The sequence below is a fragment of the Streptosporangium sp. NPDC000563 genome (assembly GCF_040299985.1).
In the GTDB taxonomy this organism is placed as follows: Bacteria; Actinomycetota; Actinomycetes; order Streptosporangiales; family Streptosporangiaceae; genus Streptosporangium.
Map to the genome: position 1 here is coordinate 47,370 of NZ_JBEPDA010000012.1, position 114,655 is coordinate 162,024.

Below are 114,655 nucleotides of genomic sequence, written 5' to 3' on the forward strand. Positions count from 1 at the left end.
GTCGTACACCTTCTACGTGATCGCCCGTGACGCGGCGGGCAACAGCTCGGAGGCCTCCGTCCCGGTGACCTTCAAGACCCTCGCCGGGCAGGTCGACACCGTCCCGCCGACCAGGCCGGGTACTCCGGTGGCTTCGGCGATCACGTCGTCGGGTGCGACGTTGACCTGGGCGGCTTCGACGGACGCCGTCGGGGTGAGTGGTTACGACGTCTACCGTGAGGCGGGGGCGACGGACGTGAAGGTGGGGTCGCCGACCTCGCCGTCGTTCGCGCTCACCGGGTTGACCGCCGACACGTCGTACACCTTCTACGTGATCGCCCGTGACGCGGCGGGCAACAGCTCGGAGGCCTCCGTCCCGGTGACCTTCAAGACCCTCGCCGGGCAGGTCGGCGGCGGCTGCACCGCGACCTACGCGGTGTCCAACTCCTGGCCCGGTGGTTTCCAGGGCGAGGTGACCGTAAAGAACACCGGCACCTCGGCGACCACCGGCTGGACCGTGAAGTGGTCGTTCCCGAACGGTCAGACGATCACCCAGCTCTGGAGCGGCACCCACACCCAGACCGGTGCGGCCGTCACCGTGAAGAACGTGAGCTGGAACGGCGTCCTGGCCCCCGGGGCCTCCACCTCGTTCGGTTTCGGCGCCTCCTGGACCGGCACCAACGGGGTCCCCTCCACCGTCACCTGTACCGCCCCCTGACCGCCTCCCGCCCGCTCTCTCACCGTTTTTCCCGCAGAGGGCGGGCGGGGGCCCATCCGGGAGGCGATCGAACGCCATCAGGTCGCTCCTCGCGCCCTTAAAAGGGCGAGAGGGGCGACCGCGGCGATCTCGGGACTCCCCCCTGAGGACCCCCGGCCCTCCCCCCTGAGGATGATCTGAGGACGTCGGCGGGGCCGGGTCGCCCAGCAGAGCCTATTGTGGAAGAAACCGACTGTGCTGGGGAGAACATGACGATCTCAGATGGGGTGCGCGAGCCTCACGGCGCGACCGGGCAGCCGTCTGAGACCGGCACCGGCGGCGTACGCGGAGAGACCGGCCTCGGTGGCGTCCAGGGCGAGGCCGCCGTCGGCGGCGCCGGGAGTGACCGCCGGGTCGAGCTGGGCGACGCCGACGCGCTGAAAGACGCGGCGGCCGGGCGGGCCGGCATCCACGGCTGGCTCGACGGCGTCAGGTCCACCAGCGCGGGCCGTCTCACCCTGAAGATCGTCATCGGCGTGATCGGCACCGTACTGGTCGTCGGCGGACTGATCATGGTGCCCTTCCCCGGCCCTGGCTGGCTGGTCGTCTTCGCGGGGCTCGCGGTGCTGGCCACCGAGTTCCACTGGGCGCACCGGCTGCTGGAGTTCGGCAAGCGGACCCTGTCGGCCTGGACGGCCTGGCTGGGCCGCCAGGGCTGGAGCGTCAAGATCCTGGTCGTCGCCGTCGCGGCGGTGACCGCCACCGCGATCGTCTACTACGGCCTCAAGCTCAGCCTCCACATCGACCTGATCGTCGAGGCCCGGAAGTTCCTCATCCGATAGCCGCCCTCGCTCCGCTTCTCCTGGGCCCGCCGCGACGACGGCGTCCTGTCCGGCCCGCAGGGCTTTCCCCGGAATGTCCCGCCTCCGTGCCGTCACCCACGGCAACGGCGCCGGCGGCACTCTGACCGCCTATGACGCACGCTGTCCGGGAAACGGGACCGGCGCTCCCCGGAGTTTTACCCAGGCCCTTCCACCTCGTTATCTTTCGCGGATGTGACTCTTCGTAGTGTCTCCACGTCCGATCCGCAGAGACGAGTAAGGAGAGTGACGTTCGATGCGCGCCCTGTCCTCGATGTTGGTCCTGGCGGCCGCCGGAGCCGTCGCACTGACCGGCACCCCCGCCCACGCCGACGACGTCAACCTGGCCGCGAGGGTCCAGCCGGGCGAGGAGGTGTTCCTCACGCCCGAACTCGTCCCCGGAGCCCGGTACGGCGGAAACGTTCTGGTCAAGCTCGACGAGAACAGCGTGCCCGTCAAGGTGAAGATCGGTAACTGCCGCGGCAGGTACGTCGGGTCGGTGCCGATCGCCGCGAACGACCACGCCGCGTACGTCGCCGCCACCACCACCCCGCCCGCCCAGTGCATCCGCTACCGGGTGAAGAACATGGGCAACCAGCCCGCGGCCATCACGGGCACCGGTTACTACTAAACCGGCCCTCCGGGGTGTGCGGGACGGAAACGGCGACCAAGGCCGTTTCCGTCCCGCACACCCCGCTTTTTCTGTTTCCGGCACCGACCCCCGCCCGCGACCGGCGCAGGACGGCGAACCGATCGTCGGCCCTCGCCTCCACGACCGGCGCGGGGACGCGCTCGCGGTGTGCCGCCACGATCGCCACCCGGGTCCCGAGAGAAAGCGGGGAACGGTCTGAGGGGACGGCGTCCGTTCTCCTGTGACGGATCGTCCGCGGGGCACTCCTCGGGATCCGGGTTCATGAGCGATTCCGGCCCGCGATCAGGGCGGCGATTCCGGCCAGGATGCGGTCCAGGCCGAAGGTGAGGGCGTGTGCGGGGTCGGAGATCGCCTGGTGGGCCTCGCCCGCGGCCTGGCCGACCCGGGAGGCGACCGGGAAGCGGGTGCCGTCCATGATCTTGTCGAGCAGCGGGGCGTTGGACACCCACCACTCGACGTCGGTCATCCCGCTCTCCTCCTGGACCCGTGCCTGGTTGGCGGCCGTTCTGGCGGTGCTCTGCACGTGGCTGAGGACCAGGGCCAGGACGGAGTCCATCTCGACGTCCGTCAGGCCGACGCCGTCCAGCGGGCGTAGCTCGGCCTCGTACTTGAGCGAGGCGTTCGGTCCCAGGGTGGAGCGGGCGTCGATGACCTGCAGCATCCACGGGTTGCGCCGGTAGAGGTCCCAGTTGCGGGCGGCGACGAACTCCAGCGCGCCCCGCCACCCGCCCGGTTGCCGGGACGGGGCGTCCACGTCGTCGTAGAGCTCCCCGTACGCGGTGTCGACCATGAGGTCGACCAGCTCGCCCTTGCCGGGGACGTGGGTGTAGAGGGACATGGTCCCGACCCCCAGTCGCTCGGCGACCTGGCGCATCGAGACCGCTTCGAGCCCTTCGGCGTTGGCCAGCTCGACGGCCGCCAGGACGATCGAACGCACCGTCAGCCCCGAGCGCCCCGGCTTGCTGTGCGAGCCCCACAGGAGCGCCAGGCTGCGTGCCGGGTCGGCGTCGGAAGCTTTCTTCGCACTCACGGGAACAGTCTCCAGATTCTCGGCGTTGGGACCACCGTAGCTGAGCCGTACGGTGTACGGTACGGTCTACGTTCAAAGAACGCGCAGATGTGGGGCGAACTGCCGGTGAGTGCCGGACGGGAAGACGGGTGCGAAGAGTGAAACCAGCAGACGCGAGGGCGGCCGGACGGGACGTGGCGGCGATCGCCGCCTACGACCTGCGAAAGAACTACACGGGTGCCGCCGAGGGCACGGGTCTCAACGGATTCGACCTGGAGGTGGCGGCCGGAACGGTCTGCGGCCTGCTCGGTCCCAACGGCGCGGGCAAGACCACGGCGATCAGAATCCTGTCCACGCTGCTGCGCCCGGACTCGGGCCGGGCGAGCGTCGCGGGATTCGACGTCCGTACGCAGGCGCGGCAGGTGCGCGAGCGGATCGGGCTGGTCGGGCAGTACGCGGCGGTCGACGAGATCCTCAGCGGGCGGCAGAACCTGGTGATGTTCGGCAGGCTGAACCATCTGCCCGCGGCCGGGGCGCGGAGGCGGGCCGACGAACTGCTGGAGCGGTTCTCACTGGCCGACACAGGGGCCAAGCCGGTCGGTGAGTATTCCGGTGGCATGCGCAGGCGGCTCGACCTGGCGGCGAGCCTCATCGTCTCGCCCCGGGTGCTGTTCGTGGACGAGCCCACCACCGGCCTCGACCCGGCCGCCCGCCAGGAGGTGTGGTCGGCCATCCGCGACCTGGTCGGCTCCGGCACGACCGTGCTGCTCACCACCCAGTATCTGGAGGAGGCGGACCGGCTGGCCGACCGGATCACCATGCTCGGCGCGGGCCGGGTCGTGACCGAGGGCACCCCGGAGGAGCTGAAGTCCGCCATCGGCGGCGACTGGCTCGACATCGTCCTCACCGACCCGGCGGACGTGGCCGCGACCGAGGCCCTCGCGGCGCGGGTCGCCTCCGGTGAGATCCACGTGGACGCCGAGGCGCGCCGGGTCAGCATCCCGGTCGCCGAGCGCACCCGGGCGCTCGTCACCATGGCCACCGCGCTCGGTGACGCCGGGATCGAGCCGGTCGACGTCACACTGCGCCGCCCCACGCTCGACGAGGTCTTCCTGCACCTCACGGGCGGCGCCGAGAGCACGACCGCCCACGCCGGGGCGTCCGCGTGAGCACCGTGACCTCGCTCTCCCGCGAAAGGGACCGGACGGACATCGCCGCCGTGCGCTCCGGCGCGGGCGGTCACCGTTCCCGGTGGGCCCCCGCCGAGTACGACGATCCCCGATGCGGAGGCATCCGCGTGAGTACCACGATTCCGACCCCCGATGCGGAGGCATCCACGTGAGCACGACGACCCCGACCACGCCCGCCGCCTCCCCGCTCGCCCGGTTCGGCTGGGCGCTGGCCGACTCCTGGACCATCACCCTGCGCGACCTGAGCCACTGGGGCCGTCGCCCGGGAACGGTCGCCGTCGGATGGCTCTTCCCGGTCCTGATGGTGCTGATGTTCGGCGGCCTGTTCGGCGGCGCCATCGGCGTCCCCGGCGGGGGCGGCTACTTCGACTTCCTGATCCCCGGCATGTTCGCGATGACGATGCTCTTCGGCCTGGAGAGCACGATGACGGCGGTCACCACCGACGCGGCCAAGGGCGTGACCGACAGGTTCCGTTCGATGCCGATGAGCGCCTCGGCGGTCGTGATGGGCCGCGGGATCGCCGACATGCTCAACTCGGTCGTCGGGCTGGCCGTCATGATCGGGGCCGGACTGCTGCTCGGCTGGCGCGCCGGGGGAGGGGTGCCCGACGCGCTGGCCGCCGTGGGACTGCTCCTGCTGCTGCGCTTCGCCCTGATCTGGGTGGGCATCTACATCGGCCTCGTCGCGGGAGGACCGGAGGTGGTGACGTCGGTGCAGATCCTGGTCTGGCCGGTCGGCTTCCTGTCCAGCGTGTTCGTCGACCCCGCCACCATGCCCGGCTGGCTCGGCGCGATCGCGGAGTGGAACCCGCTCTCGGCCACCGCGACGGCCGCGAGACGGCTCTTCGACAACCCCGGCTGGGCGGGGGAGTCGTGGATCGTGCAGAACGCCACGCTCATGGCGGTGCTCTGGCCGCTGCTGCTGATCGCCGTCTTCCTGCCGTTGTCGGCGCGCAGGTTCCGCCGGCTCGGCGGCTGACGGGGCCGGCATCCGAGGCTGTCAGGTCTTTCGGCCGGGGAAAGTCCTGTTTCTTCATGGATCACAACATTTGCCACCGGGAGAAGATGCTCCGCGTTTTACATCGCCGCTCCGCGTTTTACATCGCGGTGACGGAATCCGTCGAGGACTGTAACTGACCGTAGTGAACCTGAGGGCATGAGTGAGACGGAACGGGAACGATCCGCCTCGGGGTGGACGCTCAACAGGGAACTGCTCAACGTCGGCGCGATCATCGTCGCCGCCGGTATAGCCCACCTCGTCATGGGGCTGATAGGGCACGAGAAGTACGGACCGTTCATGCTCGTGCTGCTCGGCGGGGTGCTCGTCGCGGCAGGGCTCGGTCATCGGTTCTACGAGCACCGGCGCCATCACGTTCCCGCGGTCATGGAGGTTCCCATGGTCATGGAGATGGAGTGCGTGAGGTGCGGGGAGGCGCCGGGCGGAGGGGCCTGACGCGGCGAAAGGCGATCCTGGGAAGGCGGAGGGAGACGAAGGCCTCCGCCTGGAGCGCCGACAGGCCGATCCGCGGAAGGTCCCGCGCCGAGGGATAGACGAGGAATCGGGGTTTCCACAGCGGCTGGAACTTCGCATTGAACCTGTACAGCGACTCGATCTGGAACCACCTGGACAGGAAGACCAGGACGCCGTACCAGAGACGGAGGATCGGGCCCGCACCCAGCCGCTCGCCCCTGGCGAGCGCGGCGCGGAACATCGCGAAATTGAGCGAGACCACGCTCACACCGAGGGCCGGGGCCGCCTGCAGGGCCTTGACGATGAGCAGGTCGTTGAGGCCCGGGTCGGCGTCGTGGTCACGGCGCATCAGGTCGAGGGAGATGCCGTGCTCCCCCCAGGGGACGAAGTGCAGGACGGCGCGGATGTCCTCACCCGCCTCTCTCCCGTCCTTCGCGGCATCCTTACCGTGCGCGTCGCCCGCGCCGGTCATGCGGCTCGCGCCGCCTTTGCCGCCCGCGCCGGTGGTGCCGCTCGCACCGTTCACCTCGTCCTGGCCGCCCCTGTCGCCGTCCCCGGCCTCCGCGCCGCCTGCGCCGTCCGGGCCGCCCTCGCCGTACCCGCGATCCCCGGAATCCCCGGAATCCCCGGAATCACCGCTCTTCGCGGTGTTTCCTGAGCCCTCGGTGCCATCGGGGAGCCTGTGCGCCGTGACGACGACGCATTCGGCGTCGGCGGGGTCACCGAAGCGGCCGAGGGCCATGGAGAAGCCCCGCTCGGTGTCCGTGCCGCGCCAGAAGTCGGCGGCGTGCCGGATCCGGTCCTTCTCCGCCTCGGTGAGGTCTCCGACCCGCCGTACGAGACAGGTGTAGCCCGCGCGCTCCACCCGCTTCACCATCTGCCGGACGTTGCGCATCGCCCTGCCCTCGAGGGTGAAGCCGGCGACGTCGACGATCGCCTCGTCACCGATCTCCAGGGCGGACAGGCGGCCCTCCCTCGTCCAGATCTCGCCGCCCGTCTCGCTGCAACCGATCACGGCGGGCACCCAGGCGTGCCGTTCCGCCTCCTCCATGAACCGCCTGATCGCGCCCGGCCACGCCTCGACGTCCCCGATGGGATCGCCGCTGGCGAGCATGACCCCCGAGACCACCCGGTAGGCGATCACCGCCTTGCCCGTCGGGGAGAACACGACGCTCTTGTCGCGGCGCAGCGCGAAGTAGCCCAGCGAGTCGCGGGCGCCGTGTCCGGCGAGCAGCGCACGGACCGCGGCCTCCTGCTCGGGGCCCAGTTCGGCGACGGGCCTCTCCGGCCGCAGCGCGAGGTAGAGGGTCGTCACCGCGGTGAGCGCGCCGAGACCGAGGAGTGAGAAGTAGACCAGGTCGGCGGTCCGCTCCGAGGAGTATCCGACCGGGCCCTCCACCCCGACGAGGCCGAGCAGCACGTGCTGGAGCCGCTCTCCGGCACTGGGATCACCGATGATCGTCCGGGGGTGGGCGTTGACCACGACCCAGCCGATGACGATGTCCAGGGCGCCCAGGGCGAGGAGGTTCCACAGCGCCCGCCGGCGGGTCCGGGGGTCGGAGAGGGCGTAGAACTCGCGCTGTCTGACCACGAGCAGGGCGACGACCAGCGTGCTGAGGAGGGCGGTGAAGGGGCGGTGCGAGTGCAGGAACTCGGTGAGAACGCTCAGTGGCAGGAGCACCATCACCGCCTGCCAGGCCCTTCTCTTCCTGCGCCGGAGGCCGTGGGCGAGCATGACGATGAGGATGCCCAGGACGAGCGAGGCGGCCTGGGCGAGAGAGGTGAACGTCCCCGGCAGGAGTCCGGTGAGCTCGCCGACCCGGCTTCTCCTGAACGAGGGCAGCACGGCCCTGAGGATGTCCAGGACGCCGATCGCCATCGCCGCGTAACCGGCCGCGGTGGGCACCCAGGAGTGGGGCGCACATGACCGATCCCTCATGGGAGGACATTAATCGGCGATACGGCCGCTAACTCCATGGCATGGCTCATCGTGGCCGAATCCAGCCCACTTCGTCCGGGTGACTTTGCGTTGCCCGCTCGCGTTTTCGGTTCGTCGCTCGCGCGTGTCCTCGATTTTCCGTCTCACGCGCTTCCAGTGTCTCCTCACCCCGCTCACCCTCTCCCACACCTCTTCTAACCGATTCGTTCTAGATCACGATCTTGAGGGCTTTCCGGCTTAGGATGCCGCCGTGTCCGTGACTCCTGGGATTTACAGAGTGGTTGGAAGCCTGGCGCTTCTGGTCTCGGTGCTCGTGCCGGTTCCGGCGGCCGCACACGCCGCCGAGCCGGCCGCCGCCGCACCCGCCGCCGCGCCTCTCGCCGGGCCTCTCGCCGCGCCCGTCGACATCGTGCTGCCCGGCACCCGGGTCACCGTCAGGGAGGATTCCAAGGACGCGCTCAGAGTGACCTCCTACTCCTTCGGCAAGATGACCTACCTGCGAAGGGGCGCCGGATTCACCCGGCAGGCCGCCTACCAGGAGATCACGGTCGCGCCGAAGGCGACCAAGGCCCTCGCGGTGCCCGTCTCCTACCAGGAGGGCTACGACTCGGTCGTCCTGCTCGACCTCGCGGCCTCCAAGAGCACCAGGATCCGCACGGTGAAGAAGCCGCTCGTCGCGCACTACGTCCACTGGAACCGCAGGGGCGACAAGGCGGTGCTGACCGTCGAGAGAAAGAGCGGATCCGCGTGGGTGACCTCCGGCTTCGTGGTCGTCGACACGGTGGCGAAGACCGCCAAGAGCGTGACCGTGGCCAATGTCGACAAGGCCGCGAGGTTCCGCTGGAGCTCCGACGGTCTCGATGTCGTGGCCGAGTACGCGGGGGGCACCCGCTTCTACGGGCAGGACGGCGCGATCCGCCGCACCCTGGCCAAGACCGGCAGGCCCGCCGGTGGGGAGGACGCCTTCACCCCTTCGGGGCGGAGCCTGATGACCTGGTGCCCCTCCAGTTACACCGAGCACGTCTGCGTCTGGGACCGCACCTCGGGCAAGCTCGTGAACAAGGTGCCGGGCATCAAGCCGAAGGCCCTGTGGGGCTGGTGGGACGAGACGCACTTCATCGCGGTCGTTCCCTCCTCGGGCCACTACCAGGTGGTCCTGTCCACGCTGAAGGGCAAGGTGACGCGGGTCCTGGCGGCCTTCTCCGCCGACGACTGGTCCAACAAGCTCTATCTCGGCTACACCCGGCGGTGACCGGCGGCGGGTGAGACGCCCGCGCGCGGGTGCGGTGCGCGGGCGGTACCGCCGGAGGCGCGGGCCGTGTCATCGGGGTCACCGGAGACCTCGGAGGGCCGGGGAGGCGGGTGCCGTCGACGGCGCGGGCCGGTGTCGCCGGAGACGGCCGTCAGAGATACAGGCCGGTACCGTTGTCGGTCTGCGGGGTGGCGATGGCGTGCAGGTCGCGCTCGCGCATCACCAGGTAGACCTGGCCGTGGACCTCGACCTCGTACTGCTCCTCGGGGTTGAACAGGACCTTGTCGCCGACCTTCACCGCGCGGACGTTCTGGCCCGCGCCGCAGACCTCACCCCAGACGAGGCGGTTGGCCATCTTCACCGTCGCGGGGATGACGATTCCGGCCGTGCTGCGGCGTTCCTCGGACTCCTGCTCGATCTTGACCATGACACGGTCGTGGAGCATCTGGATCTCGAATTTCGGGTCACCCACGAGACGAGTTTATGGGAATCGCGGGGGCGTGCTCGCTCGTCCGCGAACTCCGGTCCACCCGAGGCCCACATGTCCGGGTGATTCCGGCCGCGGGAGAGCCGGCGGGCGGCAAGACCGGTGACGAGATCATCGGCCCAGTAGGATCCGGCGTTATGACGTCTCCTGAGCTCGTGAGCGGCTTTCTCGACTGGTATCTGGCGGCGAATCCCTCCTACGCCGCCCTCGCGGGCGCGCAGGGGTACGACAGGACTCTCGGTGACTTCACCGAGTCCGGAATCCTCGCCAGGGAGCGTGAGACGCGCCGATGGCTGGAGCGCCTCCAGCGGGTCCGGGCTCCCGGGAGCCCCGGAGCTCCCGCGGGCCCGGAGAGGCCGGAAAGGTCCGAGAGCTTCGAGGACGAGATCGACCGGGAGCTGGTCATGTCCATGCTGCGCGGCGAGATCGCGTACGAGACGTGGCCCCTCTGGCGGCGCGATCCTTCCGCCTACGTGGGGCCGATCTTCTCCTCGATGTTCGGGCCGTTCCTGCAGCGGTTGTCCCCCGAGGCCGAACTGGTGGACGCGGCCGTCGCGCGGCTGGCCGAGGTGCCGGACGTCATCGCCGCCTGCCGGGCGAATCTCGATCCCGCCCTGGCGGCTCCGCTGCTGGTCCAGCGAGGGCTGGGCCAGTCGCGGACCGCCCGGCGCTTCCTCACCGAGACGGTCCCCGGCCAGGTCGCCGACGAGGCCCTGCGCGCCCGGCTGGCGGCCGCGGCCGAACCCGCGGCGGCGGCCTTCGACGAGCTGGTGGGGTTCCTCGAAGGTTTCCGGGCGACCGGCACCTGGCGGATGGGGGAGGAGCTCTACTCCACCCTGCTGCGTGAGCGGGAGATGCTCGGCTACGGCGCCGGCGAGCTGCGCGACCGGGGACAGGCCGCCTACGACGAGCTGGACGCGCGGATGCGCGAGGTCGCGGCGAGGCTGGACGGCGGTTCCGGTGACTGGCACGCGGTCATCGCCGAACTCCAGGACGACCACGCGCCGACGCTGGAGGACATGCGGGCCGAGTACGAGGCCGAGACGGAGCGGGCCAGGAGGTTCGTCCGCGAGCGCGGCCTGGTGACCTTCGCGCGGGGCGAGGAGTGCAGGGTCGTCCCGTCGCCGGAGTTTCAGCGGCCCATCGTCGCCGTCGCCTCCTACATGTCGCCCCCGCCCCTGTCGACCTCCAGGATCGGGCACTTCTTCGTCCCGTACACCCCCGCGTCCTTCACCGAGGAACAGATCCGTCAGCGGCTGCGTACCAACGCCAGGGCGCAGATGCCCTCCATCGCCGTCCACGAGGCATATCCCGGCCACCACTGGCACCTGTCGTGGGTGGCGGACAACCCCCGGCGGGCCCGCAGGCTGTTTCGCACCCCGTACTTCGCCGAGGGCTGGGGCCTGTACGTCGAGAAGCTCATGCACGAGCAGGGGTACTTCACCACCCCGGCCCAGGAGCTCGCCCACCTCGACTTCAGGCTCTTCCGCGCGGCCCGCATCGTCGTCGACACCTCGCTGCACTGCGGCGACATGACGATCGAGCAGGCGGAGGAGTACATGACCACGAGATCGTCGCTCACCCCCGGCACGGCGAAGGGGGAGGTCGACCGCTACTGCGCGTGGCCCACCCAGGCGCCCTCCTACCTCACCGGCGCCCTGGAGATCGACCGCATCCGCGACGACTACCTGGCCGCGGGCCGCGGCGACCTGCGCGCCTTCCACGACACGCTGGCCGGTTCGGGCGGGCTCCCCCTCGGACTGGCCCGCCGGGTCGCGCTGGAGGGATGAGCGAGGGGCTCAGGCGCGGGCGGGGGCGCGGCGGCGGGTCTCGGGGACGATCAGCGGGGTGCCGCTCTGCGGATCCTCGATGATCTCGCAGCGCAGTTCGAAGACCTGCTCCACCAGCGCGGCCGTGATGATCGAGGAGGGGTCGCCCTCGGCGACGATCCGGCCGTCGCGCATCACGATCAGGTGGGTGGCGTAGCGGCAGGCCTGGTTCAGGTCGTGCAGTACGGCGACGAGGGTCCTGCCCCGCTCGTGCAGGTCGGCACAGAGATCGAGCACCTCGATCTGGTGGGCGATGTCCAGGAAGGTCGTCGGCTCGTCGAGCAGCAGGATCGGCGTCTCCTGGGCGAGCGCCATCGCGAGCCAGACCCGCTGGCGCTGGCCGCCGGAGAGCTCGTCCACGCAGCGCTCCGCCAGTTCGGTCACGTCGGTGGACTCCATCGCCGCCGCCACCGCGACCTCGTCCTCGCGGGACCACTGCCGCATCAGCCGCTGGTGCGGGTAGCGGCCCCTGCCCACCAGGTCGGCGACCGTGATGCCGTCGGGCACGATCGAGCTCTGCGGCAGCAGGCCCAGCCTGCGCGCCACCTCCTTGGACGGCAGCGAGGTGATCGCGGCCCCGTCCAGGTGGACCGTCCCCGCGCGGGGTTTGAGCATGCGGGCCAGGGCGCGCAGCATGGTGGACTTGCCGCACGCGTTGGGGCCGATGATCACGGTGAACGACCCGTCGGGGATCGTGACGTTCAGGTCGCTGGCCACCACGCGCTTGTCGTAGGAGAGCGTCAGGTCGGTGCCGTACAGTCTCAACGTCGTTCCCTCCGGAGTAGAAACACCAGGTATATCCCGCCGATCGCGGCGGTCATGATCCCGACCGGTAGCTGCACCGGCGCGAAGACGCGCTGTGCGGCCAGGTCGGCGCCGACCAGCAGGGTGGCGCCGGTCAGCGCCGAGGTGAGCAGGGTGACGCCGGGGGAGCGGGTGATCCGGCGGGCCAGTTGCGGCGCGGCCATCGCCACGAAGATCACGGGTCCGGCGGCGGCGACGGCGACCCCGCACAGCAGCACCGCGACGGCGATCGCCGTCGCGCGTACCGGCTCGACGCGGATGCCCGCGGCCTTGGCCGCGTCGTCGCCCATCTCCATCATCCGCAGCGGGCGAGACAGCCAGGCGCAGACGGGCAGGAGCACCGCCAGCGCGTACGCGACCGGGATCGCGTGCTCCCAGCCGCGTCCGCCGAGGCTGCCGGTGATCCACGCTCCCGCGGTGGCGGCGTCGTTGATGTCGGCGCGGGTGAGCATGTACCAGTCGGCGGAGACCAGCAGCGCGCCGATCCCGATGCCGACCAGGATCAGCCGGTAGCCCTGCACCCCGCGCCGGTAGGCGAGGGCGTAGACCACCAGTGCGGACAGGACGCACCCGGCGAGGGAGGCTCCGGCGATCTGCCAGGCGGTGCCGCCCAGGATGACGGCGGCGATGCCCCCGGTGGAGGCTCCGGCGGTGAAGCCGATGAAGTCGGGGCTGCCGAGCGGGTTGCGGGTGAGGCTCTGCAGGATGGCGCCGCTCAGCCCGAACGCGGCGCCGACCAGCAGGCCGGTCACCACACGCGGCGCCCGCAGGCGGCTCACGATGAGTTCGGCGACCGGAGGCCCCTCACCGAACAGGGCGGCCACGATGTCGGGGATGGGAACGGTGAACTCGCCGGTGGACAGCGCGACGAGGCTGACGGCCAGTCCCAGGAGGGCGACGGCGGCCCCGGCGGCGAGGCCGCGCGGTGGGAGCCGCAGCGACCAGGAACCCAGGCGCAGGGCGGCGGGTGTCCGCGGTGAGCCGTTCGCGAGGTGGGAGGTCTCCGTGGCGGGTGCCGTCCGTGAGGTGACTCTCAGGAGAGAGTTCGTGCGGCGGGCCTTCGGGGTGTCCGTCCGCCGTGAGGTGATCTTCATAGCGCGGCGAGCCTCCGGCGGCGGGCGAGCAGGATGAACACCGGGGCGCCGACGACCGCGCACATGATGCCCACCTGCACCTCACCGGGGGCGGCGACGACCCGGCCGAGGATGTCGGAGCCGAGCAGCACCACGGGGGCGAGCACGAGGGTGTAGGGCAGGACCCAGCGTTGGTCGGGGCCGGTGAGGGCGCGCACCGCGTGCGGCACGGCCAGGCCCACGAACCAGAGCGGTCCGGTGGCGGCGGTGGCGGCTCCGCACAGCAGGGTGACGGCGATCGCGGTGAGCCCGCGCGTGCGGGCCATGTTCACGCCGAGCGCGCGTCCCGCCTCGTCGCCGAGCGCGAGGGCGTTGAGCGGTTTGGCGAGCAGCAGTCCGAGCACCAGCCCGGCCGCGAGGAACGGGGCGAGCCGTATCGCGACGTCGCCGCTCACCCCGGCCAGTGAGCCGGTGAGCCAGAACCGCATCCGGTCGAAGGTCGCGTTGTCGCTCCGCAGGATCGCCGACGCGGCCGCGTTGAAGACCATGCCCAGTGCGACACCGGCGAGTGTGAGCCGTACCGGCCCGCCTCCCGAGCGCCCGGCGGAGCCGAGCGCGTAGGCGAGTGCGGCGGCGGCGGCCGCACCGGCGAACGCGAACCAGACGTAGAGGGAGGGGTCGCCCACCCCGAGCAGTCCGATCGCGACCGTCACCCCGAACATGGCGCCCTGGTTGACGCCGAGCAGTCCGGGGTCGGCGAGCGGATTGCGGGTGAGGCTCTGCATCAGCGCCCCGGCCAGGCCGAGTGCCGCGCCCACGCCGATGCCGATCAGGGTCCTCGGTACGCGAAGTTCCCTGATGACCGTGTGGTCCGGGGACCCGTCGGGCGCGAGCAGCGCGTCCAGGACCGTGGACAGCGGGATCGAGCGCGATCCCACCGCGATACCGACCATCGCGAGCAGCACCAGCACGGCCAGTCCCGCCAGCAGCCCGGCCACGAGCGTCACCGGGCGCCTGCTCGGCCCTCCCGCTCGCCCGGGACGCGGCCCGTCCGGTTTCCCGGGCGTCTCGGACGCGGCCGTGGTCACACCGGCCCTGCTCACCAGGTACCCCTCTTCTTCGGTAATGCTTAGGCAAGGCTAATCTAACGTAGGAGTCAATTTAGGTAAGCCTATCCATTGGAGTGAGAAATGTCCCGACCTGTCCTGCCTCGGCGGGGATTCATGGCCGCGGGCCTCGGTCTCGTGTTCGTCCTGGCCGCCTGCGGGAGCGGAACGGAGACGACCGCGGCGACGGGCGGCCCGTCGGCCGCGACCTCCCCCTCGGCGGGTCCCTGGACCTTCACCGACGACCGAGGCAAGAAGATCGATGTGCCCGGCCGCCCGGCCCGGGTCGTCGCCCAGGTCGGCGCCGCCGCGGCGCTGTGGGACTTCGGCGTCCGGCCGATCGCCGTCTTCGGGCCGCACCGGCTCAAGGACGGCACGAAGGATCCCCAGGTCGGTGCTGTCGACATCACCAAGGTCGAGTCCCTCGGCAACGTGTGGGACGAGTTCAACGTCGAGAAGTACATCTCCCTGCAACCGGACCTGCTGGTCAGCGGCATGTACGCCAAGGACGCCCTCTGGTACGTGCCGGAGAAGTCCGCCGCCACCATCGAGCAGGTCGCCCCCACCCTCGGCGTCAGCCAGATGGACATGTCGGTACCCAAGATCATTGAGAGGTACGGGCAGGTCGCCGCCGCCCTCGGCGCGGATCTCGACGCCCCCGAGGTTGCCGAGGCCAAGGCCAGGTTCGACGCCGCCTCCGCCGCGATCGTCACCCCGGAGAACAAGGGCCTGAAGATCATGGTCATGGCGGGCGGGCCGGAGGCGATGTGGGTGGCCAACCCCGAGGCGCACGCGGACGTGCGCTACTTCAAGGAGCTCGGCCTGGACGTCGTGGTGCCGGAGAAGGTCGACGAAGGCGGCTACTGGCAGACCCTGAGCTGGGAGAACGCCGACACCTACCGGGCGGACGTGATCCTGGTGGACGCCCGCTCCCAGTCGATGCGGCCCGAGGAGATGAAGAAGAAGCCGACCTTCGCCGGGCTGCCCGCGGTCAAGGCGGGACAGGTCTACCAGTGGCACGCCGAGGAGCGCTACAGCTACCAGGGCTACGCCGACGTGCTGGAGCGGCTCAACGCCGACCTCGCCAAGGCGAAGAAGCTGTAGTCGGCACGCCCTCGCGAACCGACTCGTTCGGATCAGGCGTAGGTGCCGCGAACCTCCACGATGTCGGCCAGCGGGAACTCCAGGTAGTCGCCCGCCTCCTCGCACCACGCGTCGAGCACGCCGCTGCGCAGCTCGCCGTGGCTGATGGTGGCGGTCAGGCCGTCGGTCAGCGTGATCGCCGCCCGTACGCCACGGTCGACGACGAAGCCGAGCAGCGACTGCTGGGCGGTCGGCAGCCGGGAGGCCATGCGGCCGATGACCGCCCACGTCCTGCCGACGGACTGGGACGCCTCGCCCTCGGCGACGAGCAGGCGCTGGGCATGCTCGCGCGGATCGGGAGGCGGTTCCACCAGCGGGTAAGAAGGCTGCTCCAACTCGGCCACCCTGCCCCCGGGAAGCAGGATGAGCCGCCCGTTCCGCGGCTCCTCGACGCGGGCCCTGCGGATGGTGATCTCACCGGTGTCCTCGATCGGCACCGGCGCGTAACCGTTCTCCCTCAGCGCCGCGAGGGTCTTGTCGGCGGGCTGCGAGCTGGCCAGCACGGTCGGGGCGAGCAGCCGCAGGCCCAACCGGCCCAGTCGCCGGTGCCCGGCGATCTCGGCGAGCAGCACCGGATCGGAGGCCTGCACGATGCAGGCGACCGTGGTCACGGTGACCTCGCCGTGCCGCCTGGCCACGTCGTGGACGAGGTAGTCGAGGGGCTGCGGCACCGCGCCCACCTCCGCCAGGTCCGCCAGCAGGCCCTCGGCGGTGTAACCGGAGTCCATGGCGCGGCGCACGCTGGCCGGGGTGAACCGCCACACCGAGGCCGCGCCTCGCGACTCGCGTTCGGCGGCCCGGTCGAGCAGTTCGGCGAGCTCACCGGCGGGGGGGCCGGTCACCACTGCGGTGAGATCGGCGCCGAAGAGGGCGCTGCGCCGCACACTGGCGAGCGCCCTGGTGGAGCACTCGACCAGTACGGGGTCGTTCTCCACGATGGGCGCCGAGTCGTCGATCTCGTCGCCGGGAAAGGCGTCGAGACCGGCCATCGCCCGGCCGAGATCGGTGATCGTGTCGAGGGCGACCAGCCCGAGCACGCGGGCCTCCTCCAGCACGGCGGGGGCGCACTCGGCGAGCAGCGCCCGGTCCAGCAGCGGCGCGTGCCAGTGCGCGGACCTGACCAGCCCCGACAGGTCGGTGCAGGCGGTGTTGGCGGGCAGCCGGGCCAGCACGCCGAGCAGCGCCCGCCGGGCGCGGGCGACCATGGCCCCCGCCGGGTCGTCGCCGAGCACCGTGCCGTACTTGCCGTCGATCTTCCGCAGCGACGAACGCTCCATCCGCCACCACGCCGACAGCAGCACCCGGAGCCTGGCGGCGGCGTCGTCCAGCCGCCAGCGGTCGAACTTCTCCGTGGGCACCAGCCCTCCGGCGGGCTCGTCCCAGGCGAGCAGCCGGGCCACCGCGCACACCTCGAGCAGCAACCGGGTCTCGTCCTCGTCGCAGCCGGTGTCCTTGGCCACCCGCCGGACCTCGCGCACCCCGACCCCGCCCGCCTTGAGCAGCGGCAGCGGGAACTTCGCGGTGTTCTCCAACATGGCGGCACAGCGCTCCACCACGTGCGGTGCGGCGAGCGTCATCAGGTGGTCGACGGCCTCGGGGTCGACGGGAATGGTGGCGAGGTCGGGCGGGAGGGGGGTGAAGGGAGGGTGATAGTCGGGGCCGCGCAGCGCGAGCGCCACCTCACGAGGCATCTCGGCCATGTTCCAGCTGGGCCGGAAGAGCAGGCCGTGGTCGGCCGCCCACTTCTCGGGAGATCCGGGCACCACGAACCTGCCGCCGTCCACGTCGCGGACCGGGCCGTCCCAGGCGAACTCCTCCAGCAGCCCTCTCGTGCCGTCCGGGGCCTTCTCCAGCAGTGCGATCACCCGCTCCGGATCGGAGAGGATCTCGGTCACCCTGGTGACCGTGCGCCGCTTGGGGCCCTGCGGAAGGCCGAGGGCCCTGGCCAGTCCGCGCAACGCGTCGGCGCTGACCGTCCAGGAGTTCAGGTAGTGGGGAATCGGGTCGCCGAGCCCGCAGGGCGCCGTCCACCACCGGGCGACCCCCTCGGCCACGCGGATGCGGCCCTCGGCGTCCGGCCACGCCAACGCGTGGTCGAACAGCAGGTCGAGCCAGGGGGCCACCTCGGCCTCGGGCACGCCCATGAACCGGGCCACCGTGTCAGGCCCGGCCTGCTCGCCGAGGGCGAGCGAGGCCTGCGCCACCTCCAGTGAGGGCAGCGGCAGGCCGCGCATGACCTCCATCACCGCGAAACCGTTGCCCAGCCGCTGCGCCAGGGTGTCCAGGCGGCGTGGCCACGGTGGGGCGATGGCGTCCAGCCGGTTGGCCAGAACTCGGGCGAGCCGTTCTTCGTCGAGGGTTTTCAACCAGCCGAGCAGGTGATCGTCCATCTCGCAGTTCTCTCAGGAATCTCGCGCGGGGACTCTCCGTGAGCCATAAACATCCACGGTAATGCAGAGGGCATCTCTGACGGCATCTACCGCGCAGAATGCGATGCGTTATAAAACTCTCCACCCGGATCTGACCGGTCCCGGGGCCGCGAGACGGGAGAGGTGGCGGCCCCGGGACCGGTCGGCGCCTGTGAGAAGGGAAGAGGCGGCGCCGTCCGGGAGGGTCGGTAGAGGCTCGGGGGAGCGGAGAAGGTCGTCGGAGCCCCGGGAGAACCTCGGGCCCGGGGTGATCGGACCCGAGGGCGTTCGAGGGGCCCTGTGGGGAGAGGGGAGGAAAAAAGGGGACTACGGGCGGTCGAAGGGATCCGGCTCTTCGCACGGACCCGTCCGGAGGACGGCCCACACGATCTTGCCGTACGGAGCGAGCGGTGCCCAGCCCCATCGGAGACTCAGCGACTCGACGATGTGCAGTCCGAGGCCGCCGATGTCGAGGGGGCAGGGGTCACGGAGGGCGGGAAAGCCGGCCCCCGGGTCGTTGAGCGTGCAGGCGACCAGCCCGCCTCGCCGGAGCAGGGAGAGCCGGATCGGTTCCCTGGCGCGTGACTCGGCCAGCCTCAGGCCGTGCCTGAAGGCGTTGGTCGCCAGCTCCGAGACCACCAGCTCCATGTTCTCGCCCAGTTCGGCGAGGTTCCAGCCGGTGAGGGTGCCTGTCGCGAAGCTGCGGGCGGAGTGGACGGACTCGGCCTGTGGAGGGAGGACGAATGTGGCGCTGGCCATGGCTACCGGGGACCTGGGAAGAAGATCACGCGCGGAATCGGGCCACCAGCCGGCGGGGGGCCACCAGTCGAGAGCCGTCCATGACGTTGACGCTCGGGGGGGCGCGGTTTGGGCGGACTGCACAGCCGTCATCATGGTGCAAACTCCCGTGCAGGTGCAAGAGCGAATGCACGTGCATAAGACCTGTGCAACCGCTACCGTTACCCCTGATTGGGTGATTACGGACGAAAGGGGATCTTGGTCATGGCCGAGGATTCTTTGGCCATGAAGTGACAGACTGTCGATCAGGAAAGCGAGCGAGGAGCACCACGTGTCCATGGATCCGCCCGGTACCGGTTCCACCGTTCGGCGAATCATGCTCGGCGCGAGCCTGCGCCGGTTGCGTGAGGAGAAGGGACTTGCCCGAGAGGTCGCGGGATTTCACATCCGTGCCTCGGAGTCCAAGATCAGCCGCATGGAACTCGGCCGCGTCGGTTTCAAGACACGTGACGTGGAAGACCTGCTCACCCTGTACGGCGTGCTCGACGACGCAGAACGGCGCGGCCTGCTGGAGATGGTCCGCGAGGCGAACACCCCGGGCTGGTGGCACAAGTACGGCGACCTGTTGCCGAACTGGTTCACCACCTACGTGGGGCTGGAGGAGGCGACGAACATGATCCGCACCTACGAGGTGCAGTTCGTTCCCGGCCTGCTGCAGACGTCCGCCTACGCGCGCACCGTGATCCGGTTGGGCTACCCGGACGTGCCGGAGGCGGAGATCGAGCGTCGTGTGCATATGCGCATGCAGCGGCAGGATCGCCTGACGAGAAAAGACGGCCCCCGGTTGTGGGCGGTCATCGACGAGGCGGCCCTGAAGCGGCCCATCGGAGGTAAGGAGATCATGCGTGAACAACTCCAGCACCTGCTGGAAGTGTCCGCGCTTCCCAACATCACCCTTCAGGTGATGCCCTTCCGATTCGGCATGCACGCGGCCGAGGGTGGTGCGTTCAGCATCTTGCGGTTTCCCGAGTCCGACCTGTCGGACGTCGTCTATGTCGAGCAGCTCTGGGGTGCCCTCTACCTGGACAAACGTGAGGACATCGATCCATACCTCACGGCCATGGAGCAGTTGTGCGTGGAAAGCACCACGCCCGGGGGCACCGCCGAGATCCTCGGCGACCTTCTCAGAGAGATGTAAATGAAGCAGACCTACAACGGCATGCCCGCCACTGACCTTGCCGGGGCCAGCTGGCGCAAGAGCCGCTACAGCAACTCGACGGGTAACTGCGTCGAGCTGGCCGAACTGACGGATGGCAGCATCGCGGTCCGCAACTCGCGTTTTCCCGAGGGGCCTGCCCTGATCTACACACGGGACGAGATTCGCGCCCTGGTGCTCGGGGTGAAGGATGGGGAGTTCGACGGCTTAACGGTGTAACACCGTTTTTACATCGGGGCAGCCGGGTTAACCGCGACGCGCCGATGATGTAACCGGGGGAGTGGATCGGCACGGAAGAGTTTGAGATCACAGTGATTGGGGGCTCAAACCGTGCTCGACCAGATGACCTTGTATCCGGTGGCCGACGACGTGCTGTTCGCGCCAGGCGGGCGCGTCGTGATCCGCACTTACGGCGTCGCCTCGGCGGCCACAGGGGAAGGTGCGTCCACTCCGGTGTCCTACCGCACATGGGTCACCGGAGTGCGCGACCAGCCACGTTACTGGCGCTGGGGTCATTTCGAGGACGCCTGCCACGGTCATCGCAAGGTCCTCGAATGGCTGACCGGCCGCGGTCCCCAGCCCGTCGCCGCCGCCGCCTGACCGAGCCCTCCGTCTCCCGTACGACGTGACGGCGCCCGGCCCGGCGGTTTTTCGAGGTCAGACGGGGGCGTTCCAGGCGAGGATCACCGGCTCGCCGTGCTCGAAGCCGAGCCGGGAGTAGGTCCCGGTGTCCAGCCGGAAGAGCCGCCCGTCCTGCGGGGACAGCCTGAGCCAGCGGGCGCACAGCACCCGCAGGAAGTGCCCGTGGGCGACGAGGACCACGTCGCCCTCCACGGTCCCGGCGCGGGCGATCACCCGGTCGGCGCGGGCGCCCACCTGCTCCGCGCTCTCGCCGGGATGGCCGGCGTCGCCGGGAACGACGCCGTCACGCCACAGATACCAGCCGGGGCGACCCTCACGGATCTTCGGGGTGGTGATGCCCTCGTAGCCGCCGTAGTCCCATTCCCACAGATCGGGCTCGATCTCGTAGTCCTTGATCCCGGCCAGTTCGGCGGTGTTCCTCGCACGACCGGCCGGGCTCACCAGGGCCAGGTCGAATGCCAGGCCCGCGATCAGCGGGGCGAGCGCCCGCGCCTGGTCCTCGCCCTTGGGGGTCAACGGCATGTCGGTGAGTCCGGTGTGTCGGCCGTCCCGGCTCCATTCGGTCTCGCCGTGTCGCAACAGAGTCATCTGATTCATGGTGCCCACCATCATGCCGGTACGGCCGATGCCGGTCGTCGGCGGCTCATGAACGGCTCACGGACGGCTCATGGACGGCTCATGGACTGAGCGCGGACTGAGCACGGCATACCCCCGGAGCACGCGATGAGGGGAGAGAGAGCATGCGAAACTGGATTAGTGACGTTATCTGTAGGTCTGGTGGGCGCCGGACCATGGGCCGAGATGGTGCACGCACCGATGCTGGCGGCTGGTCCGAACACGCGTCTGGCGGGCGTGTGGGCCCGTCGTCCCGAGGCCGCGGCGAGGTTCGGCGCCCCGGTCTTCGAACGGATCGAGGAACTCTTCGACAACTGCGAGGCGGTCGCGTTCTCGGTGCCGCCCGCCGTGCAGGCGGAGCTGGGGGTACGCGCCGCCAAGGCGGGCAAGGCGCTGCTGCTGGAGAAACCGCTCGCCGCCGACCTGGACGGGGCCCGGCGGCTGGCCGAGGCGGTCGCCGAGGCGGGAGTGGCCTCGCAGATGGTCCTCACCTGGCGTTACTCACCCGCCACCCGCGCCTTCCTTGCCAGGGTGTCGGCGATCGAGCCGTTCGGCGGGCGGGCGGCCAACGTCTCGGGGGCGATGCTCGGCGGGGCCTTCGCCACCTCCTGGCGTCTGGAGCGCGGCGCGATCCTCGACGTCGGGCCGCACATGATCGACATGCTGGACGCGGCGCTCGGCAGGGTCGTCGGGGTCCGGGCGCACGGCAACCCGCTGGGCTGGGTCGGCCTGCTGCTCGAGCACGAGACCGGCGCGGTGAGCGAGGCGTCGCTGTGCATGAGCGTGCCGGGTGAGAACCCGCCCTCCGAGGTCGAGATCTACGGGCGCCTCGGCAGGGAGTCCCTCGACGGCACCCGGCTGGGCTCCGACATCTTCTCCCTGATGCTCACCGAGTTCACGCGTACCGTACGGCGCGGCGGTGGTCACCCCCTGGACGCCGCGCACGGCCTGCGCCTGCAGGAGATCATCGCCGCCGCCGAGGAGCAGTTCGGCTGAGGGACGGCGGCGGTGAGTGGTTCGGCCGAGGTGGGACTCGGCTGAGGGTGGTTCGCCGAAGAGGCGAGGAACGGTTTACCGCAGGGTGCGCGACGGAGGGGTTCACCGGAGGACGGTTCGCCGGAGGGTGCGCGACGGAGGGGTTCACCGGAGGACGGTTCGCCGGAGGGTGCGCGACGGAGGGGTTCACCGAAGAACGGTTCGCCGGAGGGTGCGCGACGGAGGGGTTCACCGAAGGACGGCTCGCCCGGAGGACGCGTGTCGGAGGGGTTCGCCGGAGAGCGGTGCGCCGGAGGACGGGTGTCGAGGGCCTCGACACCCGGGGACCTTCGAAGGACGTTCTGGGGAATTGATACCGTTCGTCTGACGCGCAGCGTGAGCGAAGTCCGGTGTGAGTCCGGCGCTGTCCCGCAACTGTCATGACCCCGAGGGGTCGAGCCAGGTCGCCTCCGCCGCGTCGACGCAGACCCTCGTGGAAAAGGGTGACCCGTCTCTCCTGGGTCTCTCGGTTCCGGCAACTGAAAGGACCTCGTGTGAGGCCCGTACGCAGCGCCCTCGCCGGTGCCCTGTTCGCCGCACTGACCCTGGCCGGATGCGGCCAGAGCTCCCCGGCCTCGGCCCCGTCCCAGACCCTGTCCCCGACCGCCCCCGCGGCGGCCACTCCCTCGGCGGGCTTCCCCGTCACCGTCGAGGCGGGCAACGGCCCCGTCGTCGTCGCCAAGAGGCCCGAGCGGATCGTCTCGCTGTCGCCGAGCGCGACCGAGAGCCTGTTCGCGATCGGAGCCGGACCGCAGGTCGTGGCGGTGGACGACCAGTCCACCTATCCCGCCGAGGCGCCGAAGAGCGACCTGTCCGGTTTCAAGCCGAACGTGGAGGCGATCATCGCCAGGAAACCCGACCTCGTCGTGGTCGCCAACGACATCGGCGGCGTGGTGGCCGCGCTGGGCAAGGTCGGTGTCCCCGTCCTGCTGGAGCCCGCCGCGACCAAGTTCGACGAGGCATACGACCAGATCACCGACCTGGGGGACGCCACCGGCAACGGCGACAGGGCCGCCGAACTCGTCGCCGGGATGAGAAAGCGGCTCGACGAGATCACCGCCGCCGCACCGAAGGACGCGAAGCTCACCTACTACCACGAGCTGGACACCACCCCCTATTCGGTCACCTCCGACACCTTCCTCGGCCAGATCTACGGGCTGTTCGGCATGACGAACATCGCCGACAAGGCTCCCGACCCGGCCGGCGGCTACCCCAAGCTCTCCGCCGAGTTCGTCGCCCAGGCCGACCCCGACCTCGTCTTCCTGGCCGACACCAAGTGCTGTGCCCAGTCCAGGGAAACCCTCGCCAAGCGTCCCGGCTGGTCCAGGCTCTCCGCCATCAAGAACGACCGGGTCATCCCCCTCGACGACGACATCGCCTCCCGCTGGGGGCCGCGCGTCGTCGACCTCGCCGAGCAGATCGGCGACGCCGTTCAGAAGGTGTCGGCGGGCTGATCGGTGTCAGGAAGAAACGGCAGATGTCTCCTCCCCGCCTCGAAGGACGAGGGCCGCACCCCGGACCGTCGGTGAGTCCCGGCGACGCGACCTCCGGATCGTCGCCTTCAGCCGACACGGACCCCGGCGTCGAGACGAACACGGGCACGGACGCCGGCATCGGTACAGCCACCGAGACGAACGCCGACACCGACACCGGCATCGGTACAGCCACCGAGACGAACACGGACGCCGGCGCCGACGCGGTTCGGAAGGCCGATGCCCGGGGGAGGCAGGCGGCCAGGCTGCGCCCGCTGGTGGCGCTCGCGGCCATGGCGGTGCTCCTGGTGAGCATGCTCGCCGGGCTGCTGGTCGGCGCGGCGGACATCGCGCCGACCAGCGTGATGCTCCAGCTGCTCGACTGGCTGCCGTTCGTCTCGGCGGACTCGGGACTCGCCCCGGTCGAGCTGGGCCTGCTGACCGAACTGCGGCTGCCCCGGGTCCTGCTCGCCGCGATCGTCGGCGGCCTGCTGGCCGTCGCGGGAGCCGGATACCAGGGCGTCTTCCGTAACCCGCTCGCCGATCCCTACCTGCTGGGTGCCGCGGCGGGCGCCGGTCTCACCACCACGGCGGCGATCGTCTTCACCGGTGGCGACGTCGAGGCGATCGGCATCCCCGCCGCGGCCTTCACCGGGGCCGTCGGCGGCGTGCTGCTCGCCTACGCGCTGGGCAGCGCGGCGGGCCGGGGCGGCGGCACCGCGACGCTGGTACTCGCGGGCGTCGCGGTCACCTCCTTCCTCACCGCCGTCCAGACGTTCCTGCAGCAGCTCAAGGTGGAGGAGCTCCAGCGCATCTACGCCTGGATCCTCGGCGACGTCGGCGGCGGCTGGGGCCAGGTCACCCTCGTCGTCCCGTACGCCGCCGTCTCCGTGACGGTCATGCTGCTTCACGGCAGGCTTCTCGACGTGCTCTCGGTCGGTGACGACGAGGCGGTCACCCTCGGCCTGAACGCGACCCGCGTCCGCCTCGTGGTGCTGCTCGCCGCCTCCCTCGCCACCGCGGCGGCCGTCGCGGTGAGCGGGCTGATCGGCTTCGTCGGCATCGTCGTGCCGCACGTGGTCCGTCGCCTCGCCGGGTCGTCGTACCGGATCGTGCTGCCGATCTCGCTCATCGGCGGGGCCGCCTTCCTCGTCCTCGCCGACCTGATCGCCAGGACCGTACTCGCCCCCGCCGAGCTGCCCATCGGGGTGGTGACCGCGTTCGTCGGCGCACCGTTCTTCGTGGCCGTGCTGCGCGTGACCCGCAGGGTCGAGACATGAGGCGGCGTGTGCCCTGCGGGGCCGAGACCATGAGGCGCGTGCCCGGAACCGGGCCCATGGAGTCGTACGTGGTCCGGAAGAAGAAGGCGCGGCTCCGCTCGGACGGCGGGTGCGCGGCCGTGACCCGCGCGCCGCGCGAAGGGGAGACGCGGTGAGTCACCTGGTGGTGCGGGACCTGTCGGTGGTGCTGGATCGGCGCCCGGTGCTGTCCGGCGTCGGGCTCGACGTGCGGACCGGCGGATGGCTGGCCGTCATCGGGGCCAACGGCGCGGGCAAGTCCACTTTGCTGCGGGCCCTGGCGGGGGTGCTGCCCTTCGAGGGGGATGCGCTCGTCGACGACATGCCGTTGCGGCGGCTCAAGGCCAGGGAGCGGGCCGGGCTGCTCGCCTACGCCCCGCAGTCCCCGGCGCTGCCGGCCGACATGACCGTGTTCGACTACGCCCTGCTCGGCCGCACCCCGTACATCCCCTACCTGGGCCGCGAGAGCCGGCACGACCGCGAGGTGACCGTCTCGGTGCTGGAGCGGCTGGACCTGTCACCCCTCGCCGCCCGCCCGCTCGCCCGCCTGTCCGGTGGCGAGCGTCAGCGCGTCGTGCTCGCCAGGGCGCTGGTCCAGCAGGCCCGGGTGCTCCTGCTCGACGAGCCCACCACGGCCCTCGATCTGGGACACCAGCAGCAGGTGCTGGAACTCGTGGACCGGCTCAGGCTGGCCGACGGGCTCACCGTCGTCACGACACTCCACGACCTGAGCCTGGCGGGTCAGTACGCCGACTCGATGATGCTGCTCTCCGGCGGACGGGTGGCCGCCTCGGGTGCCCCGGCCGAGGTGCTGACGGGCGAGCTGATCGGTGAGCACTTCGACGCCCGTGTGCGTGTCGCGGCCGGTCCCGGCGGCAGGCCCGAGGTCCATCTGGAGCGTCCTTGAGCGAGATGGGAAATCGTCCGGAGACGTTCGTGAGCGGCTACGAGGTCCGGCCGGAGGTCCCGGAGCGGAGCCGAGGTTCACGCGAAGCATCACCGGGACCCTCGCCGGAACACGGAGCGTCTTCGGGACCCTTCCCGACACATGGAGCATCTCCGAGACAGTCGCCGGCACATGGAGCGTCCCCGAGGCTGAGCCATCGCGACGAGGACGGCGCGCGGCTCGCCTCGTTGCTGTGGGAGTTCGGGCCGGGGTGGCGGGCGATCTCCTCGGCGATGGTCGGCGGCGGCATCGGCCCGGTCGCCTGGGTGCTCAACGCGCAGGTGATAGCCGGATACTCGCGGATGGACCCGGTGGACCACCTCCTGGAGCTCGCTCCGCCCGGCCCCGGGGTCGGCATGCTCACCGCGGCCTCGGTCGAGCACTTCACCCGGGCCCACGACGGGGGAGCGGAGGTGGTGGCGACCGTCGGCCTGCGCGTCCCCACCTGGGCCGCCGCCCCCGAGGGCGCCGCCGACCCCGAACTGGCCCCCATGCTGCTGCCGGGAACGATCAACATCGTCGCCGCCGTCCCGGTCGCGATGAGCGACGCCGCCCTGGTCAACATGGTCATGACGGTGACCGAGGCGAAGACCCAGGCACTGCTGGAGGCCGGTTTCCCCTGCACCGGCACCGCCTCCGACGCCGTCTGCGTGGTCGCCCCCGAGCGGATTCCCGGGGGCCCGGAGGAACTCTTCGGCGGTCCCCGCTCCACCTGGGGTGCCCGCGTCGCCCGCGCCGTCCACACCGCCGTCCGTCAGGGCGCGCACCGATGGGCGAAACGTGATGTATCAACTACTTAAAGTAAGGAAATCGAGGGAAGTAGCATGTGGGCGAGGGCGAGACTCCCGATACTGAGCAGGTGACCGCGATGGCAACGACGGAGCCGACGACCAGACGGACGGTTCTCCATGGAGAGCCGCCGTTCACCGTCGACGACCTGCTCACGTTCCCCGACGACGGGAACCGCTACGAGCTCTTCAACGGGAGCCTACTGGTGAGTCCCTCTCCTGTCCCCCTGCACCAGCGTGCAATCTTGCGTCTCGCGCGAATTCTCGAAGACGCCGCGCCGCCGGAGTTCGAGCCGCTGCCGGAGGTCAATCTCCGGGTGAGCAGGCGTGACTTCTTCATCCCCGACCTGGTCGTGGTGCCCGCCGAGGCCGTCGACGAGACGGAGCTGATGTTCGCGCCGCGCGACATCCTCCTCGCCGTCGAGATGGTGAGCCCGAGCACCCGGGCGCGAGACCGCCACCTCAAGAGGGCCGCCTACGCGGCGGCGGGAATTCCCGTTTACTGGCGGATCGAGCTGTCCGACGGGCCGTCCGTCCACGTTCACGAGCTCGCCGGTGACGAGTACAAGGCGGCGGAGAAGCACGAGGCCGGAGAGGTGACGAGCCTGCTCGCCCCGTTCGAGGTCTCCTTCGATCCCGCGGTGCTGCTGCGTCCCCGCGATCGAAGGGACCGGAGCTGAGGGAGCGGGGATCGAAAGGACCGGAGCCGAAAGGGCCGGGCCGCTTTGGGTGATCTTCGATCGGTATACGTTGTCGCGCCGGAGGGGCCGCCGGGATTAGACTTTGCGTAACTGTCCGCGACGGGGCGTGGACGTGACGATAGGCCGTAAGACGGGATGGGCGAAGCGGGGTGGCGATGCCCTGCTCATGGCCTTTTACTGGTGATGGCGGAAAGAAAGTCAAGTCCTACGGGCCTGGACGGTTCACTTATTCACCCCCGTTTGCGACCCTGGTCCTATCCCCTGTAGGGAGTGGCGATGCGGCGGTTCGGTTCGGCGCTGGCGGTGCTCGGAGGGCTCTGTCTGGCGATCGCCGGGGTGGCTCCCGCCCTGGCTCATGAGCATCCCAGCGGGATCACCGACCTGGTGACCCCCGCGGTGGTCAGGATCGAGGCGACGGCGCGGGTCGACATCACGCTGCTCGACCACATCGGTGAGCTGGTCCACGTGGAGCGTTCCTACGACGTGCCGATCGGCAGCGGCACCGGCACCGTGATCAACCCCGACGGGGGCATGGTCACCCTCACCCGGGTGGTCAAGACCGACCGCGACGTCCGGATCTATGCGGCCAACAAGATCTTCGCCGCGCACCACAAGGTCAAGATCCCCGAGGACTTCGAGCGGCACAGGCTCAAGGACGACCAGCTCGACCACCACCTGCAGGAGTGTTACCCGCCCAAGCAGCCCACCGCCACCTGCATCATCGACGTCACCACCGAGATCACGGTCTTCCCCAACATCTCTCCCCCGGACAAGGAGGGGTTCAAGGCGGAGATCGTCCGTGTCGGTGACAAGCCGGACAGTCCCGCGGTGCTGAGCCCCGTCGGCCGCGCGGACGGGAGCGCGGGCCTGCCCACCGCCCCGCTCGCCGCCGTGGTGCCCGCCAAGGAGGGCTCGCCGGTGGCGGTCGCGGGGTTCACCGGGCGGCCCGCAGCGAACCTGCCGGAGACCGTCGACATCGCCCACCTGCGGGCGGGCGGCGCGGGGGAGAGCGGCCGGCAGTTCAAGGACCCGGAGAACAAGGTCAACGAGCCGGAGAAGCTGGGAGCCCTGATCGACAAGGGCCTGCTCGGTGGCCCGGTGATCGAGGACAAGAAGGGCGAGGTCGTCGGACTGCTGATCGGCGGCGGCAAGGACGCCCGGATGATCGGCATCCGTGAGATCACCAAGGCCCTCGCCGAGGCGGACGTCACGCCCGCCCGGGGCTCGATCGACGCCGCCTTCGAGCAGGCGCTGACCCGCTTCCACACCCATTACTACGGCGACGCCGTCCCCGCCTTCCAGCGCGTGCTCGACCTCTACCCCGGCCACATCGTGGCGGCGGCGCACCTGAAGACGTCGCAGGCCAAGCGGGGCACGGCGGAGGACGAGGCGACCAAGAGGGCGGCCGCCTCCACCGACCTGCCCAAGAGCACGCCCCTGTGGCCGTTCCTGGTCGGCGGCGGCCTGCTGGTGCTCGTCGTGCTGGTCATCGCGATCCTGCTCTGGCGCCGTGGGTCGCAGGATCCCGACCCCGAGCCCGAGCCGAGCCCGGCCGCCAAGACCGGGCCCACGGTCCCGGCCTCGCCACCGATACCGATACCGCCGCGACCGGCCTTCGACGAGCAGGCCGACTCCACGGTCGTCGTCGGCCGGTCCTTCCCGGCGCTGCCCAAGATCTCCTCCACCCCCGGTCAGCCGGTGCTGGTGGCACGCGATCCCGGCCACAACACGGCCCCGGGTGCCGGCACGGCACCGGGCACGAAACCCGGAGAGACGATCGTGCAGAAATACTGCACGGGCTGCGGGATGCGACTGGGCCCCGCCCACAGCTTCTGCGGCTACTGCGGCCAGCCGACCAAGACGTGATGTCCATGAACGACAGGGCGCTGATCGGCCGGGAAGTGGCCGGCTACCAGGTCGAGGACATCATCGGCAAGGGCGGCATGGCCGTGGTCTATCTCGCGATCGACCCCAGGCTGAACCGCAGGGTGGCACTGAAGATCCTCAATCCGCTTCTCGGTGAGGACGACAGGTTCCGCCAGCGCTTCGTGCTGGAGTCGCGCACGGTCGCGAGCATCGACCACCCCAACATCATCCCGATCTACGAGGCCGACAGCGCCGAGGACGGCACCCTCTACATCGCGATGCGTTACGTCGACGGACCCGACCTGCGCAAGCTCTTCTACGACCGGGGGCCGATGCCGGTCAGCCAGGTGAGCCGGATCTTCGCCCAGGTGGCCGCCGCGCTCGACACCGCGCACGCCCACGACCTGGTCCACCGCGACGTCAAGCCCGCCAACATCCTGATCGCCGGTCACGCCGACGGCGACCACGCCTACCTCACCGACTTCGGCATCACCAAGCACCGCACCTCGATCTCCGGGCTGACCCAGACCAACCAGTTCATCGGCACCCCCCGCTACATGTCGCCCGAGCAGATCAACAAGGAGCACATCGACGGCCGCTGCGACCAGTACGGCCTGGCCTGCGTGGTCTACGAGGCCCTGTCGGGGCGGCTGCCCTTCCAGCGCGACAACGAGATCGCCCTGCTGTGGGCGCATCTCGCCGAGACGCCCACGCCGCTCACCACGCTCCGCCCCGAGCTGCCGCTCGAAGTCGACGGTGTGATGATGCGGGCCCTGGCCAAGTCGCCCGAGCAGCGCTACGACACCTGCGGCCAGTTCGTCGCCGAGCTGCGTGACGCGATCAGCGGCGCCGGGCAGCCGTACCAGCTCGCGCAGGCTCCCTCGGCGTCGTCGGCGGTGTCGCCGACTGTATCTCCGGCGGTGTCGTCGACGGTGTCCGAGACGACCGAGGTGTCCGGGAAACGAAGAGGGCCCAAGGGACGCCCGTCCGGGGGGAAGGGCATCCTCATCGGCGCGGCCGTGGCGATCACGGCGATCGTCGCGCTGGTGGCGGTGCTCGCCACGTTCCTGCGCGGCGGCGACACCTGGGTGGCGTACCCGGGCTCCTCCGCGGTGCCGGTCGCCTTCCAGCACCCCGGGACCTGGACCCTTGAGCCGCACGCCGACGTGTTCGTGGTGGCCTCCCCGAAGGTGGAGCAGTTCCGCGCGCTGTTCGCCACACCCGTCACCGCCGACTGGGCCGCGGCGAACGAGATCATCAAGGATGCCCCGCAGGACGCCACCGGCCTGTACGCGCAGACCCTCGACACCCTCGACCCGCTCGGCGGCGCCAAGCAGCTGCAGGAGACCCTGCAGTCCTCGCTCCCCGGGACGGTCAGTGTCTTCTCCCAGGTCGTGCAGGTGAGCGTGGGCGGGCAGAACGCCGCGCGCCTGCAGGGGACGATCGCCGACCCACAGCGCGGCGGTCAGCTCGAATTCACCGGCTGGGTCGTCGAACGGCATGACGAGCCCGCCATCCTGATCTACTTCTGCGCGTCCGGCAGGTGCGATGACGCGGTCGCCAACAGGTTCGTGCGGAGTGTCTCGTTCCCGGCGTTCTGACCCGTTGACTTGTGTCCGACTTGTGAGCGGCTTGACCGGGCGTTTTGTCCTATGGGCAAGACGGTCGCCAGGCTTTAGTCTCCCCGCAGGGCGGCTCTCCTTCCCCTTCGGTACCGGTGCGTACGGGCCGTTCGATCGCTCGGCCCCGGAACGAGGTGTCCAGCCGCCCGCAAGGAGGAGAAGTGAACATCCGCGTCGTGATCGCCGACGACCAGGCGATGGTTCGCGCCGGGCTGAAGCTCGTCGTGGAGAGCGAGGTCGGGCTCGAGGTGGTCGGTGAGGCCGCCGACGGGATCGAGGCCCTCGCCGTGGCCCGCCGTACCAGGCCCGACATCGTGCTGATGGACATCTCGATGCCGCGCATGGACGGCATCACCGCCGCGAGGCAGTTGCTGGGCCAGCAGGACCCGCCGAAGGTCGTCATACTGACGACCTTCGACACCGACGAGAACCTCTACGCCGCGCTTCGGGCCGGGACGAGCGGGTTTCTGCTCAAGGTCTCGCCGCCCGAGCAGCTCGTGGAGGCGATCCGCGTCGTCGTCGCCGGGGACGCCCTGCTCGACCCGGCCGTCACCACCCGCGTCATCGCCTCCTTCGCCGGACGCCACGACCCCGCGCCTCCGCCGCAGCTGGCCGATCTCACCCCGCGCGAGCTGGAGGTGCTGCGCTTCCTGGCGCGCGGCCTGACCAACGCCGAGATCGCGGGGGAGCTCTTCGTCGGCGAGGCCACGGTCAAGACGCACGTGGCGCGGGTGCTGATGAAGCTTCACCTGCGCGACCGGGCTCAGGCGGTGGTGTTCGCGTACGAGTCGGGCGTGGTCCGGCCGGGGGCGGCGGTCGGGTAGTAGGAGATCCACTCCTCGCGGCTCATCCGGAGCATCTTGACACCGAGATGCCCCAGCGCGACCGCGGGGGCGATCCACATCGGGATGGTCGCCGGACCGTACGGGACGACCAGCGAGGCGCCGTAGCCGATCAGGACGACGAGCGGCACCCACCAGTGCGCGAATCCGGCTCGCCAGACGCCGATCAGCAGGACGGGCAGGCCGAAGAGGGCGAAGAACAGCCAGGGCATCTGGAATCCGAAGACGACGCCGGGCAGGTTCAGCATCTCGTCGAGGATCCGCTGCGTCTGCTCGGGGGTGTTGCGCTGCCCGAGCCACCACTCCACCGGGTCGGTCAGGAGCAGGCCCGACAGGCTGATGTAGCCGATGACGGTGAGCGGGCCGACGATGTGGCCGAAGACCACCGCGCGGCGGCGCATCACGTGCAGCAGGCCGAGGGCCGCGACGGCCATCAGCAGGTAGGACCAGTGGTACATCACCGACTGGACCTGGGCGAGGGCGGGGTTGTCCCCGAAGCTGACGGACTCGCGATCGTCCCCCCAGGTGCCGGGGTCGACGATGACGGCGATCGCCTGGAGCAGCGGGGCGACGATCAGTAGCACACCTGAGGAGACACGCCGGAAGTCGGCTGAGTCACGAAACATGGGCTTTCCTGCCTGTGCGGGGCTTCTCTCACTCAGGAAGGTAGGTGGCGGGTACGCGCGAGGGCGTCCCTCACCAGGCTGATCCGGGGTCCCTCTCGTGGGGTATTCAGCGGGTAATAAGGTCTCACAGTAGGGCGGTGGGAGTTGTGAGAACCGCCTCTCCCAAGGTCTGGCCCACAGTGCGCGGACTTGCGACCAGAAAGATGAGCGATGTTGCACGAGAAGCTTGAATCGATTTACGACAGCGTCCTGCGTCGCAACCCGGGGGAGATCGAGTTCCACCAGGCCGTTCGTGAGGTGCTGGAGAGCATCGGCCCGGTTCTCGGCAAGCACCCCGAATACGCCGAATCCAAGATCATTGAGCGGATCTGCGAGCCGGAGCGGCAGATCATCTTCCGGGTGCCCTGGGAGGACGACCAGGGCGAGGTGCACATCAACCGCGGTTTCCGGGTCGAGTTCAACAGCGCGCTCGGCCCCTACAAGGGCGGCCTGCGCTTCCACCCCTCGGTCTACCTCGGCATCGTCAAGTTTCTCGGCTTCGAGCAGATCTTCAAGAACGGACTGACCGGCCTGCCGATCGGCGGCGGCAAGGGCGGCTCGGACTTCGACCCCAAGGGCCGCTCCCAGCGCGAGATCATGCGCTTCTGCCAGAGCTTCATGACCGAGCTCTACCGGCACATCGGCGAGTACACCGATGTCCCGGCAGGGGACATCGGTGTCGGCCAGCGTGAGGTCGGTTACCTGTTCGGCCAGTACAAGCGCATCACCAACCGGTACGAGTCCGCGGTGATCACCGGCAAGGGGCTCAGCTACGGCGGCGCGCAGGTCCGCACCGAGGCGACCGGGTACGGTTGCGCCTTCTTCGTCGAGGAGATGCTCAAGGCCCGCGGCACGTCCTTCGACGGCAAGCGCGTCGTCGTCTCCGGCTCCGGCAACGTCGCCGTCTACGCGATCGAGAAGGTACGGCAGCTCGGCGGCACGGTGGTCGCCTGTTCCGACTCCTCGGGGTACGTCATCGACGAGAAGGGCATCGACCTCGACCTGCTCAAGCAGGTCAAGCAGATCGAGCACCTGCGGATGGACGCCTACGCCAGGCGGCGCGGCGGCGGAGTGTCCTTCGTGGCGGGACGGAGCGTCTGGGAGGTGCCGTGCGAGGTGGCGATGCCGTCGGCCACCCAGAACGAGATCACCGGCAAGGACGCCGAGGTGCTGGTGCGCGGCGGCTGTATCGCGATCGGCGAGGGCGCCAACATGCCCACCACGCCGGAGGGCATCCGGATCTTCCAGGAGGCCGGTGTCTCCTTCGGTCCCGGCAAGGCCGCCAACGCCGGCGGTGTGGCCACCAGCGCGCTGGAGATGCAGCAGAACGCCAGCCGCGACTCGTGGACCTTCGAGTTCTCCGAGCGCCGCCTCCAGGAGATCATGCAGGACATCCACGGCCGCTGCCTGAAGACCGCCGAGGAGTACGGCATGCCGGGCAACTACGTGGCCGGTGCCAACATCGACGGCTTCAAGCGCGTCGCCGACGCGATGCTCGCCCTCGGCCTGATCTGAGGTCCGAGCCGGGACGTCTGCCTGCGACCGCCAAAGGCGTCGGTCACCGGCACACCGCTGCCGCATCCCCTCGCGCTCCCGCGCGCCGAGCCCGCCTCCCCCGTCCGGGGACGCTCATCCGGCGAAGCCGTGAAGGGGGCGTCTAGGAGGCGAAGAGCCACTCCAGAGCGGCGAGGGACTTACCGGCGTACGCGTCCCGACCGGTTTCGAGGCCGTAGGCCAGGTCCTCGAAGACGCTGCATCTGCCGTAGAAGACGGCGCGCTCACGCAGGGCGGCGGTGTCACCGGACCGGTAGCGGCCGAGGGCGGCGTCCAGGGCGGCGGGGCCGAGGTCGCGGTACAACAGACCGAAGTCGTAGGCCGGGTCGACGATCGCGGCGTCGCTCCAGTCGATGACGCCGGTCACCGCGCCCGTGGCGGGGTCGACGAGAACGTGCTCGATCCCCAGGTCGTTGTGCGAGAAGACCGGTTCGCGGCCTGGGGCCGGAGGAGGGGTCTTCAGGAAGTCCCGCACCGCCCGGTGGTGGGCCTCGGGGATCTCCTCGGCGATCGCGGGATGGATCTCCGCCGCCTCGTCCAGCCATTCGGACGGCGGTGGGGCGTCCACCTCCACCAGCCCGGCCAGCCGATCCGCCGGAACGGCGTGCGCGGCGGCGAGCAGGTCGCCGAGCGTGGCGGCGATCGACGGGCCGTGGGCCAGCCGCTCCGGCAGGGGCAGGTCGAGCAGCGGCCGGCCGGGGAGCCTGCGGTAGGCGAGGCAGCCCCGTTCCGCGACCGTGAACTCCGGTTCGGGGACGGGCACCGGTGAGAGGCCGGCGACGGCGGCGAGCAGGCGGGCCTCACGCGCCACGAGTACGGCCCGCCGCGCCGGATCCGGCTCCTTGCTGAAACGTACGATCAACTCGCCGTTGACCTGGTACGCGACGTTGTCCTCGCCCTCGCCGAACGGTGTGACGGTCTCGACGCGGTAGCCGGGCAGGTGCTCGGCCACCGCGTCACGGACGTCGTCGGCGCGGTCGTGGTTCTGGCTCCCCATACCGCGACCCTACCGATCACACCGGAGGGCCGAGACGCCCGCTGATCACGTCCTCGATTCGCGCCGGAACACCTCGGGTGAACACGGCGGTCGTCAAACCGGCTGATCCGGCGCTCGCAGGGAGCGTGGATCAGCCGGTCGACATGACGAGCGGGACACCTGTCAGGGGGTGGGCAGGCCGCTCTCCAGTCGGCATCCGTCGGCGGTCCGCGTGTTGTCACAATGGTTGAGCTGGAGGCTGTCCACCACATAGGCGAAGGACTGGCCGTTCGGGCTCACCACCGAGAGCTGCACGGTGGCCGCGCCGGTCGGTGCGATCGCCGAGACGTTGTACTCCGCCCAGTCAGATGTCAGGGCGTGGAGCGAGCTGTCACTGTTCGAGATCAGCGCGTTCGACGCGTTGTACCAGGAGAGCCGCAGCTTGACGCCGCCGGAGGTGGCGGTCGTGAGCCGGGCGAAGAACTTGTACCGTTGCCCCGGCGTCACCTGGGGCCTGCGGGTGACCGACAGGATCCCCTCGGCCCACGACTGGACGTTCATGGTCAAGGATCGCCGGCCGTCGTAGTAGCGGGCCGACACCTGGCTGTCCGCTCCAGGCGGAGTGACCTGCATCCATCCGCCGCCGGAGACGGTGAAGCCCGTGGGGTACCCATAGGGCGCGTCTGCCTCGACCGTGCGTTCCTGCGCGGTCAGCAGGTCGTTGCTGTACCCGATGTCGCAGCAGAGCGGCGGGGTGAGCATCGACCAGGTGGCGAGGTTGGCCTTGCGAGGGTGCGGATAGGCGCTCGTGTAGAACGTGGCCGTGGTCTCGCTCGGGTCGTAGTAGTTGTTGAACTCCTGGTCCACCTGCCAGGTGTGCCACTGGGTGGACATGACGTCGGTGTCCTCGTGGAGGACCGTCTCGGTGACCTTGGCGTGGTCGACGTCGAACAGGTGGATGAACTCGTGCAGCATGGTCGCGCTGTCCCACTCGTCGGTCGCCGCGACGCACAGGAGTTCGCAGAAGGCCTGCGCCGTCCCGTCGAAGTCCTCGAACACCATGTAGGTACGGTTGGCGTGGTCGTAGCCCGCCGCCGCCAGGTCGTCCTCGACGACGTCCGCGGCGGTCTCGCCGCCGATCACCCCGCTCTCGATCTTCTCCGGCACCACGAGGGCGCGCGCGTAGTCCGCGTAGCTGCCGGTGCCGTAGCCGGTCCGGCAGCTCAGATTGACATGCTGGTCGTAGTTCGTGGACTCGTCCAGCGACCAGTCCACCCGGTCGACGATCTTGGCGATCCTCTCGACGAAGTCGTCGTAGCGGTTCCCGGACTCCTCGTGCCAGGCGTAGATCACCTGGACCGCGGGGATGCTCCCCGCGGTGTTCCTGGGGTCGGACAGCGTGGTGGCGCAGCCTCGCCGGGGAATGTCCGCGTCCGCCGGTTGGACGTAGGGAACATAAGGTTCGGAGCCGATGGGACTGAAATCGGCGTGTGCCGTATCCGCCATCAGGACGACAAGCGCGACTACGACCAGTGCGGACGTGAATCGCTTGAACCGTGCCAACAAAGGATTTCCCTCCAGGGGTTTACCGTGCCGTGAACCCGTAAACGCGCATGGCGGGTTCCCGAGAATTCCGGATGTGTTCTCGGTGGTATATCGGTAAGCGTTTTTCGGTCGGCGGCGCCGACCTCGAACGTGACCCTTCCGACTGGGCCGTGAAACGCGGCCGGGAACGGATCTCGCCGAGTTCGGGTTCCGCTCGATGTGATAGCAGCGCTGTGAGCAGCGGTGATGACAGGGAAAGGGGTGGGGGTCACCGGTCCGGCCGTCGAGCCCTCGGCTCGGCGACGAGGGTCGAGTGGGTCGGGTTCAGAGTTCGCTCATGTGACCGGTGGCCGGGTGCTGTCGGCCTTCACGAGCCTGGAATCCCATTCCGAAGAAATGTGTCCTGAATGTATGCGGTCGATGACCGCCTCACCTCTTCACCTTGGAGTCATCGGACCAGGCAAAGGTAAACAGCACCTGTTTCGGCTCGATTTCACAATGACTCCCTGTTCTGTTACTGCTGGGCGTCATGGCGTCGGTTTCCGAAGTTGAAAAGGCGAAGGGTCGCGAAGGGGTGCGGTTACCGGCGGCGCGTTCGCCGTTGCTCACTCCGTCGCACGCGCGATCTCGTCGAGCCGGGGGCGGTGACGATACGGGGCGCCGGGGCGGAAAGTTGTGCCGCCGATCGCCGCGCTCGCCGACCGGCCCTCGGCCGGGCGCTCACCGGCTGCCGCAGGGGGGATCCGTCGCGTTCACTGTCGGCGGCGACCGGATGCCGGGTTCGGGAAAGCCGTCCGCGCGAGGGTGGTGCCGTCCGCGGGAGGTGGTGCCGTTCGCCGGAGGGTCGGCGGTGCGCCGGCCGGGGCAGGCCCTGTGTCCCAGGACCTGCCCCGGCCGGATGTGCGCTCAGCCCGCGCCGGGGACGACGGCGGTCCTCTCCTTGAAGTCGTAGCCGTGCTGGGTGGCGTTCTGCCGCAGGTTGTTGAAGGAGTCCTTGCCGGCCTGGAGGTCGGCCTCGGTGGCGGTGCCGTTCTTCAGCTTGGTGGTCAGGGCGCTGAAGCTGTCGGTGACCGCCTTGACCCCCTTGCACAGGGTCGGGTTGGCCAGGGCGAAGCGCCGGGCCACCTTCAGTTCGTGAAGAGTGAAGAGACCGGCGACGGCGGCCTTGGCGAAGGTCCGCTTCCGCTTCTCCGCTCCGGCCTTGAAGCCGCCGCTCTGCAGCGGTTGGTAGATGTAGCGGTAGAAGGCGCCCAGCGCGAGGCCCGCGTGCAGCGCGAAACGGGTCTTGGCGAACCTCTTGGCGTTGACGCCGGTGGGGCACTCCTCCGCGGTGTACTCCTGGGCGGTGTCCTCCCCGGAGAGGTCGGCGGCGGGCGGGGCGCCCGCGGCGGGTGGAACGGCCGCGGACGTCGTGGCCACGGCGGTTTCCGGTTTCACGGCGGTGGACTGGCCGCCGCCGCAGCCGCCGACGAGCAGTGTCACGGCCAGCAGTGCCGCTGCCGGAACGGCAACGGATCGGGCACTCCGTACAGGCATCTTCCCCCCTGGAGAACGCTCACGGCATCTTTGTGACCTTCATCCCTTTTATACCCTTTGTGATTGATTAAACACGTTACGTAAGTCGAGTCGCCTTTGTTGTGAGGGGGAATGATCTGTGTGCCGGCGGGTCGTCGGTGGACGTGAGGTCCGGCCGCGACTGGGCGATCGGGGTCGTGTGCGTCCCGCCCGCACTCCGTCCCGTCCGTGAGGCTGCGATCTTTTAATCTCCTCACCCCGTAAGGGATGCGGCAAAACGGGCATATGGTGTGTATATTTTCCGTTATCTGCTCTTGCCTGAAGGAGGATTTATCGTGTCAGCTTTCCCGCGCGTACTGTTCGACGAGGCACACAGCGAGTCGTGGACCATCCGGCGGGATGTGGCCGAGACGATGAATCCCGGCCACCCCGACGACAGCGGCTACGTACGTGCGGCCGGGCTGCTGCGCGGGCTGGGCCACTCCGTGGACGCGCACGTCGAGGGCCCGCTCACCCCCGGTCTGCTGAGCGCGCGGGACGTGCTGGTGATCGCGCATCCCTCCGCCGACCGGTGGGAGCGCACCACCGGGCTGGGCAGCCCGGTCTTCCCGGTCGAGGAGCTCGACGCGATCGAGGAGTACGTCCGCGACGGCGGCGGGCTCGTCGTGCTGGCCGAGTACGAGCAGGAGAAGTACGGCAGCAACCTCACCGAGCTGCTCGCGCGCTTCGGCGTGGGCGTCGAGCACACCCTCGTCCGGGACCCCGGGAGCGCACACAACGGCGTGGCCTCCTGGGTCCTGGGCACCCCCCGGAACGCCGCGCACGACTCTCGCGGCGGGCAGGACCTGCTCGCCGGGGCCCGCCGCGCCTGCTTCTACCGGGCGGGGACGCTCACCGTCTCCGACCACGAGACCGTCCTGTTCGCCACCTCGCCCACCGCGACCCCCGCGAACCGCCCGCTGGCGGTGGCCGTATGGCACGGGGAGGGCCGCGTCGTGGTCGTCGCCGACTCCGACCTGTTCGGTGACGACTCGATCGGCGACTACGACCACGCCGCGCTCTGGGGCAATCTCGTCACCTGGGTCGCCCGCGTCCCCGCTGTCAAGAGCTCCGCCGCCGAGGGCTCGGCCGTCGGGAGCGCCGAGGACGCCGAGGCCGCCGAGGACGCTGAGGCCGCTGAGGCCCGCGCCGAGTTCCAGGCGCTCAAGGACGCCGTCGAGGCGATCAGGCCGTTACAGGCCAAGGACGGCTCGATCCAGGAGGAGGGCGACCGGGAGCGGGCCGCCGAGCTGGTCTCGAAGATCGTCGGGCACGTCGAGCGGCTCGCGCCGCGCTTCCCGCACGACGCCGCCTACCTGGCCGCCGTCGTCGCCGACTTCGGCAAGTGGGTCGACCAGGGGCTGGGCGTCCCCGACTTCCTCGACGCGCTCGACGCCTTCCACCCCGACACCCAGCGGGTGGACGGGCTGGAGCACCTGGTCGTCTTCCCGATGTACACCCAGAACGGCACCACCTTCCGCCACATCGAGGCCGTGTGGATCCGGACGATCTGGCCCGAGTGGCTGGCCGAGCTGGAGCGGACCCGCTACGACAACCCGATGTTCGTGCCGATCGCCTTCGAGGACTTCACCTCCGGCTACGACACCAACTCCGCGGTGCTCTTCCCCGAGACCGTCGCGGTCCGCGAGACCCCGGCCCGCTTCACCTGGGGCGGGATCTTCGCCGACCGGGAGGCCGCGAGGTTCCGCGTGGTGAGCGGTGCCGCCGCGGCCACGCTGAAGCTCGCGCTGCCGCCGGACGCGGCCAGGCTGATCGCGTCGCAGGAGCTGGCCCAGGACACCTTCGTGCTCTGGGACCTCATCCACGACCGGACCCACAGCCACGGCGACCTGCCGTTCGACCCCTTCATGATCAAGCAGCGCATGCCGTACTGGCTCTACTCCCTGGAGGAGCTGCGCTGCGACCTGACCGCGTTCGGCGAGGCCGTGAAGCTGGAGCGCGAAGGCGTGCCGCACGCCCGCTACGTCCAGCTCGCGATCCTGTTCGACCGGCTGTTCCGCTTCCCGATCACCGGTAACCGGGTCCGCAACTACGACGGCCTGGGCGGGCAGCTGCTCTTCTCGTACCTGCACCGCAACGACGTCGTCCGCTGGACCGACAACCGGCTCAGCGTCGACTGGGACCGTCTCGCCGAGGGGGTCGCGGACCTGCGGGGCGAGGTCGAGAAGCTCTACAGGGACGGCATCGACCGCTCCAAGCTCGCCCACTGGCTCGCCGCCCACCAGCTGGTCGCCACCTACGTCGCGCCGAACCCCGCCTCGGTCTGGGCCGGCGGGGCCGAGGCCCTGCCCGTGGAAGATGCCCGGGGGTCCGGGGGTCGCTCCCCGGGGGGTAACAGCCCCAAGGCCGTGGTGGACGCGGTGCTGCCCGACGAGTTCCCGCTGAGCATGTTCTACGAGGCCCTGCGCCGTAAGCTCGGCGACGTCGTCGACTCCACGAAGGGGATCCGAGCATGATCATCCTTGTCACCGGTGCGGGCGGTCCCGCGGGCCGGGCCGTCGTCCGCAGGTTCACCGGCGAGGGCCACACGGTGATCGGCGTCGACAAGAGCGGCGCCGACGGGTGCCTCGCGGTCGACCTGCTCGACGCCGCCGCCGTGGAAAGGCTCGCGGCGGACGTGCGGGCGGAACACGGCAGGGTGGACGGGATCGTGCACCTGGTCGGCGGCTGGCGCGGGTCCAAGACCTTCGCCGAGACGTCGCTGGACGACTGGGAGCTCCTGCACGACCTGCTGATCCGTACCCTCCAGCACGTCACGCTCGCCTTCGAGCCGCTGCTCAAGGCGAGCGAGCGCGGCCGGTTCGCCATCGTCTCCGCCAAGGCGGCCGAGCGCCCCACCCAGGGCAACGCGGCGTACGGCACGGCGAAGGCCGCCTCCGAGGCCTGGACCCTCGCCTTCGCCGACGCCCTGGAGGGCACCGCCTCCACCGCGAACATCCTGGTCGTCAAGGCGCTCGTGCACGAGGGCATGCGCGCGGCGAGCCCCGAGCGGACCTTCCCCGGCTTCACCGACGTCGACGACCTCGCCGAGGCGATCGACGACCTGTGGAAGACCGACGCCAACGGCACCAGGATCGACCTCACCGTCGACGCGAGGCGGGAGGGGAGGACCGCGTGACGGACGCCATCCGCAGGCACGACCCGCTGGTGAAGGGCTTCGCCAGCGACAACTACGCCGGGGTCCACCCGGAGATCCTTCAGGCGATCGCGCTCGCCAACGGGGGCCACCAGACCGCGTACGGCGACGACGTCTACACCGCCGCGCTCCAGGAGGTCTTCAAGAAGCACTTCGGCCCCGCCGCGCAGGCGTGGCCGATGTTCAACGGCACCGGGGCCAACGTGGTCGCGCTTCGTTCGATGACCGCCCACTGGGAGGCGGTGGTCTGCGCGGAGTCGGCGCACATCCACACCGACGAGGGCGGCGCCCCCGAGCGGTCGGCGGGGCTCAAGCTGCTGCCGGTCGCCACCCCGGACGGCAAGCTCACGCCCGAGCTGATCGACAGGCAGGCGTGGGGCTTCGGCGACGAGCACCGGGCACAGCCCAAGGTGGTGTCGATCACGCAGACCACCGAGCTGGGCACGCTCTACACGCCCGAGGAGATCGGCGCGATCTGCGACCACGCCCACGACCTGGGCATGCTCGTCCACCTCGACGGCGCCCGCGCGACCAACGCCGCCGCGGCGCTGGACGTGCCGCTGCGCGCGTTCACCACCGACGTGGGCGTGGACGTGCTGTCCTTCGGCGGCACCAAGGCCGGCCTGATGTTCGGCGAGGCCGTCGTGGTGCTCAATCCCGACGCCGTGCGCGGCCTGCGCTACCTGCGCAAGAGCGCGATGCAGCTCGCCTCCAAGATGCGGTTCGTCGCGGTGCAGTTCGAGGCGCTGCTCGCGGGCGACCTGTGGCTGCGCAACGCCCGCAACGCCAACGCGATGGCCCGGCGGCTCGCCGACGCCGTGCGGGACGTGCCGGGGGTGGAGATCCCGCGCCCGGTGCAGGCCAACGCGGTCTTCGCCATCCTGCCGGCGGACGTGACCGAGCGACTGCAGAAGCGCTTCCGGTTCTACACCTGGAACGAGGCCACCGGCGAGGTCCGCTGGATGACCGCGTTCGACACCACCGAAGCCGACGTGGACGCGTTCGCCGCCGCCGTGGCGCAGGAGCTACGTCCGCGCCAGGACCTGTCGTAAGGCGCGTCGTGAAGGCCCGGCGCGGGGACCCCTTTCAGGACCCTTTCAGGGGGCCGAAACCCCCCGCCGGGCCTCAGTTCTTGTGACCCGTCTCGTGCTCGTACGCGGTCAGCTGCTGTTCGAGGGCCTTCATCAGCTCGAAGACCTGACTCGGGGGGATGCGGATCCGGCTCACGATCCGGGTCGGCACGCTCACGAAGTGCTGCCCTGAGGAGGGGTCGTTGGCCAGCTGGGGCGGCCTGGTGATCACCGCGAAGTCCAGGACGAAGCCATCCTGGGTGTGCCACACCGAGGCGAAGTTGGCGTACTGCCCCATTTCCACCTCGGCGGAGATGCTCACCTCCAGGCGGTTCTCCGGCTCGTCGTTCACCATTCTCTTTCCTCCGGCCAGGTTGGCTCCATGCTGCCCTGACCGGAAACCGGCCGCACAGGGACGCGCCGACGCCACTAAAGGATGGAAGGCAGCCGCTGGGCGCCGCGCTGCCGCAACATGTCGGTCATCAACTCGATCTCGCCCGTCTGACCGTCGACGATGTGCTGTGCCATGGTGGCCACCTCTTCACGGTCGGACAGTTTCAGCAGACCCTCGCCCATCTGCACGCCGCCCTCGTGATGACGGATCATGAGTTGGAGGAAGAGGACCTCCTGCTCCTTGCCTGTGGCCTCGCGGAGCTTTTTGAGCTCGTCCTCACTTGCCATACCGGGCATCGCGGCGGGCGCGTCCGGTGTTACAGCGTGACCGCCACCGTGCCCGGCCATCCACGCCATGGAGGGACGATCACCCGACTGGGTGAGGCCCCACTGCTGCAGCCAGCCCGTGAAGATGCCGCGCTGGGCCGTCTGCGTGACGATGATGTCGTAGGCCAGGCGCCGCAATGCGTCGTCCTGGCTGCCGTCCCTGGCGATGAAGGACATCTCGACGGCCTGGGCATGGTGAACGGCCATGTCGCGGGCGAAACCCGCCTCCGCCGAGGCGTCCGTCGGAGTGGCCGTCCTGCCCGTCGCGAGCAGCAACACGACCGCCGTGACCAGGCAGCCGAGCAGTGCGCCGACCACCACGCCACCACGCCTGGACGTCGCGCCCTCTTTACCCGGGGTTTCCATTACCTGCCCAGCGTACCCACTGTCGGGAATCGTCGCTGTATCACGCGTTGTCATCCCCTTATTCTCCACATACGCCGGTAGGGCATAGGGTGACCCGAAGTTGTTTGCCGGCTGGAGGGTTGATGACCAAGGAAAAGGCGCAGGCGAGGCGCGAGCACCTCAACCGCATGCGCGATGAGCAGAGGCGCAAGGAGCGCAGGGCCGCGCTTCTCATGTGGGGTGCCGGAGGTGCCGTCGTCGTCCTGCTGGTCGCGGTCGTCGCCTACTACCTGGTCAACGAGCGGGCCGCGACCTCACTGGACAACGTCGCCACCGCGAAGTACACGGGCAGCCAGCACACCCAGACCAAGGTGACGTACAAGGAGAACCCGCCGATGGGCGGTGAGCACAACCCGGCCTGGCAGAACTGCGGCATCTACGAGCAGCCGATCAACAACGAGAACGCCGTCCACTCCATGGAGCACGGCGCCGTGTGGATCACCTACCAGCCGGATCTCCCCAAGGCCGAGGTGGACAAGCTGCGGGAACTGGCCTCCAAGGACTACATGCTCCTGAGCCCGTACCCCGGCCTGCCCTCCAAGGTCGTGGCCAGCTCCTGGAACAACCAGCTCAAGCTGGACAGCGCGAACGACGGGCGCCTGCCCAGGTTCATCACCAAGTACAAGAACGGCCGGGACACCCCCGAGCTCGGAGCGTCCTGCAGCGGAGGCGTGGGCACCACCACCGCCGAGGCGCCCATCCCGGAGACCGCGCCCAGCCAGCCGCCGGGCGCCCCCGACGGGTCCGCGGCTCCCAGCGACGCCCCGGCCACGGACGCTCCCGCGACCGATGCCCCGGCCACCGACGCCCCGGTTCCCAGCCCCACCCCGGCGCCCTGATCCGGCCGGTCGCGACACCGGTGACGCCGTCCTGACGAGGCGCACCGGCCGCACCGGGCCCGCGACTAGGCCCGCAGCACCTGTTCCAGGGGCACCGCCTCCAGCCCGTGAGCCTCGGCCACGGGCCGGTTGGTCAGGTGCCCCTCGTGCGTGTTCAGGCCGGCGGCCAGCGCCGGATCTCTCCGAAGGGCCTCCCGCCAGCCCACCTGGGCGATCGCGAGGGCGTAGGGGACGGTCACGTTGGTCAGCGCGTACGTCGAGGTGTGCGGCACCGCGCCCGGCATGTTGGCCACGCAGTAGAACACCGAGTCGTGCACCCGGTAGGTCGGGTCGGCGTGGGTGGTGGGCCGGGAGTCCTCGAAGCAACCGCCCTGGTCGATGGAGATGTCCACCAGGACCGACCCCGGCCTCATCCGCGAGACCAGCGCGTTGTCGACCAGCTTGGGAGCCCTCGCCCCCGGGATCAGCACCGCGCCGATGACCAGATCCGCGTTCAGCACCGCCCGTTCGATCTCGTACGTGGAGGAGGCGATGGTCCTGCAGTGGCCCTTGTAGATCATGTCCGCCTGGCGGAGCCTGTCGATGTCGCGGTCGAGCAGCAGCACCTCCGCCTGCATGCCGAGCGCGATGACCGCGGCGTTCATGCCGGAGACCCCGGCGCCGATCACGACCACGCTGGCCGGATGCACTCCCGACACCCCGCCCATCAGCACGCCGCGGCCGCCCCCGGGGCGCATCAGGTGGTACGCCCCCACCTGGGGGGCGAGCCGCCCGGCCACCTCCGACATGGGGGCGAGCAGCGGCAGGGAGCCGTTCGCGTTCTGCACGGTCTCGTAGGCGATGCCGGTGACCCCGGTCTCCAGCATGGCCCGGGTGCACGCCTGCGAGGCGGCCAGATGCAGGTAGGTGAAGAGCACCTGGCCCTTGCGCATCCGGTGGTACTCCTCGGAGATCGGCTCCTTGACCTTCAGTACCAGCTCGCCCGCGGCCCACACCTCGTCGGCCGAGTCCAGGATGGTCGCGCCGACGCGTCGGAAGTCGGCGTCGGGAATGGAGGACCCCACCCCGGCGTCCTTCTCGACGAAGACCTCGTGGCCGTTCCTGATGAACTCGTGGGCCCCGCCGGGGGTGAGCGCCACGCGATATTCGTGGTTCTTGACCTCGCGGGGAACGGAGATTTTCACGGCTCCTCCAGGGTGGGCGCGTGTCCTCTACATTCACTGTGCGTTCCCCGAAAGAGAGTCATCACGCGCAAGGCGGCAGGAATGGGGGCAGAGTTGATGACATTCCGTCAGCAATCGCCGACGTTCGGTTTCCCGAAGGGTGTCGTGACGTGCGGGGTTACCGGCTCCCCGCACCGGTCGGTAGGCTCGCCGCGAGCAGATGCGAGGAATACGGGGATATGACGATGGGGATGCACGCGGGGCAGGGTGAGCCGCCCGTACCGCAAGGGCCTCCAGGAGGGTCTGACGACCCTCCTGACGCGCCGTGGTCCTCGCCCGGCTCCTATGACGCCTTCACCCCGCCGGGGCGTTCTGGCGCCTCGTCCGGACGTCACGCCCGCGGCCCCGGCGAACCGGACGCCGGCCCCTCCGGCGCCTCGGACGGCTCCGACGGCCCGGACGGTCACACCGCCTTCGGCGCTCCAGGTCGCGGCGATCGGGGCCTCGGCGGCCCGGGTCCCGTTCCCGGTTCCGATCACGGTTCCGGCTTCGACGCCTTCGGCGGTTACGGCCGCGTCGGTCCTGACCGCGACGCCTTCGGCGCTCCCGGCAGGGGCGGCTCCGACGTCGACGCTCTCGGTGATCCTCGCCGAAGTGGTCCCGGCGGCGCCGTCTTCGGTGGTTCCGGCAGCCCTGGCTTCGACGCTTTCGGTGGGCCCGGTCGGGTTGGTCCTGACGGCGACGCTTTCGGTGGTTCCGGTGGTTCCGGCTTCGACGCTCTCGGTGATCCTCGCCGAAGTGGTCCCGGCGGCGACGTCTTCGGTGGTCCTGGCGGCTCTGATTTTGATGCTTTTAGTGCTAAAGGTTCTAGTTTCGACGCTTTTGGTGCCGGCGGGGTGAGGCCCGATGGTCCCGGTTTCGGCGACCCGGGTCCCGGCGGTGCGAGTTTCGGCGATCAAGGACCGGGCGGTCTCGGCTTCGAGAGGACGGTTCCCCTGGGGCAGGGCCCCGGCGATCCGGCGGACCCGATCGTGGAGGAGCCGGGCGGCCCGGTTCCCGAGGGGCCGGGCGGCCCCGGCTCCGACCTCCCGCCTCCCGCCGGAGGAAAGGAGCTCCCCGCTCGGGGACCCGTGAGCCCGGGACCCGGCGGGCCGATCCCGGGCGCACCGGGGACCGGTGAGAAGCGGGCCGGAGAAGCGCCGGACGGGGCGCCCAGGGCGAGCCGCGCCACGACCGCGATCCTGGTGACCACCCTCGTCGTCGTCGTGCTGATCACCGGCGTGCTCGGCACCATCGCGGTGCTCATGACCCGCAACCCCGACATGCCGCTCGGTGGCACACCACCCAGGCGGCTGGCGAACCCCATTCACTTCGCCCCGGTGACCGAGGTGAGGCCCGGAGCCTGCACGGTCGCCGAGACCTATCCCGACGACCTCGGGCAGAACTGCTACTCGCTCGGCGCGGGGATCACCGTGAACGCGGTGAGGAAGATCGAGACGATCCAGGAGAAGAGCGGCGCCTACTCGGTCAGGATCGCGTTCGCGCCCGCCTTCCGCGAGCAGATCAACGACCTGACCGCGGAGGCGGTGAACGCGGACGACCCGGTCAGGCAGCAGATCGCGATCGTCGTGGGACAGAAGGTGGTGGCGGCCCCCAAGGTCGCCCAGACGATCACCGACGACAGCCTGAGCATCGCGGGCTCCTTCACCAAGGAGCAGGCGGACGCGATGGTCGTCAAGCTGCTCGGCTCGGGCGACGTCGTCCCACAGCCGTCGGACGTCCCGCAGCCGAACGGATCGGTCTTCACCCCGCCCGCCGACCCGGGCGCGACCCCTCCGGCGAACCAGCCCCTGACCCCTCAGGGAAACCAGAACCAGCCCGTGACCCCCACCGACAACCAGCCGGTGACCCCTCCGGCGAACACCGGCGGGGACCCGGCCGCCACGAACCCCTCGGGAACCTCTGGAACCTCGGGGACCGGCCAGAACCGCCCGGCGAACACCACGGGAGCCACCTCGGGGAACACGTCCGCCGAGGGACTCGACCGCAAGTTCGCCACCTGCAAGGCCGCGAGGGAGAACGGGTACGGCCCCTACACCCGGGGTGTCCACGAGGAGTACCAGTGGTACATCGACGGGGACAACGACGGCGTCGCCTGCGAGCTGGGCGACGCCGGCTGAGGCCGGTCGGCGCGGCCCTCCCCGCGACGGTCATCCCTCCAGGGCGATGTCGTGGGGCCGGATGGGCACCCGGGGCAGCCGCAGGCCGGTGGCGGCCCGTACGGCGGCGGCCACCGCGGGAGTGGACGAGAGCGTGGGCGGCTCGCCCGCGCCGCGCAGCCCGTAAGGGGCGTTCGGGTCGGGATTCTCCATGATCGACAGCCGCATGGGCGGCATGTCGAGGATGGTGGGGATCAGGTAGTCGGTGAACGAGGGATTGAGCACCAGCCCGTCGCGGACCTGGATCTCCTCCATGAGCGCCAGCCCCAGCCCCTGGGCCGAGCCGCCGTGGATCTGTCCCTCCAGCGCGAGCGGGTTCATGATCTTTCCCACGTCCTGCACGGCGGCCAGCTCGACCACCTTGACCAGGCCGAGCTCCACGTCCACGTCCACCACGGCCCGGTGGACGCACAGGGCGAGCTGGGTGTGCGAGTCGCCCTGGCCGGTGAGCGGGTCCAGGGGGAAGGTGGGCCGGTGCCGGTACTGTCTCGTCTCCTCCACAGCACCGGCCCGCTCCAGCGCCTCCACCAGGGACGTCCCGTCGCCCGTCAGCTTCGCGAGCCGTTCCCTCACCGCCTGGCAGGCCGCCCTGACCGCGCCTCCGGTGACGTAGGACTGGCGCGAGGCGGACGAGGATCCGGCGGAACCGACCGAGGTGTCCGCCCCCGCGACCGTCACCGCGTCGATCCCCAGCTCGGTCCTGGCGATCTGCTCCTGGACCATCAGCAGGCCCTGCCCCACCTCGGCCGCCGCCGTGTGCACCAGGACGTGCGGCTCGCCACCGATCAGCTCCACCCGCACCCTCGCGGTCGAGTAGTCGTCGAAGCCCTCGGAGAAGCAGATGTTCTTGATGCCCACGCCGTACCCGACACCGCGCCGCACCCCCTCGCCGCGCGTGGTCTGCGAGACGCCGCCCGGCAGGCTCCGCAGATCCGGTGAGTCCGTGACCTCCGGCGCGGCGGGCAGCGGCATCGCGTCGAGCTCCCTGAGCATCTCGGCGAGCGGCGCGGGGGAGTCGATCACCTGCCCGGTGGCCAGCACCGACCCCTGGGAGACCGCGTTGCGCACCCTCACCTCGACCGGGGAGATCCCGCACGCCTCGGCGAGCCGGTCCATCTGCGACTCGTACGCGTAGCACGCCTGCACCGCGCCGAAGCCGCGCATCGCGCCGCAGGGCGGGTTGTTGGTGTAGACGCCGTAGGCGTCGATCCAGACGTTGTCCACCTCGTAAGGCCCCACCCCCAGGGAGGCCGCGTTGCCCACCACCGCGGGAGAGGTGGAACAGTAGGCGCCGCCGTCCAGCAGGATCTCCGCCCGCACGTACAACAGCCTGCCGTCGCGGGTGGCACCGTGCTCGTAGCGCATCCGGGCGGGGTGGCGGTGGACGTGGCCGTAGAAGGACTCCTCGCGGTTATAGACGATCTTCACGGGGCGGCCGGTGCGCAGGGCCAGCATGCACGCGTGGACCTGCATGGACAGGTCCTCGCGCGCGCCGAACGCCCCGCCCACCCCGGCCAGGGAGAGCCGCACCTTCTCCTCGGGCAGCCCCAGGCACGGCGCGATCTGCTCCCGGTCGGAGTGCAGCCACTGCGTGGCGATGTACAGGTCCACCCCGCCGTCCTCGGCGGGTACGGCCAGGCCGGACTCGGGGCCGAGGAACGCCTGGTCCTGCATGCCGACCTCGTACTCGCCGGTGACGACCACCGGGGCCTCGAAGGTGGAGCCGACCCGGATCGGCTGGTGGCGCAGCACGTTGCCGCTCTCGTGGACCGAGGGGCAGGAGGCGTCGAAGGCGGCCCGGCGCGGGTCGGTGACGGCCTCGCGGACCTCGTACTCCACCACGACGGCCTCGGCCGCCCGCCTGGCGCGCTCGGGGTGGTCGGCGGCGACCAGCGCGACCGGCTCGCCCTGGTAGCGGACCTGGTCGACGGCGAGCACCGGCTGGTCCCTGTGCTCCAGGCCGTAGAACTTCGCGCCGGGAACGTCCTCGTGGGTGAGCACCGCGTACACACCGGGCATGGCGAGCGCGGGGCCGATGTCGATCGAGCGGATCCACGCAGACGGATGCGGGCTGCGCAGGGTGACCCCCCAGATCATGTCCGCCAGGTACAGGTCGGAGGAGTAGGCGAACTCGCCCGTCACCTTCAGCGTCCCGTCGGGGCGCAGGACGCTCTCGCCGACGCCGCGATGCCGCCGCGTTTCGATGCCACTCATGTCAGCAGTACATCAGCCGGGTGCGGGGGAGGACATGGCAGGCACGACGGAACGCGGGGGGCGGCCGTTGGCGACTCTTGCGGTTGCGCCCGGCACCCGGGCGTTGACCGGCCACGGCTCCTGCCGTCGAGCGGCCCGCGAAGCTCCCGGAACCACCCACGGGCGCATCCGTTGCCGTGTCACCGCCCTGGCCGGGACAGACGCCTAGCCCAGGGGCGTGACCGGCTCTTCCCGGGCCAGGACAGCCTCCTCCGTCAATGCCTGCTCCTCCACCTCCGCGTTCCCCCTCTCCCTGGCCGTCGCGAGGGAGCGCGCGAGGTAGGCCGAGGCCTGTTCCGTGTCGCCGAGGAGCCGGTGGGAGCGGGCCAGACCGAGCAGCAGGTACGGTTCGGCGACGCTCAGCCGCTCGGCGCGCGCGCAGCCGAGAGCGGCCTCGAAGGAGGCCTTGGCCGACACGGCGTCCCCCCTGCTGAGATGGGTCTCGCCGATCCTGTTGTGCACGGACGCCTCCTGGTACCGGTTGCCGTCCTTGCGGCACATGGTCAGGGCTTCGTCCAGCACCTCCAGCGCCTGCTCGAACCGGCGCAGGCCGTTGTATCCCGCTCCGAGCATGGTGAGCGCGTAGTGCTCGCCCGACCTGTGCTCGATCGCGTTCGCGATCTCCCGTTGTTTCCGGGCACAGTCGATGGTCTCCTCGTAGCGGCCCAGTTCGAGGTAGTTCATGGCGAGATTGCCCAGTGCTCTCTGCTCCCCGTGCGCGTCGGAGAGCCGGCGATACAGGATCAGCTGATGCCGGAGGTGGTGCACGGCCTCCGCCGGGCGGTTGGCCATGTTCAGCGCGAGACCCGCGAAGCCGTGGGCGTACGACTCGATGCTGTGATCGTCCAGCCGCCGGCCGATCGCGAGAGGCTGCGAGCTGATCTCGAGGAGCTGGCCGTGGAGACCGGTGTGGTGGAGGTGCCAGAACAGTGCGAAGACCAGGGCCACCCCGAGCCGGGCGGTTCGTTCCCGGGAGGCGGACATCGCCTGGGAGGCGGCGGACAGTAGGTTGGCCTGCTCCCGGTGCAGCCAGTCGCGGGCCTCCTCGCACGAGGTCAGTGGGAGGGGTGCGGCGCTGAGGTCGACGTCCGTCTGCGCCGGGCGCGGGTAGCGGCCCACCTTTATGGCCAGGCGGGTGGTTCCGACGTACGAGCTCAACGCCCGGTCCAGCATGGCGTCGCGGTCGGCTTCCGGCTCCTCGCTCGCGGCCTGCTCTTTGGCGAACAGACGAACCAGGTCGTGCAACCGGTATCTTCCGGGCTCGTCCATCTCCGCGAGGTGCGCGTCGACGAGCCGTTCCATGGCGTGCTCCGCCATCTCCACCGAGACGTCCAGCAGGGCGCCGACGATGTGCGCCGTCACGTCGGCCGTCTGCAGCACGCCGAGGGCGCGCAGCGCGCGGGCGGCCGTCCGGTCGAGGAGTTGGTCGCTGCCGGCGAGCGTGTCGTAGCTGACGGCCAGGCTGGTCCGTACCGCGATATCGCCCGCCGCCAGTTCCCTCAGCCGACCGTGCTCGTCGTTCAGCCGGTCCACCAGGTCGGTCACCTTCCAGCGTGGCCGGTTCGCCAGCCGGGCTCCGGCGATGCCGACGGCGAGTGGCATGCCCGCGCAGAGATCGATCAGGCGCTTCGTGGCCTGGCTGTCCTGGGCGACTCGTTCGGCTCCGATCAGTTTCGCGAGCATCGCCGAGGACTCGGTCCGTCGCATCCCGGAGATCGGCACGCGGGCGCAGTCGTCGAGCAGGGTGAAGCTCTCCCGGCTGGTCGTCAGGATCGCGTTGCCCCTCGACACCGACAGCAGCGGGCGGATCTGGGCCAGGCCGGCGGCGTCGTCGAGCACGATGAGCATCTGGCGGCCGTCGAGTTCGCCGCGCCAGCGTGCCGCGGCCTCCTCGACGTCGGCGGGGACGGTGTGCGGGGGCATGCCGAGGTCACGCAGGAACCTGGTGATCACCTCGATCGGTTCGAGTCGTTTCATGCCCGGGGTGGCCCCGCGCAGGTTCACGTACAGCTGCCCGTCGGGAAAGCGGTCGCGGACCAGGTGCGCGGCCCGGATGGCCAGGGTCGATTTACCGGATCCCGGCGCTCCGGTGATCGCGACGACATGGTGCGGCGGGGAGCCGTCCCAGGGGGAGAGCAGTGCTCTCAACCGCACGAGCTCCTCCGCACGCCCGACGAAATCCACGGGATCACGTGGCAACTGCCGGACCGTCGTCCTCTCCGCCGCCGTACGGTTCCCGGAGGGCCGGGTGTGCGTCGGCTTCGGGGTGAGGGAGGCCACCGGCAAGGGCAGGTCGGACAGAGGGGCGGCGCGCAGGATCAGCTCGTGGCACCTGCGGAGACTCTCGTGCGGCTCGATGCCCAGCTCCTCCGAGAGCAGGCGCCGGGTCTCCCGGTAGATCTTCAACGCCTCCGCCTGCCGGCCGCAGTGGTAGAGCGCGGTCATGTGCAGCTCTCGGAGCCGCTCTCGCAACGGGTGCTCCGCGGTCAGGGTGACAAGCCGGGTGGCGGCGTCCTGCGGGTGTCCGAGCAGGAGCAGCAGCTCCGCGTGCAGTTCCAGCGCGACCAGGTGCAGTTCTTCCAGTCTGCGCCGCTCGAACTCGGCGAACGGGCCGGGGATTCCGCTCAGACACGGCCCTCGCCACAGTTTCAGCGCGTCCCTCAGGAACCGCAGGGCCGTCTCGTGGGAGCCTTCGGCGTATGATCTCCGGGCCTGGTCGAGGTGTTCTTTGAACACTTCGGCGTCCACCTGCCCGGGTTCGAGTCGCAGAGCGTATCCGCCCGAGGTGGAGGCGAGCAGCCTCGAAGGTCTTCGTGAATCGCGGTCCGGCTCCAGTGTTCGCCGCAGTTTGGACACGTACGTGTAAACGCTCTGCTCCGCGGTCTTCGGCGGATCCGCCCCCCACACGCCGTCGATCAACTGGTCTTTCGTAACCGCCCGTCCGGTATTGGCGGCCAGGACGCAGAGAATCGCCTGCTGCCGGGGCTCTCCCAACTCAAGTTCGTCGGAGAGTCTACGGACGACCACCGAGCCCAGCACGCCGATGTGGAAATCCCCCGGCCGGGGGCCGTCATCCATCCTCACGATTTCGTCGGTCCTGCCCATTCGGATTCCCACATGCGGTCAAGCATGGCGTAGCGAATTCGCGGAAGCCAGGTCCAGCCGATGGGTTCGCGTCGAAGTGGAGGTCGCGTCATCCTCCGCCCGGATGCCGTAAGAACGCGGACGACATGATTTCGATCACTTCTCGCACGCACCCGATCACATTTTGTATTCGAGGTGGGACGTCCGGGAACCGGACATGAATCAAGTCGGGCGATGGTCTCCGCGTGTCCCCGGGAGTGTCCGCGAGAGCGATTCCGGGTGGTCGTGGCCAGAACGCCGTCCGAAACCATTCGGGCCATTTTGGGAGAGTCCTGAGAACGCGTGATCCACCGAGGCCGGAGGGATTCTCCAGGACTCTCGCGGTGGTCGGCGAGACATGCCGGACCGGATTCGATGCGAACCTGACCGCCGCGCTCGTCTTCACCGACGATGAGATGCCGCGCTCCGGAAACCACGACGGGCGCCTTCCGGGCACATACCCGTTACCGGAAGACCGGGAAGCAGAACCTAGACGATTCCCGCTTTGGCGATGCGGATCCCCGCCTGGAGTCTGCTGTGCGCCCCGATCCGCCCCATCGCGTTGGCCATATGGCGGCGCACGGTGCGGGAGGTCAGCCCGAGCCGGCGGCCGATCACCTCGTCCGTCATGCCCTCCGCGGCCATTCGCAAGATGGTCTTCTCCTGCTCCGTGAGTGAGAACGGCGCCTTCCACTCCCGCGGACGCTGTTCGGCGCGTGACCAGACGTGCTCGAACAGGTCTCCCAGCAACGAGAGCAGCGCGGGGGTACGCACCACGGCCATCCGGGACGTGTGGCCCGTCAAGGCGATGTGATCGTCGATCACCATGAATCTCTCAGAGATCAGCGGGTCGACCCTCAGCTCCACGGACGCGGGGAAACCGGCTGTTTCGTACGGCGAATCGACCACGATCCTCGTCCGCACCCCCGGCGGGATGCTGGGGGAATCGAAAATCTGGAGAAACGTAGTGTTTCTTCCTGGTTCAGGAAGAAACACATCTATTGACCGTTTCGCGGATGAGCACAGGGTTTCGGCGTCTTGTCGGACCTGGGATCGCTCTCCCCTGGAGGGTGGGACCGGTAAGGAGTGGGTCATGTGCCCCTCGCGTTCGTCGTCCGGGCCGGCGGTGGCAGGGGTGCTCGGCAAGGCCTTCTCGGGCCGGGCCCGAAGAGGCGAACTCCCGCCACCGGACTTCGCCGGATCATTCTGGGATTCTCGCCGTTTCACTGTCGCAGGTGATTCTAGAGATCACCTAGAGACGCTCGCGGGCACGTGCCGTGTGCGCCGACTGGGGCGAGAGGCCGAACTCAAGAGAGGTCGAAGTGGGGGCGAGCCGCCCGCGCTCGCTGCTTTCCCCGAGGCTTTCCCGTGGGCGGATCATGCTCGTTTACTTTCCTGTGGGGCGTGCGCATTCCTGGTTTTCCGTGAGCCGAAACAGTTCGGGGCTTTCTTTGCGTCCGCCGCGAAATGGCCGTCCGTCTTCCCTGGCTTCGGCTGACCGCTTTAGGACATTGACTTGATGGTGGATTGTTTCAATATATTTTCAGGGTGACGACTGATTCCAAACGTGAGGATACCGAGAGGGCGCTCGGCGACAGGGGGTCGTGAGCCGACCGGCCTGCGGACCGGTCGGCGACGAAAAGCGAGAGGAACGGATGACGCCTACGAGAGGTCGAGTGGCCGTCGGCGGCACCCTCGACCTGGGTCATGCGGCCCACGAGCCGTGACCTGCGACGAAGCGGAACGTGTACAAAGTGGATCACACACGTGTGCTCTTCCGGCCGGGATCCTCCGTGAGGAACAACGATCATCACGGAAGGGGTTCGGATCCCGGCTCGGCCGCGATCGGTGGCGCCAACCATCCGGGGGCGCGGACGCCCCGGTGTTCAATGATTCCGTCTTGCTGAAGCGTGCATGAGGGAAACCTGCGCGCTCACATCGGCGCGAGCGCGCCGGTTTCGTCGGGTGGAGCGGCTCACTGGCTGGAAGCTCTCCATAGAGGGCGGGGCGGGGTGTGTCGTTCCTTGTCCTTCGGCCGGGCTGAGTCGTCGCTCAGTCTGGGTGGTTCCAGCCCAGGTAGGCCTGGGCGCTAGTCGTCTGCAAAGAATACTTGCCGGTGTCCTTCGAGGGGGCAGACGAATCAGCACTCGCGGTCGTAACATTGCCAGTGACGGCAAAAGTAGCCGTAAACAGCATGGCGAGGGCAGACAAGGCAAGACGTCGGCGCACGGGGAGACTCCTGTCGTAGGTTCTGCTGCTCAAATGATATCTTTCAAGGGGTAACGTGACCGGTCAAGACTTGGTGGGGCAGCGCATCAAAACCGCCCGTCGGCAACGGGGTCTTTCTCAGGCGCAGCTCGCTCATCCAGAGTTGTCGGACAGTTACGTCTCTCTCATCGAGAGTGGCAAGCGTACTCCGACCCCCGCGGTGCTGGAGCTTCTCGCGGAAAAACTCGACTGCTCCCTGACCTATCTGATCAACGGCGTCACCGCCGAGCAGATGCAGGAGATCGAGCTCGCGCTGAGCTACGCACAGATGGCCCTGGACAACGGCGAGGTCGTCGAAGCCCGCAACCGCTACGCCGAGCTTCTCGCAGACAGCGGCCTGGCCGGCCTGCCCCAGCTACGGCAGGACGTCGAGTACGGTCTCGCCCTCGCGACCGAGGCCTGCGGCGACCTGAAGCAGGCGATCGTCCTCTTCAGCGGGCTGCACGAGAGCGACACGACGGTCATGAGCCCCGAGCGTCACATCGCGGTCGCCGTCGCGCTCTCGCGCTGCTACCGCGAGATCGGAGACCTCACCCGGGCGATGGAGGTTCCCGAGCGGATCCTCACCGGCGCGGTCAGGCCCGCCTGGACCGACGGTCTCATGAGGCTGGGCAGCCAGCTCTTCGCCGCGTACGTGGAGCGGGGTGACCTGCTGCGGGCCCGCCAGTTCGCCGCCGAGCTGGTCGCCGCCGCCGAGCTCCTCGGCACCCCGATGGCGCTCACCCTGGCGCACTGGGGCGCCGCGATCGCCGCCGTCGAGACCGGTCACACCGACGAGGCGGTCACGCACGCCGAGCGCGCCCTGGCCATCCAGTCCGAGTACGGCGACCCCCGTCGGCTGGCCCGGCTGCGCGGCGACTACGCCCAGGTCATGCTGATCGCCCGGCCCATGGAGGCCGAGAGCTGGCGTGACGTGCTGCTCAAGGTGGAGAAGGAGCTCGCGGAGAGCTCCGCCGGCTCGATCACCAAGATGCGCTGCGCGATGAGCCTCGTCCGGGTGGAGCTGCTGCTCGCCCGCCCCGACCGGGCCGAGGAGTACATGCGCTTCGTCTGCGGCCTGCTCGACGGCATGCCCAAGGCCCTGCAGGCGGAGGCACGCCTGCTGCACGGCGAGACCCTCGCGGCGCTGGGCATGCAGGCCGAGGCGTCGCGGGAACTGTCCGCCGGGGCCGAGTGCCTGGAGCAGGCGCCCGAGACCCGCTTCACCGCCCATGCCTGGCTGACCGCGGCCCGCGTCCTGGAGCGGATCGACGAGCCCGACCGGAGCATCGACGCCTACAAGCGGGCGATGGCCTGCGTCGGCCTGTAGATCGAGACGGTGAGGGCGACCCGCGCGGTCGCGGATCGGACAGGGGGGTCGAGACCGCGCGGTCTCGTCGGTAGCCTTGTGGTTGCCATGAAGACTTCCCCTGTCGCGGTCGCCCTCGCGCTTCTCGCCGCCCTCGTTCTCGGCACGGCCTTCGCCTCGCCCGCCCTCGCCCATGACCGGCTCAAGAGCAGTGATCCGGCCAAGGGCGCGAAGGTCGAGAGCCTGGAGGAGGTGAAGCTGACGTTCAGTGCCTCGGTGCGCTTCCCGAACGTCGTCGTGCGCTCCGGCGACGAGACGTACCAGGACGGCAAGCCCGTCGCCGACGGCCCCGTGGTGACCCAGAAGGTCAAGGGAGATCTACCTCCCGGCGCGTACGTCATCGCCTACCGCGTCGTGTCCTCCGACGGCCACCCGATCGAGGGGGAGATCCCCTTCACCCTGCTCGGTTCCGCGGAGCCGTCCCCGTCGCCGTCCTCGGCGAGCCCGGAACCCGCGGAGAGCACGGCCGCCGAAAGCACGGTCGCCGAGAGCACGCCGGTCGCCACGCTCAGCCCGGCCGCCGCAGCCGGGCAGTCCGAGGAACCCGGCTCCTCGGGAGGCGTCCCCGGCTGGATGTGGATCGTCGTCGGAGGCCTGACCGGCATCGGCATCGGCCTGTTCCTCAGCATGCGCGGCAGGAAGAAGACATGAGCAAAACCGCGCGGGCCGCGCAGGCGGCACAGGCCGAGGCGCCGGCGAACGGCCGGGTCGTGAAGCTCGCTCTGGCGGGCGCGGCGGCGGCCGTCGCCGCCCTGGTGATCGCCATGATCGCGGGAGGTGCCGCGAGCCCGCGCATCATTCCCGGCCTGCCCGACCAGGGTTCCTTCACCCGCTGGGGCCTGCCGCTGGCGAAGCTGACGATGGACGCGGCGGGCGTGCTCACCGTCGGCACGCTCCTGGCCGCCGCGTTCCTGCTTCCCAACGACAAGGGCCTGCTGGGCAAACCCGCCCTCGGCTACGTCAAGGCCGCCTCCTGGATCGCCCTCGTCTGGGCCGGGGCCGCCGCGGCCACGATGGTGTTCAGCCTCTCGGAGGCGCTCGGGCTGCCGGTGGCCGACGTGCTCGGCGGCGACGAGCTCACCAGCTTCGCCAGCCAGGTCTCCCAGGGCATCGCGCTCACCCTGGTCGTGCTGTTCTCGGTCGCGATCGCGCTCTTCGCCCGTGGGGCGATCACCGCCGGCGCGGCCGGCGGCCTGCTGGTTCTCGCCCTGGCCACCATGCTCCCGCCCGCCCTGACCGGCCACTCCGCCTCCTCGCCCAACCACGATCTGGCCACCACCGGCGTCGCAGTCCACCTGGTCGTCCTCGCCCTCTGGGTGGGCGGCCTCGGCGTGCTCTGCGCGCACGCGCTGCGCCGTCAGCCGCACCTGGAGATCGCCGCCGCACGCTTCTCGTCCCTCGCGCTGTGGTGCTTCGTCGGGGTGGGACTGTCCGGCCTGTTCAGCGTCCTGGCCAGGCTCAGCGCGATCTCCGAGCTGTTCACCTCCGCCTACGGTCTGCTGCTGCTCGCCAAGACGGCCGCGTTCGCACTGCTCGGCGCCGTCGGCTGGTGGCACCGCACCCGGACCCTGCCGTTGCTCGCGGCGGGCGGATCCGGCACGTTCCTCCGCTTCGCCGGAGGCGAGATCGTCGTCATGTTCGCGGCCGTCGGCCTCGCCGTCGCGCTGTCCCGCACCGCACCGCCCCCGGCGATCCTGCCCGTCGACAGGGCCTTCGAGGTGCTCGGCTACACCATGCCGCCGGAGATCTCGCTCGCCAACCTGGCCTCGCTGTGGTGGTTCGACCTGTTCTCCGGCACGATCATCGCCCTGCTCGCCGGTCTCTACCTCGCCGGTGTCGTACGGCTCACCCGGCGCGGTGACGCCTGGTCCAAGGGGCGTACGGCCGCCTGGTTCACCGGTGTGCTGATCCTGCTGATCGCCACCCAGAGCGGTGTCGCCCGCTACGCCAAGGTGCTGTTCAGCGCGCACATGGCCGAGCACATGACGCTCTCCATGCTGGTGCCGATCTTCCTCGTGCTCGGTGCGCCCGTCACCCTCGCCCTGCGCGCGCTCAAGCCCGCCGCCCGCAGGGGCGACCGGGGGCCGCGGGAGTGGCTGACGACGATTCTGCACAGCAGGTTCGTCCGCTTCATCGCCCATCCGGCGATCGCCACCGCGATCTTCATCGTCTCCACCTACGCGCTGTACTTCACACCGCTGTTCGCCGCCGCGATGGAGGAGCACCTCGGTCACATCGTGATGACGGTGCACTTCCTGCTCAGCGGGACCCTGTTCTTCTGGGTGATCATCGGTGTCGATCCGGCCCCCTACCGGCTGCCGCACGTGGCCCGGCTCATCCTGCTGTTCGTGACCATGCCGTTCCACGCGTTCTTCGGCATCGCGCTGATGAGCATGAGCACCGTGCTCGCCTCCGACTGGTACGACCAGCTCGGCCGGACCTGGGGCGCGTCCGCGATCGAGGACCAGCAGACCGGCGGCGCCATCGCCTGGGCGTTCGGCGAGATCCCGACCCTCATCGTGCTCATCGCGCTCGCCTACCAGTGGTGGCGCCACGACGATCGCGGGGCCCGGCGCGCCGACCGCCGTGCCGACGCCGTCGCGGCCAGAGACGGTGGCAGTGGCGATGCCCAGCTCGACGCGTACAATGACTACCTGGCCAAACTCAACAGGCGAGACGGCGCGGAGTAGCCGGACAGCTACGGCCTTCTATCTTCGAGCCCCCTTAAGGACACCTCCCGGTAGCCTGTGTTTTCAGGGGGCTCGTGCTCACCGCAGCGGGTGCGGCGCTTCGTCATCGCGCGCCACGCCCATCCACATATCCGGTCGGGGGGCCGGGGGCTGCAATGTGCATCAGGAAGGTTGAGCAGTGTCCGAGGAAGTGCGCGTACGCGAGGGCCGAAGCCGAAGCCTCGCCCAAGCGCTCGAAGAGCAACTCACAGAGTGGGCCGAGCGCACCGGGATCGCCGTCGAGATCTGGGCGCTGCCCGCCCAGGGCGTTCCGCCCGGGGTCGCGAGAGCCGTACTGGCCGCGCTTGGGGAGGCGCTGGCCAACGCCGAGCGGCACAGCCGGGCCCGCGTCGTCTCCGTCGCCGTCACCTCCGGGCGCGGCGGCCTGCGCATGACGGTGAGTGACAACGGTGTCGGCTTCTTCGGAGAGGCCGGGGGCCGGGGCATCACCGCGATGCGCACCCGTTTCGAGCAGTTAGGCGGCACGCTCGGTGTCAACGGCGTTCCCGGCGAGGGGACCACCGTCACCGGAGTGGTGCCCCGCCAGGACTGACCGGGACACCGAGCGGGCGGATCCCCGACGGAGGCGCCGCCCCAGGGGGCGTCGCTCCAGGCCGGAGGCTCCCAGGGGCCTTCAAGCCTGAGACGCGGTCGTGGAGCGGGCCGAGCCTCAGGGGAGTGTCAGGATCTCATGGCCGGTCTCGGTCACCAGGATGGTGTGCTCGAACTGGGCGGTCCGCATGCGGTCCTTGGTGACGGCGGTCCAGCCGTCGGGCCAGATCTCGTAGTCGATGGTGCCGAGCGTGAGCATGGGCTCGATCGTGAACGTCATGCCCGGCTCCAGCGTGACCGCGAGTGACGGGTCGTCGTAGTGGGGGACGATCAGGCCCGAGTGGAACGTGGTGCCGATGCCGTGCCCGGTGAAGTCGCGGACCACGCCGTAGCCGAACCGCTTGGCGTAGGCCTCGATCACGCGACCGGCCACGTTGAGCTGACGGCCGGGGGCGATGGCCTTGATGGCCCGGTTGGTGGCCTCGCGGGTGCGCTCGACGAGCAGGCGCGACTCCTCGTCCACGTCGCCGACGAGGAAGGTGGCGTCGGTGTCGCCGTGCACGCCGTCGATGAAGGCGGTGATGTCGACGTTGACGATGTCGCCGTCGCGCAGCACGGTGTCGTCGGGGATGCCGTGGCAGATCACCTCGTTGATCGAGGTGCACAGCGACTTGGGATATCCCCGGTAGCCGAGGGTGCTGGGATAGGCGCCGCGGTCGCAGAGGAACTCGTGACCGATCCGGTCGAGCTCGTCGGTGGTGACGCCGGGCGCCACGTGCCTGCCGACCTCTTCGAGCGCCTGGGCCGCCAGCTTGCCCGCGACCCGCATCCGCTCGATGATCTCGGGGGTCTTGACGTCGGGCTCGCCGGTCTTCGGGGTTTTCTTCCCGACGTACTCCGGCCGCCGGATGTGAGAGGGCACCTTGCGGATAGGGGAGATCCGCCCGGGCTGGAGCAGTGTCGTCATGGTCCCCCAGTCTAGTTGTGCTTCTCACTGGGCAGTATTGCCGCATGAGTGATCAATGGTGGTTCTGCCTGAGGCACATGGCCGTCGAACCCGACGAGGGATGCCCGAACAAGGACAGGATGGGGCCGTACCCGACACGCGAGGCCGCCGGCGCCGCGCTGAAGACCGCGGCCGACAGGAACGAGGAGTGGAAGGAGGGCGACCGCGCCTGGGACGGGGACGGGGACGACTGAGGCCGCCGGCCGATGCGGACCGTGGTCGTCGCGGGGCCGTCTCGTGGCCGTCGCGGTGCGCCGAGCCGCGGACCTAGTCGGCGACCTGAGGACCGCTGATCCGCTCCAGTAACCTCGCCAGGCGGTCGCGCAGGCCGGGACGGCGCCCGACCTCGCCCGCGGCCATGCTCACCAGGTGCTGGGCCCCGTCGAAGGAGAACGGCGCCCGCTCGGGAACCGTCAGCGCGTCGTGGGCCAGACCCGCCAGATCCGGGTCGCCGCCGTCCAGGGCGAGGATCGTCGTGCCGGTCCTGCGGGCGTCGCTCACCCGTTCCAGCAGCGCCTCGGGGGCGCGTTCCTCGGTCACCACGAACAGCGTCTCGCCCCGCCCCGCCCGCTCGATCCGCTCCAGACCGACCCGCAGGTGCGCGGGCGCTTCGGGGGCGGGCGCCCAGCGGACCAGTGTCGGGGCGAGCTGGGGCAGTCCGGAGAACCTCGCCTCGTCACTCAGGTGCGCGGTCAGGTGCCAGGGCTCCTCCTGGGGTGTACCGACCACCAGCAGCCCGCCGGGGGAGCGCGTCGCGCGAAGGGCGAGGCCCAGCTCGCGGGTCCGCTCGACCCAGCCGGTCGAGGCGAGGATTTCGCGCAGCAGTGTCACCGACCCGGCGTCCATCGCACCATCGTGCCCCACAGACCCCGCGCCGATCCTGGAAACGCGCCCCTGAGAAGATCGGGGCAGGCGATATGGTCGCTGGAGTCCGGTCCTGAGCGGCCGGGGGACGATGAGGAGCGCTGAGTGAGCATTGATATTCCGGACGTGAGCGGGATTTCGATCGGGATCCTGGGCGGAACCGGTGACCAGGGCAAGGGCCTGGCCCGGCGGTTCGCCCTCGCCGGGCACACCGTGCTGATCGGCTCGCGGAGCGCGGAACGGGCTCAGGCGGTGGCGGAGAGCATCGGCGGCTCTGTGCGTGGCTCTGTGCGTGGCTCGGTGCGTGGCGCGGACAACCCGGCCGTGGCGGCGGAGGCCGACGTGGTGATCGTGGCCACTCCCTGGGACGGGCACCGTGCCACGCTGGAGTCCCTCCGCTCCGAACTGGCAGGGAAGATCGTCATCGACTGCGTCAACCCGCTCGGCTTCGACAAGCAGGGGGCGTACATGCTCCCGGTCGAGGAGGGCAGCGCCGCCCAGCAGGCCGCGGCCGTCCTGCCCGACAGCCGCGTGGTCGCCGCCTTCCACCACGTCTCGGCGGTCCTGCTGCTGGACCCCGAGGTCGAGGAGATCACCCTGGACGTGCTCGTGGTGGGTGACGACCGCGAGGCCACCGACACCGTCCAGGCGCTGGCGGGCCGGATCCCCGGGGTGCGCGGTGTGTACGCGGGCCGTCTGCGCAACGCCCACCAGGTCGAGGCGCTGACCGCGAACCTCATCTCGATCAACCGCCGCTACAAGGCTCACGCGGGTCTGCGCATCACCGACATCTGACGGTCGCTCATGGTCGCGGGAGCCGGGGACGGGGCGGGGTGCATGGGCTTCGTCCGGTGGCCGTTTGCCGAAATTCGACCCTCAAACCGGGCCAATCTTGCCTGATTGGATCTGACAAGTAGCTCGTTGGCCGGACATTCTTGACACATGACTGATTCTCGTCCGGAGAGGCGCATGACTGGTTTTCGTCCGGAGACCCGTACCGTCCACCTGCCCCAGCCGCCACTGAACGGCAGCCGTCCCATCGCGGTGCCGATCTACCAGACCTCCGGGTTCGTCTTCGACGATCCGGCCGTTTTCGCCGACGGGATGGGCCGTCCGGACGGAGCCTTCGTCTACGGGCGGCTGTCGAATCCGACGGTCCGCTCCCTTGAGGAGGCCGTCGCCGGACTGGAGGGCGGCGTCGGCGCCGTGGCCACCGGCTCCGGTATGGGCGCCATCAACTCCGTACTGCTCGGGTTGCTGAAGCCCGGCGACCACCTGATCGCGCAGAAGGCCCTCTACGGCGGCACCGCCGGGATGATCAACGATCTGGTGGGGCGGTTCCAGATCGAGGTCTCCTACGTGCCCGAGGACGACCCGGCGGCGTTGCGCGCGGCCGTGAGGCCCGAGACGAGGCTCGTCTATCTGGAGACCATCGCCAACCCGGTGACCCAGGTCGCCGACCTGCCGGGTATGTGCGCCGCGGCCCGCGAGGCCGGACTGATCTCCGTGGTCGACAACACCTTCGCCTCCCCGATCCTGTGCAGGCCGATAGAGCACGGCGCCGACATCGTGGTGCACTCCACGACGAAGTACCTGAGCGGTCACACCGACGTGCTCGGCGGGATCGCCGTCTTCGCCTCCGACGAGCTGTACCGCAAGGTGTGGGCCTTCAACGTCAAGCTGGGCGCCAGCGCGGACCCGTTCGCCGCCTGGCTCACCCTGCGCGGCATCCAGACACTGCCGCTGCGGATGGAGCGCCACTGCTCCAACGCCCGCGAGCTGGCCACCCGCCTGAACGCCCATCCCGCCGTCTCCGTCGTGCACTGGCCGGGACTGCCCTCCCACCCCTCCTACGAACTGGCGGCCAAGCTCCTGCCCGACTTCGGGGGAGTCTTCTCCTTCGACCTGGTCGGCGGGCGGGAGGCGGGGGAGCGGTTCATGAGCTCGGTGAAGCTGGCCCTGCTCGCCCCGTCCCTCGGTGGCGTCGAGACGCTCATCCTGCATCCCGCGACCACCTCCCACCACACCCTCGCGGCCGAGGAGCTCGCCAGGCACGGGATCGGAGAGGGTACCGTGCGGGTGGCGGTCGGCATCGAGCACGTCGAGGACCTGTGGGCCGACTTCGAGCAGGCTCTTGCCTGAAACCGAGGGAAACCCGATCATCGATGACTCCCGCACCGCGGCACGGGGCCGCTTTCTGATCGTTTCCGGGAGGGAGCACGTATGAGGGTGTCCATCGGGGATGTGGAACGGGCCGCCGAGCGCATCGCGGGACATGTCCTGCGCACGCCGGTGGTCGAGGTGTCACCGGGGTTGTTCCTGAAGCTGGAGGGGCTGCAGCATTCGGGGTCGTTCAAGGCGCGGGGAGGCTTCAACCGCGCTCTGGCCCGCGGAGGGATCCCCGAGGCCGGGCTGATCGCGGCGAGCGGGGGCAACCACGGCCTGGCGGTGGCGTACGTGGCACGCGGCCTCGGCGTCCGGGCTGAGGTGTTCGTGCCGACGGTCTCCAGCCCGGTGAAGGTCGCCGGGCTGCGCGCGCTCGGCGCGCGGGTGACCCAGATCGGCGATGTCTACGCCGAGGCGTACGAGGCGTCGGTCAAGCGCGCGGCCGAGACAGGTGCCCTGGACATCCACGCCTACGACCAGGCCGAGGTGGTCGCGGGACAGGGCACGGTGGGCCTGGAGATCCTGGAGCAGACCGGGGGAGTCGACACGGTGATCGTCGCGGTCGGCGGCGGCGGGCTCGTCGCCGGTATCACCGTCGCACTCGGTGGCCGCGCTCGCGTGATCACCGTCGAGCCCGAGCTCATCCCGACCCTGCACCGGGCGCTGGAGGCGGGCGGGCCGGTCGGCGTCGAGGTCTCCGGGGTGGGGGCCGACGCCCTGGGCGCGAGCCGGGCGGGCGAGATCGCCTACGAGATCACGAGCGCGGCGGGGGTGCGGAGCCTCCTCGTCTCCGACGAGGCCATCGTCGAGGCGCGGCGCGAGCTGTGGCGGAGCCACAGGATCGCCGCCGAGCACGCGGGGGCCGCGGCGTACGCGGCCCTGCTGTCCGGCGTCTACACCCCGGCCCCCGGCGAGCGGGTGGCCGTCGTCGTGTGCGGCGCCAACACCGATCCCGCCACGCTCGTCTGACAGTTCTGACAGTGAGGACGGAGGTGAACGCCTCCCGGTGAGGTCCGGCTCGTCGTCCGACCGACCGTGGTGTCTTCGGTGTCTTCGGCGGGGATCTGCCGACCTCGGCCGGGAGGCGTTCGTCCGCACTCACCGGACGCGGCGCGTGGACCACGCGGAGGAGCCGCCTCGGGACGGCCGAGGCGGCTCGGTGACCCCGGGTGACCCCGGGTGACCCCGATGACACGGTCACCGGGCCGCGGGGCCCGGGGACGTCAGCGGTAGCTGTGCTCGGCGGTGGGGAAGGCGCCGGTCGACACCTCGTCGGCGAAGCTGCGCACGGCCCTGTCCATCTCGTGGGCGAGGTCGAAGTACTTCTTGACGAACTTGGCGGGGCTCGCGGTCAGGCCCATCAGGTCCTGCCAGACGAGGACCTGCGCGTCGGTGCCGGGTCCGGCGCCGATGCCGATCGTGGGGATCGACAGGGACGCGGTGACCCGCTCGGCCAGGTCCGCGGGCACACATTCCAGGACCACGGAGAACGCGCCGGCGTACTCCAGGTCCTTGGCGTCGGCCATCAGTTCGTCGCCCGACTGGCCGCGGCCCTGTACGCGGTAACCGCCGAGGGCGTTCACCGACTGGGGGGTCAGACCCAGGTGGGCCATCACCGGGATGCCGGCCGAGACCAGGGCCTCGACCTGGGGGAGCACCCGCCGCCCGCCCTCAAGCTTGACGGCGTGGGCTCCCGCCTCCTTCATGAAGCGGGCGGCCGTCTCCAGGGCCTGCTGAGGAGAGGACTGGTAGGAGCCGAACGGCAGGTCGGCCACGACCATCGCCCGGGAGGAGCCGCGGACCACGGCCGCCGTCAGGGGCATGAGATCGTCCACCGAGACGGGCAGCGTCGAGTCGTACCCGTACACGACCATGGCGGCCGAGTCACCGACGAGCAGCACGGGGATGCCGGCCTCGTCGAAGACCCTGGCGGTCATGGCGTCGTACGCGGTGACCATCGGCCATCGCTCGCCGCGCTCCTTGGCGGCGGCGACGTCGCGCACGGTGATCCTTCGTCCAGCCTGGCCGCCGTAGAGGGAGGTCGGCCGGTTGGGGACGGAAGAGGACATGGGACCCTCCAATGAAGTCTCGAGGCGCCCCTGTGGCGTCCCCGGACGGTTCCGATGATTGCACGCGTACGACAGGTGCAACAGCCCCGATCGGTCTGGTAATCCGGAGAGGTATGGGGGGAGTACGACACGTTCGTACGCTTGATCCCATGACGGATTGTTATTTGTCGTGACAGATGGTGTGTTCATGGGGTTGTCGGGTGGTGCGCGGCGTACGTGAGGAAGGGCGGGGTGATGTGTGGTGCCCTTCGAGGGTGCGGTAATCCAGTGGCGGAAGCGTCGGGGGTGTGCGGCACAATGCTCGCGGAGGTAAGTAATCACAATGGCTTTAGAACCTTACCGCCGCCTGCTGGCGATTCCGGGCGTGCGGTCGTTGCTGCTGGTCGGGATGGTCGCCCGCATCCCCTCGACCGCGATCGCCATCACGCTCACGATGCACGTCGTCGATCCCAGCGGGCTCGGCCTCGGGTTCGCCGCGGCGGGTCTGGTGACGATGGCGAGCACGGTGGGGATGGCGGTCGGCTCTCCGCTGGCCGGAAGGTTCGTCGACAGTCATGGTCTGCGCCCGGTGCTGGTGGTCACCACACTCGCCCAGCTCGCCTTCTGGTCCACCGCGTGGGCGATGCCGTTCCCCCTGCTGCTCGCGGCCGCGGTGCCCGCGGGCCTGCTCAGCCTCCCGGTGTTCAGCGTGATCAGGCAGTGTCTCGCGGCGCTGGTCCCGGTCGACCAGCGCAGGATGGGCTTCTCCCTCGACTCCATGATCGTTGAAATCTCCTACATGACAGGTCCCGCCCTGGCGGTCGCGGGGGTGACCCTCCTCGGCAGCGTGCCCACCATGGGCATCGTCGCGGCCGGCTTGGTCGTCTCGGGGACGACGCTGATCGTGCTGAACCCGCCCGTCCGCTCGGACGAGGAGCTCCGAAGGCCGCAGGGGAGGATCCCCCGGCGCCGATGGCTTACCCCGGGCATGCTCGGTCTGCTCGGCACGGTCGCCGCGGCGACCTTCGTGCTCGCCGCCACCGAACTCTCCCTGGTCGCGACGATGCAGCGGGGCGGTGACACCGCGTGGATCGGGCTGGCGATCGGCCTGTGGTGCGCCTACTCGCTGATCGGCGGTTTCGTGTACGGCATGCTGCCCCGAGGGGTGTCGCCACTGGTCCTGATCGGTGCCATGGGCGCCCTCACCGTCCCCGTCGGGCTGGTCGGCGGCGACTGGCACTGGCTGGTCCTCGCCCTGCTGCCCGCCGGGGTGCTGTGCGCCCCCGCGCTCTCCTCCACGATCGAGACCGTGAGCCGCTGGGTGCCCGTCGGGGCCCGGGGTGAGGCGATGGGCCTGCACGGCACGGCGCTGCTGATCGGCGGGGGTGCCGCGGCGCCCATCGCGGGCGTGATCATCGACGGTTCCGGCCCCGGCTGGGCCTTCGTCGCCGCCGGGCTGGTCGGTGTGGTGATGGTGCTGGTCGCGCTGCCGTTCTGGCGGCGCACCGCGACCGTGGTCGAGGAGCCTGTCCCGATGGCCGCCTGACCCAGGTCACGACATTTCACGATAAATACGAAACGATACGGTTGCGTATCGTAAAATCTGGCGCTACGGTGGTGTTTCGAAACTCAAGCGTATCGAATACGGGGCCTTTCGTGGAACAACAGCTCGGCCACCCGCGACGGTGGCAGATCCTTGGGGTGCTGGTCTTCAGCCTCCTCGCGGTCGTGATCGACAACACCATCCTCAACGTCGCACTGAAGACGATCGCGGACCCCGTGGCAGGTCTGGGCGCCACCCAGAGCCAGCTGGAATGGGCGATCAACTCCTACACGCTCGTGTTCGCGGGCCTGCTGTTCACCTTCGGGGTGATCGGCGATCGCACCGGACGCAAGCGCATGCTCATGGTCGGCATGGTCCTCTTCGGACTCGCCTCGCTGGCCAGCGCCTACGCTCAGGACCCCATGCAGCTGATCGTCGCCCGCGCGTTCATGGGCGTCGGCGGGGCCGCGATCATGCCGGCCACGCTGGCGATCATCTCCAACGTCTTCCCCCCGAGGGAGCGCGGCAAGGCGATCGGGATCTGGGCCGGCGGGGTGGGCCTGGCCGTGGCGATCGGCCCGATCACCGGTGGCCTGCTCATCGAGCACTTCTGGTGGGGCTCGGTCTTCCTGATCAACCTGCCGATCGTGCTGGTCAGCATGGTGCTCATCAGCCTGGTGGTGCCCGAGTCGCGTGACCCCAAGCCCTCCAGGCTCGACCCGGTCGGCGTGGTCCTCTCCATCGTCGGCCTCGTCGCCGTCACCTACGGCATCATCCGGGGCGGGGAACTGGCCACGATCGCCAGCGCCGAGGTGCTCGCCCCGACGATCCTCGGCATCCTCGTGCTCGCCGCCTTCGTCTGGTACGAGCGTCGCATCGACCACCCGGCCTTCGACGTCGGCTACTTCCGCGACCCGCGCTTCGCCACCGCGGTCGGCATGATCGGCATCGTGTTCTTCGCGATGATGGGCGCGATGTTCTTCCTGGTCTTCTACCTGCAGATCGTGCTGGGCTTCAGCGCGCTGCAGGCGGGCGCCCTGATGATCCCCTTCGCCGCCGCGCAGCTGATCTTCGCCCCGCTGAGCCAGCAGATGGCCGCCCGCTTCGGCGGCAAGCTGAGCGCCACCGTCAGCATGGTCGTCGTGGCCGGCGCGCTCGCCTCGTACGCGCTGATGGACGAGAACACCCCGATCGTCCTGCTGGAGATCGTGTTCTTCGTCCAAGGGGCGGCGATGGCGAACATCATGCCCCCGGCGACCACCGCGATCATGGAGGCGCTCCCCAGGGAGAAGGCCGGCGTCGGCTCGGCCATGAGCAACACCGTCCGCCAGGTGGCCGGCGCGCTCGGCGTCGCGCTCCTCGGCTCGCTGCTCTCGGCCACCTACCGCGACCAGATCGCCCCGGCCCTGACCGGTCTGCCCGACCAGCTCAAGCACGTCGCGGGCGAGTCCCTGACCGGCACGCTCGGCGTGGCCCAGGGCCTCGGCGCCCAGGGCGCGGCGCTCATCGAACCGGCCAAGCTCGCCTTCATCGAGGGCATGCACATCACCGCCCTCGTCTCCGCGGTCATCGCGCTGCTCGGAGCCCTGGTGGTGCTCAGGTGGCTGCCCGGCAAGTCCTCCGGAGCCGCCGTTCCCGACGAGATCAGCCCTGAGAAGGAACCGGCGGTAGTGTAGAGACGTCATGACGACCACCGACGAGTTTCAGGCAGCCGGAGCTCAGACGCCCCGCCCCGCGGGCCGTCCCCGCAGCGCCAGGGCGGAGAAGGCCATCATCGACGCGACCCTCGACCTGGTCGGGGAGAGCATCGGCCTCTCCGAGTTGTCGATCGAGGCGATCGCCGCCCGCGCGGGAGTCGGCAAGACCACGATCTACCGGCGATGGTCGAACAAGGAAGACCTGCTCGTCGACGCGCTGTCGACCCTCAAGACGCCGCTGCCTCCGCTCGCGGGCGTCTCGGTCCGAGACGATCTCATCGTCTACGCGCGGGTGCTGCTGCGCGACGCGTGCGACGCGCGCAACCGCTGCGTGATGAACATCGCGATGAACGAGGCCGAACGGCACCCCCGCCTGGTGGAACGCATCCACCGGGCGACCATCGAGCCGCGCAGGGCGGCGATCGCCGCCCTGCTGCGGCGCGGCGTCGCCACCGGCGAGTTGCGGGCCGACCTCGACGTCCCCATCGCGATGGCGAACCTGGTCGGCACCGTCATGTGGTACGTCCGCACCGAGGGGGGCGGCGAGGCCGCCGGGTCCTCCGACCTGGCCGAACGGATCGTCGACCACCTCCTGGCGGGCCTCGGCGCCTGAGGGGTTTCGTACAGCTTTCCGGTAAGAGCTCTGTCCGAGGGCGGGGGCCCGCGCGGACAGCGTCACGTGTCACGATGAAACCCCGGCGCCCGCCGCCGGGGTTTCATCGCGTTCGGGGTGCTCCGTGATCGAAGGTGAGGCGTCGCGCCCTCGCGTATCGGCGAGGGACCGGAACGTTCACCGGCCGCTCAGGGCGCCGGGTGTCAGACGGTGGGCTCGCGCCAGCGGTTGGTGATGGGCAGACGGCGGTCGCGGCCGAAGTTCTTGGGGGTGATCTTCGGACCCGGAGGATACTGGCGGCGCTTGTACTCGGCCAGGTCGACCAGGCGGATCACCCTGGCGACCAGGGCCGGGTCGTGCCCTGCGGCGACGAGTTCGGCGGAGCCCATGTCCTTTTCGACGTAGTCGTCCAGCAGCCGGTCCAGGATCCCGTACTCCGGCAGGGAGTCGGTGTCGCGCTGGTCGGGACGGAGCTCCGCGCTGGGCTCCTTCTCGATCGAGCTCTCCGGAATCGGCGGCACCGTGAAGGGGTGCAGGAACTCGCCCGACCGGCCCGCCTGGGCGTTGCGCCAGCGTGACAGCTCCCAGACGAAGGTCTTGAGCACGTCCTTGATGGGGGCGAAGCCGCCCGCGGAGTCGCCGTAGAGGGTGGAGTAACCGGTGGCCAGCTCGCTCTTGTTGCCGGTGGTGAGGACGAGATGGCCGTGCTCGTTGGACAGGCCCATCAGGATCATGCCGCGCACCCGGGCCTGGAGGTTCTCCGAGGCCAGGCCGGTGAGCTCGATCTCCTTCTCGAAGCCGCTCACGATCTCGGCGATCGGCACGGTCGTGGCGTTGATCCCCTGCCGGTCGACCAGCTCCTGGGCGTCGCTCACCGAGTGGTCGGAGGAGTAGCGGGAGGGCATCAGCACCACGTGCACCCGGTCGGGGCCGACGGCGTCGGAGGCGATCGTGGCGGTGAGCGCCGAGTCGATGCCGCCGGACAGGCCGAGGATCACCGACTGGAAGCCGTTCTTGGTGACGTAGTCGCGGACCGCGAGCACGAGCGCGGAGTAGACCTCGGCGGTGTCGTCGAGCTGCTCGGCGATCGTGGGGGGCTGCGGCTGGTACGGCTCGACGGGGCGGGCCGACAGCTCAAGCCGATCCACCGTGATCACGGTGCCGTCCTCGGCGTCCATCTGGAAGGTGCCGAGACCTCCGTACCTGGCGTCGGGCAACTCCAGGTCCGTGATCAGCAGTTCCTCGGAGAACCGCGCCGCGCGCGCGACCAGTTCGCCGGAGGCGGAGACGACCAGTGAGTCTCCGTCGAAGACCAGCTCGTCCTGGCCGCCGACCTGGTTGACGTAGGCGAGGGCGCATCCGGCCTCGCGGGCGCGCCTGGCCACCAGCTCCAGGCGTACGTCGTCCTTCTCCTTCTCGTACGGGGAGGCGTTCGGTACCACCAGCAGCCCGGCTCCGGCCTCGGCCACCACCGCGACGGGGCCGCCCTCCTGCCAGAGGTCCTCGCAGACCGCGATCGCCACGTCGACACCGTGCAGCCGGAAGATCGGCAGCCGGTCGCCGCGGACGAAGTAGCGGTACTCGTCGAAGACGCCGTAGTTCGGCAGGTGGTGCTTGGCGGTCTTGACGACCACCCGGCCCCGGTGCAGCAGCGCGGCCGCGTCGAGCGGGGCGCCCTTGGGCTGGCCGACGCGCGGGGCGAGCTTCGCGCGGTCCACGTAGCCGACCACCACGGGGATCTCGCCGAGTCCCGCCTCCGCCAGTCGTCGCGCGGCCCCCTCGATCGCGGCGATCGACGCCTCCACGAACGAGGTGCGCAACACGAGGTCCTCGACGGGATATCCGGTCAGGAACATCTCGGTGAAGACGACCAGGTGCGCGCCTCGGTCTGCGGCGCGGCGGGTCCACTCGACGAGTTTGTCGGTGTTGGCGGCCAGGTCGCCGACAGCGGGATTGGTCTGGGCCAGGGCGATACGGAGTTGAGCCACGTGGCCATCCTATGAGGGCCTGCCCGGAAGGTGCCCTTTGGGTGATCCCTGCTCGGTGACCGGCGGATGAGCGCGGACCTCCGCCGTGGACCGTCCGGTGTTCCTCCGGCTCCGGCCTCGCCGACGCCCGGCGGGCTTTCGGCGAGGTCGTTCGCGACTCCGCGGCGTCCACCGACATTCAATGAACATTCGGACCCGCCGGGCGAGGCCTTCCACCGGGTTTCGCGACCGGCCGTTCCTGTCTTTCCCGGGATCGTCCGGATCGCGTCGGAGTCAATGGGATCCTCGGGCGCACCGGGACGAGGAAGGTCACCGAGATCGCGGGATCACTCGAACCGTCACGCCCGTGCTCGCCTCGCTTCGCCTTGAGCGCGGCGGTGCCCCCCGATCACGGTCGAGAGCCGTGCGTCGGTGACGGCGTTCAGTTCGTCGACCAGCAGAAGCGGGCGTATCCGGCGTCGTAGCCGTCCAGCCAGCCTCTGTCGTAGTCGCTGGGCGGCCCGGCGTAGCTCCGCGGCATGCCCCTCCTGCGACAGTCCTGTGCGGCGGCCCGGTAACCGTTCCGGTATCCCCGCCAGTAGTCGCTCGGGTCTTCCGCGGACTCCCCGGAATCCATCGAGTCCGCGGAATCCGATGTTTCCGCCGACGTGATCGGGTCCGTCATGCTCTCGTTCTGCGCGGTGTTCACCGTCACGGCCTGCTCGGGATCCGGTGCGGGCGAGGCGTAGGAGAACGAGACGGGTCCGAGGGCGAGTGCCGCGAGAAGCGTTGGGCCGATCACCGTCAGCTGCCGCTTGCCGTACATGGTTTTCCCCTTTGTTCGGGCCGTGGGCGGAGTCCGCCCACGGCCATGATCTAGGGGGAAACATATAGGCCGGCCGTATCGGGCCAAAGGACCCGAGCTCTCTTTTCCTTATTTTCGGAGTAAGTTAAGAGGAGGCTGATTTTGCCTGGCTTTTATTTCCTGTGACAAATTTCCGGGAAATGTGATTTCTTAATGCATGTACGCATTAATCGACTTGTGAGGCGCGAAGACGCGATGAGATCCGGGTGTCGTTCGTGACGTCGTGGGGCAGACGCCGCGGGGGACCTGTCAGCCGAGGAGCCAGAGCAGTCCGAGGTTCTTCGCCCCGGCGGGCTCGGCCATCCGCTGGATCTCCTTGCCCGAGCGGGAGAGGACCACGATCGTGTTGACGGACGTGCCCTTGACGCGGACCGCCAGACGCCCGTCGCGCAGATAGCGCGCGCCAAGCAGCCGCCCCTTGACCGGGATGGCGGCCTTCGCGCCGGTCCTGGTGTCGTAGATCGACGGGGTGAACGACAGGGGCCAGGAGCCGTCGCCACCCGGGGCGTTCGCGCCGATGGCGTTGACCACCACCCTGCGGCCGTCGGGTGACAGGCTCTCCACGTGGTTGGCGAGCCTGACCCCCGGGGCGCGACTGGAGGTCCGCCGCCTGGTGTCCAGGAGGTGGACGCCGTCCGTGTCGCCCGCGTACCCGGCGAGGGTCCTGCCGTCGGCCGACCAGGTCAGGTGGCAGGGACCCGAGGTCTTCCCGGCGTTGAACCGGCCCCTGCCGTCGGGGCCGATCACGGCCACCGTCATCGCCTCGCCGGTGCCCTTCACCGGATAGGCGATCCGCTTGCCGTCGGCGGACCAGGCGGGAGTGAGACACGGGCCGCCGTAGGCGGCGTTCTTGGCGATCACCGTGCCCATGCGGGGTCCGTTGGCCGATGTGACGCGCAACCTGTTCTTGTCGTCGATCCAGGCGATCCTCCGGCCGTCGGGCGCGACCGCGAACTGGCCGGCGAAGGCGCCGGCGCCGGCGGTCGGGCCGCCGCTGCTCCGGCCTCCCCGGTATGTCAGCACCTCGACTCCGCTTCCCCCGTAGCGGAAGTAGACGGCGCCCGAGATCGGGGCCGCGGTCGCGTTCGAGACCGCCTTGGGCGCGGTGCCCCCGGTGGATCGGGCGGCGTCGGTGTTCCCGGTGTTCCCGGTGTTCCCGGTGTTCCCGGTGTTCCCGGTGCTCGCGGTGGAGCCGGTCACCGCCCCGATGCCTCCGGCCGTCCCTCTGCTCTCACCGAGGGATCCGGCCGCCGCCCCGAAGCCCTCGATGCCCTCGGCGAGGGCGGGAGTGGTGACGACGGCCGTCAGGGCGAGTGCGACGCCGGTGGCCAGGGCCCAGTGCTTCAAGGGGATCTCCTCGGGTGAATTACTCAACGGCTGGTTAGAGCCCCGAGAAGGCGAAAAGGTTTACACGCGGCCCGCCGCGATCGGAGTCGAGGGGATCGGCAGCACGGCCTCCACGACCGTTCCGCCCTCGGGCGCCGACTCGATCACGCAGGTGCCGCCCAGTTCGGCGGCCCGCTCGCGCATGGACAACAGTCCCACCCCCGAGCGAGGTCCCGAGGGCAGTCCGCTTCCGTCGTCCTGGACACGGACCACGAGTGACTCACCGCGCCGCAGCGAGATCACCGCCGAACTGGCGCCCGCGTGCTTGCGGATGTTGGTGAGCCCTTCCTGCGCGATGCGGTACGCGGCCACCTCGGCCGCCGCGGGCAGATCCGACAGGTCGCCCTCGATCTCCACCGCCACCCGGGGGCCACCCTCCTGAGCGAGGGCACGCACGGCCCCCGCCAGGCCGAGTTCGTCGAGGGTGGGCGGGCGCAGGCCGTACACCAGTTCCCTGATCTCCCGGCTGACCGCGTCCATGCCGCTTCGCAGTTCGAGCAGGAGCCTGTCCGCCGAGGCGGGAGCGGTGCGCAGGCTGATCCTGGCCATGTTGATCGACATGGCCATCTCGGTCAGCGCGTGGCCGAGCCCGTCGTGCAGGTCCCTGCGCAGGCGGCGGCGCTCCTCCTCCCGGGCGGTGAGGATGCGTTCCCGGGAACGCTGCAGGTCGGCGGTCATCCGTACGGCGTGCGCCACGTCGGCGACGTACGGGACCGCCACCGCGACCAGACGGTCGTTGTGCGCGGCGGCGAACCTGCGGGGGCCGGGGGAGCCGAGCAGTAGTCGCCCGACCGGCTCGCCGTGCCAGACCAGCGGCACCTCGCGCGGCGCCTCGCCGAGCGGGCCGACCTGGACCTGCCTGGAGCCGGGCCCGTAGACCTCGACGGTGACGCCGGTGACGCTCAGCCCGTCCTTGATCACGGCTGCGACGGCGGCGAGCGCGTTGACGGGCTCGGTCTCGCGGACCTCTCTGGACAGGAGCGCGGCGAACGCCCGAGGGTCACCGCGAGTGCCGTACATGAGCCGGTCGACGAGGCGCCTGAGCCTGTGCCGGAGCGGATGGAAGACGATCCCGGCGAGCAGAGCCGCGATCAGGCCGCCGATCCGGTCGTATCCCGACAGCGCCAGCCCGGCGACCGCGCCGACCGCGTACATGGCGCTGACCGCGGCGATCAGCCCGGCGGCGACGAAGGCGCGGCTGACCACCGTGTCGATGCCGTAGAGCCGGTAGCGCAGCACCGAGAAGACGATGGCCCCCGGGATGAGCCCGGTCCAGATCGTCGCGGCCAGCCACCAGTCGGGTCCGGCGAGCAGGAAGGCGACGTAGACGGCGAACGCGAAGACCGGCCAGGCGATCTGGCGGCGCACCTCCGGGCCCGCCCGCCGGAAGCGCAGCACCATGGAGACGAGTGCGAGGACCGCGAGAGCCGAGATCAGTATGGAGGCCACCTCGCGCGCCACCGTGTTGTACGGGGCGAGGAGGTCCAGCGAGAGCGGGCTGGGAATGACCCGCGGCCAGGGGTAGAGCGCGGGGTCGGGGTCGGGGCGGGTGAGGTGCAGCAGCAACTGCGTCGCGAACACGACCACGCCGGCCGTCACCAGCGGCCGCCACCGCCGCGAGGGCAGCCGCCCGTCGGGGGAGTACAGCGGTAACAGGATCGCCAGCAGGAGCCCGCCGAGGGACTTCCCCGTGACCATGCTCATGCGGAGGTAGCCCGCGGACTCCATCTCGCCCGCCGCGGCGAAGGTGAACATCGCCGCCTCGGAGAACGTGTTGACGGCGCACATCAGGCCGCCCACGCACATCAGCCACGCCGTGACCGGGCGCGAGCGGTGTGCCAGCAGGAACGCGCCCACCACGGGGAACGTCAGCCCCGCCGCGAGGTCGGGAGTGGCGGGCACCGGTGGTCGCCACTCGTGCGGCAGGTCGAGGCCGAGCACGAAGCCGACGACGGAGAGCCCCACCGAGAGGAGCGCCGCCGAGACGGCGGCGAGCCGCGCCGGGGAGCGCAGCAGAGCGCGCACCGGCGAGACGGCGGGCCAGGCGGGGGCGTCCTCGGTCACGGTGACCGCGTCCACGACAGGTCTGGGCACACCGTCGGCGCCGTCGAGCGTCCGGCCCCGGTCGTGGTCGCGTGGCCGTGGGCGCATCTTTATCTGCCCACGTCGCCGGGGTTGACCAGCCCGGACTCGTACGCCGTGACGACGAGTTGGGCACGGTCGAACAGTCCGAGGTGGTCGAGCAGCTTGACCACCGACCGCGAGACCGACCCCTCCGGGACCGCGAGGGTCGCCGCGATCTGCCGGTTGGTCAGTCCTCGGGCGACCAGTTTCATCAGGTCGAGTTCCGCGTCGCCGAGACCGGCGAGGCCGGGCGGCGCCGACGGATCGGTGCGGCCGGCGAAGGCCGCGATCAGGCGGGTGGTGACGGCGGGGTCGATCAGCGCGTCACCGGCCTGCGCGGCCCGCATCGCGGTGATGAGCTGCTCGGGCGCCGACGTCTTGAGGACGAATCCGCTCACCCCGGCCCGCAGTGCCGCGTAGAGGTTGTCGTCCGTGCCGAAGGTGGTCATCATGATGACCTTCGGCGGTGCCTCGTCGGTCAGGATCCTCCGCGCGGCGGTCAGCCCGTCCAGCCTGGGCATCTGGATGTCCATCAGCACCAGGTCGGGGGAGGTCTCCTTGACGACCGCGATCGCCTGCTCGCCGTTCTCGGCCTCCCCGACCAGCTCGAAGCCGGGCTCGCTGTCGAGCACCACACGCAGGCCGGTGCGGACCAGCGCCTGGTCGTCCACCACGACGATCCGCAGGCCCGGCGGTGCCGGTCTCCGTTCCACGGTGTGCGTCGCGGGCTTCGCGGCCCGCACGGCCTCGGCGGGCGGGTCGAGGTGGACGGCCTGGGCCAGCATGTCGGACTCCAGGCGCTGCAGAGGGGCGCCCAGGTCGAGGCCGAGCTCGTCACGGAGCAGCACCCTGGCACGCCGCAGCGCTCCCAGTGCGTCCCCCTGCCTGCCGTTGCGGTACAGGGCCAGTGCGAGCAGCCGCCAGGCCTCCTCACGCAGCGGGTGCGCCGAGGCGTGTGCCTCCAGGTCCGCGACCAGGGCGCCGGAGTGCCCCAGCAGGAGTCCCGCGTCGGCGCGGCGCTCGACCGCGATCAGCCGCAGTTCCTCCAGCCTGCCGGCCTCGCTCACGGCCCAGGGCAGGTCGGAGAACTCGGCCAGGGCCGGGCCGCGCCAGAGCGCGAGGGCGGCCTCCAGGCGCTCCCACACCTGGGCGGGCGCGCCGCCCGCCTTGACCGCGTTCTCGAAACTCCAGGCGTCCACCTGGCCCGGCGAGGCGCGCAGCGCGTACCCCGGTGGGGCGGAGACCAGGACCTCGGCCTCCTCGCGGGGCGCGCGGCCGGGCTCCAGGGCGCGCCGCAACCGCGACACGTATCCCTGGATGGTCGACAGGGCCTGGGCGGGAGGCTCGCCGGGCCACAGCTCGTCGATGAGCATGGTCACGGGGACGGCGCGGCCTCCGGCCACGAGGAGCCGGGCCAGCACCGCCATCTGGCGCTGGCCTCCGAGGTCGAGTGACGTCTCGCCGTGACGCGCCTGGAACGGTCCGAGAGCACGAAATGTCAGCATTGCAGGCGTAAGGGTAGGGCTACCTGGACCAACCTCATAGAGCAATACTCACCATCGTTCGCAAGCCGTAAGAAATCATCCGTGGTCAGATCTCCACATTCAAGTTCACCGGAAGTATCGCTTCGACCACGGTTCCCCCCTCGGTGGGCGTGGTGATCACGCATGTCCCGCCCAGTTCGGCGGCGCGCTCGCGCATCGACGCCAGCCCGACCCCCGAACGACGTCCGGAGGGCAGGCCGATCCCGTCGTCGCGCACCCGGACGCTCAGGTCGTCCTCGCCCCGTTCCAGCGATACTCGCACGGTCGCGGCCCCCGCGTGCCTGCGCGCGTTGGTCAGCGCCTCCTGCGCGATGCGGTACGCGGCGACCTCGGTCGCGGCGGGCAGTCCCGGCAGCTCGCCCCTCACCTCGACGGTGACGCCGGGGCCCGCCATCTCCGCCACGGCTCCGGCCAGGCCGAGATCGTCCAGCGCGGGCGGGCGCAGGCCGTACACCAGGTGCCTGATGTCTCCGGTGACGCTGTCCATGCCGGAGCGCAGCTCGCCGAGCATGCGTTCGGCCGTCTCGGGGGAGGTGCGCAGGGAGATCCTGGCCGCGTTGATGGCCATCGCCATCCCGCTGAGCGACTGGCCGAGACCGTCGTGCAGGTCGCGGCGGAGACGGCGGCGCTCCTCCTCGCGGGTGGTGACGATGCGCTCCCGGGAGCGCCGCAGCGCGCCGACCAGCCGGACCGCGTGGGCCGCGTCGGCCACGTACGGTGTGAGCGCGGCGATGACCCGTTCGTTGTGCGCGGCGGGCAGGCGCCGGGCCCCCGGCGGGCCGATGAGCAGACGTCCGACGGGCTCGCCGTGCCAGACCAGCCGGATGTCGCGTGTCACCTCCTCCAGCGTCCCCACCGTCACCTCCTCCGGCCAGCCGCCCTGGAAGCGCACGCCGGCGCCGGTGACCGCCAGGCCGTCGCGCAGCACGTCCAGGGCCGCGGACAGGCCGGCCTCGGGGGCGATGCGCTGGAGCCTGCGGCCGAGTCCGGCGGCCAGCGCCACCGGGTCGCCCCTGCCGCCGTACAGGAGGCGGTCGGCGCCACGCTGAAGCAGCCGTCGCATCGGATGGAAGAACACCCCCGCGCAGAGCGCGGCGACCAGGCCGCCGATCCGGTCCACATCCGACAGGAACAGGCTGGAGGCGGTGCCCACCGCCACGTAGACCCCGCCGATCACGCCGACGAGGCCTGCCCCGACCAGCGTCCTGGTGATGAGCGTGTCGATCCCGTAGAGGCGGTGCCGCAGCACCGAGAAGGTGATCGCGACCGGGACGAGCGGGATCGTGAACGACGTGAGCCACCACACCGGATTGCCGATCACCCAGGGGACGATGACGGTGGCGAGCGCGATCAGCGTCCAGAGGATCTGCCGGCGCTCCTCGCGGCCGGCCCGCCGGAACCTCACGGCGAGCGAGGCGAAGGCGATGATCATGATCGCGTTGGTGAGCATGTCCAGCGAGAACCGCAGCGGGTGGGGGCCGGAACTCGTGTACCGCTGCCCGGCGAGAGGCATGAGGTCCATGAGGAGCACGTCGGCGCACAGGACGGCGACGGAGACCCACACCAGCGCCCGCCAGCGCGGCGACGGCGGCCTCCCGTCCGGATAGAGCAGCGGCAGCAGCACGACCAGGAAGAGGATGGCCAGCTTCCAGCTCACCCCGGCGACCGTCCAGACCGCCTCCTGGGGGAGCAGCCGGTGCCCCGCGTCAAGGAGGGCGAGGTTGATCGTGAGACTGTTCAGCGCGGAGCACAGTCCGCCCAGGCAGAGCAGCCAGCCGATGACGAGCCGGGGCCGCTGGAACACCAGCAGCGCACCGAGGATGGGGAACGCGACGCCTGCCACGTCCTCGGGTGAGAACGGCAGCGGTGTGTAGGAGGGCTGCGGGAGCCGTGCCGTGACCCAGACGTTGACGCACACCATCGCCACGGACGCGGTGGCGATGAGGGTCGCCACGGACGCGGTGGCGGTGAGCACCGCCGCCACCCTGCTCTGGACGGGCGTCACCGTCGGGACCACACGGTACAGCCCGCGCATGATGGTTTCGGCCCTTCATTTCGTGCTTAAAAGGACCTTAACCGGCGAAGACCGCAATTCAATCAACGAATACTCAACGCCGGTGGGCACCGTACGACGCCCGCGGGCCGCCGGCACCGAGGCCGGGACCGGGCGTGCGGGCTCGGCGGGCCCCCGGGCGGATCCGCCCGGGGGCGGCCGGTCAGGGTACGTCGTACCGGCTGGACTCCAGCAGCCATTCCAGCTGGGCCCTCGGCGCCGTGAGGAACGCGCACGCGACCTTGCTGACGTCCCTGGCCTGGCCGGTCGAGAACCCGAACCGGTCGAACAGCGTCGGCAGCCGGCGCGCGGAGGTCCGCAGGTCCTCGGCGCGCGCGGCGATCCGGCCGTTCACCCAGGCGACGGCGTCGGCGTCGGAGAGCCCGAACGCGGTCGCGGCGACCGTCACGTAGTTGTGCACGTCACCGTTGGCCCGCTCCTTGTGGTGCGAGGCGACGTCGTTGCACCAGGCGGTGACGTCGTTGCAGGCGTCCACCAGCGTCCGCCAGGTCGTGCTCTCGCGCAGCCCCGCGGGCACCTCCACCCCCAGGCAGGGCTCCACCAGGTCGAACAGATAGGGACCCGCGGTGCCCCGCCGCAGCCGCGGGTACTCCGCGGGGGAGGGTACGCGGCCCGCGCACCGGTTCTCGGCCTCGGTACGGCAGGCCTCGCCCTGGGCCGCCAGCCCGGCCAGGAACCGGTGCCGCCAGCGGGTGCTCATCCGCTCGGTGGTGGCCTTCCACAGGTCGCCGAAGGCCAGCTCGACGGGCGAGGAGGCGTGGGCGGGAGAACGCGCGACGAGGTCGAGCCGCGCGAAGGTGTCCTTGACGATCTCGGTCGCGCGCCCGGCGGGTTTCTCGTCCCACTCGTCGTCGAAGTGGAACAGCCAGGTCAGCCATTTGGCGAACAGCAGCGCCGACTCCACGCCGAATCCGCAGAAGGCGCGGCCGGCCATCCGCTCGAATCCGGCGCCGGGGGGAGGTTCGAGCTCCACCGCGCGGGCCCAGGCGGCGAGCTCGGCGCCGATCAGGTCGATCGAGGGGTGCATCGGGCACGGCGCCGACATCACCGGCACGAGTTCGGTGAGGGGCAGCAGCAGGGCCGCGGCCACCCCGGAGGACCGCGGCGGCCCGGCGGGTCTCCGCGGTCCGGCTGGTGGGACGGGGGAGGGAGGCGGGGAAAGGTGCGTCGAGGACGACAAGGGCTGTGGGTGGGGACGGGGACGGGTCAGAGGATCGCCGAACGTCGGGATGAGGGCCACTAGAGCGGACCGAACAGCCAGTTGCCGACCACGTCGGGATCGGCGCTCGTGTAGAACTGCCGGGTCGCCTCGACCAGCTCGCCCACGGACACGACGCCGTCACCGTCGCCGTCGAGCCGCTCGAAGGTGGCCCGCACGTCCTCGCGCGGGGTGCCGAACGCGGCCATCATGATCCAGAACTCGTCCGGCCCCACGGCCCCGTCCCCGTCGGTGTCGCACAGCCCCGCCAACGCCTCGGCCGCGGGCGCGAACACCGTGTCGAACCGGTCCCCCTCGACGAACGCCGAGGTCATGCCGGCGCGGAACTCCTCGGACGAGATCACGCCGTCGCCGTCGGTGTCGATCTCCGCGGCGAGGGTCCGCCAGATCTCCTCGAAGCCCTGGGCGAGCCTGCTGCCGGCGTGGGAGGTCGGCGCCTCGCCGAAGCCGACGAGGATCCGGGCGCCGAGTCCGAGAAGGTCCTCGCGCTCGATCGATCCGTCGCCGTCGACGTCCATATGCCCGAAGGCACGGTCGAGCTTGTGGTTGAGGAGCGTGGTGCTCATCGCTTACTCCAGCATTACTCATCGAAGAAGAACGGTTACGCCAAGTGACGATAGCGAGGCGTTTCCAGCAGCCACTCCAGGTAGGCCCTCGGGATGGTCAAGAAAGCGCATGCCACCCGCGTCGCCTCGCGGCCGGCGGTGAAGCCCAGGTCGTGCCGCTCCACGAGCGCCGGGATCGCGCGGGCGGCCGTCCACAGCTCCTCCATGCGGGTGGCGACCCCGTCGATCTTCCACTCTTCCGCCCCGGAATTGGAGCGTTCCACAGAAATGGCGCCCGTGTGGCCGGGTCCGGCCACCGCCTCCTCGCACCGGGCGGCCACCTCGCCGCTCACCTCGACGAGCGCCCGCCAGTGCGTGCTCCGCCACACCGGGGCGGGCACCTCCACCCCCAGGCAGGGCTCCACCAGATCGAACAGGTAGCGGCCGAAGGCGTCCACGGGCGACCGCGTACGATCCCCGGCCGAGGTCGTCCCGGGGGAGAGGAGCGCCTCGCGCTGGGCGGCGAGCCCGGCCGTGAACCGCTCGCGCCAGGCGTCGCCCATCTCCGGCGCGCACGCCGTCCACAGGCCGGAGAAGGCCCGCTCCAGCGGGGCCCGGCCCGGCTCGCCGCCCGCGGCCACGGCGAGGACCGGGGTGAGGGCCTCGGGAGTCCGCCGCAGGCACGACATCCAGGTCAGCCAGCGGGCGAGCCGCGTCACCGCGCCGGTTTCGCAACGGGCGAACGCCCGTCCGGCCAGCCGGGCGGCGGCGGGATCGGGGTCCAGGCCCGACGTGCGCGCCCAGTCGGAGGTCGCGGCCTCGACCAGGTGTATCGACGGGTGGACGGGGCAGGGCATCGCCAGCGCCGCGAGGCGTTCGGCGAGCCTGGCCGGTGGCGGGACCGCGTGCGGTGGTCGGTGGACCTCGGTACGCGTCATCGTCGTCTCCCCCCGGATCGGGTTCCCAGCGGCTCCGGTCGCACACTGTAAGAGGAGAGAGGGACGGGCGTGTGGAGGCGCGACGGTCCCTGTGCCACATCTCACCGTTCTTCCTCGTAACGTGTGCGAAACACTGAGAGGGCAAACTGGGAGACCACTAGGCGTGTTGCGGCACGTCGGCAATGAAGGAGAAGCCTTGGACCGCCAGCAGGAGTTCGTTCTCCGCACCCTTGAGGAGCGCGACATCCGGTTCATCCGGCTGTGGTTCACCGATGTGCTCGGGTTCCTGAAGTCGGTGGCCATCGCCCCGGCCGAGCTCGAAGGGGCCTTCGCCGAGGGCATCGGCTTCGACGGCTCGGCCATCGAGGGCTTCGCCCGGGTCTACGAGTCGGACATGCTCGCCAAGCCCGACCCGTCGACCTTCCAGATCCTTCCGTGGCGCAGCGAGACGCCGGGCGCGGCCCGGATGTTCTGCGACATCCTCATGCCGGACGGCTCGCCCTCGCACGCCGACCCGCGCTGGGTGCTCAAGCGCACCCTGGCGAAGGCCTCCGACATGGGCTTCAGCTTCTACACCCACCCGGAGATCGAGTTCTTCCTGCTGAAGAGCCGGCCGGAGGGCGCCGAGCGCCCCGAGCCGATCGACGGCGGCGGCTACTTCGACCACACCCCGCACAGCTCCGGCCACGACTTCCGGCGCAACGCGATCATGATGCTGGAGTCGATGGGCATCTCCGTCGAGTACAGCCACCACGAGGGCGGCCCCGGCCAGCAGGAGATCGACCTGCGCTACGCCGACGCGCTCACCACCGCCGACAACATCATGACCTTCCGCCTGGTGATGAAGGAGGTCGCGCTGGAGCAGGGCATCTGGGCGAGCTTCATGCCCAAGCCCTTCACCGAGTACCCCGGCTCGGGCATGCACACCCACATGTCGCTCTTCGAGGGCGACCGCAACGCCTTCTACGAGCCCGGTGCCGACTACCAGCTCTCCAAGATCGGCCGCTCCTTCATCGGTGGCCTGCTCACGCACGCCGCCGAGATCACCGCGGTCTGCAACCAGTGGGTCAACTCCTACAAGCGGCTGTGGGGCGGCGCCGAGGCGATCGCCGGAGCGGGCGGTGAGGCCCCGAGCTACGTCTCCTGGGGTCACAACAACCGCTCCGCCCTCGTCCGGGTGCCGATGTACAAGCCGCACAAGGGCGGCTCGACCCGCATCGAGTTCCGCTCGCTCGACTCCGCCTGCAACCCCTATCTCGCCTTCGCCGTGATCCTCGCGGCCGGGCTGAAGGGCATCGAGGAGGGTTACGAGATGCCCCCGGGTGCCGAGGACGACGTGTGGGCGCTCACCTCGGCCGAGCGCAGGGCGCTGGGCATCCAGCCGCTGCCCCAGTCGCTCGACGAGGCGATCGCGGTCATGGAGCGCAGCGAGCTCGTCGCCGAGACCCTCGGCGAGCACGTCTTCGACTACTTCCTGCGCAACAAGCGCGCGGAGTGGAACGAATACCGCAGGCAGGTCACCGAATTCGAGCTCGGCCGCTACCTGCCGGTCCTCTGACCGCGGTCACGATCTCACGGGCCCGGTGGGCCTCCGGGGCGTCCGCCGTGCCCGTGAGGCATGCGCCCGGGATGCCCGCCGTGGTCGTCACGGCGGGCGATCCGGGAGCGCCCGCCGAACGTCATACCGGTGTTACTCGCGGCTAACGAGCGCGTCATCGAACCCGAGTTGGCTGTATGTACAAGCAGTCCGATAAAATCGGTCGGTCCAATTAACGTGATTTATGAGGATCGATCGCCATAAAGGCGACAGGAGGTGCGGCATGACAATGACGTCCGAGCTGCAGACCGTGCTCACCGTTCCGGCGCGTTTCCGTGGTCCCGAGGGGTCCGCGAACGGCGGCTGGATCGCGGGCACGGTCTCGGAGGCGCTGCACGGCGCCCGGCACGACTCGGCCATCGAGGTCACGCTGCACGCACCCACGCCACTGGACACCGAGCTCTCCCTGCGCCACCTCGCCAACACCGCGACCCTCACCCACGGCGACAGGCTCCTCGTCGAGGCCGTCACGGTCGCCGAGGAGTTCGACGTCCCGGACTTCGTGCCCTTCACCGAGGCCGCGCGGGCCGAGGTCGGCTTCGCCGGTCTCGTCGAGCACGCCTTCCCCGGCTGCTTCGCGTGCGGCCTGCGCGCCCCCGGCGACGGCCTGCGGATCTTCCCGGGTCCCGTGCCCGGCACCGACCTGATCGCCGCCGGCTGGCGGGTCCCGATGACCATCACCGAGGCGGACGGCACCGTCCCCCACACGGTCGTCTGGGCCGCCCTCGACTGCCCCACCGGCTGGGCGCACTTCGGACCCGGCGAATTCGCCCTGCTCGGCCGTCTGACCGTACGGATCCACCGCCGGGTCTACCCCGGAGGCATCTACTCCGTCGTGGCCCGCGCCACCGGCCGCGAGGGCCGCAAGCTCTTCGGCGAGAGCGCCGTCTACGAGGCCGACGGCACCCTGGTCGCCGCGGCCAAGGCCACCTGGATCACTCCCGCCAAGACCGGCTGACCCGGCCCCGGGCGGCGCGGGTCGGCGCCAGGGGCTCAGCGGGAGAGGTGCTTGGCGACCAGCGAGGCGCAGCGGTCGTCGAAGAGGATCGTGTAGTGGTTGCAGTCGTCGATCACCTCGTCCTCCAGCGCGGGCAGCCACCCGGTCCACGCGGCCGCCAGCTCGTCGGGCATGAAGCCGACCGGCTGGTTCAGCAGTCCGCGCGGGGCGCGCAGCAGGGACAGGGGCGAGGTGATCGCGCGCAGCGCGGCGTCGACCGTCTCGCCCTCGGTGAGCATCCACCGGCCGTCCTCGCGGACCGGTTCCCGCCGCACCCGCGAGCGCACCGTGCCCTCTGAGCCTTCTGTGCCCCCTGTGCCCTCCGGCCCCGACGCGTCGTAGCGGACGTACTCCTCCGCCTCCTCGGTCCACGCGTCGGCGAAGGCGGGGTGGGCCTTGAAGAAGTCCACGTACGCGTCGGCGTCGGGGAAGGTCTGGTCCAGCCGGGCGATGGCCGGGCCCAGCGTGGCCTCCAGCACCGCGTCGGGGTCGGTGCCGGAGGGCAGCGGTCTCGGGAGTCCGCCGTCGACCAGCACCACCCTGGCGTAGTCGTGCCCCGCGGCGGCGAGGGCCGCGACGTAGGCGCCCATCGAGTGACCGGTGAGCACGATGTCGGACTCGGCGCCCACGGACCGGGCGACGAGGTTCACGTCCTCGGCGTGCCTGGCCAGGCCGTACGGGCCCGGGAGCCCGGCACTGTGGCCGCGGCCCCGCAGGTCCATCGCGACCAGCGACCACTCGGCGGGGAGCCTGCGGGCGACGCCGGCCCAGGCCATGAGCGAGGCGGTGATGCCGTGCACCGCCACGATCACGCGGGACCCGGTGCCGAACCGGGCGACGCGCAACGCGCCGCCGGGGACCTCGACATCACTCAGGACGGGATTCATCGGTTCTCCTTGCGCGTGGAGCCTCGCCTTCGGTTCCGGCGGGGCTGATGCCAAGGTGGCGGGTACTCGCGTCCGAGGTCAATGTCTCCGCCGAACACAGGGCCGACAATACGGGCGGTGGTACGGGCTCGGCATACGGCCGGCGCACGGTCCACGTACGGGCGGCATGCGGTCCACATACGGACGGCATGGGGGCGGCATGCGGTCCACGTACGGGCGGCAGGGAGCGCGGTGATCTCGCATCTCCCTGCCGCTGTGACCGTCTCGTGCCCATGTCAACCCATAATTACGGTATGAGGATCACCGTCATCGAGCACGAGGCCGACGCGGGGCTCGGGTTCCTCGCCGGATGGCTGTCCGAGGCCGGGGCCGTCTGCGAGGTCGTCCGGCCCTACCTGGGCGAGGCGGTGCCCGAGCGGATCACCGGGGGACTGATCGTCCTTGGTGGCGAGGCGGCGGCCTGGGAGGACGAGAGGTGTCCCTGGCTGCCCGCCACCCGCGACCTGATCCGCGTCTGCGTCGAGCGGGGCGTGCCGACCCTGGGGATCTGCCTGGGGGCACAGCTCATGGCGCTCGCCTGCGGCGGTGCCGTCGGGCGCGGGGAGCACGGACTCGAGGTCGGCGTGACCGAGGTCGTCCCTCTTCCCGCGGCCGGAACGGATCGGCTGTTCGCCGGTCTCGGCCCCTCGCTCGCCGTGCAGTACCACCGCGACGCGATCACGGAGCTTCCCCCGGGCGCGGTTCCGCTCGCCACCGGCGACCCGTACCCCAACCAGGCGTACCGGCTGGGGGAGAACGCCTGGGCGGTGCAGTTCCACCCCGAGGCCACCCCGGAGATCTTCGTCGACTGGACGGCCGGATCGGCCGACACCCTGACCGGCCTGGGCCACTCGGTCGAGGAGCTGAACACGCGGGTGAAGGAGGCGAGGAACGACCTGGTCGGCGCGTGGAGACCTCTCGCCGAACGTTTCGCCGCCGTCGTCATCGCCGTCCAAACCGCGTGACTGCGCGATTACGTTCCGAATCCGCTAACGACGCCGCACAGTTTCAGGATTAACCTGTGCGGCGACGCTCCGAACGCTGGGATGCGGACCAGGGTGGGGACCCGGAAGCAGATGCACCGCCCCTCCCGGTTCGCCGGGGAAGCGAGGCCCATGCGAGTGTGGGAGCGTGCACCTTTGATCGCTCGGGGTAGGGATTGAGGAAGGGCACCCGTGCTTGTGATCGAGGACCATGGAGGGTCGGTGGAAACCGTGCCCCGGATGCAGACGACCGCCGGACGCCTGGCGAGACTCGGCTTCGCCGACGGTGCCAGGGCCGAGCGACTGCTCGACGAACTGGGACCGGAGGCCGTCGGCGACATCGACCTGCTGACCTCGCTGGTCGCCGCGGCCGATCCCGACCTGGCGCTCACCTCGCTGAACCGGCTGGCCGAACAGGATCCCAGCGTTCTTGGAGCGCTCCGGGCCGACCCCGGGATGCGCGAGCGGCTGATCGGCGTCTTCGGCGTCAGCGCCGCGCTCGGCGACCACGTCGTGAGGCACCCCGACCACTGGCGCACGCTCGGCGGGGCGTCGGCCGTGGAGCGTCCGACCGAGGATGAGCTCCGCTCCGAGCTGCTGCTCGCGGTCGGCGCCGAGCCGGACGAGCCCGAGCCGGTCGCCGTCGACGCCTCCACCGCCACCCTGTCTGCGCTGCGCGCCGCCTACCGGGGCCGCCTGCTCCATCTCGCCGCCCGCGACGTCACCGGGGTCGTCTCGCTCTCGGAGGTGACCGCCGAGCTGTCCGACCTGGCGGGGGCCGCGCTGGAGGCGGGACTCGCCGTCGCCAGGTCCGAGCACCCTGAGGCGGGGGCGGTGAGACTGGCGGTCATCGGCATGGGCAAGTGCGGGGCGCGCGAGCTCAACTACATCAGCGACGTCGACGTCATCTTCGTGGCCGAGCCGCGCGAGGGATCCGACAGCTCCCTCGACGAGCACGAGGCGATCAAACTCGCCACCCGGCTCGCCCAGGGCATGATGCGCGCCTGCTCGACCAGCACGCCGGAGGGCGCGCTGTGGGAGGTCGACGCGGCGCTGCGCCCGGAGGGCAAGGCCGGGCCGCTGGTCCGCACCCTCGCCAGCCACCTCGCCTACTACCGGCGCTGGGCGAAGACCTGGGAGTTCCAGGCGCTGCTGAAGGCGCGGCCGGTCGCGGGCGACACCGCACTCGGCGAGCAGTACGTCGCCGCGATGAACGAGATGGTCTGGCAGGCCGCCACCCGCGACAAGTTCGTCGAGGACGTCCAGGCCATGCGCCGCCGGGTGGAGGCCCACGTCCGCAGCGGCGAGGCCGACCGTCAGCTGAAGCTCGGGCCCGGTGGGTTGCGCGACATCGAGTTCGCGGTGCAGCTGCTCCAGCTCGTCCACGGCCGCCTCGACCCGCTGCTGCGCCGCAGGGCCACGCTGCCCGCGCTCGGTGCCCTCTCCCGCGGCGGCTACGTGGGCAGGGACGACGCCAAGGCTCTCGCCGAGGCGTACACCTTCCTGCGCCAGGTCGAGCACCTGATCCAGCTGCACCGGCTCCGCCGCACGCACGTGGTGCCCGAGGGCAACGCCGACCTGCGCCGCCTCGGCCGGAGCCTGGGCATGACCGCCGACCCGGTGGGGGAGTTCACCACCAGGTGGCGGCGGCACGCCATGGAGGCGAGGCGCCTGCACGAGAAGCTGTTCTACCGGCCGCTGCTGCAGGCCGTGGCCCGGCTGCCCGAGTCGGAGGACCGGCTCTCCACGGCCGCGGCCAAGGCCCGCCTCGAAGCCCTCGGCTACGCCGACCCCGGCGGGGCGCTGCGCCACATCAGCGCGCTGACCACGGGCGTCTCCCGCCGCGCCGCGATCCAGCGGACCCTGCTGCCGGTCATGCTCGGCTGGTTCGCCGACGCCCCCGACCCCGACGCCGGCCTGCTCGGCTTCCGCCAGGTCTCGGACAAGCTCGGCTCCACCCCCTGGTACCTGCGGCTGCTCCGCGACGAGACCGCCGTGGCGTCGCGCCTGGCCAAGATGCTCGGTACCAGCCGCTACGTGACGGGCCTGCTGATGAACGCCCCCGAGTCGGTCGCGATGCTCGGCTCGGACACGGAACTCGCCCCCAGACCCGTCGAGGCGGTGCTGTCCGAGGCGCGGACCGTGGTCGCCCGCCATCCGGGGGACGCCGAGGGCGCGGTGGCGGCGGTCAGGGCGCTGCGCCGCAGGGAACTGCTCCGCACGGCCGTCGCCGACCTCTCCGGGATCATCGGCATCGAGGAGGTCGGCCAGACGCTGTCCGGGCTCAACGACGTGACGATCCAGGCCGCGCTGGACGCCGCCATCGACAAGGTCGAGATGGAGCGCCGCACCCCGCTGGGCACGAGGTTCGCGGTGATCGCGATGGGTCGCCTGGGCGGGATCGAGTCCTCCTACGGCAGCGACGCCGACGTGATGTTCGTCCACTCGCCGCGCGAGGGCGTGTCCGAGCGCGAGGCCACCGAGACGGCGTTCGAGGTGGCCAACGAGCTGCGCCGCCTGCTCGCCCTGCCCGCCCCCGACCCGCCGCTGCTCATCGACCCCGGCCTGCGCCCCGAAGGCAAGGCGGGGCCGCTGGTCCGTACCCTCGCCTCCTACGCCGCCTACTACGAGCGGTGGTCGTCGCCGTGGGAGTCGCAGGCGCTGCTGCGGGCCCGCTTCTCCGCGGGGGACGCCGAACTCGGTATCGGGCTGCTGCACCTGGCCGACCCGCTGCGCTACCCGGAGGGGGGCATCTCCGACGCGGCCGTGCTGGAGATCCGCAGGCTCAAGGCGAGGATGGAGGCCGAACGCCTCCCGCGCGGCGCCGACCCCGCCCTGCACACCAAGCTCGGTCCCGGCGGGCTGTCCGACGTGGAGTGGGTGGCCCAGCTCATCCAGCTCCGCCATGCGGGACAGCGGCCGTCGCTGCGCACCACCCGCACCCTTGAGGCGCTGAGCGCGGCGGTCACGGAGGGCCTGCTGGCCGAGGCCGACGAGGCCGTGCTCGCCGAGGCATGGAGGTTCGCCTCGCGCATCCGCGACGCCATCGTCGCGGTGCGGGGACGCGCCTCCGACGCGATCCCGGTGGACGCCCGTGAGCGCACGCTCCTCGCCCGCGCGCTCGGCTACCCGCCCGACGGTACGGAGGACTTCGTGGACGACTACCGCCGCGCCACCCGCCGTGCCCGCCGGGTCGTGGAGCGCGTCTTCTACGAGGACTGATCCACCCGGTTCTCCGGGTCCTTCCGGTCCGGCTCCGGTCGGATCGGAAGGACCGGTCCCTCCGGGTGCCCTTTCCGAAGGCCGCTCTTCCCCGGTCCTCCCTGGCCTTTTCCGGAGGGCCGGTCTGTCCGGAGCTCCCGTGGGCCGGCGTGTTCGGTGCGGATCGGGGACCGGCCCGCACCGAAGGGGAGAACCGCTCGTTCGCGTGTTCCCCGATCACGAAAACCAACCTGTTTGAGTGATCGCGTTGCGCCGCCTGGGGCAGGCGTGTATCAACGGTCCGGGTGATCCATTTGATATCCGTTTACATTGATCTGGCCATCGGCCTGATCCTCGCCTTCCTGCTCCTGTCGCTCCTGGTGAGCGGGATCAACGAGGCCTTCGTTCGGCTGCTCGGGATCCGCAGCAAGTTCCTGTGGGCCTACCTCAGGGACACCCTGGACGGCTCGGAGGACGGCAGGTCGTGGATCCCGTCGAAGATCGCCGACGTCTTCGCGAAGCTGCCCTTCTCCAGGGACGATCCGCGCCCGGTGCACAGCTCCGACCCCGCGCCCTCGGTCGTCGAGCCGATGCGGGTCGACCCCGCGGCCGTCCTCGCCGCGGAGCAGGCCAGGGAGAAGGTCTCGGCGGAGATCGCCGAGGGGATCGCCCCGGGGGAGGCCACCGGGGAGGCGGGTACCGGATCCCCCGGCCCCTCCGATCCTTCTGGTTCGTCCGACTTCCCGACGGACGGGAGGCCGGAACCGCCGGTCGACATGACCGCGCGGCTGTACGAGCGGCTCCAGGAGATCGACCACCCCAAGGGCTCCCGCACCAGCATCGCCAACATCCCGCCCGCGCGGTTCTCCGGCGCGGTGATGGAACTGGTCGCCGCCGAGGAGGGGGGGATCGACGGCCTGCTCGCGAAGCTGGAGGCGATCAACAGCCCCCTCGCGGGTCACCTCAAGGGAGTCTGGGAGGGCGCGCAGCGGGATCTGCCGAGGTTCCGCAAGGGGGTCGAGGACTGGTTCAACGGGGAGATGCAGCGCCTGTCCACGCTCTACGCCCGCTACGTCAAGTGGGTGGTCTTCGCGCTGGGAGTGGTCCTGACGCTGGCGTTCAGCATGGACGCGCTGGAGTACGGCAAGACCCTGCTGCGCGACAACGCCTACCGCGCGGGGGTGAGCGCCATCGCGGGCGGCGACGACGGCTACACGGCCCTCAAGGACAAGTGCGCGGGCAGCGAGGCCGGCCTCGCCGAGCCGTACCAGTGCGTGACCGAGTCCCTCAGCTCCCCGGCGCTGGTCAAGATCTTCGACCACGCGATCGTGAGCATCACGATCCCGCCCGACGGCTCCGCCGACCCGTCCTTCAACTGGAACGGCGAAGCCTGGTGGGATCGGCTCATCACCCCCGGGCACTGGCCCGGCTACCTGCTCACCATGGTCGCGCTGCTGTTCGGCGCCTCGTTCTGGTGGGACGTCCTGCGCCGCCTCACCGGCGTACGGGGCAGTCGTTCCTAGCCTCGGTCGTGCCGCTGTCCGGCGCTAGCGGAGCTCGGCCAGCAGAAGATCGACCTGGGGGAGCGGGTCGGGTCCGAACGGGCGGACCACGACGGTGCGGGCACCCGCCTCCCACAGTGACCTGACCTGGTCGGCCGCCTCCTCGGCGGAACCCACCGCCATCACCACCTCGTCGGGGGCGACTTTCAGGAACCCGGCGGACCCCTCGGCCAGGGCGGTGACCGTCGCGGCGTCGTCGCCGATGTAGAGGTTGACGAAGACCACCATCTCGTGATCATCTTCACCGGTCAGCTTCAGGGCCTCCTCGATCTGCCGGGGGCCGACGCCCTCGGGCAGGATCGTGCCCTGCGCCACCCGTCCCGACAGCTCCAGCGAGCGGGGCCGCAGCACCCCGGCCAGCACCGGCGGCACGACGGCGGGAGGATGTACCAGACGCACCCCGTCGAGCCGCACCGCCCTGCCCTCCAGGGTGACCGTCTCACCGCGCAGCAGCCCGCGTACCGCCGTGATCGTCTCCCCGAGCAGCGCGAGCGGGGAGGGGGCGAGGGCACCCACCTGGCGCATCCAGTCCTGGACGCCGTGCCCGATGCCGGCCGCGAGCCGGCCGGGGTGCAGGCGGGCCAGGTTGCCCAGTTCCATGGCGAGCAGTGCCGGGTTGCGCAGGGGAGCGGGGGTGATCCCGATGCCCACCCGCAGGCGCTCGGTGACGGCGAGCGCGGTGGCCGCGGACGAGATCGCCCCGGTCCAGCCGAGATCCTCCACCACCCAGACGTCGTCCACCTCGGCCGCGTCCAGATGGCGGCAGAAGGGGACGAGCGACTCGGGGGGAAGGTCGCGGTCGAACATGACACCCAGACGCATGTCTCTCCTACGGTCGATGTCTTTCCGGTGTGGAAGGCCGGGGATTCCGCCGTGCGGTTTTCACGGCAGCCCCCTTGTAGGGCATTCTCCTGTTTCCACGAGACCCTGCTGTTTTCAGGGCGGCGCTGTTTTCCGGGCGGCTCGTTCTCTGGAGGGTGGCTCAGAGGGGTCCCGAGTAGCGGAAGTAGCCCGCGAGGTCGTCGAGGGCCGCGACGCGATCGACCCGAACCTCGGTCCCGGTCCTTCGCGCATTGATCATCTTGCCCTGTCCGACGTAGACGCCGACATGGTGGGTGCGGACCTTGCGCTTACCGACCTTGCCGTAGAAGACGAGGTCACCCGGCTTGGCGACGGCGGCGGGGACCCTCTTGAGCCGCTTCACGTGGTCGTCGGTGTTGCCGGGCCCCAGGACGTCGCGCCCGTAGGCGAGGTGGTAGACCCAGCGGGTGAGACCGGAGCAGTCCAGGCCGAGGGTCCGGGTGGCCGGGCAGGGCTTGATCGCCCCCGTGTAGCCCCGGCAGGTGCCGAAGGAGGGGCCCGGCTCCTCGCCGTGACCGCCGCCCCAGGAGTACGGGATCGCGCCGCCCCACCAGCCGGGTTGGTGTGATCCGGCCTCGATCGCGTACGCGATGGCGGTGATCCGGTTGAGGGCGGCCGGCAGGGTCGGTGTCGAGGCGCTCAGCAGCAGAAGCATTCCCAGCAGTGCGGCCGTCGCGGCCTGCCGCCGGTGCCCGAGAAGATCGCGAAGTCGGTGAGGGGCGCCCGCTGTCACGTCACCTCGCCTGTTTTATCCGCATAAGTCACGACCAGTCTGCCCAACAACCCGGCCTCGCGCGTCTCATGAGGGCTTCCGGAAGGCTCTTCGCCCGCTCACCTCCCCGGACGATCCGCGGACACCGATCGGGGAGCGCCCGGCACACCGCGACCCGCGTGCCGGGCACGCGGGTCGCGGTGAGGTGGGCGGCGTCGTTCGCCGCCCCGGTATCGGTCTGTGCTGGTGGACGTGGGCCGGTGTCGGTCAGTTGCCGTCCCCGTCGTTGTCGACACCGCCGTCGTCGTCCATACCGCCGTCGTCGTCCACACCGGGTCCGGTCGTGTTGACCACATCAGGGCTGTCATCCCTGTCGTTGTCACCGTCGCCCCCGCAACCGCCGACCAGGCCGACGAGCGCCGTCATCGCCGCCGCGGCGATGGCCGCCTTCCGTATGGACTGAGCAAGCATGCGCAACCTCCAGATAGTGATCACCGACCGGACTCGTTCACCGCCCGGCTCACCCCCTCTGTCCCATTTGTCGGCGATCTAACGACGGAAAGGCCCGCTTCTTGATCGTGAGGACTACAGGAGGCGCATCATGGCCGGGCTGCTGAAGCCCGCTGCGGAGGACGCGATAGGCCCAGAGGTGTCGAAGTCCGGTCCCGGAGAGGCGTCGAAGCCCGGATGCGACAGGTGACGCAACATGACGCGCCGTCCTCCAATGGCTCTGTCGCCCAGGTCCGGTGCGGGGGGGCATGCCGAAAGGCCGCCGAACGTCCCCTCGGTGGAGGGGCGGTCGGCGGCCTTTCGTGGGAGGCCCGAATGCCCTGACGGCTCAACCGGCCGGCGTTTATGCAGGTCGGAAGATCAGCGGCTCAGACGTCGTAGTAGAGCTCGAACTCGTGGGGGTGCGGGCGCAGGCGGATCGGGTCGATCTCGTTCTCGCGCTTGTAGGCGATCCAGGTCTCGATCAGGTCCGGCGTGAAGACGCCGCCCTCCAGGAGGTACTCGTGGTCGGCCTCCAGGGCCGCGAGCACGTCCGACAGGGTGCCGGGAACCTGCGGGATGTTGCGGGCCTCCTCCGGGGGAAGCTCGTAGAGGTCCTTGTCGACCGGCTCGACCGGCTCGATCTTGTTGCGGATGCCGTCGATGCCCGCCATGAGCTGGGCGGCGAAGGCGAAGTAGGGGTTGCAGGAGGGGTCGGGGACCCGGAACTCGATGCGCTTGGCCTTCGGGTTGGAGCCCGTGATCGGGATGCGGATGCACGCCGAGCGGTTGCGCTGGGAGTAGACCAGGTTGACCGGGGCCTCGTAGCCGGGCACCAGGCGGTGGTAGGAGTTGACCGTCGGGTTGGTGAACGCCAGCAGCGACGGGGCGTGCTTGAGCAGGCCGCCGATGTAGTAGCGGGCGGTGTCGGACAGGCCCGCGTAGCCGACCTCGTCGTAGAAGAGCGGCTCGCCGTCCTTCCAGAGCGACTGGTGGCAGTGCATGCCCGAGCCGTTGTCACCGAAGATCGGCTTGGGCATGAAGGTGACCGTGTGGCCGTGCTCCAGGGCCGTGCTCTTGACGATGTACTTGTACAGCATCATGGTGTCGGCGGCCTTGAGCAGCGTGTTGAAGCGGAAGTCGATCTCCGCCTGGCCGGCCGTGCCCACCTCGTGGTGCTGCATCTCGACGTCGATCCCGGCGTCGATGAGCTTGCGGACCATCTCCGAACGCAGGTCGGTGAAGTGGTCCATCGGCGGGACCGGGAAGTAGCCGCCCTTGAAGCGCGGCTTGTAACCGAGGTTGCCGCCGTCCTGGGCCTTGCCGCTGTTCCAGGCGCCCTCGATCGAGTCGATGTGGTAGTAGCTCGAGTGGGCGTTGGTCTCGAACCGGACGTCGTCGAAGATGTAGAACTCGGCCTCGGGGCCGAAGTAGATCGTGTCGGCGATGCCGGTGCCCTTGAGATACTCCTCCGCCTTGCGGGCGACGTTGCGCGGGTCGCGGCTGTAGGCCTCGCCCGTCAGCGGGTCGTGCACGAAGAAGTTGATGTTGAGCGTCTTGTGCTGCCTGAACGGGTCGAGCACGGCCGTGGACGGGTCGGGCAGCAGCAGCATGTCCGACTCGTGGATGGCCTGGAATCCGCGGATCGACGATCCGTCGAACATCAGGCCGTCGGTGAAGACGGCGGCTCCGAAGTTCTCCGAGGGGAACGTGAAGTGGTGCGTCGTCCCCGGCAGGTCGGTGAACCTGACATCAACGAACTGCACCCCTTCGTCCTTGATGAACTTCAGGACGTCGTCGGCGGAGTTGAACACGCGAACCTCCCATGGGACGGGCTAACAGGACCGAAAGTATGCCTGTGCCGTTACCGCCCCGTGTCTCGTTTGTTTCACCCGTGTTAAGCGAAAGTCGCCTCCACGCTAGTTCTCGGACCTCGCGTGGACGGGTATACGGAAGGTTTCCTTTGCCCGGTTTTGCCGGATTTTCACGTGTTCGACTTCAGAGGGCTGCACTCCTCGTTCGTCTCCTCCTCCTGTGAGTAGGCGTCCACGGCCTTCGCGCCGGCCTTCAGTGTCAGGTCGGCGGGCGAGTCCGGATAGAACGGGTGTACGAAGGTGTCGTCGACATCGCACCGCGCCGGGGCCACTCCTCCGCCGTTCCAGTCGACGATCCAGAGGCGCAGCCGATCGCCCACCCGCCACACGTCCAGTGTGCCGAGGTTGTGCGCGACGAGCCTGGTGAGGGTCTCCGGCCGGCCAGGCCGCTGGATCGCGTACACGAACAGGTAGTTGACCTTGATCCGGACGCGAACGAACCCGTCCTCCTTGAAGGTGGTGAACCGGGTTTTGCCGTTGACCTTGAAGGTCTCGCTGGCCAGTTCCGCGCTCTTCGGAGCCAGGCTGGTCACCCACCTCCGGCTCTCGTACCCCTTTTTCCCGTCAGGGCGCTTGAGTCCCTTGACGAAGGGCGCGCGCTGCTCGGGGTCCAGCAGCCGGATCAGCGCGTTCGGCCTGCCGCCCAGCAGCACCTTGCGGTCCAGGTGCGAGGCGATCAGGAGTTTTCTCGCGTGGCGAAGGGCCGTCGACACCTCTTTGCGGCTCAGCCCGCCGAGCGCCCGAGCTTTCGGCATGACCAGCCCCTTGGCGCCGTCGGCGTAATCCTGGGCGGGGGAGCCGTGGAAGGGGGAGACGTCCGCCGCTTTCGCCTGCTCAGGGCTCTGGGCCGTCGGGGCGGTGCCGAAGTCCGCGAACCCCGCGAAGACCGAGGCGCGGACGCCCTCGACGACGTCTGGCCGGTAGACGACGAACCCCCCGGCCGCCGCCACCAGGACGGCGACGGCGATCGCCGCCCTCCGCCGCCTGCGGGCCCGCCTGAGACGGGGCTGCCGCGCCCACTCCTGTTCTGCGATCTTGGTCATCCGCTTGCGTTCCCGCGCGCTGATCTGGTCCGTGAGCGTCTTGAACCGCTGGTCGATGTCGTCGTTGTCAGGCACGGGGGGCTCCGGGGGGAAATGTGCTTGTTGAGATACCGACGCATATGATCCATGGCTTTCGCCTGGTCTCGCCAGTCGTTCCGGGCGAGTACGAGGGCGGTACCCGGGGCGGATACCGTTGGGACCATGAGCAGCAAGCAGCCGCGTTGGACCCAGACCTGGCTCGGTGGCGTCCGGTCGGCCGGAGTCGATCTCGGCTACCCGGGGGAGCGGCTCGGGATGCCCGAGGAGGGCAGCGGCGCGGTGGCCGGATTCGGCCGCAGAATCGGCGCCATCATGGTCGACTGGCTGATCTGCACCTGGGCCATCACCCAGGGTCTCCTGCGGATCGACGCCGCCGCGACGCCCTGGGTGCCGGTCCTGATCCTCGCCGTCGAATACCTCCTGCTGGTGGGCACCATGGGGATGACCTTCGGGATGCGCCTGTTCGGCATCCGGGTCGCCGCGCTCGGCGGCGGCGCCCCCGGGTTCGTCTCGGTGCTCGCGCGGACCTTCCTGCTCTGCCTCGCCGTGCCCGCCCTCGTCTGGGACCGCGACCAGCGCGGCCTGCACGACCGTGCGGCGAACACCGTGGTCGTACGCCTCTGAGCCGGCCCGCGCCCGGCTTCCTTCCCCCCTTCTCCGCTCTCCCGTTCCCGGTGCTCGTTCCCGGCCCCCGGTGCGGGCCGAGACCGCCGATTCCTTTTCCGCCCGGCGGTCGTCATACCGTGGGCGCCCGCGCAGGGCGGGACGCCGTACGGGAGGTATGAGATCGTGAGCGGAGACGAGACAGGCCGGGAGCGGTCGGAGGACGCCGAGGTCCTGGCCGCGGCGCTGGCGGGTGACGAGCCGGCGTTCGGCGCGCTCGTCGAGAGGTACCGGCGTGAGTTGCGGGTGCACTGCTACCGGATGCTCGGCTCGTTCGAGGAGTCCGAGGACATGGTGCAGGAGACGTTCCTGCGTGCCTGGCGCAGGCGGGAGAGCTTTCAGGGGCGCTCGACGTTCAGGGCCTGGCTGTATCGGATCGCGACCAACGCGTGCCTGGACTTCCTCGACCGTCACCCGCGTCGCCCGCGCCCTCGCGAGGCGCCGGTGCTCGCCACTCCGGGCGTGCCGTCGCCGTCCTCGACCGAGGTCTTCTGGCTGCGTCCCTACCCGGACCGCCTCCTGGAGCCCGCCGCGCCCGCCGACGCCGAACCGGACGCCGCCGTGGTCGCCAAGGAGACGATCGAGCTGGCGTTCATGGCCGCCATCCAGCACCTGCCTCCCCGGCAGCGGGTGGTACTGATCCTGCGCGACGTGCTCGGCTGGTCGGCGCAGGAGGCCGCCGCCCTGCTGGAGGTGAGCGTCGTCTCGGTGAAGAGCACCCTGCAGCGGGCCCGGTCGACGATGCGGGAGAACATGCCCGCGCGACGGCTGGAATGGGCACCGTCGTCGGATCCGACCGGTGAGGAACGCGCGGTGCTGCAGCGCTACATCGACGCCGTCGAGCAGGCCGATCCCGCCATCCTGGCCGGGGTGCTGCGCGCGGACGCGTGGCAGTCGATGCCGCCGGCGCCGATCTGGATCCTGGGCGGACCTTCGATCGTCGACACGTGGCGCCCCGCCATGATCGGCCCCGAGGCGTGGGGGGACTGGCGGGTCCTGCCCACCCGCGCCAACCGGCAGCCCGCCGCGGCGGCGTACGTCAGGCGTCCCGGCGAGTCCGAGTACCACGGCTCGTGGCTCGGGGTCCTGCGGGTCGAGGAAGGGCTGGTCACCCAGATCACGACCTTCGGCGCCGAGATCTTCCCGGCTTTCGACCTTCCCCCGACGTTGTGATGGGCGCCGGTGAGGACCCGGCGCCCATCCCTCCCGGAGGGGCCGGGCCGGCGTTCGACGTGCGCAGGGTCGTCGTCGCGCCCGGGGACTCGCACGTCCACGACGGGGACGAGTGGCGGGGGGCGATCGTCCTGCTGGAGCGGGGGCGGATCGAACTGGTCTGCTCCGACGGTGATCGCCGGGTCTTCCTGCGCGGTGACGTGCTGTGGCTGGACGGGCTCACCGTGCGGGCCCTGCGCAACCCGGGGCGGGAGCCCGCCGTCCTGCTCGCGATCTCCCGGCGCTGATCTTCCTGCGCTGGTTCCCCTCCCGGTTTTCCGGCGCCGACCTCCCGTGGCCGGGCGGCGCCGGACCTCGGAGCGAATTTCTCCTCCCGGACCGATTCCTTTCCCGGCCTTCCGCCGTCGTACAGGTCACACACCTCATCACGAAGGGCAGGACGATGAACGATATGCAGAAGCGGGTCCAGGAAGCGGCCGACAAGCTGGTGGAGTCCGGCGCCGAGCGGGGCCTGCAGGTCGCCGCGTACCGGCACGGCGAGCCGGTGGTCGACGTCGTCGCGGGCGTCGCCGATCCGGCCACCGGGCGTCCCGTCACGCCGGACACGCCGATCTGGAGCGCCTCGACGGGCAAGGGCGTCACCTCGACGGTGGTGCACGTGCTGGTGGAACGGGGCGTCCTCGGCTACGACACGCCGATCGCCGAGCTGTGGCCGGAGTTCGGTGCCCACGGCAAGGAGCGCGCGACCGTACGGCACGCCCTCACCCACTCGACGGGCGTGCCGGGCGTACCGGTGGCCACCACGCCGGAGGACCTGTGCGACTGGGAGGGGATGTGCGCGGTGATCGCCGACGCCAAGCCCTGGTGGGAGCCGGGCACCGGCAGCGGCTACCACCCCCAGTCGTTCGGCTACATCGTCGGAGAGATCGTCCGCCGGGCCACCGGCAGGCCGATCTCCCAGGTCCTGCGGGAGGAGGTCGCCGGACCGCTGGGCGTGGCCGACGAGTTGTTCTTCGGCGTCCCCGAATCCGAGCTGGGCAGGCTCGCCCGCCTGGAGGACGCCCCGAGCGACTTCGAGATGTCCCCGGAGATGTTCGCGGACATCCCGTTCTTCAGGGTCGTGGACGGCTACACGGCGGCGCCGATGGCGGCGATGCCCGACGCCGCTTTCGGCAACCGCGCCGACGTACTGACCTCCGACATCCCGGCGGGCGGCACCATGTCCGCCCGCGCCGTGGCCCGCATGTACGCCGCCCTGCTGGGCGAGGTGGACGGCGTCAGGCTCGTCTCGCGGGAACGACTCCGCGAGATCACCGCGGTGGAGTTCAGCGGGACGGACGAGATCACCGCCTTCCCGGCCACCCGGTCACTCGGATACGCCCTCGGCGCCACCGAGCTCCTCAACGGCCCCACCCTGTTCGGCATGGCGGGAAGCGGAGGGTCGGCCGCGTACGCCGACACGGCCACCGGGATCTCGGTCGCCGTGACCAAGAACCTCGTCTCCGCCGGGGATTTCACCACCTTCGACGTCCTCGGCGGACTCGTCATGGAGCTCGGCGGCGACCGTTAGGGCGTCGCTCGGCGCGAGCGCGCCATCCCACCGGCTGTTCAGGCGGGATGGCGCGCCTGGCGTGCGCAGGTGAAGATCGCGGTGCCGGGCAGGTGGCGGCCGCGCAGCGGACTCCAGCCACCCCACTCGCGGTCGTGACCCGGCGGCCACTCGGGCTCGACCAGCCCTCGCAGCGCCAGCCCTGAGGCGGTGATGAGCCCGACCCAGTCGGCCATCGTGCGGTGGTGCTCGACGTAGGAGGGCCGCCCGTCCTCGCCGATCTCCACGTACGCGGAACGGTCGAAGTAGGAGCGGTCGGAGGTGAGCCCGGCGGGGCCGGGGTCGTCGGGGAAGGCCCAGCGGATCGGATGGCTCACCGAGAAGACCAGCAGGCCCCCGGGGCGCAGCACCCGGTGGACCTCGGCCAGCACGGCCCCGGCGTCCGCCACGAAGGGCAGCGCGCCGTACGCCGAGCAGGCCAGGTCGAACGTCCGGTCGGCGAAGGGCAGGACCTCGGCGTCCGCCTGGACCACCGGCAGCGCCGACCCGGCGTCCAGGTCGATCCGGCCGGAGTGCTGCAGTTGCCTGAAGGACAGGTCGAAGGCGGCCACCCTGGCGCCCTGCCCGGCCAGCCAGCGCCCGCACTGTCCGGCGCCGCAGCCGATCTCCAGCACGTCCTTGCCCGCGACGTCGCCCAGCAGGCGGGCGTCGGCCTCGTCCAGGCCCTCGGGGCCCCAGACGAACCCCGAGTCGCGCAGGAACTCCCCGTGCTCCGCCTGGTATTCGTCGGCGGAGGCGTCCCACCAGCCACGGTTGGCCCGGGAGGTGGCCGCGGCGTCCACCCGGTGGCGCCCCAACCCGGCGAGGCTCATCAGCGCATCTTCGGGCGGGGCATCTTCGCGCCGCGCGGCAGCGGGCCCTTGGGCATCGGCAGTGTCTGCGGGAGGGCCTTCAGCCGGTTGTTGATCTCGTACAGGGCGGGCTTCTTGAGGTTGCGGGGCAGCTTCATCAGGTGGCGCTGCAGCTTGGCGAGCGGAACCTGCCCGTCGCCGTCACCGGACTGGATGTCGTAGACCGGGACGTCCAGCGCGACCCGCTGGACGCGCTTCTTCTCGGCGACCAGCATCTTCTGCACACGGCTGCCCGGCCCCTCGGAGACCAGGATGATGCCGGGGTAGCCGACCACGCGGTGCACGATGTCCTGGTCGCGGGTGACGGCGACGGCGGGGGTGACCTCCCAGTTGCCGCGCATGCCCTGCAGGATCGCGGCGGCGGCGCCGACCTGCCCGTGCAACATGGAGTACTGGGCCCTCTGGGCGAGCTGGCCGAACACCACCAGCCCGACGGTGAGGGCCAGCATGATCCCGATGAAGAGGAGATACCAGAACCAGCCCGTGACCAGGCCGATCACCACGCACAGCGCGAGCGTGCCCAGCGCCGACGCGTAGACGATCGGCATCCCCTTGGGATTGGCCTCCTTGATGATCTTCGCGATCATGCGGAGCTGCTTGATGCGCCCCGGGCGCTCTGAGTCTTCGGGCTTCTTGGCCATGTTCTGAAGGATACAAATCCAGGGGTCAAGAAGTGAAAACGTAATCTGCCGGACGCCGACTCGTGAAACCGGAAGGACCCCGCTCGCCGACGGTTTCAAGGGGTCGTCGCGACTCCTCGGATCGAGATGTCGCGACGACCACGTGAACCCAAGGCCCGAGCGGGGTCCTTTCAGGTTTCACTGACCGGCAGAAGAGGGCTCAGACGTGCTGGCGAGCCTCGACGGCCTGCTTGTACAGGCGCCCCGCCCGGTAGGAGGAGCGGACCAGCGGCCCGGAGAGGACCCCCGCGAACCCGATCGCCTCCGCCTCCTTCTGGAGCTCCACGAACTCCTCGGGCTTCACCCAGCGCTCGACGGGGTGGTGGCGCGGGGTGGGCCGGAGGTACTGGGTCACGGTGAGCAGGTCGCACCCGGCCTCGTGCAGGTCGCGCATGGCCTGGACGATCTCCTCGCGCTCCTCGCCCATGCCGAGGATCAGGTTGGACTTGGTCACCAGGCCGGCCTGGCGGGCCTTGGTGATCACTCCCAGGGACCGGTCGTAGCGGAACGCGGGCCGGATGCGCTTGAAGATCCGCGGCACGGTCTCGATGTTGTGCGCGAACACCTCGGGCCTGGAGGAGAACACCTCCTCCAGCTGGGCCTGGTCGCCGTTGAAGTCGGGCACGAGCAGTTCGACGCCGCAGCCGGGCAGGAGGGCGTGGATCTGCCGCGCGGTCTCGGCGTACAGCCACGCGCCGCCGTCGGGCAGGTCGTCGCGGGCGACACCGGTCACGGTCGCGTAGTTGAGCCCCATCTGCCGCACCGAGTCGGCCACGCGGCGCGGTTCGTCGGTGTCGTACGCCTTGGGCTTGCCGGTATCGATCTGGCAGAAGTCACACCGCCGGGTGCACTGGTCACCGCCGATGAGGAAGGTGGCCTCGCGGTCCTCCCAGCACTCGGAGATGTTGGGACACCCGGCCTCCTGACAGACCGTGTGCAGCCCTTCGCGTTTGACCAGCTCCCGGAGCTCGGTGTGGTTCGGGCCCGTCCTGAACTTGGTCTTGATCCAGTCGGGCTTCTTCTCGATGGGGGTCTCGGCGTTGCGGACCTCAAGGCGGAGGAGTTTCCGCCCGTCGGGGGCGACGGTCATGCGAGCTCCTTCGTCGGTCGAGGGACCGAGGTGGTGCATATCGAGGTGCTGTAAATGTCGTCACGCTCGCTCACCTCACCAGCTTATGTCCCGCCGTAAGCTGCGGCGGCCCCGGGGCGCGGCGCCCGGATCAGCGCCGGAAGAGGTCTTCCTCGAAAAGCTCGAAGGCCTGCGCGCCGAGCGCCTCCGCCAGGTGCTTCTCGGCGTACGGCAGGACCTCGTCGACCACGATCCGGCGGCCGGTCTCGGCCGACAGCGAGGAGACCCCGGCGTCGCCGATGCCGCACGGGACGATCCGGTTGTACCAGCTCGGGTCGTTGGAGCAGTTGAGCGCGAACCCGTGCATCGTGACGCCGCCGGAGACCCGGATGCCGATCGCCCCGACCTTCCTGTCCGGCAGGCCGTGCGAGGGGTCGCCGGCCACCCAGACGCCACCGCGCCCCTCCACCCGGCCCGCCTGGACCCCGAAGTCGGCGCAGACGTGCACCAGGGTCTCCTCGAGGAGCCGCACGTAGGCGTTCACGTCGAGGGAGCCGCCGAGCTTGACGATCGGATAGCCGACCAGCTGGCCGGGACCGTGCCAGGTGATCCGCCCACCCCGGTCGACCTCGACGACGGGGGTGCCGTCGGAGGGCCTCTCGTGCGGCGCGGTGCGTTTGCCCGCCGTGTAGACCGGCGCGTGTTCGAGCATCAGGCAGGTGTCGGGGATCTCCTCGGCCACCCGGCGCGCGTGGATGCGCCGCTGAAGCTCCCACGCCTGCTCATAGGGGAAGTCAACGCCAAGACGGACGACTGCCAGGTCACTCACGCCTCAAGAGTAGTTGACCCGCCCGTGGTTAAGACGTGAGAAGCCGAGGCTCGATGCGGAACTCCTTGGCTCCACCCGCCCCGTCGTGCTCCACCTTGTAGGCGTAGGCGTCCGGATGGACGCTGACGGCCTGGATGAACTCGGTGCCCACGTAGTGCAGGGCGACGCCCTCGTCGGCCGCGTAGCCCTCGGGCAGTTCGCCGGAGGCCACCGCCTCGTGCAGCAGGCGCCGGCGCTGCGGCTCCGAGTTGTAGTGGACTCCGCAGGAGTAGGGCAGCATGCCCAGGCCGTCGGACCACACCCGCAGCGTCGGCCCGAAGGAGTCGGTGTTGCCGCCCACGTGCCAGCAGAGCGCCCCGGCGCTCTGGCCCGCGAGGACCACGCCCGCCCGCCAAGCCTCCTCGAAGATCTCGTCGAGGCCGTGCAGCCGCCACAGGGCCGCCAGGTTGGCCACGCTGCCGCCGCTGACATAGATGATGTCCTGGCTGAGCATCCACTCGCGCGGGTCCTCGACGTTGGGCATCGGGAACACGCTCAGGTGGCTCACCTCGGCGTCCCACGCGCCGAAGGCGCCGTACATCCGCAGCAGCCACTCCGCGTCGTCGCCGGTGGCGGTGGCGAGCAGGCCCAGGCGGGGCCGGTCCTGGCCGGTGAGGTCGAGGGCGTATCTGAGCAGCGGGCTCGCCTCCATGGTCCCCTGACGCGTGGAGAGGCGGAACGAGCCGCCTCCGATCGCGAGGATGTGCGACTGCCCGGGGCTGCCCATGTCTGTCTCCCAAGTGGTTTCATCGACCGGAACGCTGAAAACGGGGGTTTCAGATTACGGCGGCGAGTGCCTCGTCGAGACGGGTATGCCGGAACGCGTAGCCGCTCTCCAGCAGGCGCCGCGGGAGCACCCGCTGACCGGTCAGCACCCCCTCCTCGGCGAACTCCCCGATGGCCGCGCGCAGCACGAACCCCGGCACGGCGAGCGGCATCGTGGGCCGGTGCAGGGCCGCTCCGAGAGCCTTGGTGAACTCGGCGTTGGTGACCGGCTCGGGTGCCGTCACGTTCACCGGTCCCGAGATCTCCGGATTTTTCAGGATGTGTTGTACGGCGAGGACCCAGTCGTCGATGGAGATCCACGACCAGTACTGCCGCCCCGATCCCAGCGGGGCGCCCAGCCCCATCCTGAAGACGGGAAGGATCCGCGACAGCACGCCACCCCGGCCGCTCAGCACCAGGCCGGTACGGAGTCTCACCACCCGGATGCCCGCCTCCTCGGCGGGCGCGGTCTCCGCCTCCCACGGCACCACGACCTCCTGGGCGAGGAACCCCTCGCCCGCGGGCGCCGTCTCGTCCACGGCCACGTCCCCGGTGTCGCCGTAGAAGCCGATCGCCGAACCGGACAGCAGCGCCGCGGGCTTCGCCCCCAGACCGGCGAGCGCGCCCGCCAGGGTCCTGGTCCCCTCGACCCGGCTGCGGATCAGCTCGCGCTTGTGGTCCTCGCTCCAGCGCCGGTCGCCGATGCCCGCCCCCGCGAGGTGGATCACCGCCTCCGCGCCCTCCAGCGCGGCCTGGTCGACGACCCCCTTCGCGGGGTTCCAGAAGGCCTCGTCGTCGCCTTCCGGCACTCGCCTGACCAGGCGGACCACCCGGGCGCCGTCGTCCCGCAGAGCCTCGACCAGAGCCGTTCCCAGCAGCCCGGAGGACCCGGTCACGATGATCGTCATGTCGTCCAATGTAATCGACCTCCCCCAAGGGCTTCGGAAACCGGGCGCCCACCGGATGCGCGTCGCCCCGCCTCCCGGCCGGTCCGCCGACGGGGGAGAACGAGCCGGGCCGGCCCGCGAGATCGCGGACCGGCCCGGAAGGAGAGAACGGGTGACTAGCCGTGCAGGCCCAGCTGGTTCTCGAAACGGCCGTCCTCGAGACGACGCTTGATCGTCGTCAGGAAGCGGGCGGCGTCGGCGCCGTCGACCAGGCGGTGGTCGTAGCTGAGCGCCAGGTACATCATCGAGCGGACGGCGATGACCTCGCCCTCAGGGGTGTCCAGCACCACGGGACGCTTGACGACGGCACCGGTGCCCAGCATGCCGACCTGCGGCTGGTTGAGGATCGGCGTGTCGAACAGCGCGCCACGGCTGCCGGTGTTGGTCAGCGTGAACGTGCCGCCGGTGATCTCGTCCGGGCTCACCTTGTTGGTGCGGGTGCGCTCGGCGAGGTCGGCGATCTTACGGGCGAGCCCGGCGATGTTGAGGTCGCCGGCGTCCTTGATCACCGGGACGAGCAGGCCGCGCTCGGTGTCGGTCGCGAAACCGAGGTGCTCGGTGTCGAAGTACGTGACCTCGTTGGTCTCGCTGTTGATCGTGGCGTTCAGCTTGGGGTGCTGCTTGAGTGCCTCGATCGTGGCCAGGGCGAAGAACGGCGTGAAGGTGAGCTTGACGCCCTCGCGCCGCTGGAACTCGGCCTTCGCCTGCTCGCGCAGCCGCGCGATCTTCGTGACGTCGACCTCGACCACGCTGGTGAGCTGGGCCGAGACCTGCAGCGACTCGACCATGCGCTTGGCGATGGTCTGGCGGAGCCGCGACATCTTCTCGGTGCGCCCGCGCAGCGTGGTGTCCACCGCGACCGGCTCCGGCGCCTGCGGCGCGGACGGCTGGGCGGCGGCCTGCGGGGCGGCGGCCTGCGGCTGGGCCTGCTGCTGCTGGGCAGCACTGGCCCGCTCGCGCTGCTCGCGGGCCGCCTCCAGGACGTCCTGCTTGCGGATGCGCCCGCCGACACCGGTGCCGGTGAGCGAGTCGAGGTCGACGCCGTGCTCGCCGGCGAGCTTGCGCACCAGCGGGGTGACGTACGGGCTGTCGCCCGACGGCTGCGCGGCGGGCTCGGACACCGCGATCGGGGACGGAGGCGCGGCCTGGGAGGGCTGGGTGGTCTGGGGAGCCTGCTGCTGCGGAGCCTGCGCGGGGGCCGGCTGCTGTGGCGCGGGCTGCTGCTGCGGCGCGGGCTGCGGGATCGAGGAGGCCGGCTGCGTCTGCTGCTGCGGGGCGGGCTCAGGCTCGGGCTCGGGCTCGGGGGCCTTCTCCTGCGCGGGGGCCGCGCCCTCGGTGCCGTTCTCGTCGATGACGGCGAGCTCGGCGCCGACCTCGACGGTCTCGTCCTCGGCCACCACGATCTTCGTGAGGATGCCCGCGGCCGGGGACGGAATCTCGGTGTCGACCTTGTCGGTGGAGACTTCGAGGAGGGGCTCGTCGGCCTCGACGCGCTCGCCCTCCTTCTTCAGCCAGCGGGTGACGGTGCCCTCCGTGACGCTCTCACCGAGCTGGGGCATCTGTACGGACTTCGGCATAGGTTGTCTTCTCTCGCGTTCCGAGTGAGGGCTTGCGTTAGTTGTGGACGTGGAGCGGCTTGCCGGCGAGCGCCAGCATCGCCTCGCCGACGGCCTCGGACTGGGTGGGGTGCGCGTGGATGAGCTGCGCGACCTCGGAGGGCAGGGCCTCCCAGTTGTAGATCAGCTGTCCCTCGGTCACCAGCTCGCCGATGCGGCGGCCGACCATGTGCACGCCGAGCACCGGGCCGTCCTTCTCCGCGATGATCTTGACCGCGCCCTGCGTCTGCAGGATCTGGCTCTTGGGGTTGCCCGCGAGGTCGTAGGTCATCTCGACGATCTCGTGACCGCGCTCCCTGGCCTGGGCGGAGGTGATGCCCACCGAGGCGACCTCGGGGTCGGAGTAGGTGATCCGGGGAACGCCGTCGTAGTCGATCGGCACGGGGTTCAGACCGGCGATGTGCTCGGCCACCAGGATGCCCTCGGCGAAGCCCGCGTGCGCGAGCTGAAGGGTCGGGATGAGGTCGCCGACCGCGTACACGCCCGGCACGCTGGTCTGGCAGAACTCGTTCACCGTGACGGTGCCGCGCTCGATCGCGATGCCCGCCTCCTCGAAGCCCATGCCCGCGGAGACCGCGCCGCGGCCGACCGCGACCAGCAGCAGCTCCGCGTCGAGGGTCTTGCCGTTGGCCAGGCTGACGACCACGCCGGTGTCGGTGGTCTTGACGCCCTCGAAGAAGACGCCCAGCTCCTGCTTGATGCCGCGGCGGCGGAAGGAGCGCTCCAGCAGCTTGGAGCTGGACTCCTCCTCCAGGGGCAGCAGGTGCGGCAGTCCCTCGACGATCGTCACCTCGGCGCCGAAGGAGCGCCAGACGCTGGCGAACTCCACGCCGATGACGCCGCCGCCCAGGACGACCACCGAGGTGGGCACCCGGTCGAGCCTGAGCGCGTGCTCGCTGGTGATGATCCGCTCGCCGTCGATCTCCAGGCCCGGCAGGGACCTGGGCGCGGAGCCGGTCGCCAGCACGATGTTGTGGCCCTCGTAGACCTCGGAGCCCACCGCGACCCGGTTCGGGCCCGCGAGACGGCCCTCACCTTCGATGATCGTGATGCCCTTGCTCTTGAGAAGGCCCTGCACGCCCTTCCAGGCGCGCGTGACGATCTTGTCCTTGAACGCGTGGACCGCGGGCACGTCGATGCCCTCGAATCGGGCCTTGACGCCGTAGGTCGCGCTTTCGCGAGTCTCGTCGGCGACCTCCGCGGAGTGCAGAAGCGCCTTGGTGGGAATGCACCCGCGATGCAGGCACGTACCGCCGATCTTGTCCTTCTCGATCAGCGCGACCGTCTTGCCCAGCTCGGCGGCCCGCAGAGCGCAGGCATACCCGCCGCTACCGCCACCTAGGACGACGATGTCGTAGGGGCCGCTGCCATCAGCCACAGGAAAGCTCCTTGTCGGATCGTAATACCGTCTTCACGGTCGCACCCCTCGTCGTGCCCTGGGTGGCCGCGTGGATCCTCGATCGCATCCACGCCGCCACCGGACCCGGCTCGGCGCCGCGCCGGTGCCCGCCCTCGGCCTGACCCCGGCAACCGCATCTTTTCATTTGTCCAGAGTTGCTTGTGACCCCGCTCGCGCGGAGTCGACGGTCAGCGCGAAGGCTCGCCCGCGTAACGCTCGGCCAGGCCGACGAGGGTCCGGGTGATCGCCCCGGTGCCGCCCTTCGGCGTGTAGCCGTGGGCCTCGCCCTTGTTGAAGGAAGGGCCGGCCATGTCGATATGTGCCCAACGGACCCCGTCGGGCACGAATTCCCGCAGGAAGACGGCGGCCGTCAGCATCCCGCCGAAACGCTCGGGGTGCAGGTTGGCGATGTCGGCGACCGGGGAGTCGAGGCCCTTGCGCAGCTCCTCGGGCAGGGGCATGGGCCACACGGCCTCGCCCTGTTCGCCGGCCGTCGCGACGATCTCCGCGCGCAGGTCGTCGTCGTTGCCCATCACGCCCGCCGTCCGCCAGCCCAGCGCGACGATCTGCGCGCCGGTGAGCGTGGCGACGTCGACGATCACATCGGGGTCGTCCTGCCCGGCGCGGGCGATGCCGTCGATGAGGACCAGACGGCCCTCGGCGTCGGTGTCGAGCACCTCGACGGTCTTGCCCGCGAAGCTGGTGAACACGTCGGAGGGGCGCTGCGCGGTGCCGCTCGGCATGTTCTCCGCCAGGCAGAGGTAGCCGACCGCGTTCACCTTCAGGCCCAGCCTCGCGATCGCGAGGAGGGCGCCGAGGACCGCGCCCGCGCCGCTCATGTCCGACTTCATCCAGTCCATCGAGGCCGTCGGCTTGAGCGACAGGCCACCCGAGTCGAAGGTGATGCCCTTGCCGACGTACGCGAGCTTCTTGCCGGCCTCGGGGTGGCTGTAGGAGAGGCGGACCAGCCGGGGAGGGTTGGCCGATCCCTGGCCGACGGCGACGATGCCGCCGTAACCGCCCTCCTTGAGCGCTTTTTCGTCCAGGACCTCCACCGACAGGCCGGCCTCGGAGCCCACCCGCTCGGCGATCTCGGCGAAGCGGGCCGGCCACAGGCCCGACGGCGGGGTGTTGACCAGGTCGCGGACGAGGGAGACCGACTCGGCCAGGGTGCCGGCGCGCTCGATCGCGGCCTGGGCCCCCTCGGCGTCGGTCAGCACGGCCAGCTCCGACACCGGGGAGACCTGCTCGGCGGTGGTGCGGTACTTGGTGAAGGAGTAGGCGCCGAGAAGCCCGCCCAGGGCGACGGCGCCGGCGTGCTCGGCGCTCGCGGCGGGCAGGGCGAGCGCCACCCGGCCGGTGCCGGCCAGGGCGCGGACCGCGGTGCCCGCCGCGCGGCGCAGGACCTCGGCGTCGTAGCCCACACCGTTGTCGGGGGCCTCGCCCAGGCCGACGACGACCAGCAGGGGCGCGGTCAGCGCGCCGAAGGTGGGGATCTTGGAGATCTCGCCGGGCTTACCCTTGGCCCCCACGCTCTCCAGCGTGGCGGCGAGTCTGCCACCGAGCGCCTGGTCGAGGCCCTCGGCCCCGGGAGCGGGAAGCAGGCCGTCAGGTCCGGTGTGGACGCCGACGACCAAGGCGTCGGTGTCGAACGAGACACCGTTGTCAGTTGGGGTAAGCCGCACAGTGGTCACGTATGCCGATGCTAGTCGGGCTGGGGCGGTACGCATAAACGAGGGTTCATCCTACGAATCACGTTCCTCGATGGTGCTATTCGGGGTGGCACCATCGGATGTGTTGGTGCTAATGTCGCTAGCATCATGTTGCTCACCTTGGATCTGAACGATCCCCGGCCCCTGCACGAGCAGGTCGCCGAGGCGATCAGGCGTGCCGTCGCCGAGGGGTCGTACGCCCCGGGAGACCGGCTCCCGCCGGCTCGCGACCTGGCCGCCGCGCTGGGTATCAACGCCAACACGGTGCTGCGCGCCCTGAGGGACCTGCGCGACGAGGGAGTGCTGGAGTTCCGCCGGGGCCGCGGCGTGACCGTGCTCAGCCGACCGAATCCGCGCAGCGTCATCGAGGAGAAGCTGCGCTCCCTGCTCGACGAGGCCGTCCAGTACGGCTACCGCCACGACGACGTCATCGAGCTCATCAGGGAACTGTCATGACCGGGCCGGGTGCCCGGTCCTTAGAAGAGAGGGCCGACGTGGGTCTGCGAGCCCGATTCCTGTCCATCGCCACCGCCTGGTTCGGGCTGGTAACCGTCGCGCTGATCGCGGCGCCGCTGGCGCTGCGGGACCGGCTGCCCGATCCGGTCGCCACCCACTGGGGGGCGTCCGGCGCGCCCGACAACTCGATGCCGTTCCTCGTGTCGTTGCTGTTCCAGGTGGGCCTGTGGACGCTGCTCGCGGGCGGTGCGCTGGGGTTCGCGTTCGTCAACGCCGCGATGTTCAGGCGCAGGACGAGCCGCATGGCGCTCGGCGCCGCGCTGGGAGGCGCCGGCCTGTTCTTCCCGGGGTTGCAGATCGTCACGCTGATGGCCAACCTCGACGCCCCTCATTGGAGGCAGGCCGACGACCTGGGGTGGGGCGCGCTGCTCGCGGTCGCGGGGCTGGTGCTGGGCGGCTGGCTCGGCGCGCTCGCCGCCCGCCCTGGGCCCGACGAGCGCCCTGAGCCGTCCGCCGTCCCCACCCGGCGGGTCCCGCTCCGTCCCGGCCAGCGCGCGGTGTGGGTCTCCTCCGTGAGCAGCGGCCCTCTCACCGCGCTCAGCGGCTCCGTGCTGGCCGTGGGAGGAGGGCTCGCCGTGCTCGCCCTGATCGGTGGCGACAGCGCGCTGTGGATCCCCGCGACGATCACGTTCCTGGCGGGTCTGCTGGCACTGACCTTCAGCTCGGTGCGGGTGCAGATCGCCGAGGAGGGTGTCGTGCTCTTCTACGGGCCGCTCCGCCTGCCCCGCAAGCACATCCCGATCGAGCGGGTGGAGCGGGCATGGTCGGAGCGGCGGTTCCCGTCCGACGTCGGAGGCTGGGGCATCAGGGGCCTGCCAGGGGCCGTGACGGTCATGATCCGCGGCGGGGAGTGCCTTGTGGTGGGTTACGTCTCCGGTGGCCGCTTCGCCGTCTCGATCGACGACGCGGAGAGCGGGGCCGCCCTGCTGAACACCCTCGTGGACCGGGCGGCCACCGGGCCGTCCACCCGCTGACCTCCTGCCCTTCGTCCCGTCTTCTCTTCTTCGACCCTCTCCGACCTCCCCTGACCTTCGTCATTTGACGTCCTGTCCGCTGGGTGTCCTCTGGCCTTCGCCCGCTGCTCCGTCCTCCCCCCGTCCATCCATCCCGCTTCGTCCTTCGCACGTTCTTGTCCCCGCTCCCCGCGGTGTCCCGGCCCTCTCCTGCGGTCGTCTCCGCTGCTTTCCGCTCCTCCCGTTCCCCCGCGTTCAAGCCCCCGAAGGTGGTGTCATGCTTCGCCGATTCCCTGACCTGTGGTTGTTCCTGTTCGTCGCGTTCGGCCTGTCCTGGTTGTTCGCCCTCCCCATCTGGTTGATGGACGCCTCGACCGGCGCGCCCGTGTTCATGGCGATGGGGGTGGCGATCATGTTCACCCCGACGCTCGCAGTCCTCGCCGTCCGGCTGCGTGACAGGCGCCGTGGAGACGTCACCACCAGGCGTGAGTGGGCCGTGCGAACCGGCCTGTCGGTGGGCGGGAGCCGGGGCCGTACGCTCGCACTGGCCGCACTCGCCTGGTTCGGCGTCCCCGTGCTGGTCGTCGTCGCGACCGCGCTCAGCGTCGCCCTCGGCCTGCTCTCCGTCGACCTGAGCGAGTTCAGCCTGTTCCGCCAGAGCCTGGCGGCCGCGCCGGGCGGGTCGCCCCCGGTGGAGGTCGGAGTCCTGGTGATCGCGCAGATCGTGTCGATGGTGCTGGTCGCCCCGGTGATCAACTCGATCGCGGCCTTCGGCGAGGAGTGGGGATGGCGAGGGTGGCTGCTGCCGCGCCTGATGCCGCTCGGCACCTGGCGGGCCCTGCTGGTGTCCGGAGTGATCTGGGGGCTCTGGCACTTCCCGCTCACCCTGCGCGGATACAACTATCCCGAGCTGGGGGCGTGGGCCGCACCGATGTTCATCGTCTTCTGCACGGTCTTCGGAGCCCTGCTCAGCTGGCTCCGCCTCTATTCGGGAAGCGTCTGGCCCGCGGTCGTCGGGCACGGGTCACTGAACGCCTCCGCGGGCCTGGCGATAATCCTCGGTGACGCGGCAGACCCGCCGGTGTTCGTCTTCGCGGGGATCACGGGTCTGGTCGGCTCGGTGTTGCTGGCCGTGGTCTCGGCACTGCTGTTCAAGTACCGTCCGGTCGAGCGATCGGCCCCGGCCACCGTCGCCGCGTGAGAGCCGGGCGAGTGTTGCCTCACTCTCTTCCTTCGTTCGGCCGGCATCCGCTGGACGGGACCCCGTTCGGCCGGCATCCGCTGGACGGGGCGAGAGCGGCGGCACGCTTTGTCCGGGCAGGAGAAGTCCGGGCAGGAAGGCGGTCAGTTTGTGAGGATCGTGCAGGCCAGCAGGGTCGTCGCGGTGGCGATCTCGACGAGGGCGCCGAGCACGTCGCCGGTGACGCCGCCGAGCCGCCGTACGGCCCTGCGCCGTACGGCCCAGGCCGCCAGCAGCCCCACGAGCATGGCGAGGGGGAGACCCCAGGGGGCGAGAAACCGCCCCACGCCCGCCACGGGAATCACATCGGTGATGCCCGTCAGGTCGCCGGCTTCCACGTAGGCGGTGTCCACGTAGGCGAAATAGCCGAATTCGCCGGAGGACCCGGAAGTCCACGGGCTGAAGGCGCCGATGCCGTGGAGATAGACCAGCGCCGTCGTCCCCGTGAGCACCAGCGCGGTCACGACCACCGCGACGCTCCGCCGCACGGTGCCCGCGACCATCGCGCCGAGTCCGTCGGGGCGTGCCGGGGGGATGCCCGTGCGGCAGGCCCAGGTGAGGGCGAGTCGTCCGGCGGTGCAGGCCGCGACCAGGATGATCGCGGCCGCGCCCGCCCCGGCCCAGGTGATGGCCTCCTGCAGAGCCGCCACCTGGACCAGCAGGACGAGGATCAGCGTCACCACCCCGAAGGGGCCGATGTCCGACCGCTTCATGATCTCCAGCGCCCGCTCGGCGGGTTTGGCGCTGCCCAGCCCGTCGGCGAGGTCGGCCAGCCCGTCCAGGTGCAGCCCCCGGGTGAGCAGTGCCACGGTCGCCACGGCCAGCACCGACGCCGGAAGCGACGTCATCCCCAGCCACAGTGAGATCACCAGCACCAGCCCGCCGCAGGCCCCGATCGCCGCGCCCACCAGCGGGGCCACCGCCATCGCGATTCCTCCGGCCCGGCGGTCGATCACCCCGGGACGGACCGGGAACACGCTCAGAGTGCCGATCGCGAGACGCACTCCGTCGATGAAGCCGGACGGGCCGTCCTCGGGCGGGGGCGAGGGCTGGGACATGACCGACGATCGTAGTTCTTGCGGCTCCCGGCGCGGTGCCCGCATCCGTTCACCGTTCTTGATGGGGCACGGGGAGCTTGAGGGGGCAGAGCTGAGGGGTCAGAGGGGGAGGGGGAGGAGACGGCCGGAGACGACGAGGGTGACGTCCTCCGACTCCAGGGCGAGGCGCTGGTTCAGGCGGCCGAGGGTGTCACGGAACATCCGCCCGCCGGCGGTGTCGGGCACCAGGCCGAGACCGACCTCGTCGGAGACCGCGACGACCCTGGAGCGGGTCTGCCTCCAGGCCGCCACCAGGTCGTCGCACCGGGCGGCGACAGCCTCCAGGGCGCCGGGGGTGTCGCCGCCCGCTCCGCCCGGCCAGGCGTCGCACTCGTCGAAGACCGCGGCCACCCAGGTGCCGAGCCCGTCGATCAGCAGCGGGGTGTCGGCGGACCGCAGCACCTCGGACAGGCCGGTGGTCTCGGCGGTGTCCCAGTGGGCGGGCCTTCGGTCGCGATGCGCCCGGACCCGGCGCAGCCACTCGGGATCGCCGTCGCCGGACGGACCGGTCGCGACGTAGAGCACCTCGGGTTCGGCCGCCAGTCGCAGTTCGGCCTCCGCCGACTTGCCCGACCGGCTTCCCCCGAGCAGCAGGGTTCTCCTGGGCGGGGGAGCCGGAGCGGGAGGGGGCTCGCTCGTGTCGACGACCGTGCCGTCCGGTACGACGCGCACCCCCCACAGCGCGGCCCGCCGGGTCAGTTCCGTCTCCGTCGGCACCCGGTGGTCGACATCGACGGCCACCACGTGCGTCCGCTCGCCGACCAGACCTCGCCGGCGCAGGTCCCCGAGCCGTT

General features: G+C 70.4%; 100 protein-coding genes (1 of these 100 running past the window's edge). 51 read left to right on the forward strand and 49 right to left on the reverse strand.

The features are described from left to right. The 3 genes from ABT352_RS25085 to ABT352_RS25095 all read left to right on the forward strand — a co-directional run. On the forward strand, positions 1–697 hold a 697-nt coding region (locus ABT352_RS25085; RefSeq protein ID WP_350947358.1), incomplete at its 5' end, for a cellulose binding domain-containing protein. A 248-nt stretch (positions 698–945) separates the two neighbouring features. Continuing rightward, a complete protein-coding gene (locus tag ABT352_RS25090; RefSeq protein WP_350947359.1) occupies positions 946–1,518 on the forward strand; it encodes a TIGR02611 family protein in 573 nt (190 codons plus the stop codon). Positions 1,519–1,792: 274 nt separating this feature from the next. Continuing rightward, positions 1,793–2,167: a hypothetical protein gene (locus tag ABT352_RS25095; RefSeq protein WP_350947360.1), complete on the forward strand. Its 375-nt coding sequence runs from the start codon at positions 1,793–1,795 to the stop codon at positions 2,165–2,167. Positions 2,168–2,447: 280 nt separating this feature from the next. On the opposite strand, the gene ABT352_RS25100 is transcribed toward ABT352_RS25095, so the two are convergent. After that, on the reverse strand, positions 2,448–3,218 hold the full coding sequence (locus tag ABT352_RS25100) for a TetR/AcrR family transcriptional regulator (RefSeq protein WP_350947361.1): 771 nt from the start codon (positions 3,216–3,218) through the stop codon (positions 2,448–2,450). A gap of 137 nt (positions 3,219–3,355) precedes the next feature. Here ABT352_RS25100 and ABT352_RS25105 point away from each other — a divergent pair, with 137 nt between their 5' ends. The 3 genes from ABT352_RS25105 (at position 3,356) to ABT352_RS25115 (ending at position 5,840) form a co-directional block, all read left to right on the forward strand. Next, positions 3,356–4,366, forward strand: coding sequence for an ATP-binding cassette domain-containing protein (locus ABT352_RS25105; protein ID WP_350947362.1), 1,011 nt, complete (start codon positions 3,356–3,358; stop codon positions 4,364–4,366). A gap of 169 nt (positions 4,367–4,535) precedes the next feature. Further along, positions 4,536–5,366, forward strand: coding sequence for an ABC transporter permease (locus tag ABT352_RS25110; protein ID WP_350947363.1), 831 nt, complete (start codon positions 4,536–4,538; stop codon positions 5,364–5,366). Between the two features lie 177 nt (positions 5,367–5,543). Then, on the forward strand, positions 5,544–5,840 hold the full coding sequence (locus ABT352_RS25115) for a hypothetical protein (RefSeq protein ID WP_350947364.1): 297 nt from the start codon (positions 5,544–5,546) through the stop codon (positions 5,838–5,840). On the opposite strand, the gene ABT352_RS25120 is transcribed toward ABT352_RS25115, so the two are convergent. Further along, complete coding sequence (locus ABT352_RS25120) at positions 5,788–7,797, reverse strand: phosphatidylglycerol lysyltransferase domain-containing protein (RefSeq protein WP_350947365.1); 2,010 nt, start codon at positions 7,795–7,797, stop codon at positions 5,788–5,790. The two genes, ABT352_RS25115 and ABT352_RS25120, sit on opposite strands and share 53 nt — an antisense overlap. 277 nt (positions 7,798–8,074) lie before the next feature. Here ABT352_RS25120 and ABT352_RS25125 point away from each other — a divergent pair, with 277 nt between their 5' ends. Further along, the gene (locus ABT352_RS25125; protein WP_350947366.1) at positions 8,075–9,049 is read left to right on the forward strand and encodes a hypothetical protein; all 975 of its coding nucleotides are present in this window, start codon (positions 8,075–8,077) and stop codon (positions 9,047–9,049) included. Between the two features lie 151 nt (positions 9,050–9,200). Here the strand turns inward: ABT352_RS25125 and ABT352_RS25130 are convergent, their stop codons facing one another. Next, complete coding sequence (locus ABT352_RS25130) at positions 9,201–9,521, reverse strand: GroES family chaperonin (RefSeq protein WP_350947367.1); 321 nt, start codon at positions 9,519–9,521, stop codon at positions 9,201–9,203. 152 nt (positions 9,522–9,673) lie between these two features. Between ABT352_RS25130 and ABT352_RS25135 the strand changes: the two genes are divergently transcribed. Beyond that, on the forward strand, positions 9,674–11,326 hold the full coding sequence (locus tag ABT352_RS25135; protein ID WP_350947368.1) for a DUF885 domain-containing protein: 1,653 nt from the start codon (positions 9,674–9,676) through the stop codon (positions 11,324–11,326). A gap of 9 nt (positions 11,327–11,335) precedes the next feature. Here the strand turns inward: ABT352_RS25135 and ABT352_RS25140 are convergent, their stop codons facing one another. From ABT352_RS25140 to ABT352_RS25150, 3 genes are read right to left on the reverse strand one after another with little or no spacing between them, the layout of a single operon-like run. After that, positions 11,336–12,130 carry an ABC transporter ATP-binding protein gene (locus ABT352_RS25140; RefSeq protein WP_350947369.1) on the reverse strand — a complete coding sequence of 265 codons (795 nt, stop codon included), beginning with the start codon at positions 12,128–12,130 and terminating at the stop codon, positions 11,336–11,338. Further along, positions 12,127–13,263, reverse strand: coding sequence for a FecCD family ABC transporter permease (locus ABT352_RS25145; protein WP_350947370.1), 1,137 nt, complete (start codon positions 13,261–13,263; stop codon positions 12,127–12,129). Before ABT352_RS25145 ends, ABT352_RS25140 begins: the two co-directional genes overlap by 4 nt. Then, positions 13,260–14,345, reverse strand: a complete 1,086-nt coding sequence (locus tag ABT352_RS25150) for a FecCD family ABC transporter permease (protein WP_350947371.1) — start codon at positions 14,343–14,345, stop codon at positions 13,260–13,262. Before ABT352_RS25150 ends, ABT352_RS25145 begins: the two co-directional genes overlap by 4 nt. Positions 14,346–14,432: 87 nt before the next feature. Here ABT352_RS25150 and ABT352_RS25155 point away from each other — a divergent pair, with 87 nt between their 5' ends. Then, complete coding sequence (locus ABT352_RS25155; RefSeq protein WP_350947372.1) at positions 14,433–15,452, forward strand: ABC transporter substrate-binding protein; 1,020 nt, start codon at positions 14,433–14,435, stop codon at positions 15,450–15,452. 32 nt (positions 15,453–15,484) lie between these two features. On the opposite strand, the gene ABT352_RS25160 is transcribed toward ABT352_RS25155, so the two are convergent. Both ABT352_RS25160 and ABT352_RS25165 read right to left on the reverse strand, forming a co-directional pair. Continuing rightward, complete coding sequence (locus ABT352_RS25160) at positions 15,485–17,881, reverse strand: helicase-associated domain-containing protein (RefSeq protein ID WP_350947373.1); 2,397 nt, start codon at positions 17,879–17,881, stop codon at positions 15,485–15,487. 345 nt (positions 17,882–18,226) lie between these two features. Further along, positions 18,227–18,658, reverse strand: coding sequence for an ATP-binding protein (locus ABT352_RS25165; RefSeq protein ID WP_350947374.1), 432 nt, complete (start codon positions 18,656–18,658; stop codon positions 18,227–18,229). Positions 18,659–18,974: 316 nt separating this feature from the next. Between ABT352_RS25165 and ABT352_RS25170 the strand changes: the two genes are divergently transcribed. The 3 genes from ABT352_RS25170 to ABT352_RS25180 all read left to right on the forward strand — a co-directional run bounded on the left by ABT352_RS25170 (position 18,975) and on the right by ABT352_RS25180 (position 20,453). Beyond that, positions 18,975–19,835, forward strand: a complete 861-nt coding sequence (locus ABT352_RS25170; protein ID WP_389770216.1) for a Sco1979 family transcriptional regulator — start codon at positions 18,975–18,977, stop codon at positions 19,833–19,835. Beyond that, positions 19,836–20,072 (forward strand): DUF397 domain-containing protein, encoded by a 237-nt coding sequence (locus tag ABT352_RS25175; protein WP_350947375.1) that lies wholly within the window; start codon positions 19,836–19,838, stop codon positions 20,070–20,072. Positions 20,073–20,183: 111 nt separating this feature from the next. Continuing rightward, entirely contained in the window at positions 20,184–20,453 is a 270-nt protein-coding gene (locus tag ABT352_RS25180) for a hypothetical protein (RefSeq protein ID WP_350947376.1), read from the forward strand. A gap of 57 nt (positions 20,454–20,510) precedes the next feature. Here ABT352_RS25180 and ABT352_RS25185 read toward each other — a convergent pair whose 3' ends face one another. Then, positions 20,511–21,092, reverse strand: coding sequence for a histidine phosphatase family protein (locus ABT352_RS25185; protein ID WP_350947377.1), 582 nt, complete (start codon positions 21,090–21,092; stop codon positions 20,511–20,513). A 159-nt stretch (positions 21,093–21,251) separates the two neighbouring features. On the opposite strand from ABT352_RS25185, the gene ABT352_RS25190 reads away from it, so the two are divergent. The 9 genes from ABT352_RS25190 (at position 21,252) to ABT352_RS25230 (ending at position 31,662) form a co-directional block, all read left to right on the forward strand. Further along, positions 21,252–22,106: a Gfo/Idh/MocA family protein gene (locus ABT352_RS25190; RefSeq protein ID WP_350947378.1), complete on the forward strand. Its 855-nt coding sequence runs from the start codon at positions 21,252–21,254 to the stop codon at positions 22,104–22,106. 533 nt (positions 22,107–22,639) lie between these two features. Continuing rightward, a complete protein-coding gene (locus ABT352_RS25195) occupies positions 22,640–23,599 on the forward strand; it encodes an ABC transporter substrate-binding protein (RefSeq protein WP_350947379.1) in 960 nt (319 codons plus the stop codon). Positions 23,600–23,910: 311 nt separating this feature from the next. Beyond that, entirely contained in the window at positions 23,911–24,897 is a 987-nt protein-coding gene (locus ABT352_RS25200) for a FecCD family ABC transporter permease (protein ID WP_350947503.1), read from the forward strand. A gap of 151 nt (positions 24,898–25,048) precedes the next feature. Further along, the gene (locus ABT352_RS25205; RefSeq protein ID WP_350947380.1) at positions 25,049–25,822 is read left to right on the forward strand and encodes an ABC transporter ATP-binding protein; all 774 of its coding nucleotides are present in this window, start codon (positions 25,049–25,051) and stop codon (positions 25,820–25,822) included. Positions 25,823–26,010: 188 nt separating this feature from the next. Beyond that, entirely contained in the window at positions 26,011–26,661 is a 651-nt protein-coding gene (locus ABT352_RS25210; RefSeq protein WP_502992892.1) for an adenosylcobinamide amidohydrolase, read from the forward strand. A 68-nt stretch (positions 26,662–26,729) separates the two neighbouring features. Then, on the forward strand, positions 26,730–27,329 hold the full coding sequence (locus tag ABT352_RS25215; RefSeq protein ID WP_350947382.1) for a Uma2 family endonuclease: 600 nt from the start codon (positions 26,730–26,732) through the stop codon (positions 27,327–27,329). Positions 27,330–27,626: 297 nt separating this feature from the next. Further along, the gene (locus ABT352_RS25220; RefSeq protein ID WP_350947383.1) at positions 27,627–29,216 is read left to right on the forward strand and encodes a hypothetical protein; all 1,590 of its coding nucleotides are present in this window, start codon (positions 27,627–27,629) and stop codon (positions 29,214–29,216) included. Further along, positions 29,216–30,817, forward strand: a complete 1,602-nt coding sequence (locus tag ABT352_RS25225) for a serine/threonine-protein kinase (RefSeq protein WP_350947384.1) — start codon at positions 29,216–29,218, stop codon at positions 30,815–30,817. The genes ABT352_RS25220 and ABT352_RS25225 overlap by 1 nt, the downstream gene beginning before the upstream one ends. A 182-nt stretch (positions 30,818–30,999) precedes the next feature. Continuing rightward, entirely contained in the window at positions 31,000–31,662 is a 663-nt protein-coding gene (locus ABT352_RS25230) for a response regulator (protein WP_350947385.1), read from the forward strand. Here the strand turns inward: ABT352_RS25230 and ABT352_RS25235 are convergent. Beyond that, the gene (locus ABT352_RS25235) at positions 31,602–32,306 is read right to left on the reverse strand and encodes a hypothetical protein (RefSeq protein ID WP_350947386.1); all 705 of its coding nucleotides are present in this window, start codon (positions 32,304–32,306) and stop codon (positions 31,602–31,604) included. The genes ABT352_RS25230 and ABT352_RS25235 overlap by 61 nt on opposite strands. Before the next feature lie 210 nt (positions 32,307–32,516). On the opposite strand from ABT352_RS25235, the gene gdhA reads away from it, so the two are divergent. Continuing rightward, positions 32,517–33,860 (forward strand): NADP-specific glutamate dehydrogenase, encoded by a 1,344-nt coding sequence (gene gdhA, locus ABT352_RS25240; RefSeq protein WP_350947387.1) that lies wholly within the window; start codon positions 32,517–32,519, stop codon positions 33,858–33,860. A gap of 142 nt (positions 33,861–34,002) precedes the next feature. Here gdhA and ABT352_RS25245 read toward each other — a convergent pair whose 3' ends face one another. The 3 genes from ABT352_RS25245 to ABT352_RS25255 all read right to left on the reverse strand — a co-directional run bounded on the left by ABT352_RS25245 (position 34,003) and on the right by ABT352_RS25255 (position 37,956). Further along, the gene (locus ABT352_RS25245) at positions 34,003–34,896 is read right to left on the reverse strand and encodes a phosphotransferase family protein (protein ID WP_350947388.1); all 894 of its coding nucleotides are present in this window, start codon (positions 34,894–34,896) and stop codon (positions 34,003–34,005) included. 162 nt (positions 34,897–35,058) lie between these two features. Then, on the reverse strand, positions 35,059–36,438 hold the full coding sequence (locus ABT352_RS25250) for a hypothetical protein (RefSeq protein WP_350947389.1): 1,380 nt from the start codon (positions 36,436–36,438) through the stop codon (positions 35,059–35,061). Positions 36,439–37,326: 888 nt separating this feature from the next. After that, positions 37,327–37,956: a hypothetical protein gene (locus ABT352_RS25255; protein ID WP_350947390.1), complete on the reverse strand. Its 630-nt coding sequence runs from the start codon at positions 37,954–37,956 to the stop codon at positions 37,327–37,329. Positions 37,957–38,270: 314 nt separating this feature from the next. Here ABT352_RS25255 and ABT352_RS25260 point away from each other — a divergent pair, with 314 nt between their 5' ends. From ABT352_RS25260 to ABT352_RS25270, 3 genes are read left to right on the forward strand one after another with little or no spacing between them, the layout of a single operon-like run. Next, a complete protein-coding gene (locus ABT352_RS25260; RefSeq protein ID WP_350947391.1) occupies positions 38,271–40,451 on the forward strand; it encodes a DUF6421 family protein in 2,181 nt (726 codons plus the stop codon). Continuing rightward, positions 40,448–41,113 carry an SDR family NAD(P)-dependent oxidoreductase gene (locus ABT352_RS25265; protein ID WP_350947392.1) on the forward strand — a complete coding sequence of 222 codons (666 nt, stop codon included), beginning with the start codon at positions 40,448–40,450 and terminating at the stop codon, positions 41,111–41,113. Before ABT352_RS25260 ends, ABT352_RS25265 begins: the two co-directional genes overlap by 4 nt. Further along, positions 41,110–42,183: a threonine aldolase family protein gene (locus ABT352_RS25270; protein ID WP_350947393.1), complete on the forward strand. Its 1,074-nt coding sequence runs from the start codon at positions 41,110–41,112 to the stop codon at positions 42,181–42,183. Before ABT352_RS25265 ends, ABT352_RS25270 begins: the two co-directional genes overlap by 4 nt. A 73-nt stretch (positions 42,184–42,256) precedes the next feature. Here the strand turns inward: ABT352_RS25270 and ABT352_RS25275 are convergent, their stop codons facing one another. Together ABT352_RS25275 and ABT352_RS25280 are read right to left on the reverse strand one after the other, a co-directional pair. Next, positions 42,257–42,556, reverse strand: a complete 300-nt coding sequence (locus tag ABT352_RS25275) for a DUF3467 domain-containing protein (protein WP_329092600.1) — start codon at positions 42,554–42,556, stop codon at positions 42,257–42,259. 74 nt (positions 42,557–42,630) lie between these two features. Continuing rightward, on the reverse strand, positions 42,631–43,287 hold the full coding sequence (locus ABT352_RS25280) for a DUF305 domain-containing protein (protein ID WP_350947394.1): 657 nt from the start codon (positions 43,285–43,287) through the stop codon (positions 42,631–42,633). 122 nt (positions 43,288–43,409) lie between these two features. Here ABT352_RS25280 and ABT352_RS25285 point away from each other — a divergent pair, with 122 nt between their 5' ends. Continuing rightward, positions 43,410–44,165: a thioredoxin-like domain-containing protein gene (locus ABT352_RS25285; RefSeq protein ID WP_350947395.1), complete on the forward strand. Its 756-nt coding sequence runs from the start codon at positions 43,410–43,412 to the stop codon at positions 44,163–44,165. A 65-nt stretch (positions 44,166–44,230) separates the two neighbouring features. On the opposite strand, the gene ald is transcribed toward ABT352_RS25285, so the two are convergent. After that, positions 44,231–45,349, reverse strand: a complete 1,119-nt coding sequence (gene ald, locus ABT352_RS25290; RefSeq protein ID WP_350947396.1) for an alanine dehydrogenase — start codon at positions 45,347–45,349, stop codon at positions 44,231–44,233. Between the two features lie 107 nt (positions 45,350–45,456). Then, positions 45,457–46,287: a hypothetical protein gene (locus ABT352_RS25295; RefSeq protein ID WP_350947397.1), complete on the reverse strand. Its 831-nt coding sequence runs from the start codon at positions 46,285–46,287 to the stop codon at positions 45,457–45,459. A gap of 171 nt (positions 46,288–46,458) precedes the next feature. Between ABT352_RS25295 and ABT352_RS25300 the strand changes: the two genes are divergently transcribed. Continuing rightward, a complete protein-coding gene (locus ABT352_RS25300; RefSeq protein WP_350947398.1) occupies positions 46,459–47,508 on the forward strand; it encodes an excalibur calcium-binding domain-containing protein in 1,050 nt (349 codons plus the stop codon). A 30-nt stretch (positions 47,509–47,538) separates the two neighbouring features. Here ABT352_RS25300 and ABT352_RS25305 read toward each other — a convergent pair whose 3' ends face one another. From ABT352_RS25305 to ABT352_RS25315, 3 genes are all read right to left on the reverse strand, one after another. Further along, on the reverse strand, positions 47,539–49,761 hold the full coding sequence (locus ABT352_RS25305; RefSeq protein WP_350947399.1) for a xanthine dehydrogenase family protein molybdopterin-binding subunit: 2,223 nt from the start codon (positions 49,759–49,761) through the stop codon (positions 47,539–47,541). 204 nt (positions 49,762–49,965) lie between these two features. Beyond that, the gene (locus tag ABT352_RS25310) at positions 49,966–52,878 is read right to left on the reverse strand and encodes an AfsR/SARP family transcriptional regulator (protein WP_350947400.1); all 2,913 of its coding nucleotides are present in this window, start codon (positions 52,876–52,878) and stop codon (positions 49,966–49,968) included. Positions 52,879–53,412: 534 nt separating this feature from the next. Beyond that, complete coding sequence (locus ABT352_RS25315) at positions 53,413–53,847, reverse strand: helix-turn-helix transcriptional regulator (protein ID WP_350947401.1); 435 nt, start codon at positions 53,845–53,847, stop codon at positions 53,413–53,415. Between the two features lie 1,378 nt (positions 53,848–55,225). On the opposite strand from ABT352_RS25315, the gene ABT352_RS25320 reads away from it, so the two are divergent. The 4 genes from ABT352_RS25320 (at position 55,226) to ABT352_RS25335 (ending at position 59,821) form a co-directional block, all read left to right on the forward strand. Then, entirely contained in the window at positions 55,226–56,500 is a 1,275-nt protein-coding gene (locus tag ABT352_RS25320; protein ID WP_350947504.1) for a helix-turn-helix domain-containing protein, read from the forward strand. 87 nt (positions 56,501–56,587) lie between these two features. Further along, positions 56,588–57,190, forward strand: coding sequence for a copper resistance CopC family protein (locus ABT352_RS25325; protein ID WP_350947402.1), 603 nt, complete (start codon positions 56,588–56,590; stop codon positions 57,188–57,190). Further along, positions 57,187–59,229 (forward strand): bifunctional copper resistance protein CopD/cytochrome c oxidase assembly protein, encoded by a 2,043-nt coding sequence (locus tag ABT352_RS25330; RefSeq protein ID WP_350947403.1) that lies wholly within the window; start codon positions 57,187–57,189, stop codon positions 59,227–59,229. Before ABT352_RS25325 ends, ABT352_RS25330 begins: the two co-directional genes overlap by 4 nt. A gap of 178 nt (positions 59,230–59,407) precedes the next feature. Beyond that, complete coding sequence (locus ABT352_RS25335; RefSeq protein ID WP_350947404.1) at positions 59,408–59,821, forward strand: sensor histidine kinase; 414 nt, start codon at positions 59,408–59,410, stop codon at positions 59,819–59,821. A gap of 117 nt (positions 59,822–59,938) precedes the next feature. Here the strand turns inward: ABT352_RS25335 and map are convergent, their stop codons facing one another. After that, a complete protein-coding gene (map, locus tag ABT352_RS25340; protein ID WP_350947405.1) occupies positions 59,939–60,787 on the reverse strand; it encodes a type I methionyl aminopeptidase in 849 nt (282 codons plus the stop codon). A 44-nt stretch (positions 60,788–60,831) separates the two neighbouring features. Between map and ABT352_RS25345 the strand changes: the two genes are divergently transcribed. After that, positions 60,832–61,020, forward strand: a complete 189-nt coding sequence (locus ABT352_RS25345) for a hypothetical protein (protein ID WP_350947406.1) — start codon at positions 60,832–60,834, stop codon at positions 61,018–61,020. A gap of 73 nt (positions 61,021–61,093) precedes the next feature. Here the strand turns inward: ABT352_RS25345 and ABT352_RS25350 are convergent, their stop codons facing one another. Continuing rightward, positions 61,094–61,672, reverse strand: coding sequence for a hypothetical protein (locus tag ABT352_RS25350; RefSeq protein ID WP_350947407.1), 579 nt, complete (start codon positions 61,670–61,672; stop codon positions 61,094–61,096). 123 nt (positions 61,673–61,795) lie between these two features. Between ABT352_RS25350 and npdG the strand changes: the two genes are divergently transcribed. From npdG to ABT352_RS25365, 3 genes are all read left to right on the forward strand, one after another. After that, positions 61,796–62,485, forward strand: a complete 690-nt coding sequence (gene npdG / locus ABT352_RS25355; protein WP_350947408.1) for an NADPH-dependent F420 reductase — start codon at positions 61,796–61,798, stop codon at positions 62,483–62,485. A gap of 174 nt (positions 62,486–62,659) precedes the next feature. Then, on the forward strand, positions 62,660–63,832 hold the full coding sequence (locus ABT352_RS25360; protein ID WP_350947409.1) for a trans-sulfuration enzyme family protein: 1,173 nt from the start codon (positions 62,660–62,662) through the stop codon (positions 63,830–63,832). Between the two features lie 81 nt (positions 63,833–63,913). After that, on the forward strand, positions 63,914–64,825 hold the full coding sequence (locus tag ABT352_RS25365; RefSeq protein ID WP_350947410.1) for a threonine/serine dehydratase: 912 nt from the start codon (positions 63,914–63,916) through the stop codon (positions 64,823–64,825). Positions 64,826–65,079: 254 nt separating this feature from the next. Here the strand turns inward: ABT352_RS25365 and panB are convergent, their stop codons facing one another. Then, complete coding sequence (panB, locus tag ABT352_RS25370; RefSeq protein ID WP_350947411.1) at positions 65,080–65,925, reverse strand: 3-methyl-2-oxobutanoate hydroxymethyltransferase; 846 nt, start codon at positions 65,923–65,925, stop codon at positions 65,080–65,082. Positions 65,926–66,247: 322 nt separating this feature from the next. On the opposite strand from panB, the gene ABT352_RS25375 reads away from it, so the two are divergent. From ABT352_RS25375 to ABT352_RS25385, 3 genes are all read left to right on the forward strand, one after another. Next, positions 66,248–67,450, forward strand: a complete 1,203-nt coding sequence (locus ABT352_RS25375; protein ID WP_350947412.1) for an MFS transporter — start codon at positions 66,248–66,250, stop codon at positions 67,448–67,450. Between the two features lie 110 nt (positions 67,451–67,560). Continuing rightward, on the forward strand, positions 67,561–69,123 hold the full coding sequence (locus ABT352_RS25380; protein WP_350947413.1) for an MFS transporter: 1,563 nt from the start codon (positions 67,561–67,563) through the stop codon (positions 69,121–69,123). 7 nt (positions 69,124–69,130) lie between these two features. After that, complete coding sequence (locus ABT352_RS25385) at positions 69,131–69,757, forward strand: TetR/AcrR family transcriptional regulator (protein ID WP_350947414.1); 627 nt, start codon at positions 69,131–69,133, stop codon at positions 69,755–69,757. A 203-nt stretch (positions 69,758–69,960) separates the two neighbouring features. On the opposite strand, the gene ABT352_RS25390 is transcribed toward ABT352_RS25385, so the two are convergent. The 9 genes from ABT352_RS25390 to ABT352_RS25430 all read right to left on the reverse strand — a co-directional run bounded on the left by ABT352_RS25390 (position 69,961) and on the right by ABT352_RS25430 (position 82,419). Then, positions 69,961–71,745: an NAD+ synthase gene (locus ABT352_RS25390; RefSeq protein ID WP_350947415.1), complete on the reverse strand. Its 1,785-nt coding sequence runs from the start codon at positions 71,743–71,745 to the stop codon at positions 69,961–69,963. Between the two features lie 421 nt (positions 71,746–72,166). Then, positions 72,167–72,550 (reverse strand): hypothetical protein, encoded by a 384-nt coding sequence (locus tag ABT352_RS25395; protein WP_350947416.1) that lies wholly within the window; start codon positions 72,548–72,550, stop codon positions 72,167–72,169. A 288-nt stretch (positions 72,551–72,838) separates the two neighbouring features. Next, the gene (locus ABT352_RS25400) at positions 72,839–73,936 is read right to left on the reverse strand and encodes a hypothetical protein (RefSeq protein WP_350947417.1); all 1,098 of its coding nucleotides are present in this window, start codon (positions 73,934–73,936) and stop codon (positions 72,839–72,841) included. A 60-nt stretch (positions 73,937–73,996) separates the two neighbouring features. Next, entirely contained in the window at positions 73,997–76,126 is a 2,130-nt protein-coding gene (locus ABT352_RS25405) for a sensor histidine kinase (protein ID WP_350947418.1), read from the reverse strand. A gap of 2 nt (positions 76,127–76,128) precedes the next feature. Continuing rightward, positions 76,129–77,604 (reverse strand): BTAD domain-containing putative transcriptional regulator, encoded by a 1,476-nt coding sequence (locus ABT352_RS25410; RefSeq protein WP_350947419.1) that lies wholly within the window; start codon positions 77,602–77,604, stop codon positions 76,129–76,131. 85 nt (positions 77,605–77,689) lie between these two features. Beyond that, complete coding sequence (locus ABT352_RS25415; RefSeq protein ID WP_350947420.1) at positions 77,690–79,648, reverse strand: sensor histidine kinase; 1,959 nt, start codon at positions 79,646–79,648, stop codon at positions 77,690–77,692. Positions 79,649–79,859: 211 nt separating this feature from the next. Beyond that, positions 79,860–80,807, reverse strand: coding sequence for a terpene synthase family protein (locus tag ABT352_RS25420; protein WP_350947421.1), 948 nt, complete (start codon positions 80,805–80,807; stop codon positions 79,860–79,862). A gap of 149 nt (positions 80,808–80,956) precedes the next feature. Then, complete coding sequence (locus ABT352_RS25425; RefSeq protein ID WP_350947422.1) at positions 80,957–81,502, reverse strand: EF-hand domain-containing protein; 546 nt, start codon at positions 81,500–81,502, stop codon at positions 80,957–80,959. 35 nt (positions 81,503–81,537) lie between these two features. Then, entirely contained in the window at positions 81,538–82,419 is an 882-nt protein-coding gene (locus ABT352_RS25430; protein WP_350947423.1) for a terpene synthase family protein, read from the reverse strand. A 196-nt stretch (positions 82,420–82,615) separates the two neighbouring features. Between ABT352_RS25430 and glnA2 the strand changes: the two genes are divergently transcribed. Further along, positions 82,616–83,977 carry a gamma-glutamylpolyamine synthetase GlnA2 gene (gene glnA2, locus ABT352_RS25435; RefSeq protein ID WP_350947424.1) on the forward strand — a complete coding sequence of 454 codons (1,362 nt, stop codon included), beginning with the start codon at positions 82,616–82,618 and terminating at the stop codon, positions 83,975–83,977. 262 nt (positions 83,978–84,239) lie between these two features. After that, the gene (locus ABT352_RS25440; protein WP_350947425.1) at positions 84,240–84,974 is read left to right on the forward strand and encodes a PaaI family thioesterase; all 735 of its coding nucleotides are present in this window, start codon (positions 84,240–84,242) and stop codon (positions 84,972–84,974) included. Between the two features lie 35 nt (positions 84,975–85,009). Here the strand turns inward: ABT352_RS25440 and ABT352_RS25445 are convergent, their stop codons facing one another. After that, positions 85,010–85,900 carry an alpha/beta hydrolase gene (locus ABT352_RS25445; RefSeq protein ID WP_350947426.1) on the reverse strand — a complete coding sequence of 297 codons (891 nt, stop codon included), beginning with the start codon at positions 85,898–85,900 and terminating at the stop codon, positions 85,010–85,012. 293 nt (positions 85,901–86,193) lie between these two features. On the opposite strand from ABT352_RS25445, the gene ABT352_RS25450 reads away from it, so the two are divergent. The 3 genes from ABT352_RS25450 (at position 86,194) to ABT352_RS25460 (ending at position 91,646) form a co-directional block, all read left to right on the forward strand. Then, on the forward strand, positions 86,194–86,904 hold the full coding sequence (locus ABT352_RS25450) for a type 1 glutamine amidotransferase (RefSeq protein WP_350947427.1): 711 nt from the start codon (positions 86,194–86,196) through the stop codon (positions 86,902–86,904). 258 nt (positions 86,905–87,162) lie between these two features. Beyond that, positions 87,163–90,144: a bifunctional [glutamine synthetase] adenylyltransferase/[glutamine synthetase]-adenylyl-L-tyrosine phosphorylase gene (locus ABT352_RS25455; protein ID WP_350947505.1), complete on the forward strand. Its 2,982-nt coding sequence runs from the start codon at positions 87,163–87,165 to the stop codon at positions 90,142–90,144. 284 nt (positions 90,145–90,428) lie between these two features. Further along, positions 90,429–91,646 carry a hypothetical protein gene (locus ABT352_RS25460; RefSeq protein WP_350947428.1) on the forward strand — a complete coding sequence of 406 codons (1,218 nt, stop codon included), beginning with the start codon at positions 90,429–90,431 and terminating at the stop codon, positions 91,644–91,646. A 24-nt stretch (positions 91,647–91,670) separates the two neighbouring features. On the opposite strand, the gene ABT352_RS25465 is transcribed toward ABT352_RS25460, so the two are convergent. From ABT352_RS25465 to ABT352_RS25485, 5 genes are all read right to left on the reverse strand, one after another. After that, positions 91,671–92,507, reverse strand: a complete 837-nt coding sequence (locus tag ABT352_RS25465) for an LLM class flavin-dependent oxidoreductase (protein ID WP_350947429.1) — start codon at positions 92,505–92,507, stop codon at positions 91,671–91,673. Positions 92,508–92,667: 160 nt separating this feature from the next. Continuing rightward, positions 92,668–93,279: a C40 family peptidase gene (locus tag ABT352_RS25470; protein ID WP_350947430.1), complete on the reverse strand. Its 612-nt coding sequence runs from the start codon at positions 93,277–93,279 to the stop codon at positions 92,668–92,670. A gap of 246 nt (positions 93,280–93,525) precedes the next feature. Next, positions 93,526–93,729 carry a hypothetical protein gene (locus ABT352_RS25475; protein WP_350947431.1) on the reverse strand — a complete coding sequence of 68 codons (204 nt, stop codon included), beginning with the start codon at positions 93,727–93,729 and terminating at the stop codon, positions 93,526–93,528. Positions 93,730–94,136: 407 nt separating this feature from the next. Further along, positions 94,137–95,561: a type I glutamate--ammonia ligase gene (gene glnA, locus ABT352_RS25480; protein ID WP_350947432.1), complete on the reverse strand. Its 1,425-nt coding sequence runs from the start codon at positions 95,559–95,561 to the stop codon at positions 94,137–94,139. 170 nt (positions 95,562–95,731) lie between these two features. Next, the gene (locus ABT352_RS25485; RefSeq protein ID WP_350947433.1) at positions 95,732–96,739 is read right to left on the reverse strand and encodes a hypothetical protein; all 1,008 of its coding nucleotides are present in this window, start codon (positions 96,737–96,739) and stop codon (positions 95,732–95,734) included. A gap of 126 nt (positions 96,740–96,865) precedes the next feature. Here ABT352_RS25485 and ABT352_RS25490 point away from each other — a divergent pair, with 126 nt between their 5' ends. From ABT352_RS25490 to ABT352_RS25505, 4 genes are all read left to right on the forward strand, one after another. After that, positions 96,866–97,327 carry an RDD family protein gene (locus tag ABT352_RS25490; protein WP_350947434.1) on the forward strand — a complete coding sequence of 154 codons (462 nt, stop codon included), beginning with the start codon at positions 96,866–96,868 and terminating at the stop codon, positions 97,325–97,327. A gap of 165 nt (positions 97,328–97,492) precedes the next feature. Then, entirely contained in the window at positions 97,493–98,539 is a 1,047-nt protein-coding gene (locus ABT352_RS25495) for an RNA polymerase subunit sigma-70 (RefSeq protein WP_350947435.1), read from the forward strand. Further along, complete coding sequence (locus ABT352_RS25500) at positions 98,539–98,826, forward strand: cupin domain-containing protein (RefSeq protein ID WP_350947436.1); 288 nt, start codon at positions 98,539–98,541, stop codon at positions 98,824–98,826. Before ABT352_RS25495 ends, ABT352_RS25500 begins: the two co-directional genes overlap by 1 nt. A gap of 155 nt (positions 98,827–98,981) precedes the next feature. Then, positions 98,982–100,109: a serine hydrolase domain-containing protein gene (locus ABT352_RS25505; protein ID WP_350947437.1), complete on the forward strand. Its 1,128-nt coding sequence runs from the start codon at positions 98,982–98,984 to the stop codon at positions 100,107–100,109. A gap of 38 nt (positions 100,110–100,147) precedes the next feature. Here the strand turns inward: ABT352_RS25505 and ABT352_RS25510 are convergent, their stop codons facing one another. From ABT352_RS25510 to lpdA, 8 genes are all read right to left on the reverse strand, one after another. Then, complete coding sequence (locus ABT352_RS25510; RefSeq protein ID WP_350947438.1) at positions 100,148–100,960, reverse strand: class I SAM-dependent methyltransferase; 813 nt, start codon at positions 100,958–100,960, stop codon at positions 100,148–100,150. After that, positions 100,960–101,640 carry a DUF4191 domain-containing protein gene (locus tag ABT352_RS25515; RefSeq protein ID WP_350947439.1) on the reverse strand — a complete coding sequence of 227 codons (681 nt, stop codon included), beginning with the start codon at positions 101,638–101,640 and terminating at the stop codon, positions 100,960–100,962. Before ABT352_RS25515 ends, ABT352_RS25510 begins: the two co-directional genes overlap by 1 nt. Before the next feature lie 199 nt (positions 101,641–101,839). Beyond that, positions 101,840–102,769, reverse strand: coding sequence for a lipoyl synthase (lipA, locus tag ABT352_RS25520; protein ID WP_350947440.1), 930 nt, complete (start codon positions 102,767–102,769; stop codon positions 101,840–101,842). A 130-nt stretch (positions 102,770–102,899) separates the two neighbouring features. Continuing rightward, the gene (gene lipB, locus ABT352_RS25525; protein ID WP_350947441.1) at positions 102,900–103,577 is read right to left on the reverse strand and encodes a lipoyl(octanoyl) transferase LipB; all 678 of its coding nucleotides are present in this window, start codon (positions 103,575–103,577) and stop codon (positions 102,900–102,902) included. A 28-nt stretch (positions 103,578–103,605) separates the two neighbouring features. Continuing rightward, positions 103,606–104,343: a Type 1 glutamine amidotransferase-like domain-containing protein gene (locus ABT352_RS25530; protein ID WP_350947442.1), complete on the reverse strand. Its 738-nt coding sequence runs from the start codon at positions 104,341–104,343 to the stop codon at positions 103,606–103,608. A gap of 49 nt (positions 104,344–104,392) precedes the next feature. Beyond that, entirely contained in the window at positions 104,393–105,289 is an 897-nt protein-coding gene (locus ABT352_RS25535) for a TIGR01777 family oxidoreductase (protein WP_350947443.1), read from the reverse strand. Between the two features lie 155 nt (positions 105,290–105,444). Continuing rightward, a complete protein-coding gene (gene sucB / locus ABT352_RS25540; RefSeq protein WP_350947444.1) occupies positions 105,445–106,905 on the reverse strand; it encodes a 2-oxoglutarate dehydrogenase, E2 component, dihydrolipoamide succinyltransferase in 1,461 nt (486 codons plus the stop codon). A 37-nt stretch (positions 106,906–106,942) separates the two neighbouring features. Continuing rightward, the gene (lpdA, locus tag ABT352_RS25545; protein WP_350947445.1) at positions 106,943–108,322 is read right to left on the reverse strand and encodes a dihydrolipoyl dehydrogenase; all 1,380 of its coding nucleotides are present in this window, start codon (positions 108,320–108,322) and stop codon (positions 106,943–106,945) included. 11 nt (positions 108,323–108,333) lie between these two features. On the opposite strand from lpdA, the gene ABT352_RS25550 reads away from it, so the two are divergent. Further along, a complete protein-coding gene (locus tag ABT352_RS25550) occupies positions 108,334–108,465 on the forward strand; it encodes a hypothetical protein (protein WP_350947446.1) in 132 nt (43 codons plus the stop codon). A 66-nt stretch (positions 108,466–108,531) separates the two neighbouring features. Here the strand turns inward: ABT352_RS25550 and ABT352_RS25555 are convergent, their stop codons facing one another. Then, on the reverse strand, positions 108,532–110,073 hold the full coding sequence (locus ABT352_RS25555; protein ID WP_350947447.1) for a leucyl aminopeptidase: 1,542 nt from the start codon (positions 110,071–110,073) through the stop codon (positions 108,532–108,534). A 90-nt stretch (positions 110,074–110,163) separates the two neighbouring features. Here ABT352_RS25555 and ABT352_RS25560 point away from each other — a divergent pair, with 90 nt between their 5' ends. From ABT352_RS25560 to ABT352_RS25570, 3 genes are all read left to right on the forward strand, one after another. Continuing rightward, positions 110,164–110,511 carry a GntR family transcriptional regulator gene (locus ABT352_RS25560; protein ID WP_350947448.1) on the forward strand — a complete coding sequence of 116 codons (348 nt, stop codon included), beginning with the start codon at positions 110,164–110,166 and terminating at the stop codon, positions 110,509–110,511. A 38-nt stretch (positions 110,512–110,549) separates the two neighbouring features. Continuing rightward, positions 110,550–111,545 carry a DUF1648 domain-containing protein gene (locus ABT352_RS25565; RefSeq protein ID WP_350947449.1) on the forward strand — a complete coding sequence of 332 codons (996 nt, stop codon included), beginning with the start codon at positions 110,550–110,552 and terminating at the stop codon, positions 111,543–111,545. 256 nt (positions 111,546–111,801) lie between these two features. Further along, positions 111,802–112,725, forward strand: a complete 924-nt coding sequence (locus ABT352_RS25570) for a CPBP family intramembrane glutamic endopeptidase (RefSeq protein WP_350947450.1) — start codon at positions 111,802–111,804, stop codon at positions 112,723–112,725. A gap of 143 nt (positions 112,726–112,868) precedes the next feature. Here ABT352_RS25570 and ABT352_RS25575 read toward each other — a convergent pair whose 3' ends face one another. Both ABT352_RS25575 and ABT352_RS25580 read right to left on the reverse strand, forming a co-directional pair. Further along, entirely contained in the window at positions 112,869–113,822 is a 954-nt protein-coding gene (locus tag ABT352_RS25575; protein ID WP_350947451.1) for an adenosylcobinamide-GDP ribazoletransferase, read from the reverse strand. Between the two features lie 99 nt (positions 113,823–113,921). Further along, positions 113,922–114,655, reverse strand: the 3' portion of a protein-coding gene (locus tag ABT352_RS25580; RefSeq protein WP_350947452.1) for a bifunctional adenosylcobinamide kinase/adenosylcobinamide-phosphate guanylyltransferase. 499 nt of this gene lie beyond the right edge of the window; the window shows 734 of its 1,233 coding nt (coding positions 500–1,233); its start codon lies beyond the right edge, outside the window; the stop codon is at positions 113,922–113,924.

What these genes read in the sequence shown, in the direction of transcription:
- ABT352_RS25090 (WP_350947359.1), top strand. Translation starts at nt 946, where the DNA reads ATGACGATCTCAGATGGGGTGCGCGAGCCTCACGGCGCGACCGGGCAG.
- ABT352_RS25095 (WP_350947360.1), top strand. Translation starts at nt 1,793, where the DNA reads ATGCGCGCCCTGTCCTCGATGTTGGTCCTGGCGGCCGCCGGAGCCGTC.
- ABT352_RS25115 (WP_350947364.1), top strand. Translation starts at nt 5,544, where the DNA reads ATGAGTGAGACGGAACGGGAACGATCCGCCTCGGGGTGGACGCTCAAC.
- ABT352_RS25120 (WP_350947365.1), bottom strand. Translation starts at nt 7,797, where the DNA reads ATGAGGGATCGGTCATGTGCGCCCCACTCCTGGGTGCCCACCGCGGCC.
- ABT352_RS25135 (WP_350947368.1), top strand. Translation starts at nt 9,674, where the DNA reads ATGACGTCTCCTGAGCTCGTGAGCGGCTTTCTCGACTGGTATCTGGCG.
- ABT352_RS25145 (WP_350947370.1), bottom strand. Translation starts at nt 13,263, where the DNA reads ATGAAGATCACCTCACGGCGGACGGACACCCCGAAGGCCCGCCGCACG.
- ABT352_RS25155 (WP_350947372.1), top strand. Translation starts at nt 14,433, where the DNA reads ATGTCCCGACCTGTCCTGCCTCGGCGGGGATTCATGGCCGCGGGCCTC.
- ABT352_RS25160 (WP_350947373.1), bottom strand. Translation starts at nt 17,881, where the DNA reads ATGGACGATCACCTGCTCGGCTGGTTGAAAACCCTCGACGAAGAACGG.
- ABT352_RS25165 (WP_350947374.1), bottom strand. Translation starts at nt 18,658, where the DNA reads ATGGCCAGCGCCACATTCGTCCTCCCTCCACAGGCCGAGTCCGTCCAC.
- ABT352_RS25170 (WP_389770216.1), top strand. Translation starts at nt 18,975, where the DNA reads ATGGATCCGCCCGGTACCGGTTCCACCGTTCGGCGAATCATGCTCGGC.
- ABT352_RS25175 (WP_350947375.1), top strand. Translation starts at nt 19,836, where the DNA reads ATGAAGCAGACCTACAACGGCATGCCCGCCACTGACCTTGCCGGGGCC.
- ABT352_RS25185 (WP_350947377.1), bottom strand. Translation starts at nt 21,092, where the DNA reads ATGAATCAGATGACTCTGTTGCGACACGGCGAGACCGAATGGAGCCGG.
- ABT352_RS25200 (WP_350947503.1), top strand. Translation starts at nt 23,911, where the DNA reads ATGGCGGTGCTCCTGGTGAGCATGCTCGCCGGGCTGCTGGTCGGCGCG.
- ABT352_RS25215 (WP_350947382.1), top strand. Translation starts at nt 26,730, where the DNA reads ATGGCAACGACGGAGCCGACGACCAGACGGACGGTTCTCCATGGAGAG.
- ABT352_RS25220 (WP_350947383.1), top strand. Translation starts at nt 27,627, where the DNA reads ATGCGGCGGTTCGGTTCGGCGCTGGCGGTGCTCGGAGGGCTCTGTCTG.
- ABT352_RS25225 (WP_350947384.1), top strand. Translation starts at nt 29,216, where the DNA reads ATGTCCATGAACGACAGGGCGCTGATCGGCCGGGAAGTGGCCGGCTAC.
- ABT352_RS25235 (WP_350947386.1), bottom strand. Translation starts at nt 32,306, where the DNA reads ATGTTTCGTGACTCAGCCGACTTCCGGCGTGTCTCCTCAGGTGTGCTA.
- gdhA (WP_350947387.1), top strand. Translation starts at nt 32,517, where the DNA reads ATGTTGCACGAGAAGCTTGAATCGATTTACGACAGCGTCCTGCGTCGC.
- ABT352_RS25245 (WP_350947388.1), bottom strand. Translation starts at nt 34,896, where the DNA reads ATGGGGAGCCAGAACCACGACCGCGCCGACGACGTCCGTGACGCGGTG.
- ABT352_RS25255 (WP_350947390.1), bottom strand. Translation starts at nt 37,956, where the DNA reads ATGCCTGTACGGAGTGCCCGATCCGTTGCCGTTCCGGCAGCGGCACTG.
- ABT352_RS25265 (WP_350947392.1), top strand. Translation starts at nt 40,448, where the DNA reads ATGATCATCCTTGTCACCGGTGCGGGCGGTCCCGCGGGCCGGGCCGTC.
- ABT352_RS25275 (WP_329092600.1), bottom strand. Translation starts at nt 42,556, where the DNA reads ATGGTGAACGACGAGCCGGAGAACCGCCTGGAGGTGAGCATCTCCGCC.
- ABT352_RS25280 (WP_350947394.1), bottom strand. Translation starts at nt 43,287, where the DNA reads ATGGAAACCCCGGGTAAAGAGGGCGCGACGTCCAGGCGTGGTGGCGTG.
- ABT352_RS25285 (WP_350947395.1), top strand. Translation starts at nt 43,410, where the DNA reads ATGACCAAGGAAAAGGCGCAGGCGAGGCGCGAGCACCTCAACCGCATG.
- ABT352_RS25305 (WP_350947399.1), bottom strand. Translation starts at nt 49,761, where the DNA reads ATGAGTGGCATCGAAACGCGGCGGCATCGCGGCGTCGGCGAGAGCGTC.
- ABT352_RS25310 (WP_350947400.1), bottom strand. Translation starts at nt 52,878, where the DNA reads ATGGATGACGGCCCCCGGCCGGGGGATTTCCACATCGGCGTGCTGGGC.
- ABT352_RS25325 (WP_350947402.1), top strand. Translation starts at nt 56,588, where the DNA reads ATGAAGACTTCCCCTGTCGCGGTCGCCCTCGCGCTTCTCGCCGCCCTC.
- ABT352_RS25330 (WP_350947403.1), top strand. Translation starts at nt 57,187, where the DNA reads ATGAGCAAAACCGCGCGGGCCGCGCAGGCGGCACAGGCCGAGGCGCCG.
- map (WP_350947405.1), bottom strand. Translation starts at nt 60,787, where the DNA reads ATGACGACACTGCTCCAGCCCGGGCGGATCTCCCCTATCCGCAAGGTG.
- ABT352_RS25345 (WP_350947406.1), top strand. Translation starts at nt 60,832, where the DNA reads ATGAGTGATCAATGGTGGTTCTGCCTGAGGCACATGGCCGTCGAACCC.
- ABT352_RS25350 (WP_350947407.1), bottom strand. Translation starts at nt 61,672, where the DNA reads ATGGACGCCGGGTCGGTGACACTGCTGCGCGAAATCCTCGCCTCGACC.
- ABT352_RS25360 (WP_350947409.1), top strand. Translation starts at nt 62,660, where the DNA reads ATGACTGGTTTTCGTCCGGAGACCCGTACCGTCCACCTGCCCCAGCCG.
- ABT352_RS25365 (WP_350947410.1), top strand. Translation starts at nt 63,914, where the DNA reads ATGAGGGTGTCCATCGGGGATGTGGAACGGGCCGCCGAGCGCATCGCG.
- panB (WP_350947411.1), bottom strand. Translation starts at nt 65,925, where the DNA reads ATGTCCTCTTCCGTCCCCAACCGGCCGACCTCCCTCTACGGCGGCCAG.
- ABT352_RS25375 (WP_350947412.1), top strand. Translation starts at nt 66,248, where the DNA reads ATGGCTTTAGAACCTTACCGCCGCCTGCTGGCGATTCCGGGCGTGCGG.
- ABT352_RS25385 (WP_350947414.1), top strand. Translation starts at nt 69,131, where the DNA reads ATGACGACCACCGACGAGTTTCAGGCAGCCGGAGCTCAGACGCCCCGC.
- ABT352_RS25395 (WP_350947416.1), bottom strand. Translation starts at nt 72,550, where the DNA reads ATGTACGGCAAGCGGCAGCTGACGGTGATCGGCCCAACGCTTCTCGCG.
- ABT352_RS25405 (WP_350947418.1), bottom strand. Translation starts at nt 76,126, where the DNA reads ATGCGCCCACGGCCACGCGACCACGACCGGGGCCGGACGCTCGACGGC.
- ABT352_RS25410 (WP_350947419.1), bottom strand. Translation starts at nt 77,604, where the DNA reads ATGCTGACATTTCGTGCTCTCGGACCGTTCCAGGCGCGTCACGGCGAG.
- ABT352_RS25425 (WP_350947422.1), bottom strand. Translation starts at nt 81,502, where the DNA reads ATGAGCACCACGCTCCTCAACCACAAGCTCGACCGTGCCTTCGGGCAT.
- ABT352_RS25430 (WP_350947423.1), bottom strand. Translation starts at nt 82,419, where the DNA reads ATGACGCGTACCGAGGTCCACCGACCACCGCACGCGGTCCCGCCACCG.
- ABT352_RS25440 (WP_350947425.1), top strand. Translation starts at nt 84,240, where the DNA reads ATGACAATGACGTCCGAGCTGCAGACCGTGCTCACCGTTCCGGCGCGT.
- ABT352_RS25445 (WP_350947426.1), bottom strand. Translation starts at nt 85,900, where the DNA reads ATGAATCCCGTCCTGAGTGATGTCGAGGTCCCCGGCGGCGCGTTGCGC.
- ABT352_RS25450 (WP_350947427.1), top strand. Translation starts at nt 86,194, where the DNA reads ATGAGGATCACCGTCATCGAGCACGAGGCCGACGCGGGGCTCGGGTTC.
- ABT352_RS25455 (WP_350947505.1), top strand. Translation starts at nt 87,163, where the DNA reads ATGCAGACGACCGCCGGACGCCTGGCGAGACTCGGCTTCGCCGACGGT.
- ABT352_RS25465 (WP_350947429.1), bottom strand. Translation starts at nt 92,507, where the DNA reads ATGCGTCTGGGTGTCATGTTCGACCGCGACCTTCCCCCCGAGTCGCTC.
- ABT352_RS25475 (WP_350947431.1), bottom strand. Translation starts at nt 93,729, where the DNA reads ATGCTTGCTCAGTCCATACGGAAGGCGGCCATCGCCGCGGCGGCGATG.
- ABT352_RS25490 (WP_350947434.1), top strand. Translation starts at nt 96,866, where the DNA reads ATGAGCAGCAAGCAGCCGCGTTGGACCCAGACCTGGCTCGGTGGCGTC.
- ABT352_RS25500 (WP_350947436.1), top strand. Translation starts at nt 98,539, where the DNA reads ATGGGCGCCGGTGAGGACCCGGCGCCCATCCCTCCCGGAGGGGCCGGG.
- ABT352_RS25505 (WP_350947437.1), top strand. Translation starts at nt 98,982, where the DNA reads ATGAACGATATGCAGAAGCGGGTCCAGGAAGCGGCCGACAAGCTGGTG.
- ABT352_RS25510 (WP_350947438.1), bottom strand. Translation starts at nt 100,960, where the DNA reads ATGAGCCTCGCCGGGTTGGGGCGCCACCGGGTGGACGCCGCGGCCACC.
- ABT352_RS25515 (WP_350947439.1), bottom strand. Translation starts at nt 101,640, where the DNA reads ATGGCCAAGAAGCCCGAAGACTCAGAGCGCCCGGGGCGCATCAAGCAG.
- lipA (WP_350947440.1), bottom strand. Translation starts at nt 102,769, where the DNA reads ATGACCGTCGCCCCCGACGGGCGGAAACTCCTCCGCCTTGAGGTCCGC.
- ABT352_RS25530 (WP_350947442.1), bottom strand. Translation starts at nt 104,343, where the DNA reads ATGGGCAGCCCCGGGCAGTCGCACATCCTCGCGATCGGAGGCGGCTCG.
- ABT352_RS25535 (WP_350947443.1), bottom strand. Translation starts at nt 105,289, where the DNA reads ATGACGATCATCGTGACCGGGTCCTCCGGGCTGCTGGGAACGGCTCTG.
- sucB (WP_350947444.1), bottom strand. Translation starts at nt 106,905, where the DNA reads ATGCCGAAGTCCGTACAGATGCCCCAGCTCGGTGAGAGCGTCACGGAG.
- ABT352_RS25555 (WP_350947447.1), bottom strand. Translation starts at nt 110,073, where the DNA reads ATGCGTACCGCCCCAGCCCGACTAGCATCGGCATACGTGACCACTGTG.
- ABT352_RS25560 (WP_350947448.1), top strand. Translation starts at nt 110,164, where the DNA reads ATGTTGCTCACCTTGGATCTGAACGATCCCCGGCCCCTGCACGAGCAG.
- ABT352_RS25570 (WP_350947450.1), top strand. Translation starts at nt 111,802, where the DNA reads ATGCTTCGCCGATTCCCTGACCTGTGGTTGTTCCTGTTCGTCGCGTTC.
- ABT352_RS25575 (WP_350947451.1), bottom strand. Translation starts at nt 113,822, where the DNA reads ATGTCCCAGCCCTCGCCCCCGCCCGAGGACGGCCCGTCCGGCTTCATC.